General features: G+C 73.1%; 106 protein-coding genes and 1 tRNA gene (2 of these 107 cut by a window edge). 35 read left to right on the forward strand and 72 right to left on the reverse strand.

The genetic code is table 11. The features are described from left to right. From manA to IF06_RS0112875, 10 genes are all read right to left on the reverse strand, one after another. Window positions 1-575, reverse strand: partial view of a mannose-6-phosphate isomerase, class I gene (gene manA, locus IF06_RS0112830; protein ID WP_013284198.1) — the beginning only. Its footprint begins 586 nt before the window's first position; 575 of the gene's 1,161 nt are visible here — the first part of the coding sequence; its start codon is at window positions 573-575; its stop codon lies off the left edge, out of view. Between the two features lie 3 nt (window positions 576-578). Beyond that, window positions 579-1,601: a cation diffusion facilitator family transporter gene (locus IF06_RS0112835; protein WP_030271146.1), complete on the reverse strand. Its 1,023-nt coding sequence runs from the start codon at window positions 1,599-1,601 to the stop codon at window positions 579-581. Window positions 1,602-1,629: 28 nt separating this feature from the next. Further along, on the reverse strand, window positions 1,630-2,826 hold the full coding sequence (locus IF06_RS0112840) for an SIS domain-containing protein (RefSeq protein ID WP_030271147.1): 1,197 nt from the start codon (window positions 2,824-2,826) through the stop codon (window positions 1,630-1,632). After that, window positions 2,823-3,029 carry a Trm112 family protein gene (locus IF06_RS0112845; protein ID WP_013284195.1) on the reverse strand — a complete coding sequence of 69 codons (207 nt, stop codon included), beginning with the start codon at window positions 3,027-3,029 and terminating at the stop codon, window positions 2,823-2,825. The genes IF06_RS0112840 and IF06_RS0112845 overlap by 4 nt, the downstream gene beginning before the upstream one ends. A 199-nt stretch (window positions 3,030-3,228) precedes the next feature. Further along, window positions 3,229-4,176, reverse strand: a complete 948-nt coding sequence (locus IF06_RS0112850; RefSeq protein WP_030271149.1) for a hypothetical protein — start codon at window positions 4,174-4,176, stop codon at window positions 3,229-3,231. Window positions 4,177-4,281: 105 nt separating this feature from the next. Next, the gene (gene nfi, locus IF06_RS0112855; RefSeq protein ID WP_030271151.1) at window positions 4,282-5,001 is read right to left on the reverse strand and encodes a deoxyribonuclease V; all 720 of its coding nucleotides are present in this window, start codon (window positions 4,999-5,001) and stop codon (window positions 4,282-4,284) included. 17 nt (window positions 5,002-5,018) lie between these two features. After that, complete coding sequence (locus IF06_RS0112860; RefSeq protein ID WP_030271152.1) at window positions 5,019-5,453, reverse strand: hypothetical protein; 435 nt, start codon at window positions 5,451-5,453, stop codon at window positions 5,019-5,021. Next, window positions 5,450-9,661, reverse strand: coding sequence for a toxin glutamine deamidase domain-containing protein (locus tag IF06_RS0112865; protein ID WP_232236676.1), 4,212 nt, complete (start codon window positions 9,659-9,661; stop codon window positions 5,450-5,452). Before IF06_RS0112865 ends, IF06_RS0112860 begins: the two co-directional genes overlap by 4 nt. A 24-nt stretch (window positions 9,662-9,685) precedes the next feature. Then, a complete protein-coding gene (locus IF06_RS0112870; RefSeq protein WP_013284190.1) occupies window positions 9,686-10,042 on the reverse strand; it encodes a hypothetical protein in 357 nt (118 codons plus the stop codon). A 3-nt stretch (window positions 10,043-10,045) separates the two neighbouring features. Beyond that, complete coding sequence (locus tag IF06_RS0112875) at window positions 10,046-10,459, reverse strand: YbaB/EbfC family nucleoid-associated protein (protein ID WP_013284189.1); 414 nt, start codon at window positions 10,457-10,459, stop codon at window positions 10,046-10,048. 78 nt (window positions 10,460-10,537) lie between these two features. Between IF06_RS0112875 and IF06_RS0112880 the strand changes: the two genes are divergently transcribed. Further along, a complete protein-coding gene (locus IF06_RS0112880) occupies window positions 10,538-11,773 on the forward strand; it encodes an SUKH-3 domain-containing protein (protein WP_030271156.1) in 1,236 nt (411 codons plus the stop codon). A gap of 15 nt (window positions 11,774-11,788) precedes the next feature. Here the strand turns inward: IF06_RS0112880 and IF06_RS0112885 are convergent, their stop codons facing one another. Beyond that, window positions 11,789-13,228, reverse strand: coding sequence for an aldehyde dehydrogenase family protein (locus IF06_RS0112885; protein WP_030271157.1), 1,440 nt, complete (start codon window positions 13,226-13,228; stop codon window positions 11,789-11,791). A 142-nt stretch (window positions 13,229-13,370) separates the two neighbouring features. Between IF06_RS0112885 and IF06_RS0112890 the strand changes: the two genes are divergently transcribed. Both IF06_RS0112890 and gabT read left to right on the forward strand, forming a co-directional pair. Then, window positions 13,371-14,807 (forward strand): gamma-aminobutyraldehyde dehydrogenase, encoded by a 1,437-nt coding sequence (locus IF06_RS0112890; protein ID WP_013284186.1) that lies wholly within the window; start codon window positions 13,371-13,373, stop codon window positions 14,805-14,807. Between the two features lie 4 nt (window positions 14,808-14,811). Continuing rightward, window positions 14,812-16,083 (forward strand): 4-aminobutyrate--2-oxoglutarate transaminase, encoded by a 1,272-nt coding sequence (gene gabT / locus IF06_RS0112895; RefSeq protein ID WP_030271159.1) that lies wholly within the window; start codon window positions 14,812-14,814, stop codon window positions 16,081-16,083. A 67-nt stretch (window positions 16,084-16,150) separates the two neighbouring features. Here the strand turns inward: gabT and IF06_RS0112900 are convergent, their stop codons facing one another. From IF06_RS0112900 to IF06_RS0112925, 6 genes are all read right to left on the reverse strand, one after another. Continuing rightward, on the reverse strand, window positions 16,151-16,810 hold the full coding sequence (locus IF06_RS0112900) for a hypothetical protein (RefSeq protein ID WP_030271161.1): 660 nt from the start codon (window positions 16,808-16,810) through the stop codon (window positions 16,151-16,153). A gap of 75 nt (window positions 16,811-16,885) precedes the next feature. Then, a complete protein-coding gene (locus IF06_RS0112905) occupies window positions 16,886-17,521 on the reverse strand; it encodes a M15 family metallopeptidase (RefSeq protein ID WP_030271163.1) in 636 nt (211 codons plus the stop codon). Next, window positions 17,518-18,651, reverse strand: coding sequence for a D-alanine--D-alanine ligase family protein (locus tag IF06_RS0112910; RefSeq protein WP_030271165.1), 1,134 nt, complete (start codon window positions 18,649-18,651; stop codon window positions 17,518-17,520). Before IF06_RS0112910 ends, IF06_RS0112905 begins: the two co-directional genes overlap by 4 nt. Continuing rightward, on the reverse strand, window positions 18,648-20,747 hold the full coding sequence (locus IF06_RS0112915; RefSeq protein WP_030271167.1) for a pyridoxal-phosphate dependent enzyme: 2,100 nt from the start codon (window positions 20,745-20,747) through the stop codon (window positions 18,648-18,650). The genes IF06_RS0112910 and IF06_RS0112915 overlap by 4 nt, the downstream gene beginning before the upstream one ends. A 115-nt stretch (window positions 20,748-20,862) precedes the next feature. Then, complete coding sequence (locus IF06_RS0112920; protein ID WP_030271169.1) at window positions 20,863-21,915, reverse strand: sensor histidine kinase; 1,053 nt, start codon at window positions 21,913-21,915, stop codon at window positions 20,863-20,865. Beyond that, window positions 21,912-22,577 (reverse strand): response regulator transcription factor, encoded by a 666-nt coding sequence (locus IF06_RS0112925; protein WP_030271171.1) that lies wholly within the window; start codon window positions 22,575-22,577, stop codon window positions 21,912-21,914. The genes IF06_RS0112920 and IF06_RS0112925 overlap by 4 nt, the downstream gene beginning before the upstream one ends. 237 nt (window positions 22,578-22,814) lie before the next feature. On the opposite strand from IF06_RS0112925, the gene IF06_RS0112930 reads away from it, so the two are divergent. The 4 genes from IF06_RS0112930 to IF06_RS0112945 all read left to right on the forward strand — a co-directional run bounded on the left by IF06_RS0112930 (window position 22,815) and on the right by IF06_RS0112945 (window position 26,542). After that, window positions 22,815-24,098 carry a hypothetical protein gene (locus tag IF06_RS0112930; RefSeq protein WP_030271173.1) on the forward strand — a complete coding sequence of 428 codons (1,284 nt, stop codon included), beginning with the start codon at window positions 22,815-22,817 and terminating at the stop codon, window positions 24,096-24,098. 40 nt (window positions 24,099-24,138) lie between these two features. Further along, window positions 24,139-25,644, forward strand: coding sequence for an aldehyde dehydrogenase (gene adh / locus IF06_RS0112935; RefSeq protein ID WP_013284178.1), 1,506 nt, complete (start codon window positions 24,139-24,141; stop codon window positions 25,642-25,644). Next, on the forward strand, window positions 25,644-25,991 hold the full coding sequence (locus tag IF06_RS0112940) for a DUF779 domain-containing protein (protein ID WP_013284177.1): 348 nt from the start codon (window positions 25,644-25,646) through the stop codon (window positions 25,989-25,991). Before adh ends, IF06_RS0112940 begins: the two co-directional genes overlap by 1 nt. 101 nt (window positions 25,992-26,092) lie before the next feature. Next, the gene (locus IF06_RS0112945) at window positions 26,093-26,542 is read left to right on the forward strand and encodes a hypothetical protein (protein WP_013474091.1); all 450 of its coding nucleotides are present in this window, start codon (window positions 26,093-26,095) and stop codon (window positions 26,540-26,542) included. Between the two features lie 19 nt (window positions 26,543-26,561). Here IF06_RS0112945 and IF06_RS0112950 read toward each other — a convergent pair whose 3' ends face one another. From IF06_RS0112950 to IF06_RS0112985, 8 genes are read right to left on the reverse strand one after another with little or no spacing between them, the layout of a single operon-like run. Further along, entirely contained in the window at window positions 26,562-26,873 is a 312-nt protein-coding gene (locus IF06_RS0112950) for a helix-turn-helix domain-containing protein (RefSeq protein ID WP_013284175.1), read from the reverse strand. A gap of 40 nt (window positions 26,874-26,913) precedes the next feature. Further along, window positions 26,914-27,927: an agmatinase gene (gene speB, locus IF06_RS0112955; protein WP_030271175.1), complete on the reverse strand. Its 1,014-nt coding sequence runs from the start codon at window positions 27,925-27,927 to the stop codon at window positions 26,914-26,916. After that, on the reverse strand, window positions 27,924-29,126 hold the full coding sequence (locus IF06_RS0112960) for a saccharopine dehydrogenase family protein (protein WP_030271177.1): 1,203 nt from the start codon (window positions 29,124-29,126) through the stop codon (window positions 27,924-27,926). The genes speB and IF06_RS0112960 overlap by 4 nt, the downstream gene beginning before the upstream one ends. Further along, window positions 29,126-30,547 carry an NAD(P)/FAD-dependent oxidoreductase gene (locus tag IF06_RS0112965; RefSeq protein WP_030271179.1) on the reverse strand — a complete coding sequence of 474 codons (1,422 nt, stop codon included), beginning with the start codon at window positions 30,545-30,547 and terminating at the stop codon, window positions 29,126-29,128. The genes IF06_RS0112960 and IF06_RS0112965 overlap by 1 nt, the downstream gene beginning before the upstream one ends. Next, window positions 30,544-31,377 (reverse strand): ABC transporter permease, encoded by an 834-nt coding sequence (locus tag IF06_RS0112970; RefSeq protein WP_030271181.1) that lies wholly within the window; start codon window positions 31,375-31,377, stop codon window positions 30,544-30,546. The genes IF06_RS0112965 and IF06_RS0112970 overlap by 4 nt, the downstream gene beginning before the upstream one ends. Before the next feature lie 55 nt (window positions 31,378-31,432). Next, window positions 31,433-32,341, reverse strand: a complete 909-nt coding sequence (locus IF06_RS0112975; RefSeq protein WP_013284169.1) for an ABC transporter permease — start codon at window positions 32,339-32,341, stop codon at window positions 31,433-31,435. Then, window positions 32,338-33,495 (reverse strand): ABC transporter ATP-binding protein, encoded by a 1,158-nt coding sequence (locus IF06_RS0112980; RefSeq protein ID WP_030271183.1) that lies wholly within the window; start codon window positions 33,493-33,495, stop codon window positions 32,338-32,340. The genes IF06_RS0112975 and IF06_RS0112980 overlap by 4 nt, the downstream gene beginning before the upstream one ends. After that, the gene (locus IF06_RS0112985; protein WP_030271186.1) at window positions 33,492-34,676 is read right to left on the reverse strand and encodes a polyamine ABC transporter substrate-binding protein; all 1,185 of its coding nucleotides are present in this window, start codon (window positions 34,674-34,676) and stop codon (window positions 33,492-33,494) included. The genes IF06_RS0112980 and IF06_RS0112985 overlap by 4 nt, the downstream gene beginning before the upstream one ends. 205 nt (window positions 34,677-34,881) lie before the next feature. Here IF06_RS0112985 and IF06_RS0112990 point away from each other — a divergent pair, with 205 nt between their 5' ends. The 3 genes from IF06_RS0112990 to IF06_RS0113000 all read left to right on the forward strand — a co-directional run bounded on the left by IF06_RS0112990 (window position 34,882) and on the right by IF06_RS0113000 (window position 38,274). Beyond that, window positions 34,882-35,394 (forward strand): Lrp/AsnC family transcriptional regulator, encoded by a 513-nt coding sequence (locus IF06_RS0112990; protein WP_013284166.1) that lies wholly within the window; start codon window positions 34,882-34,884, stop codon window positions 35,392-35,394. Between the two features lie 148 nt (window positions 35,395-35,542). After that, on the forward strand, window positions 35,543-36,889 hold the full coding sequence (locus tag IF06_RS0112995) for an aspartate aminotransferase family protein (RefSeq protein ID WP_030271188.1): 1,347 nt from the start codon (window positions 35,543-35,545) through the stop codon (window positions 36,887-36,889). Between the two features lie 5 nt (window positions 36,890-36,894). Then, entirely contained in the window at window positions 36,895-38,274 is a 1,380-nt protein-coding gene (locus IF06_RS0113000) for an NAD(P)/FAD-dependent oxidoreductase (RefSeq protein WP_030271190.1), read from the forward strand. Between the two features lie 129 nt (window positions 38,275-38,403). Here IF06_RS0113000 and IF06_RS0113005 read toward each other — a convergent pair whose 3' ends face one another. Further along, the gene (locus IF06_RS0113005) at window positions 38,404-38,772 is read right to left on the reverse strand and encodes a DUF3499 domain-containing protein (protein WP_013284163.1); all 369 of its coding nucleotides are present in this window, start codon (window positions 38,770-38,772) and stop codon (window positions 38,404-38,406) included. 153 nt (window positions 38,773-38,925) lie between these two features. Here IF06_RS0113005 and IF06_RS0113010 point away from each other — a divergent pair, with 153 nt between their 5' ends. After that, complete coding sequence (locus IF06_RS0113010) at window positions 38,926-39,375, forward strand: metallopeptidase family protein (protein ID WP_018787548.1); 450 nt, start codon at window positions 38,926-38,928, stop codon at window positions 39,373-39,375. A 98-nt stretch (window positions 39,376-39,473) separates the two neighbouring features. Here the strand turns inward: IF06_RS0113010 and IF06_RS0113015 are convergent, their stop codons facing one another. The 6 genes from IF06_RS0113015 to IF06_RS0113040 all read right to left on the reverse strand — a co-directional run bounded on the left by IF06_RS0113015 (window position 39,474) and on the right by IF06_RS0113040 (window position 46,077). Beyond that, the gene (locus IF06_RS0113015; RefSeq protein ID WP_013284161.1) at window positions 39,474-39,734 is read right to left on the reverse strand and encodes a WhiB family transcriptional regulator; all 261 of its coding nucleotides are present in this window, start codon (window positions 39,732-39,734) and stop codon (window positions 39,474-39,476) included. Between the two features lie 460 nt (window positions 39,735-40,194). Further along, window positions 40,195-40,533, reverse strand: coding sequence for a hypothetical protein (locus tag IF06_RS0113020; RefSeq protein ID WP_013284160.1), 339 nt, complete (start codon window positions 40,531-40,533; stop codon window positions 40,195-40,197). Between the two features lie 13 nt (window positions 40,534-40,546). Continuing rightward, a complete protein-coding gene (locus IF06_RS0113025) occupies window positions 40,547-41,944 on the reverse strand; it encodes a DUF4331 domain-containing protein (RefSeq protein ID WP_013284159.1) in 1,398 nt (465 codons plus the stop codon). 72 nt (window positions 41,945-42,016) lie between these two features. Continuing rightward, the gene (locus tag IF06_RS0113030; protein ID WP_013284158.1) at window positions 42,017-42,310 is read right to left on the reverse strand and encodes a hypothetical protein; all 294 of its coding nucleotides are present in this window, start codon (window positions 42,308-42,310) and stop codon (window positions 42,017-42,019) included. A gap of 150 nt (window positions 42,311-42,460) precedes the next feature. Next, window positions 42,461-44,986: a bifunctional FO biosynthesis protein CofGH gene (locus IF06_RS0113035; protein WP_030271195.1), complete on the reverse strand. Its 2,526-nt coding sequence runs from the start codon at window positions 44,984-44,986 to the stop codon at window positions 42,461-42,463. A 155-nt stretch (window positions 44,987-45,141) separates the two neighbouring features. Next, the gene (locus IF06_RS0113040) at window positions 45,142-46,077 is read right to left on the reverse strand and encodes a hypothetical protein (RefSeq protein WP_030271197.1); all 936 of its coding nucleotides are present in this window, start codon (window positions 46,075-46,077) and stop codon (window positions 45,142-45,144) included. A gap of 99 nt (window positions 46,078-46,176) precedes the next feature. On the opposite strand from IF06_RS0113040, the gene cofD reads away from it, so the two are divergent. Together cofD and IF06_RS0113050 are read left to right on the forward strand one after the other, a co-directional pair. Continuing rightward, the gene (gene cofD / locus IF06_RS0113045) at window positions 46,177-47,124 is read left to right on the forward strand and encodes a 2-phospho-L-lactate transferase (RefSeq protein WP_030271199.1); all 948 of its coding nucleotides are present in this window, start codon (window positions 46,177-46,179) and stop codon (window positions 47,122-47,124) included. Further along, on the forward strand, window positions 47,121-48,206 hold the full coding sequence (locus tag IF06_RS0113050) for a coenzyme F420-0:L-glutamate ligase (protein WP_013474080.1): 1,086 nt from the start codon (window positions 47,121-47,123) through the stop codon (window positions 48,204-48,206). The genes cofD and IF06_RS0113050 overlap by 4 nt, the downstream gene beginning before the upstream one ends. A 15-nt stretch (window positions 48,207-48,221) precedes the next feature. Here IF06_RS0113050 and IF06_RS0113055 read toward each other — a convergent pair whose 3' ends face one another. Further along, window positions 48,222-49,211: an ArsR/SmtB family transcription factor gene (locus IF06_RS0113055; protein ID WP_013284153.1), complete on the reverse strand. Its 990-nt coding sequence runs from the start codon at window positions 49,209-49,211 to the stop codon at window positions 48,222-48,224. Between the two features lie 245 nt (window positions 49,212-49,456). Further along, window positions 49,457-50,500, reverse strand: a complete 1,044-nt coding sequence (locus IF06_RS0113060) for a hypothetical protein (RefSeq protein ID WP_030271201.1) — start codon at window positions 50,498-50,500, stop codon at window positions 49,457-49,459. A gap of 39 nt (window positions 50,501-50,539) precedes the next feature. On the opposite strand from IF06_RS0113060, the gene IF06_RS0113065 reads away from it, so the two are divergent. Beyond that, window positions 50,540-51,109 carry an NUDIX hydrolase gene (locus IF06_RS0113065; protein WP_030271203.1) on the forward strand — a complete coding sequence of 190 codons (570 nt, stop codon included), beginning with the start codon at window positions 50,540-50,542 and terminating at the stop codon, window positions 51,107-51,109. 44 nt (window positions 51,110-51,153) lie between these two features. Here the strand turns inward: IF06_RS0113065 and IF06_RS0113070 are convergent, their stop codons facing one another. Together IF06_RS0113070 and IF06_RS0113075 are read right to left on the reverse strand one after the other, a co-directional pair. Continuing rightward, the gene (locus IF06_RS0113070) at window positions 51,154-52,245 is read right to left on the reverse strand and encodes a mannose-1-phosphate guanylyltransferase (protein ID WP_013284150.1); all 1,092 of its coding nucleotides are present in this window, start codon (window positions 52,243-52,245) and stop codon (window positions 51,154-51,156) included. 64 nt (window positions 52,246-52,309) lie between these two features. Further along, a complete protein-coding gene (locus IF06_RS0113075; protein WP_013284149.1) occupies window positions 52,310-53,455 on the reverse strand; it encodes a glycosyltransferase family 4 protein in 1,146 nt (381 codons plus the stop codon). Between the two features lie 150 nt (window positions 53,456-53,605). On the opposite strand from IF06_RS0113075, the gene IF06_RS0113080 reads away from it, so the two are divergent. Further along, window positions 53,606-54,295, forward strand: a complete 690-nt coding sequence (locus IF06_RS0113080) for a TIGR03089 family protein (RefSeq protein WP_030271206.1) — start codon at window positions 53,606-53,608, stop codon at window positions 54,293-54,295. Between the two features lie 124 nt (window positions 54,296-54,419). Here the strand turns inward: IF06_RS0113080 and IF06_RS0113085 are convergent, their stop codons facing one another. Both IF06_RS0113085 and IF06_RS0113090 read right to left on the reverse strand, forming a co-directional pair. Beyond that, window positions 54,420-56,411: an acetoacetate--CoA ligase gene (locus IF06_RS0113085; RefSeq protein ID WP_030271208.1), complete on the reverse strand. Its 1,992-nt coding sequence runs from the start codon at window positions 56,409-56,411 to the stop codon at window positions 54,420-54,422. Between the two features lie 317 nt (window positions 56,412-56,728). Beyond that, window positions 56,729-57,244, reverse strand: coding sequence for an acyl-CoA thioesterase (locus tag IF06_RS0113090; RefSeq protein WP_013284146.1), 516 nt, complete (start codon window positions 57,242-57,244; stop codon window positions 56,729-56,731). Between the two features lie 23 nt (window positions 57,245-57,267). On the opposite strand from IF06_RS0113090, the gene IF06_RS0113095 reads away from it, so the two are divergent. Continuing rightward, window positions 57,268-57,921, forward strand: a complete 654-nt coding sequence (locus IF06_RS0113095) for a hypothetical protein (protein ID WP_030271209.1) — start codon at window positions 57,268-57,270, stop codon at window positions 57,919-57,921. Between the two features lie 52 nt (window positions 57,922-57,973). On the opposite strand, the gene IF06_RS0113100 is transcribed toward IF06_RS0113095, so the two are convergent. Continuing rightward, window positions 57,974-59,137, reverse strand: a complete 1,164-nt coding sequence (locus tag IF06_RS0113100; RefSeq protein WP_013284144.1) for an acyl-CoA dehydrogenase family protein — start codon at window positions 59,135-59,137, stop codon at window positions 57,974-57,976. A 247-nt stretch (window positions 59,138-59,384) separates the two neighbouring features. Here IF06_RS0113100 and IF06_RS0113105 point away from each other — a divergent pair, with 247 nt between their 5' ends. Together IF06_RS0113105 and IF06_RS0113110 are read left to right on the forward strand one after the other, a co-directional pair. Next, complete coding sequence (locus IF06_RS0113105) at window positions 59,385-60,812, forward strand: UDP-glucose dehydrogenase family protein (RefSeq protein ID WP_013284143.1); 1,428 nt, start codon at window positions 59,385-59,387, stop codon at window positions 60,810-60,812. A gap of 161 nt (window positions 60,813-60,973) precedes the next feature. Beyond that, window positions 60,974-65,887 (forward strand): SCO7613 C-terminal domain-containing membrane protein, encoded by a 4,914-nt coding sequence (locus tag IF06_RS0113110; protein ID WP_030271211.1) that lies wholly within the window; start codon window positions 60,974-60,976, stop codon window positions 65,885-65,887. A 292-nt stretch (window positions 65,888-66,179) separates the two neighbouring features. Here IF06_RS0113110 and purE read toward each other — a convergent pair whose 3' ends face one another. From purE to mca, 7 genes are all read right to left on the reverse strand, one after another. Further along, window positions 66,180-66,671 (reverse strand): 5-(carboxyamino)imidazole ribonucleotide mutase, encoded by a 492-nt coding sequence (gene purE / locus IF06_RS0113115; RefSeq protein ID WP_013284141.1) that lies wholly within the window; start codon window positions 66,669-66,671, stop codon window positions 66,180-66,182. Next, window positions 66,671-67,828, reverse strand: coding sequence for a 5-(carboxyamino)imidazole ribonucleotide synthase (locus IF06_RS0113120; protein WP_030271213.1), 1,158 nt, complete (start codon window positions 67,826-67,828; stop codon window positions 66,671-66,673). Before IF06_RS0113120 ends, purE begins: the two co-directional genes overlap by 1 nt. A gap of 64 nt (window positions 67,829-67,892) precedes the next feature. Beyond that, on the reverse strand, window positions 67,893-69,929 hold the full coding sequence (locus tag IF06_RS0113125) for a thioredoxin domain-containing protein (RefSeq protein ID WP_030271216.1): 2,037 nt from the start codon (window positions 69,927-69,929) through the stop codon (window positions 67,893-67,895). Window positions 69,930-70,014: 85 nt separating this feature from the next. Further along, window positions 70,015-70,908, reverse strand: a complete 894-nt coding sequence (locus IF06_RS0113130; protein ID WP_013474072.1) for a hypothetical protein — start codon at window positions 70,906-70,908, stop codon at window positions 70,015-70,017. 111 nt (window positions 70,909-71,019) lie between these two features. Next, window positions 71,020-73,551 (reverse strand): putative bifunctional diguanylate cyclase/phosphodiesterase, encoded by a 2,532-nt coding sequence (locus IF06_RS0113135; protein WP_030271218.1) that lies wholly within the window; start codon window positions 73,549-73,551, stop codon window positions 71,020-71,022. 180 nt (window positions 73,552-73,731) lie between these two features. Further along, on the reverse strand, window positions 73,732-74,016 hold the full coding sequence (locus IF06_RS0113140; protein WP_013284136.1) for a hypothetical protein: 285 nt from the start codon (window positions 74,014-74,016) through the stop codon (window positions 73,732-73,734). 48 nt (window positions 74,017-74,064) lie between these two features. After that, window positions 74,065-74,946 (reverse strand): mycothiol conjugate amidase Mca, encoded by an 882-nt coding sequence (gene mca / locus IF06_RS0113145; protein WP_013284135.1) that lies wholly within the window; start codon window positions 74,944-74,946, stop codon window positions 74,065-74,067. 243 nt (window positions 74,947-75,189) lie between these two features. On the opposite strand from mca, the gene IF06_RS0113150 reads away from it, so the two are divergent. Then, window positions 75,190-75,624, forward strand: coding sequence for a DUF4307 domain-containing protein (locus tag IF06_RS0113150; RefSeq protein ID WP_013474070.1), 435 nt, complete (start codon window positions 75,190-75,192; stop codon window positions 75,622-75,624). A 145-nt stretch (window positions 75,625-75,769) separates the two neighbouring features. Then, a complete protein-coding gene (gene greA / locus IF06_RS0113155) occupies window positions 75,770-76,270 on the forward strand; it encodes a transcription elongation factor GreA (protein ID WP_013284133.1) in 501 nt (166 codons plus the stop codon). Window positions 76,271-76,404: 134 nt separating this feature from the next. On the opposite strand, the gene ilvA is transcribed toward greA, so the two are convergent. The 4 genes from ilvA to IF06_RS0113175 all read right to left on the reverse strand — a co-directional run bounded on the left by ilvA (window position 76,405) and on the right by IF06_RS0113175 (window position 81,130). Then, window positions 76,405-77,625, reverse strand: a complete 1,221-nt coding sequence (gene ilvA, locus IF06_RS0113160; RefSeq protein WP_013284132.1) for a threonine ammonia-lyase — start codon at window positions 77,623-77,625, stop codon at window positions 76,405-76,407. Further along, window positions 77,622-78,410, reverse strand: a complete 789-nt coding sequence (locus IF06_RS0113165) for a DUF4328 domain-containing protein (protein ID WP_232236674.1) — start codon at window positions 78,408-78,410, stop codon at window positions 77,622-77,624. The genes ilvA and IF06_RS0113165 overlap by 4 nt, the downstream gene beginning before the upstream one ends. Window positions 78,411-78,558: 148 nt before the next feature. Further along, a complete protein-coding gene (locus IF06_RS0113170; RefSeq protein ID WP_030271225.1) occupies window positions 78,559-79,971 on the reverse strand; it encodes an amidase in 1,413 nt (470 codons plus the stop codon). A 16-nt stretch (window positions 79,972-79,987) separates the two neighbouring features. Next, the gene (locus IF06_RS0113175) at window positions 79,988-81,130 is read right to left on the reverse strand and encodes a cystathionine gamma-synthase (RefSeq protein WP_013284129.1); all 1,143 of its coding nucleotides are present in this window, start codon (window positions 81,128-81,130) and stop codon (window positions 79,988-79,990) included. Between the two features lie 321 nt (window positions 81,131-81,451). Here IF06_RS0113175 and IF06_RS0113180 point away from each other — a divergent pair, with 321 nt between their 5' ends. After that, window positions 81,452-81,865, forward strand: a complete 414-nt coding sequence (locus tag IF06_RS0113180; protein ID WP_013474065.1) for an HIT family protein — start codon at window positions 81,452-81,454, stop codon at window positions 81,863-81,865. Between the two features lie 76 nt (window positions 81,866-81,941). Continuing rightward, window positions 81,942-82,601, forward strand: coding sequence for a peptide-methionine (S)-S-oxide reductase MsrA (gene msrA / locus IF06_RS0113185; protein WP_013474064.1), 660 nt, complete (start codon window positions 81,942-81,944; stop codon window positions 82,599-82,601). Window positions 82,602-82,667: 66 nt separating this feature from the next. Here the strand turns inward: msrA and IF06_RS0113190 are convergent, their stop codons facing one another. Both IF06_RS0113190 and IF06_RS0113195 read right to left on the reverse strand, forming a co-directional pair. After that, the gene (locus tag IF06_RS0113190) at window positions 82,668-83,021 is read right to left on the reverse strand and encodes a hypothetical protein (protein ID WP_030271227.1); all 354 of its coding nucleotides are present in this window, start codon (window positions 83,019-83,021) and stop codon (window positions 82,668-82,670) included. Beyond that, on the reverse strand, window positions 83,018-83,485 hold the full coding sequence (locus IF06_RS0113195; RefSeq protein ID WP_013474063.1) for a hypothetical protein: 468 nt from the start codon (window positions 83,483-83,485) through the stop codon (window positions 83,018-83,020). Before IF06_RS0113195 ends, IF06_RS0113190 begins: the two co-directional genes overlap by 4 nt. Window positions 83,486-83,690: 205 nt before the next feature. Here IF06_RS0113195 and IF06_RS0113200 point away from each other — a divergent pair, with 205 nt between their 5' ends. The 5 genes from IF06_RS0113200 (at window position 83,691) to IF06_RS0113220 (ending at window position 90,243) form a co-directional block, all read left to right on the forward strand. Beyond that, a complete protein-coding gene (locus tag IF06_RS0113200; protein ID WP_030271229.1) occupies window positions 83,691-85,481 on the forward strand; it encodes an N-acetylglutaminylglutamine amidotransferase in 1,791 nt (596 codons plus the stop codon). Between the two features lie 2 nt (window positions 85,482-85,483). Further along, entirely contained in the window at window positions 85,484-87,322 is a 1,839-nt protein-coding gene (gene ngg / locus IF06_RS0113205; protein WP_013284125.1) for an N-acetylglutaminylglutamine synthetase, read from the forward strand. Further along, window positions 87,319-88,503 carry an osmoprotectant NAGGN system M42 family peptidase gene (locus tag IF06_RS0113210; protein ID WP_013474062.1) on the forward strand — a complete coding sequence of 395 codons (1,185 nt, stop codon included), beginning with the start codon at window positions 87,319-87,321 and terminating at the stop codon, window positions 88,501-88,503. The genes ngg and IF06_RS0113210 overlap by 4 nt, the downstream gene beginning before the upstream one ends. A gap of 304 nt (window positions 88,504-88,807) precedes the next feature. Then, the gene (locus IF06_RS0113215; RefSeq protein ID WP_030271232.1) at window positions 88,808-89,737 is read left to right on the forward strand and encodes a ribonuclease Z; all 930 of its coding nucleotides are present in this window, start codon (window positions 88,808-88,810) and stop codon (window positions 89,735-89,737) included. Next, the gene (locus tag IF06_RS0113220) at window positions 89,734-90,243 is read left to right on the forward strand and encodes a GNAT family N-acetyltransferase (RefSeq protein WP_030271234.1); all 510 of its coding nucleotides are present in this window, start codon (window positions 89,734-89,736) and stop codon (window positions 90,241-90,243) included. The genes IF06_RS0113215 and IF06_RS0113220 overlap by 4 nt, the downstream gene beginning before the upstream one ends. An 89-nt stretch (window positions 90,244-90,332) precedes the next feature. Here IF06_RS0113220 and IF06_RS0113225 read toward each other — a convergent pair whose 3' ends face one another. Both IF06_RS0113225 and IF06_RS0113230 read right to left on the reverse strand, forming a co-directional pair. After that, window positions 90,333-91,703, reverse strand: coding sequence for a cystathionine beta-synthase (locus IF06_RS0113225; RefSeq protein ID WP_013474059.1), 1,371 nt, complete (start codon window positions 91,701-91,703; stop codon window positions 90,333-90,335). Between the two features lie 76 nt (window positions 91,704-91,779). Further along, window positions 91,780-92,136 (reverse strand): YkvA family protein, encoded by a 357-nt coding sequence (locus tag IF06_RS0113230; RefSeq protein WP_013474058.1) that lies wholly within the window; start codon window positions 92,134-92,136, stop codon window positions 91,780-91,782. Window positions 92,137-92,277: 141 nt separating this feature from the next. On the opposite strand from IF06_RS0113230, the gene IF06_RS0113235 reads away from it, so the two are divergent. From IF06_RS0113235 to IF06_RS0113250, 4 genes are all read left to right on the forward strand, one after another. Continuing rightward, a complete protein-coding gene (locus IF06_RS0113235) occupies window positions 92,278-93,324 on the forward strand; it encodes an SGNH/GDSL hydrolase family protein (protein WP_030271236.1) in 1,047 nt (348 codons plus the stop codon). An 83-nt stretch (window positions 93,325-93,407) separates the two neighbouring features. After that, window positions 93,408-94,169: an SGNH/GDSL hydrolase family protein gene (locus IF06_RS0113240; RefSeq protein WP_052166163.1), complete on the forward strand. Its 762-nt coding sequence runs from the start codon at window positions 93,408-93,410 to the stop codon at window positions 94,167-94,169. A gap of 58 nt (window positions 94,170-94,227) precedes the next feature. Continuing rightward, entirely contained in the window at window positions 94,228-95,490 is a 1,263-nt protein-coding gene (locus IF06_RS0113245; protein ID WP_013284117.1) for an acetyl-CoA C-acetyltransferase, read from the forward strand. Between the two features lie 40 nt (window positions 95,491-95,530). Beyond that, window positions 95,531-97,015 carry a CYTH and CHAD domain-containing protein gene (locus IF06_RS0113250; protein ID WP_030271240.1) on the forward strand — a complete coding sequence of 495 codons (1,485 nt, stop codon included), beginning with the start codon at window positions 95,531-95,533 and terminating at the stop codon, window positions 97,013-97,015. A gap of 108 nt (window positions 97,016-97,123) precedes the next feature. Here the strand turns inward: IF06_RS0113250 and IF06_RS0113255 are convergent, their stop codons facing one another. The 4 genes from IF06_RS0113255 to IF06_RS0113270 all read right to left on the reverse strand — a co-directional run bounded on the left by IF06_RS0113255 (window position 97,124) and on the right by IF06_RS0113270 (window position 99,425). After that, a complete protein-coding gene (locus IF06_RS0113255) occupies window positions 97,124-97,444 on the reverse strand; it encodes a hypothetical protein (RefSeq protein ID WP_013284115.1) in 321 nt (106 codons plus the stop codon). 48 nt (window positions 97,445-97,492) lie between these two features. Continuing rightward, on the reverse strand, window positions 97,493-98,251 hold the full coding sequence (locus tag IF06_RS0113260) for a Bax inhibitor-1/YccA family membrane protein (RefSeq protein ID WP_030271242.1): 759 nt from the start codon (window positions 98,249-98,251) through the stop codon (window positions 97,493-97,495). A gap of 125 nt (window positions 98,252-98,376) precedes the next feature. After that, on the reverse strand, window positions 98,377-99,234 hold the full coding sequence (locus tag IF06_RS0113265) for a Bax inhibitor-1/YccA family membrane protein (protein ID WP_013284113.1): 858 nt from the start codon (window positions 99,232-99,234) through the stop codon (window positions 98,377-98,379). 110 nt (window positions 99,235-99,344) lie between these two features. After that, window positions 99,345-99,425, reverse strand: a tRNA-Leu gene (locus tag IF06_RS0113270). Window positions 99,426-99,515: 90 nt separating this feature from the next. Between IF06_RS0113270 and IF06_RS0113275 the strand changes: the two genes are divergently transcribed. Then, window positions 99,516-101,345 carry a hypothetical protein gene (locus tag IF06_RS0113275; RefSeq protein ID WP_030271245.1) on the forward strand — a complete coding sequence of 610 codons (1,830 nt, stop codon included), beginning with the start codon at window positions 99,516-99,518 and terminating at the stop codon, window positions 101,343-101,345. Between the two features lie 56 nt (window positions 101,346-101,401). Here the strand turns inward: IF06_RS0113275 and IF06_RS0113280 are convergent, their stop codons facing one another. The 8 genes from IF06_RS0113280 to IF06_RS0113315 all read right to left on the reverse strand — a co-directional run bounded on the left by IF06_RS0113280 (window position 101,402) and on the right by IF06_RS0113315 (window position 108,600). After that, window positions 101,402-102,733 (reverse strand): NAD(P)/FAD-dependent oxidoreductase, encoded by a 1,332-nt coding sequence (locus tag IF06_RS0113280; protein WP_013284111.1) that lies wholly within the window; start codon window positions 102,731-102,733, stop codon window positions 101,402-101,404. A 103-nt stretch (window positions 102,734-102,836) separates the two neighbouring features. Further along, window positions 102,837-103,397: a hypothetical protein gene (locus IF06_RS0113285; RefSeq protein WP_030271247.1), complete on the reverse strand. Its 561-nt coding sequence runs from the start codon at window positions 103,395-103,397 to the stop codon at window positions 102,837-102,839. A gap of 37 nt (window positions 103,398-103,434) precedes the next feature. Beyond that, window positions 103,435-104,796 (reverse strand): DUF58 domain-containing protein, encoded by a 1,362-nt coding sequence (locus IF06_RS0113290; RefSeq protein WP_030271249.1) that lies wholly within the window; start codon window positions 104,794-104,796, stop codon window positions 103,435-103,437. Beyond that, entirely contained in the window at window positions 104,796-105,794 is a 999-nt protein-coding gene (locus IF06_RS0113295; protein WP_013284108.1) for an AAA family ATPase, read from the reverse strand. Before IF06_RS0113295 ends, IF06_RS0113290 begins: the two co-directional genes overlap by 1 nt. Further along, window positions 105,794-106,378 (reverse strand): hypothetical protein, encoded by a 585-nt coding sequence (locus tag IF06_RS0113300; RefSeq protein ID WP_030271251.1) that lies wholly within the window; start codon window positions 106,376-106,378, stop codon window positions 105,794-105,796. Before IF06_RS0113300 ends, IF06_RS0113295 begins: the two co-directional genes overlap by 1 nt. After that, window positions 106,375-107,106 carry a DUF4129 domain-containing protein gene (locus IF06_RS0113305; RefSeq protein ID WP_013474049.1) on the reverse strand — a complete coding sequence of 244 codons (732 nt, stop codon included), beginning with the start codon at window positions 107,104-107,106 and terminating at the stop codon, window positions 106,375-106,377. Before IF06_RS0113305 ends, IF06_RS0113300 begins: the two co-directional genes overlap by 4 nt. 20 nt (window positions 107,107-107,126) lie before the next feature. After that, window positions 107,127-107,810: a uracil-DNA glycosylase gene (locus tag IF06_RS0113310; protein ID WP_232236677.1), complete on the reverse strand. Its 684-nt coding sequence runs from the start codon at window positions 107,808-107,810 to the stop codon at window positions 107,127-107,129. A 49-nt stretch (window positions 107,811-107,859) separates the two neighbouring features. Continuing rightward, window positions 107,860-108,600 carry a dienelactone hydrolase family protein gene (locus IF06_RS0113315; protein ID WP_013474047.1) on the reverse strand — a complete coding sequence of 247 codons (741 nt, stop codon included), beginning with the start codon at window positions 108,598-108,600 and terminating at the stop codon, window positions 107,860-107,862. A gap of 177 nt (window positions 108,601-108,777) precedes the next feature. Here IF06_RS0113315 and IF06_RS0113320 point away from each other — a divergent pair, with 177 nt between their 5' ends. After that, window positions 108,778-109,140, forward strand: coding sequence for a type II toxin-antitoxin system RelE/ParE family toxin (locus IF06_RS0113320; protein ID WP_013474046.1), 363 nt, complete (start codon window positions 108,778-108,780; stop codon window positions 109,138-109,140). Continuing rightward, complete coding sequence (locus IF06_RS0113325) at window positions 109,137-109,454, forward strand: helix-turn-helix domain-containing protein (protein ID WP_030271255.1); 318 nt, start codon at window positions 109,137-109,139, stop codon at window positions 109,452-109,454. The genes IF06_RS0113320 and IF06_RS0113325 overlap by 4 nt, the downstream gene beginning before the upstream one ends. Before the next feature lie 81 nt (window positions 109,455-109,535). Here IF06_RS0113325 and IF06_RS0113330 read toward each other — a convergent pair whose 3' ends face one another. From IF06_RS0113330 to IF06_RS0113340, 3 genes are all read right to left on the reverse strand, one after another. Beyond that, window positions 109,536-110,501 (reverse strand): HAAS signaling domain-containing protein, encoded by a 966-nt coding sequence (locus tag IF06_RS0113330; RefSeq protein ID WP_030271257.1) that lies wholly within the window; start codon window positions 110,499-110,501, stop codon window positions 109,536-109,538. Beyond that, window positions 110,498-110,830, reverse strand: coding sequence for a PadR family transcriptional regulator (locus IF06_RS0113335; protein WP_030271259.1), 333 nt, complete (start codon window positions 110,828-110,830; stop codon window positions 110,498-110,500). The genes IF06_RS0113330 and IF06_RS0113335 overlap by 4 nt, the downstream gene beginning before the upstream one ends. Window positions 110,831-110,893: 63 nt before the next feature. After that, window positions 110,894-111,091, reverse strand: coding sequence for a hypothetical protein (locus IF06_RS0113340; protein ID WP_230651275.1), 198 nt, complete (start codon window positions 111,089-111,091; stop codon window positions 110,894-110,896). 178 nt (window positions 111,092-111,269) lie between these two features. Between IF06_RS0113340 and IF06_RS0113345 the strand changes: the two genes are divergently transcribed. Beyond that, window positions 111,270-111,458 (forward strand): hypothetical protein, encoded by a 189-nt coding sequence (locus tag IF06_RS0113345; RefSeq protein ID WP_030271261.1) that lies wholly within the window; start codon window positions 111,270-111,272, stop codon window positions 111,456-111,458. Window positions 111,459-111,567: 109 nt separating this feature from the next. On the opposite strand, the gene IF06_RS0113350 is transcribed toward IF06_RS0113345, so the two are convergent. The 3 genes in view from IF06_RS0113350 to IF06_RS0113360 are tightly spaced (at most 42 nt apart) and all read right to left on the reverse strand, a layout consistent with a single transcriptional unit that may run on beyond the window. Beyond that, on the reverse strand, window positions 111,568-112,497 hold the full coding sequence (locus IF06_RS0113350) for a Ppx/GppA phosphatase family protein (RefSeq protein ID WP_036310704.1): 930 nt from the start codon (window positions 112,495-112,497) through the stop codon (window positions 111,568-111,570). A gap of 42 nt (window positions 112,498-112,539) precedes the next feature. Continuing rightward, complete coding sequence (locus tag IF06_RS0113355; protein WP_013284096.1) at window positions 112,540-113,049, reverse strand: amino-acid N-acetyltransferase; 510 nt, start codon at window positions 113,047-113,049, stop codon at window positions 112,540-112,542. Window position 113,050: 1 nt separating this feature from the next. Continuing rightward, window positions 113,051-113,196, reverse strand: the 3' end of a protein-coding gene (locus IF06_RS0113360; RefSeq protein ID WP_013284095.1) for a DUF501 domain-containing protein. Its footprint extends 412 nt past the window's final position; the window shows 146 of its 558 coding nt (coding positions 413-558); its start codon lies beyond the right edge, outside the window; it ends in the stop codon at window positions 113,051-113,053.

Below are 113,196 nucleotides of genomic sequence, written 5' to 3' on the forward strand. Positions count from 1 at the left end.
GCCACCAGCCCCGCCCGCTCCGCCCGGGGCCAGCTCAACAGCAGGCGTACCGCCTCCCGCAGCCCCGCCGGCCCGTCGCGCAACGCCGCCACCACAGGCTCCAGCGCGGGTACGCCGAACGCGGCGATCGCCGCCGCCGACTCCCCCGGATCGCGGAAGCCGCACAGCGCGTCGAACTCCGAGAGCGCCACCAGCAACTCCGGCTTGTGGTACGGGTCGACGTAGTTGACCCGCCCCACGTCGGCGGCGTGCCCGGCGCGGGCCTGCTCGGCGTCCGGATGCGCCTGGAGGCTCAGCGGCGCGTCGGCGGCCAGCACCTTCAGCAGGAACGGCAGCCGGGTGCCGAACCGGCCGACCAGCCGCTCACCCAGCCAGTGGCCCGGCTCGGCCACCAGCAGTTCGGTGAGGCTGACCGGCCGGCCGTCGCGCTGCACAGTGGCCGGGGCGCCCGGGTGGGCGCCCAGCCACAGCTCCGCCTCCGGCCCGTTGCTCGGCACCGGCCGCCCCTGCAACTCGGCGATCGCGGTGCGCGAGCCCCAGGCGTAGTCACGGATCCGGCCCTGCAACAACTCCATCGGTCAGCTCCCGGGCCGCCCGGCCACCTCGTCGGCCGGCTGCGCCCCACCACTGGTCACGGCCTCCGGGACGGCGGTGTCCGCCGCCTGCCCGGTACCGGCCCGCTCGGCGGCGGGCGAGTAGATGTCCGGCTCCAGGTAGATCACCCGGGCGGTGGGCACCTCGCGGCGGATCCGCGCCTCGACCGCGTTGATGTCACGCGCCAGGTCCTGGGCGGTCTCCCAGGCCGGCACCGCGATCTTCGCGGCCACCATCAGCTCCTCGGGGCCGAGGTAGAGCGTCTTCATGTGGATGATCCGCTCGACCTCGGGACCGCTGGTCACAGCCTGCTCGATCTTGTCCAGCTCGCTCTGCTCGGCACCCTCGCCGAGCAGCAGGCTCTTGGTCTCGATCGCCAGCGTGATCGCGATGATCACCAGCAGCACACCGATCATCGCAGTGCCCGCGGCGTCCCACATGCCGTCTCCGGTGATCAGCGTCATGCCGACGCCGAACAACGCGAAGACCAGACCGACCAGGGCGCCGAAGTCCTCCAGCAGCACCACCGGCAGCTCCGGCGCCTTGGCGCGACGGATGAACCGGACCCAGGACTGCTTGCCCCGGACCAGGTTCGACTCCTTGATCGCGGTACGGAAGGAGAAGCCCTCCATCACGATCGCCGCGACCAGCACCACCACCGGCACCCACTGCCACTCCGTGATCGCGTGCGGGTCGGACGCCTTGTGGTACGCCTCGTAGAGCGCGAACAGGCCACCGATGCTGAACAGCACGATCGCCACGATGAAGGCGTAGATGTAGCGCTCCCGGCCGTACCCGAACGGGTGCTGCGGCGTGGCCTGCCGCTTGGCCCGCCGGCCGCCGAGCAGCAGCAGGCCCTGGTTACCCGAGTCGGCCACCGAGTGGATCGACTCGGCCAGCATCGACGACGAGCCGGTGAGGGCGAACGCGATGAACTTGGTGACGGCGATGCCGAGGTTCGCCGCCAGGGCGGCGACGATCGCCTTCGTGCCCCCGTTTGCGCTCATTCCCCGCCTCGCTCGATGCCCCGTGTGCTCACTGGTTTGCCAGCTCCTTCATCTCCGTGATTGCCGGTACCGCCATCGGGTCCAGCCCGTGCGCCAGGGCCAGGTAGATCGAGGCGAAGTCGGGGACCGCCACCAGCGACGCGAGCCGCTCCAGCGCGGAGCCGCCCTCGGCGGTCACCACGTCGCAGCGCACCCCGCGCCGCTCGGCGAGCGTCTGCACCGCGTCCGCGCGGCGCTCCTCGACCGCCAGCGGCTCGTCGGTGTCGTCGTCGGCGTTGAGCCCGCCGTCGCGCAGCAGCACCAGCCGTAGCCGGGTGCCGTCGGGCTCGTCGTCGCCCGGGTCGGCGAAGATGTCCCGCTCGCCCTCGGCCAGACCGCCGAACACGCCGTCGAGCAGGCCGACGCGGCCCCGGCCCGCCTCGCCCAGCGCACCGGCGACCACCGGGTAGCGGGCGTTCGCGGACAACGTGTCACCGAACCGCCGGGCGGCCACGGTGGCCAGCGGGGACGAACCCCACACGATCGGGATCGAACCGGACAGGCCGAGCGCCAGTGACTTGGCCGGGTTGACGAAGGACTCGGCGGTCGGCCGGCATCGATCGGCGTCGGCGTCCAGCCGGGCCGCCGTCTCGGCCAGATCCGCCTCGTTGACCTTCACGAGCCCGAGGGTACGGGCGGCCAGCAGAACCGGCACGGTGAGCGCCCAGAGGCTGGCCCGGGCCGGCGCGCGCCGGGGCACCGGGATGAACGGCGCGCGGGCCCGCTCGGCCACCGACTGGAGCTGCGAGTCGGGCGCGCCGACCGCGACCAGCCGGGCACCGCGCCGGTGCGCCGCCTCGGCCGCGCCCAGCGCCTCCGGGCTGCGGCCCGACGCGCTCACCGCGATGACCACGTCCGCCGCGCCCACCCAGCCCGGCACGCCGGCGCTGCGGTGCGGGATGACCGGCACCGGGCAGCGCGGCCCGGCGACGGTGGCCAGCACGTCACCGGTACGCCCGGCGGTGCCGATGCCGGCGATGACCACCGCGCGGGGTCGCCCGTCGTCGGCGAGCACCGACAGGTTCGCCTCGGCGGCCAGCGCCGCCGACTCGCGCACCTGGGCGCCCGCGGACGCGGTGAACCGGAGCATGCCGCCCGGATCCCGCTCGGAGAGCTGCGCCGCGTCGTCCAGCAGGGCCTCGTCGGCGTGCCGGTGGCCGCTGACCCCGGCCGTACCCTCCATCACCGCGACGACCCGCCCCGCGCGTCGTCGGCGGCGGGTCCACCGCGCGCCTCGTCCAGCAGGAGCACCGGGACGTCGTCCCGGACCTCGAAGATGCGACCGCACTCGGTGCAGGTGAGCGTCTGCGCCTGCGCGTCGTAGTCGAGCGGGGCGTGATGCGTGTCCGGGCAGGCGAGGATGTCGAGCAACTGCGGGTCCAGGGCCACGGCGCGGCTCCTTCCACGTATGCGGTCTCACCGGTCGGCGGTGCCGATCGGCGCACGCGATCTTATCGGCCGAGCGGCCCCGGCACCGGGCCCCGTTCGGCCCCGGTGTTCCGTCCTCCGGCCGGGCAGGTGGCGGCTACCGGGTCACGGCATGACCACCCACAGTCACGGTAACCCCGGGACCGGGTCGGGTTCCGGCTCAGTCCGGCAAGCGGGGCAAGACGCTCGTCGCATCCCCGGCAGGCGGGGCCGGCGGCGTCGGAGCGGGCGCGGGCGCGCCGTACACGTTGCCGGCCGGGCGGGGCGGTGTCGCGCCCCCGTACACCGTGGGGGCCGGCCCGGGCGTGCCGGAGCGGTAGGTGGTGGTGCTGCGCGGCAGCGGGACCGGCGGGAGGCCGGCGTCCACGCCGCCACCGCTGCGGTCGGCGCGGTTGCGGCGCAGCAGCAGGACGATGAGGGCGGCGCCGACGAGCACCAGCCCGATACCGAACCACATGATCATGGAACCTCCGAACGACGAGTCGTCGGCCGCGGCGGTGGCCGGGGCGACGGCGGCGGCCACCGGCGACGTGTCGGTCGCCTCGGTCGGCGTGGTCTCGCTCGCGCTGGGCGTCGGCGAGGGCTTACGGGACGGGCTGGGACTCGGCGTCGGCGCGCCCACCAGCCGGGCCGAGCCGCCGGCGCGGCCGAGCACGTCGCCGTTCGCGGCGCTCGCCTCACCGGCCAGCTCCAGCCGGCCGCCGACGGCCCCGGCCAGGAAGGACACCCGGTAACGCACGGTGACGCCCTTGCCCTTGCACAGCGGCCGGTCGACCGGCGCGACCGCGGCGGTGGCGACGGCGCCGCCGTCCCCGGAGACCTGCACCGGCACCCATCGGCCGCCGGACGCCACCTGCACCCGGACCTGGTCGGCCCGCAGGCCCTCCAGCCGGAGCCCGACCGCGGTACGCAACTGCACGCAGCCGTCCGTGCGCTTGCGCACCTCGACCGCCACCGTCCCGGGCGGACCACCGGCGGTGAAGCTCTTCGCCGAGCGCAGTCCCACCCGGTCGTCCCGGGCCGACGCCGGTGACGCCGGGACGGCGATCAGGCCACCCAGCAGCGCGCCGACCATGGCCCACCGCGCCGCGTGCCGCCCTGCCGACATCTCCACCTCACCGTTGCGTCCGGACCGGATCCGCCGGTCAGGTTACTACCGGCCCCTCCAGGCACCCGCGCATCGAGCACGCCACATGTGTGCAGCGCCACGCGATCACCGCCCGCCCAGGTCACCGCCCGACGCGCCTGCATCGGCGAGCGCCCGCCGGCACAGCCGGTCGGCCGTACGGGTGGTCTCCGGCAGCCGGTACCGGGGCGTCAGTGCCAGTACCCGCTCCACCGCGTCGTCCAACCCCATCCGGTGCCCGACGCTCACGAAGACCGGCCGGACACCGTCCTGAGTCCGCAGCACCCGCCCGACCACCTCGCCCTCGTCACACAGGTCGGCGCTGTCACCACGCTCGGGACCGGGGCCCGTCCACGAGCCGACGAGCGGCGTCTTGCCCACCCCGATCGTGGGCAGCCCGGTCACCAGGCCCAGATGACAGGCCAGCCCGAACCGGCGCGGGTGCGCCAGCCCGTGGCCGTCACAGACCAACAGCTCCGGACGGGTGGTGAGCCGGTCCAGCGCGGCGAGCAATGCCGGCATCTCGCGGAACGCGAACAGTCCCGGCACGTACGGGAAGGCGGGCCGCCCCACGCACACCGCCTCGTCCACCACGTCGAGGGTGGCCGCGTCGAGGACCGTGACGGCCGCTGCGAGCAGGTCACGGTCCTGCGCGAACGCCACGTCCAGCCCGGCCACCGTCGCGGGCGCGGCAGGACCGGGCCCGACCAGGTCCACCCGGGACCGCAACTCCTCCTGTACGCGTCGCGCCTCCGCCACGTCGGCGGGCGGCAGGTAGGGCACGGGCGGGCCGTCGGTGGAGGGCATGGCGTTCCGGGCCGTTGTCAGGAGGCGATGGTGGGGTCGGCGGCCGGGTCACCGGCCTGCTGGAGCTGCTCCTCGAACATCACGAAGGTCCGCCGCCGGACTCCCCGGATCAGCGCCTGTTCCTGCGGCGTCGGGTAACGGCGTTCCTGCTGGAGCGTGTCCTCGATCGCCCGGACGGTTTCGTAGAGCGCGAAGATCGGCCCGTCGCCATTCAGATAGCGACCTCGCTCGTGTTCAGTGAGTTGTACGAACTCATCCCGCGAGATCTCACTGATCTCGTCACCGCCGGTGAAGAGCACCTTGTCGATGAGATTGTTGGCCTCGCGCCAGCCCCCTGTGTCCTTGGAGAGCCTCCAGCCTGCGACGCCGCCATCGGCCGTGGCTACGAGCTTCAGGGGGGAGTCGAAGTAATCGAAGAACTTCGGCAGCCGCAAGCCCTCTACCTGAGTCACCGCGGTGGCTCCTCCCCAAGGCTCTCTTGCACCTTGCTCCAGTAAGCGTCCTGCACTCGCCAGAGGAGTCCGTCCCGAATCGCACGTTCCCCCTGTGTCAACGGCCTGCCCTCGATCTCTGCCGCCGCGCTGAGGTCGCGCCGAACCTCGTACAACGAATGCTCCCACTCTGCGATGTCATCGAGCGACACCAGGTGCAGCCGAAGCTCTCCTACATGGCCGTTCGACATCCGGAGGTTCAGCAGTAGGTCCCGATAACCGCTCGTCTGCGGATTGAGGAAACGATCCTTGATGTGCAGAATCACGACCTCCGGGTCGACTGCTAGACGGCCGAGTGCCTGGTAAACCGCATCGACGCTGTCGAACTGCACTTTGGCGCCGGCCAAGTCCTTGAGCTGGGACGCGTCATTCTCGTACTCACCTTCCAGCTTGTCGAGGACACGCTCTCGGCTCTTGGGCTCGGTCCGCCAGCCGGGCGTGCCGCCGTGTGCAGCCAGCTTGATGGCAAGCCTGTTCAGCTCCTGCTGGGCGACCACCGCATCCGCATACAGCCGGTCAACGTATGCAAGGCGGTAGACCTCATCATGACGTCGCCTTTCATCAAACCCAGGTTGCAGTCTCGACTGACGGCGGGATGCCACCGAATCGACGAGTCGACGCTGCTCGTGAGTGATGGGCGTCGGTTGAGGCGTCAATGGTTCATGCGCTACGACAGCGTCCGCCCCGTACTCGGCTATGTCGTTGATGACCTCGCCGAGTACATCGATGGCCTGCTGGTGGCTGGCCAGGTGATGCAGGGTCAGCGGCCGCGCGGTCAGCGAGTTGGCGAGTTCCGGCGTCGCCAGGATCATCCGGACCAGGTCGGGCCGCTCCGCGAGTTGCCGCACCAGCGTCTCGGCCAGCAACTCCTCGCGTCGCGGCGGCGCCTCCCAGCTCTGGTCGAGCATCCGCTGCACACGCGGGTCGGCGAACAACCGGGTGAGGTCGGCCGCACCGCTCTCGTCCAGCGCCGGTACGAGCCGCCGCAGCGTCGGCACGTCGGCGTGCTGCGCCAGTTCGACGGGCGTCACCCCGGCGGCGAAGGCGGCGTCGAGGTTCCCGCTCTCCGCCAGCGTGTCACGTACGTAGAGCCCGGCGGCGATCCGGTCGGCGTGCGCCTGCCGGTGGTCCTGGTGCACCCCGGCCGGTTCCGGCTCGACCGGCGGCGCGCTCCCCGGCATCGGTCCGTCGCCCCGGCGGTAGATGGTGGTGGACTCGCCGAGCAGGTGGACGTGGTTGAAGTCCGGGACGTGGCCGTCTGCGATCGGCGGCGGGGCCGGCGGCCGTGGCGGCGCCGGACGGGGTAGCGGCTCGGGCAGGACGTTGTAGGTGCCGGGCGGGCGGCCGGCGAGCGGCATCGGCCGGCCGTCGGGGCCGAGCACCAGAGCGTCGACGCCGACGACGTTGCCGCGGGCCGGACGGCCGCTGTGGTGGTAGATCGGCCGGTCCGCCACCTCGCCCGTCTGCGGGTCGAGGAAGAGGATCGTGCCGTTCTGGTTCAGCGCCACCCACGCGTGCGAGCCGCCGCCCTCGAAGCTGGTGATGAGGAACGCGTAACTGCCGTGACCGCCCGACGCGAGCTGCGCGTACAGGTCCCGGTAACCGCCGTCCACCAACAGCTGCCGGTCCCGGCCGGTGATCCCGGGCCGATCCGGCCGGCAGAGGTTCTGGAACCGGCCGCCGGTCGTCTGCTCGACCCGCAGCGGTCCGTCCGCCTCGCCGCCCACCGGCCGGTTCACGTCGCCGTGCAGGTAGCCGTCGAACGTACGCGGCGCCGCGACGCGCGGCCGTCCGTGGACCCAGGTCTCGAACAGCGACAGCGTGCAGTCGAGGCAGTTGATCCCCCGGGTGGCGTCGGCCGCCGGTCCGCCGTCGTTCGCGAGGCGGAACCAGCCACCGCGCCGGGGATCGGCGGTACGCGTCACGCTGCCGTCGGGGTTGCGGGGCATCTGCCGTTCGAGGTCGGTCTGGTGCAGCGCGAGCGGAGGCCGGAGCCCTCCCCGGCGGCCGTACGGCCGGGACCTGTCGATCGGCTCGGGGTGGCCGTGACCGGTGAGCGCGGAGTGGTCGGCCGTCTCCACCGCGCCGACGGCCAGGTCCGCCACGTGGTCGTTGATGCGGTAGAAGTCGAGGTCGTTCTCGACCATCACCTCCTGCGGAACGAGCCTGCCGGCCAGGACGTGCCGCGCCTCCTCGCGCAGATCGGCCGCCTCCAGAGCGGCCTCGTGCGACTCCCGGTGCCATCGTTCGGCCGCCAAGGTCCGGCCGGCGCGGCGCAGCTCCATGGCCTGCGCGGCCCAGTCGCTGGCCCGTTCCTCGTGGTACGTGGCGCGCTCATGCAGCCAGTCGGCTCGGGTCTCACGTCGACGGTCCTCGAACCAGGTCCGCTGGGACTGCAGGTGACCGCGGTAGCGGCGTCTGTCGAACGACTCCCTGTCGGCGACCAGCCGTGCGGCGCGCTCCCGGATCGTTCGCAGGTCGGGAGGCGGCGGGTCGAGCCGACTCGGGTCGGGGCCTGGGGAGTCCGCGGACGGCCGGGGCGGCGCCAAAGACTCCAGCAGGGGGAAGCGGGGGTTCGGAATCGGGCGCGGATCCGGGCCGGGCAGGCCTGGGAACGGTGCCGCATGCGGTTGCGGTGACGGCGTGGACACCGGCGCCGAAGGTCCGAGGCCGGGGCCGGCCCGGTCCGACAACGGCGGCGCCGCCACACTCGGATGGTCAGTGGTGGACGGGGAGAGCGTGGCAGGTGCCGCTCCCGCCTGCACGGGGGTCGACGGTGGCGGGGCGTTGTCGATCGGCGTCGCCACCGGAACCGCGCCGCTGTGGACTCCGGGCGCGGTCGACGGGGGCGTGGCGACGGGCGCTTCCGTGATCACCGAGGACAACGTAGGGCTCGTGGTGACCGTCGGACGTGCCACGTCGTGCGGGACGACATGATTGTGCGGCGGCGTCGTCGTGGGATCCGGCGCCGGGAGGGGCAGGTCCACGGCGAGGGGGTGCGGACCGGCGGCTTGGGGCGTGACGTGCGTGGGTGTCACGGGAACGGCACCGGCGATCGTGTCGCCGCCCTGGACGACCGGCTCGGCGACCCGCTGGGCCGGGATCAACCCGACGGGATCGGCGGCGACCGGCACGTCCAAGCCGACCGGGGACACCGTCAACCCGCTCAGCTGCCCGTCGAGGCGGCGTTGCAGTGCCGAGTCGGCCTGGTTGGTGGCGGACCCGGTAGCGCCGGAGGCAGCCGCGCGCGCCAGATCCTCCAGCGACGGCCCTTGGCCGGTCGCCAGACCCGCAGCGGTCTCGGCGAGCGTCTCCCCGGCCATCTCCCGCCCGAACCGCTCACCGATCTCCGCGAACCGCCCGTTGGCGTGCCGGCCCAGCCCGGCCAGCGGCGCGACCGCGCCGCCGGCGAATCCGCCGAGAGCCGACGTGCTCACGTCGGTCAGGTCGAGGCCGTCCCGCCGGCCGGTGGAGTTCTGGTACGCCTGCGTGCCGAGGCTGGTGCCCGCCTCCTGACCGGCCTCCAGCAGACCGCCGATCGCGGCCCGTCGAGCCAGCGTGCGGGCACCGGACCTGGCCACCTCCTTGGCAGCGCGTTCGCCCGCCTCTTTGAGGCCCTGCTTGACCGCCTTGCGGGCGAGCTGGGCCACCAGCCGCTTGAAGATCTGCTGCACCACGACCCGCGTGGCGGTGATCGCAGCGGCCGCCGCCGGTGAGGCGGCGCCCAGGGTGAGCACTGTGGCGACCGCCAGGGACAGCAACTCGACGACCAGGATGCCCAGCTCGATCCAGGCTTCCAGCTTCGCGCCCTCGATGTCGCAGCCGCAGGAGTCCACCAGACGTGCCAGCTCGTCTGTGGCCGCGACCAGGACGTGCAGTGGAGCGTCCTGGCCTTCGGCGAGCTTGTGCCACGCCGTGTCGAACGCGCCGGCGACCAGGCCGACTCCCCCGTACCCGCTCTTGACCTCGCCGGCAGCGGTGATCGCGTCGTCGCGCGGACGGGCAAGGACGCCTGCTACGCCGTACCACTGGTCGGCCAGGTCCCAGACGGCGCGCTCGTTGCCCTCCGGCCATTCGACGCCGACCACCCAGTCGAGCGCCTCGTAGATCCAGCCGGGCAGGTCCCACGGGCAGAAGTCGAGCGGGTGCGGGATCGGGCTGGGCAGCATGCTCACGCGCGGGTCCTCCGGTGGTCAGCGCCGGGGCCGATGGGGGTTGTGCCCTTGCTGCGGGATCTTCCCGAGGTCACGGGCGTTGCTCAGGTCCGTCTCCACGGTGGCCGCGACCGAGCGGACGACGTCCGACCCGAGCACCTCCAGCGACCGGCCGAGAAGCTCCCACGCGCGCAGCAGCGTCTCGGCGTAGCCCTGGTAGTGCTTGTCGAACGCGGCGCCGATGTCGTCGCGGCCCCAGGGCCGCTGCGCGCTCGCGTGGGCGATCGGCTCGCCCGTCTCCCGCCGGGCCGCGCTCACCGCCCGCCCCGACAGCGCCAGGTCAGCCCCGCCGCGCCGGGCCCGGTCCGGGTCCAGCCAGATCTCTCCCCCGGCCACCTGTCACTCGCCGCGGGCCAGCACGGAGTCAGCCCGGCCGAGCAGCGCGCCGAAGTCATGGGTACGCAGGAATTCGACCGAAGGGGAGCCCGGCGGCAGGTATCCGGAGACCAGTTCGCGGGTGGCGGCGCTCGCCGCGGTGGAGGCGCGCAGCACGGTCTCGGTGATCTTCCGGCTCAACGCACGGGCGTCCCGGTCCTGGAACGCCGCCGGGCTCACCTCGACGCTGATCAGCTCGCCTCGCGCGCCGACGACGGCGGTCACCTGACCGTCGTCGGAGCGTTCGGTGACCCGCAACTCGGCCAGCTTGGTCTGGAGATCGTCCAGACCGGACCGCAAGCGCTGGTATTGGCCGTACACCTCGTCGAATCGCGCGCGCAGTGCACGGTTCGCATCCCGGTCCGCACTCTCGGCCACCGTCGCTCCCCTTCCGTCACCGTGGGTAGGGCCGACCATACCGGGTGCCACGAAATCCGTGGGGTCCGGTAATTTCAGGTGGTGATCGAGCGACAGCAGGCCGAGCAGATCGCCTCGGTGTGGGCCCGGCGGGACTCCGACCGCCTCGGTTTTCCCTGCACGCCGGAGGTCGAGGAGTTCGACCTGGGCTACGTGGTGAGTTCCGTCGTGTCCACCGAGGCCCGGGCGCTCCCCGGCGACCTGCCGACCACTGTGATCGACAAGGAGACCGGCGAGGTGTCCACGTGGCCGCGGGTGCCGGCCGCGGCGGTCGAGCGGATGTACCGGCAGCGGCGTCCGGCCGAACCGCGCCCGCCGCGTACCGTCGATCCGGCCGCCCAACTGCTGCGTGAGCTGACCCACCTGCCCACGCCCGGCGCGGCGGCGCACCTCACTCTCGACGGCCGGCAGCACGTCGCGCAGGGCGCGAAGGGCGAGATCGAGGTACGCCACCATCCGCTGGTGCAGTCCTATCTGGACGAGCTACCCGCGGGGCATCTGGTACGCGGCGGGGAACGGCACGCCGAGATGATCGTCGTCTCCGACGCGCTCTACGAGCACGACCACCGTCGCGCCGCCGAAGGTCTGCCGCCGCTGTCCATCGAGGACGCGCGCGACCTGCTCGGCAGCAGCCGGATCGAGAGCTTCCGCGTCCGCGAACCCGGCGACCCCGCGGGCGGCCCGGCCGAGTTGCGCTGCGAGTCATGCATCAGGTTCCTCGTGCACGTCAACGTGCTGCCCTGGCCGGAGCTGGCCCTCGCCGAGGAGTGGCAGTCCGAGCCCCAGACGCCTCCCGAGCCCGACCGGTTTCCCGCCGAGGTGGCGAACGCGCTCGTGATCGCCGGCTGGCGGCCGCACTTCGGCGACGAGGTGTCCGCCGCCACCTCGGTCCGCAAGGTCAGCGAGGTCCGGGGCGCACAGCACACCCACGCCACCTTCCCGGCCGCGCTGGCGACGCTCACCGCCTTTCCCGGGCTGGTCACCGCACGCCAGGGCCCCGGTGAAGCGGTCTGGATCTCGCGCTTCGAGGTACGACCGCGGAAGGTGGCACACACCGCCGACTCCCTCGCCGACTTTGCCGCCGTCCTGGGCGCCCGTCTCTTCCCGCTCGGCAGCGAGCGTCAGGAGAGCATCCTCGCGATCGACGAGCACGGCCGGATCTTCGCCCTCGACCAGGCCGGCGAGTGGTTCCTCGGCCCCGACATCGACGCCGCCCTCACCACCCTGCTGCTCGGCCGCGCCCCCGCCCGGGTCCGCGACGACGGCACCTGGTGAGCGGCGGGCGAGCGGTCAGAGGGCCACGCCGGTCAGCACCGTGACCCGCGGCTCGGTGTAGTCGTCCATCGCGCTGCGCAGCCCTTCCCGCCCGACCCCGGAGCCCTTCATCCCGCCGTACGGCATCTGGTCGGCCCGGTACGACGGCACGTCCCCGACGATCACGCCGCCGACCTCAAGCGTGCGGGCGGCGTCGAACGCCACGTCGAGCCGGTGGGTGAAGACGCCGGCCTGGAGCCCGTACGCGGAGTCGTTGACGGCGGCGAACGCGGCCCGGTCGTTCACGACCGGGGCGACCACCAGCACCGGTCCGAACACCTCCTCGGCGCACACCTTCGCGTCGGCCGGTACGCCGCTGAGCACTGTGGGCGGGTAGGTGGCGCCGTCGCGCCGCCCGCCGGTCTCGATGACGGCGCCGGCGGCGACCGCCTCGTCCACCCAGGTCTCGACGCGCTGCGCCGCCTCGACCGACACCAGCGGGCCGACGTCGGTCAGCTCGGAGCGCGGGTCGCCGGTGCGCAGCGCCTGCACCGCCGCGACGAGCCGGGGCAGGAAGCCGTCGTAGAGCCATTCGTGCACGTAGACCCGCTGCACGGCGATGCACGACTGCCCGGCCTGGTAGTTGGAGAACGTGGCGATGCGGTGCGCGGCGAAGGTCAGGTCCTCGTCCGCCGCCCAGTCCTCGCAGATGACCGCCGCCGCGTTGCCGCCGAGTTCCAGCGTGACGTGCTTGTCCGGCGCGGCCCGGCGGATGGCCGCGCCGACCGGTCCGGAGCCGGTGAACGACACCACCGGTAGCCGCGGGTCGGTGACCAGTTCGGCGGCGCGCTCGTTCGGCAGCGGCAGCACCGAGAACATGCCCTCGGGCAGGTCGGTCTCGGCCAGGATCTCGCCGAGCAGCAGCGCGGTGAGAGGTGTCGCCGGAGCGGGCTTGACCACGATCGGGGTGCCGACGGCGAGCGCCGGGGCGACCTTGTGGGCGACCAGGTTGAGCGGGAAGTTGAACGGGGTGATGCCGAGCACCGGCCCGCGCGGCACGCGCCGGACCAGGGCGATCCGCCCGGTGGCGGCGGGGTCGGTGTCGAGCCGTTGCAGCTCGCCGGAGAAGCGGCGGGCCTCCTCGGCGGCCCAGCGGAACGTGGAGATCGCGCGCCCGACCTCGGCCTTCGCCCACTTGACCGGCTTGCCGTTCTCGGCGGTGATCAGCGCGGCGACCTCGTCGGCCCGCTCGGCGAGCCGGCGGGAGACGTGGTCCAGGGCGGCCGCGCGGGCGTGCGCGGGCAGGGCCGCGGCCTCCGCGGCCACCCGGGCGGCGCCCGCGACTGCGGCTTCGAGCTGGTCGGCCGTGGCGAGCGTGGTACGCCCCACCGGCTGCCCGTCGTACGGGTGGGTGACTGTCAGCTCGTCCTCGCCGTGGGCGGGGCGACCGGCGACGTAGAAGGCTCTCGGCTCCACGACCGGCAGCCTAGACCACAGACGCCCACGCGGAAACAGTTGCTCAAACCCTTGTCTGCCTCGGATTTAGTAGCCAAGATGGCAGTCAGATTGCGATAACCTCCGCTGACCCTCTCCCCGGCCACCCTCTCGGAGACTTCTGATGAGCGACCAGCAGCAGCTGCGCAACTTCGTCAACGGCGAGTACGTCGACCCGGTGGACGGCGGCTACGCCGACCTGATCGACCCGTGCACCGGCGAGGTCTTCGCCCAGGCCCCGGTCTCCGGCGCGGCGGACGTGGACGCGGCGATGAAGGCCGCCTCCGCCGCGTTCGAGACCTGGCGGGACGCCACACCGGCCGAGCGGCAGCGGGCGCTGCTGAAGTTCGCCGACGCGGTGGAGTCGCGGGCCGCCGAGCTGGTCGACGCGGAGGTCCGCAACACCGGTAAGCCCCGGCAGCTCACCGCCGACGAGGAGCTGCCGCCCGCGGTGGACGAGCTGCGCTTCTTCGCCGGGGCGGCGCGCCTGCTGGAGGGGCGCTCGGCCGGCGAGTACATGGCCGGGCACACCTCGTACGTGCGGCGCGAGCCGATCGGCGTCTGCGCCCAGGTCACGCCCTGGAACTACCCGCTGATGATGGCGGTGTGGAAGATCGCCCCGGCGCTGGCGGCGGGTAACGCGGTGGTGCTGAAGCCGTCGGACACCACGCCGGTGTCGACGCTGCTGCTGGCCGAGATCGCCGCCGAGCACCTGCCCCCGGGTGTGTTCAACGTGGTCTGCGGCGACCGCGACACCGGCCGTACGCTGGTCTCCCACCCGACCCCGCAGCTCGTGTCGATCACCGGCTCGACCCGCGCGGGGATGGAGGTGGCCGCCGCGGCGGCGCCGGACCTGAAGCGGACCCACCTGGAGCTGGGCGGCAAGGCCCCGGTGGTGATCTTCGACGACGCGGACGTGGCGGCGGCGGCCGAGGCGATCGCGATGGGCGGCTACTTCAACGCCGGTCAGGACTGCACGGCGGCGACCCGCGTGCTCACCGGTCCGGGCATCCACGAGGATTTCGTGGCCGCGCTGACCGAGCAGGCCCGCAACACCCGCACCGGCGCGCCGGACGACGCGGACGTGCTCTACGGCCCGCTGAACAACGCCAACCAGCTCGCCCGGGTCAGCGGCTTCGTGGACCGGCTGCCGGACCACGCGAACGTCACCACCGGCGGTGCCCGGGTCGGCGAGCGTGGCTTCTTCTACGCCCCGACAGTGGTCTCCGGCGTACGCCAGGCCGACGAGATCATCCAGGACGAGGTGTTCGGGCCGGTCATCACCGTGCAGCGCTTCTCCGACGAGGACGAGGCGGTGCGCTGGGCGAACGGCGTGGACTACGGCCTGTCCGCCTCGGTGTGGACGCGCGACCACGGCCGGGCCATGCGGATGACCCGGCGGCTGGACTTCGGGTGCGTCTGGGTGAACACGCACATCCCGTTCGTCTCGGAGATGCCGCACGGCGGCTTCAAGCACTCCGGCCACGGCAAGGACCTGTCGGTCTACAGCCTGGAGGACTACACCCGGGTCAAGCACGTCATGCACAACATCGAGGGCTGATCCGATGGCCACGAGCGAGGAGTTGCACAAGCGCCGGGTCGAGGCGGTGGCGCGGGGCGTGGGCAGCACGATCCCCGCGTACGTGGACCGGGCGGGCGGCGGCACGATCACCGACGTGGACGGCCGGGAGTGGATCGACTTCGCGGCCGGCATCGCTGTCACCAACGTGGGCAACTCCGCGCCGCGCGTGGTCGAGGCGGTACGCGCGCAGGTCGAGCGCTTCACCCACACCTGCTTCATGGTCGCGCCGTACGAGTCGTACGTGGCGGTCTGCGAGCAGCTCAACGCGCTGACGCCGGGTGGCTTCGAGAAGCGGTCGGCGTTGTTCAACTCCGGCGCCGAGGCGGTGGAGAACGCGGTGAAGATCGCCCGGCACGCGACCGGGCGGCCCGCTGTGGTGGTGTTCGACCACGCGTACCACGGCCGGACCAACCTGACCATGGCGCTGACCGCGAAGAACATGCCGTACAAGCACCGGTTCGGGCCGTTCGCCGGTGAGGTCTACCGGGTGCCGATGTCGTACCCGCTGCGCGACGGCGGGCTCGACGGCGCCACTGCGGCGGCCCGGTCGATCGAGATGATCGAGAAGCAGGTGGGCGCGGAGAACGTGGCGGCGCTGCTGATCGAGCCGATCCAGGGCGAGGGCGGTTTCGTCGTACCCGCTCAGGGTTTCCTGCCGGCGCTGCGCGAGTGGGCGACGGCGGCCGGGGTGGTGTTCGTCGCCGACGAGATCCAGACCGGTTTCTGCCGCACCGGCGACTGGTTCGCCTGCGCGCACGAGGGCGTCGAGCCGGACCTGATCACGCTGGCCAAGGGCATCGCGGGCGGCCTGCCGCTGGCGGCGGTGACCGGCCGGGCGGACCTGATGGACGCGGTGCACATCGGCGGCCTCGGCGGCACGTACGGCGGAAACCCGATCGCCTGCGCCGCCGCGCTCGCGTCGATGGAGACGATGCGGGAGCTGGACCTGGCCGCCGCCGCGCGCCGGATCGGCGCGGTGATGGGTGAGCGGCTGCGCGCGATCGCCGCCGGTGACCCGCGCGTGGCCGAGGTACGCGGCCGGGGCGCGATGCTCGCGATGGAGATCGTGGTGCCGGGCACGCTGACCCCGGACCCGGCCGCCACGGCGGCGATCTCGGCGGCCTGCCACGCGGCCGGGCTACTCACCCTGACCTGCGGCACCTACGGCAACGTGCTGCGGTTCCTGCCTCCGCTCGCCATCTCCGACGACGAGCTGGGCCGGGGACTCGACATCCTGGCGGCCGCCTTCGGCTGACCCCGGACGTGGGACACCATGGGCCCGATCTCCCCCAGGACCGGCCCATGGTGTTCCGCCCGGGGGATCAGCGGAGCAGCTCCACAGTGTTGCGCCGGACCAGGTTCTTGCCGGGTTCCCGGATCGCGTCCATGGCTGCCGTGTTCAGCAGCACGCAACTACCAGACGGCCCGGTCACCGTCACGGTCACCACCTTGTTGTTGTCCAGGTTCGTCACCCGCAGCCGGGTGCCGAGCGGGAACTGGCCGCTGGTGGCTGCGGGCGCCCCGCCCTCGGCGAAGAACGTGAGCGCGCCGGAGCAGACGCTGCCGCCGATCGGCTGCGCCGCGCCCGGCCGGGTCTCACCCGGCTGAGCGCCCGGCGCCGGGGCGCCGCCGCCGTCGAGGCGTTCCACCACGTTGCGGCGAACGACGTTCTTGCCCGGCTCGCGTACCAGGTCCATGGCGGCGGCGTTCAGCAGCACGCAGCTCCCGGACGGCCCGGTCACCGTCACCGTGGCCACCTTGCGGTTGTCCAGGTTCGTCACCCGCAGCCGGGTGCCCACCGGGAACCTGTCGCTCGTCGCGGCCGGCGGCCCGCCCTCGGCCGAGAAGGTCACCGACCCGGCGCAGACCGATCGCGCGGCCGGCGCGGTGTCCGCGAAACCGAGTCCGGTGCCCACCGAGACCGCCACAGTGGCGGTCACCGCCACAGTCGCCGCCAGCACGTGCTTGCGCTGCACCCTCACGTTCTCTCCCGTCGTCGCTGTCGTTCGACGCGTGGTACGGACGGGAGGGCCGGACCGTTCACCCGGATGCGCGGGCTACAGCGGACCGTAGCGGGTGTGTGGCGCTCCGGTCATCAGCGCCCAGTACCTGTCGCCGTACGACCAGTGCCACCACTCCGTCGGGTAGTTCACCAGCCCTGCGCCGCTCAGCGCCGCCACCAGCACGTTCCGGTTGCGCCACGCGCTGACCGAGATGTGCCGGGCCGCGGTGAAGCAGGCGTCGGCGCTCTCCTCCGGGGTGGCGTCGAGCGCTGTGCCCATGTCCAACTCCGCCCCGTCGGCGTCACACAGGGTGAGGTCGACTGCTCCGCCGGTGCTGTGCGGGGCCACCTCGACCGGCGAGACGAACTTGGTGGTCTCCCGGTGCAACCGGTCCGCCGGCCAGTCCGGGTGGCGCCGCCGCAACTCGTCCCGGTAGCCGGTGAAGATGTCGAGCTGCGCCCGGTACGGCCGGTACCCCTCGACCACGAGCAGGCGCAGCCCGGCCGGCAGCGCGCGCTGCGCGGCCAGCAACCGGTCCGCGACCCCGAGCCGCACCCGGGCGTACGCCCCGGCGGGGTCGGCGGCCCGCCCGTCCACCCGCAGCCCGGGCACCTCGCGCAGGTCCACCAGGGGTTCGCCGTCGTCCCGGCTGGACACCGCGGCGACCCGGGGGTCGGAGAGCAGGATCACGGCGTACCTCCGGGGTGTTCGCGCGACGGCCGGGCCGCCTGCCGGGCGAAGGCGAGCGCGACGAGCCGGTCCACCACATCGGGGTACGCGACGCCGGACTCGGCCCACACCTTCGGGTACATCGAGTGGGCGGTGAAGCCGGGCAGCGTGTTCAGCTCGTTGACGAACAGGTCGCCGGTGGTCTCGTCGTAGAGGAAGTCGACACGGGCCAGGCCCCAGCCGCCGATCGCGGTGAACGCCCGCACCGACAGCTCGCGGATCCGCTCGGTGACCTCGTCCGGCAGCGGCGCCGGGACGATCATCGGGTCGGCGTCGCCGAAGTACTTCTGCCGGTAGTCGAACCAGCCGCCCGCGACCCGGACCTCGCCGACCGCCGACGCCTCCGGCTGCCAGCCGCCGAGCACGCCGCACTCCAGTTCCCGGCCGGTCACGCCCTGCTCGACGAGCACCACGTGGTCGTGCCGGAACGCCTCCTCCACGGCGGCGATCAGGTCGTCGCCGTCGGCCACCCGGGAGATCCCGATCGAGGAGCCCATCCGGGCCGGCTTGACGAACAGCGGCCCGCGCAGCCCGACCACCAGCTTCTCCGGGTCGGACGCGGCCCGCCAGGTCGGTTCGTCGAACCAGACGTACGGCGTGGTCGGCACGTCCTCGGCCCGCAGCGCCCGCTTCATCGCCACCTTGTCCATGCCGACTGCGGAGGCGAGGATGCCGCACCCGACGTACGGCACGCCCAGTGACTCCAGCAGCCCCTGCACCACGCCGTCCTCGCCGTACGGGCCGTGCAGCACCGGGAACACCACGTCCAGTTCGGCGTGCACAGTCGCGGGGGCGTCGGCCGCGCCGACCGCGACGGTGCCGGCTGTCATTCCACGTCGCAGCTCGACCGCCGGACCGGTGACCGGCAGCCGGTCGTCGATCGCCCGCCCGGCCGCCACGGTGCCGAGGTGCTGCGCGAGCACCGGTTCGGGCAGCAGCCTGATCCCGCCGGTACGGGTGATGCCGAGCGCCACCACCCGGTGCCCCTGCCCGGCCAGGGCCCGGGCCACGCCGAGCGCCGAGGCGCAGGAGACCTCGTGTTCCGCCGACGGGCCTCCGAACAGGACACCGATCCGCACTGTCTCTCTCATGCCGCCACTCCCACTGTCATCCGGTCGCCCGCCAGCCGGGCCACCAGGTCCGCTTCCACGTTTCCGCCGGTCAGCACCACGCCGACAGTCATCTGCCGCCCGCCGTCCGTCGGCCGGGACGCCATGCCGCCCAGCCGCAAGGCGCCGGCCAGCGCGGCCGCGCCGGACGGCTCGACGAGTACCTTCAGGTCCAGCAGGAGCAGCCGGAACGCCTCGGCGATCGCGTCGTCGTCGACACGGACCACCCCGCGTACGCGGTTGCGGGCCACCGCGAACGGCAGGTCGCCGACGCAGCCGGGGCGGAGTCCGTCGGCCAGGCTCGGCGCCGGGGCGACAGGTGTGGGCCGTCCGGCGGCAAGGCTGCGCGCCAGCGAGTCGCAGCCGACCGGCTCCACGCCGTACACCTCGATCGGGGTTCCGGCCGCCGCCAGACAGGCACCGGCGATGCCGCCGCCCCCGCCCACCGGCACCACGAGCGCGTCCAGCGGTGTGCCGCGTCGCGCCGCCTCCTCGATCAGTTCCAGGCTCGCGCTGCCTTGACCGGCCACCACGTCCGGGTGGTCGTACGCGTCGACCAGCGGATGGCCCTCCACCTCGGCGATCCGCCGGGCGCCTGCGAGGCGTTCCTCCACTGTGGTGCCGGCCCGGACCACCCGGGCGCCCGCCGCCCGCGCCCGGTCCACCTTCACCGGCGCGGCGTCCTCCGGCAGCACGACGGTCGCGGCCAGCCCGTGCCGCCGTGCGGCGAGCGCCACCGCGACGGCGTGGTTGCCGGTGCTCTGCGCGACCACGCCGGTGTGCCCGGCGGCCGCGAGCCGGCCCACCGCCAGCATCGCGCCGCGCATCTTGTACGAGCCGCCGTCCTGGAGGTTCTCCGCCTTGAGCAGGATCCGGGCGCCGGCCAGGCGGTCGATCGCCGGGCTGTGCAGCACCGGGGTACGCACCACCCGGCCGGACAGCACGCGGGCGGCCTCCTCGACATGTGTTCGGTCCGGCAGTACCGGCGCGTCGATTCGGGGCATGGTCTCTCCTTCGGGATTCGAGTGGGCGCGGCGACGCGGCAGGTCGAACAGCCAGTGCGCGCCGAGCGCGGTGAGGCAGCGGTGCGCGGCGAGGCTCAGTGCCAGCACGAGCGCGGTGAGCAGGACCGGGTAGACGGTCACCAGCAGCGCCCGGGCCGGCCCGGGCAGGTCGGCCACCGGTGCGGCGAGGAGCCGGTCCAGCAGCGCCAGCACCGGCATGTGGATCACGTAGACACCAAGCGTGCGGCGGCCGAGCCGGGCCAGCGCCGGACCGGCCAGGCGGTGCCGGGCCAGCCGGGCGGCGGCGGTCAGCCCGAACGCCACAGCGATCACGGAGACGAGCAGGTACACGCCGGGCCACCTCTGCGCGCCGGCCAGCGCCATGGCGGCCAGCCCGATCGCGTACGCCGCGCCGCTGCCGGCGAGCCGCCGGGTGCTGGTGCCGTCCGCCCACCGGGTGAGGTACGGCCGCAGGTGCACGCCGGCCAGGAAGAACACCAGGTTCTGGTAGACCTGCCCCCGGTTCCCGGGACTGTCCAGCAGCCCGGTCGCCGCCACCGCGGACAGCGCGCCCGCAGCGGTCAGCAGCATCGCCGGGTGCACCCGGCGCAGCGCCTTCGCGATCGCGAAGTAGAACGCCAGCGCGTACAGGTACCACAGATTCGAGGGCGTCACGGTGAGCTGGGCCAGCAGCTCACCGCTGTCGGTGGCCCGGTCGGTCGGGAAGTCCGGTGCCGACGCCAGCAGCGCGGTGTGGATGAGCAGCCAGATCGCGTAGAGGTAGAGGTTCCGCGCGATCCGGGGCCGCCCGGCCACCCGCCACGGGCGGGCCACCGCGTTCGCCGCGAAGATGCCGGAGAGCGCGAAGAACAACGGCATCCGCAGCGGCAGCAACTGCTCGCCGAGCAGCCCCCACGCACCCGGCACCGGCAGGCCGACCCGCCAGTCGACGCGCAGGTAGTCCTTGACGACGACGTGCCACAGCACCACGAGCACGATGCAGGCGCCCTTCGCCACGTCGGCCCAGAGCACCCGGCCGTCGGGCGGCACGTTCCCCTCGGTACGGGTCGGCACTGCGGTCTCCTCTCCGGCCGTCTGCGGGTGGAAGGCGGCTCCGCCGGTCCCGTCCTCGGGCAGGTGTCATCGCGGGACGCCGCGACGGCGGCCCCCGGAGTCGTGTGTGGGGTGGTCAGCCCACGGGGGGCAGGTGGACGTCGACCCGCAGGCCGCCGTCCGGCCCCGGACGCGCGGCGATGATGCCGCCGTGCGCCTGGGTGATGGAGCGGGCGATGGCCAGGCCGAGCCCGGCGCCGCCGCCCTGGTTGGTCCGGTCCCGGGCGAGACGCCGGAACGGTTCGAACAGCCCGTCGACCGCCTCGGCGGGGACGCTCTGCCCGCTGTTCATGACGGTCAGCGCGGGGTCGCCACCGACCGTGACGACGAGCCGGCCGCCCTCGCGGTTGTACTTGACGCCGTTCTCCACCAGGTTCGTGACCAGGCGTTCCAGCAGTACCCGCTCGCCGGTCACGATCCGGGGCGACAGCTGGGCCTCCACCGTCACGCCGGCCTCGGCGGCCCGGTCGGCGTACGCGGCCAGTACGCCGCTGACGATCTGTTCGAGGCGTTGCGGGGTGGAGGACCGCAGGCCCTGGTCGCTCTCGCTGAGCGCGAGCAGCCCTTCGATCAGCCGCTCGTTGCGTTCGTTCGTGGCGAGCAGTTGGGCGGTCAGCAGTTCCAGTTGCTCGCCGGTGAGCGACTGGGCCATGCCGACCTCGATCAGGGTGCGTTGCACCGCGAGCGGCGTACGCAGTTCGTGCGAGGCGTTCGCGGCGAACCGCCGCTGTCCCTCGTATCCGGCGGTGACCCGGTCCAGCATGTCGTCGATCGCGCGGCCGAGCCCGGCCAGCTCGTCCCGGCCGCCGCGCCGGATCCGGTAGCCGAGGTTCTGCGGCCCCAGGTTCGCGATCGGGGCGGCCAGGTCGTGCACCGGGCGCAGGCACCAGCGGGCAGCGCCCCACACCGCGAACCCGATGGCCACAAGCACCAGCAGTTCGATGAGCATGGGCAGCAGCGGGACGAACGGGCGGCCCGGCTCGCACACCGCGCCGATCGTGGCCAGGCCGCAGAACCGCTCGGCCTGCCCCCACACCATTTCGAGCAGCGACTTGACCAGGTTGGGCAGCATGAACCCGGCGAGCAGGGCGAGCACCCCGACCAGCAGGATGCGGCGGCGGGGGCTCACTCCGGCTCGCCGATCCGGTAGCCGGCCTTCGGCACCGTGTGGATGACGGACGGCTGGCCGAGCTTCTTGCGCAGGGTCATCACCGTCACCCGGACCGCGTTGGTGAACGGGTCGGCGAACTCGTCCCACGCCTGTTCCAGCAGCTCCTCGGCGCTCACCACCCGGCCACCGGCCCGCATCAGCACGTGCAGGACGGCGAACTCCTTCGGGCTCAGCCCGAGCGGGCTGCCGTCCCGGGTCGCGGAGTGCCGGGCCACGTCGAGCACCACACCGTGCTGCTCCAGCACCGGCGGGAGGGCCGGGGTGGACCGGCGGCCCAGCGCCTGCACCCGCGCCACCAGCTCGGCGAACGCGAACGGCTTGGTCAGGTAGTCGTCGGCGCCGAGCCCGAGGCCGGCGACCCGGTCCCGGATGCCGGCGGCGGCGGTGAGCAGCAGCACGCGGGTGCCGGCGTCCGACCCGGCCAGGCTCCGGCACACGTCGTCGCCGGTGGCGCCGGGCATGTCCCGGTCCAGCACCGCCACGTCGTACCGGTTGACCCCGATCCGTTCCAGCGCGCCGTCCCCGTCGTAGCAGACGTCGACAGCCATGGAGAACCGTCGCAACCCCTCGGCGACCGTGTCCGCCAAGAGCCGCTCGTCGTCCGCCACCAGCACCCGCACCGTTGCGCTCCCCCGTGTCTTCCCTCGTCGTCCGGCACACCATCGCAGGCCGGAGTTAAGGGTTCCGTAAGCGTCCGCAGCAGCCATCCTCCACGCGGGCCACGCTGCGACAACCGGCGTGGGGCCGTCTGGGCCGTTCGTCCGGTACGCAGGCGGCACGAGCACCGCTCAGGTGACCCGGATCACGCATTGGCGCTCGGGGGTGAGGTGGGTCACGATGGGTGGAAGGAGGCGCTGGTGGCTGACCCGTGGCTCGCCCTGGAGTTCGGCGCGGATCCGGCGGAGCGGATCGCGCAGATCGGTGCCGCCCACGAGGCGTTCCTCGCCGCCGGCACCACCTCCGGCCGGGTCCGGGAGGTGGTGGCCCGATCCTGGGAGCGGTCCGCGCTGCTCGACCCGGAGACCACCGCGCCGGTCGACCTCGCCGACGACGCGCTGGAGACGTACCGCGCCGCGCACCCGCTGGCCCGGGTGATGCCGCTGTTCCGCGACCTGCTCGGCGGCATCGCGCAGGACGGCGCGCACCTGATGGCGGTCTGCGACGCCGCCGGGCGGCTGCTCTGGGTGGAGGGCCATCCCGGGGTGCTGCGGCACGCCGAGCGGATGAACTTCGTACCCGGCGCCCGCTGGGACGAGGCGCACGCCGGCACGAACGCCCCCGGCACCGCCCTCGCCGTCGACCACGGCGTGCAGATCTTCGCCACCGAGCACTTCGTCCGGCCCGTGCAGCGCTGGACCTGCGCCGCCGCGCCGATCCACGACCCGGCCAGCGGCGCGCTGCTCGGCGCCGTCGACATCACCGGCGGGGACCACCTGGCCAACCCGCAGAGCCTCGCCCTGGTCCGGGCCACCGCCCGGGCCGCCGAGGCGTTCCTGGCCGGTGCCGCGCCCGCCGCGCCGGACGTGGCGTACGTGTCGGCGCTCGGACGTGACGAAGCGGAGTTGCGCGTCGGCGGCCGGCGCATCCGGCTCGGCCGGCGGCACAGCGAGCTGCTGGTGCTGCTGGTCGACCATCCCGAGGGGCGCACCGGGGAACAGCTCGGCCTCGACCTGTACGGCGACGACAGGCGGCACCCGGTCACACTGCGCGCCGAACTGTCCCGGCTGCGCCGCGTGCTCGGCGAGGAACTGCTCGACTCCCGTCCGTACCGGCTGCGGCCGGCCGTGCGCGCCGACTTCCGTACCGTCACCGAACTGCTGGAACGTGGCGATCCGGCGGCGGCGCTGCGCGCGTACCCCGGGCCCCTGCTGCCCCTGTCGGACGCGCCGGGAGTCGCGCGACTGCGCCGCCTGGTCGACGGCCAGTTGCGCGCCGCCGTGCTGGCCGGCGCCGACCCGGGGCTGCTCGCGGCCTGGACCGCGACGGCGGCCGGATCCGACGACCTGGCCGCCTGGCAGGCCCTGGCCCGGGCGTTGCCGCCGGGCGCGCCCCGCCGGCCGCTCGCTGTCGCGCGGGCCCGCCAGCTCGCCGAGGAGTACGCGCTGCCGCGCGCAACGTTCCTGCAACGTCCCGGAAACTAGCCTGCCCGCCATCCACCCCAGACGGACGGCGGAGGTACCCATGACGCGCTACGACGCCCCCACCCACTGGCAGTCCCGCTACGACCACTACATCGGCGGCGAGTACGTGAAGCCGCACGGTGGGAAGTACTTCGAGAACCCGACCCCGGTGACCGGGCAGACCTTCTGCGAGGTGGCCCGGGGCACCGCCGAGGACGTGGAGAAGGCGCTCGACGCGGCGCACGGCGCGGCCGACGCGTGGGGCCGCACGTCGGTCGCCGAACGCTCGCTGATCCTCAACCGGATCGCCGACCGCATGCAGGACAACCTGGAGTCCCTCGCGATCGCCGAGACGTGGGAGAACGGCAAGCCCGTACGCGAGACGCTCGCCGCCGACCTCCCGCTCGCGATCGACCACTTCCGCTACTTCGCCGGCGCGATCCGGGCGCAGGAGGGCTCGCTCGGCGAACTCGACGACGACACAGTCGCCTACCACTTCCACGAGCCGCTCGGCGTGGTCGGGCAGATCATCCCGTGGAACTTCCCGATCCTCATGGCGGTGTGGAAGCTCGCCCCGGCGCTGGCCGCCGGCAACGCGGTGGTGCTCAAGCCGGCCGAGCAGACACCCGCCTCGATCCACTACCTGCTCTCGCTGATCGGCGACCTGCTGCCGCCGGGCGTGGTGAACGTGGTGAACGGCTTCGGCGTCGAGGCGGGCAAGCCGCTCGCGTCCTCGCCGCGGGTGGCGAAGGTGGCGTTCACCGGCGAGACCACCACCGGGCGGCTGATCATGCAGTACGCCAGCGAGAACATCAGGCCGGTCACGCTGGAGCTGGGCGGCAAGAGCCCGAACATCTTCTTCGACGACGTCAGCGCCGCCTCCGACGACTTCCTGGACAAGGCGCTCGAAGGCTTCACCATGTTCGCCCTGAACCAGGGCGAGGTGTGCACCTGCCCGTCGCGGGCGCTCATCCAGCAGGGCCACTACGCCGACTTCCTGGCCGCCGCCGTGGACCGGACCCGGCAGATCACGCAGGGGCACCCGCTGGACACCGACACGATGGTCGGCGCGCAGGCGTCCAACGACCAACTGGAAAAGATCCTGTCCTACCTGGACATCGGGCGGCAGGAGGGCGCTCGTGTCCTCACCGGCGGTGAGCGGGCCGACCTCGGCGGCGAGCTGTCCGGCGGCTACTACGTCCAGCCGACCATCTTCGAGGGCGACAACTCGATGCGGATCTTCCAGGAGGAGATCTTCGGCCCGGTCGTGTCGGTGACCTCCTTCGCCGACCTGGACGACGCCGTGAAGATCGCCAACGACACGCTGTACGGGCTCGGCGCGGGCGTGTGGACCCGGGACCTGAACACCGCGTACCGGGCCGGACGGGCGATCCAGGCCGGCCGGGTGTGGACGAACTGCTACCACGCGTACCCGGCGCACGCGGCGTTCGGCGGCTACAAGCAGTCCGGCATCGGCCGGGAGAACCACAAGATGATGCTGGAGCACTACCAGCAGACCAAGAACCTGCTGGTCAGCTACTCGCCGAAGAAGCTGGGCTTCTTCTGATGGGCGACACCGTGACCCTGACCCCCGCGGCGGCCGACCTGATCCGGTCGCTGCGGGGGCAGCACGGCCCGCTGATGTTCCACCAGTCCGGCGGCTGCTGCGACGGCAGCGCCCCGATGTGCTACCCGGCCGGTGAGTTCCGCACCGGCGGCTCGGATGTGCTGCTCGCCTCGCTGGCTGTCGACGGGGTGCCCGAGCCGGTGGAGTTCTGGATGTCGAAGGCCCAGTGGGAGCTGTGGCGGCACACCCGGCTCACCGTCGACGTGGTGCCCGGCCGGGGCAGCGGGTTCTCCCTGGAGGCCCCGGAGGGCGTCCGCTTCCTCATCCGGTCCCATCTGAACCGCTGATCTGTCCGAGATCTTGCAGCTCGCGGGCATCGCGGCGGTGGGATGCTGACGCCGTCCACTTCGGAGTACGCGTCCCACCACCGCTCGACAGGAGACCGCGCATGAACCCGGTCCGACAGCCAGTGCTCGCCGCCGGCCTCACCGCCCTGGCCACCGCCGCCACGCTCGGGCTCGCGCCGGGCGCCGCCGTCGCCGCCCCGGCCGCCTCCCCCAGCATCTCCGTCAACTGGTTCGGCGCCGCCGACGTACGGGCGCACACCGCCACCGTCGGCGGCCGGTTCGACTGCGGGGCCGAGCGCGGCCTCGCGTACATCGAGGTGCACCTCGACCAGCGGGTACGGCGCGGGTCGGTCACCGGCTTCGGGTTCGGCGTGATCGGCGCGTGCACCGACGAGCGCACCGCCGGCACCTGGACCGCGACCATCCCCGCCGACCAGGGCAGATTCCGCCCCGGCCCCGCCACCACCATCGCCCGCCTGGTGATCGAGCCCAACTCCCTCACCGAGACCACCGAACGCGTACGCCTGCGCCCCCACTGCGCCCGCCCCTGACCGCATCGGCGGCCTCCGGTCAGGCGATCTGCCGGAGGTCGTCGCCGTAGTCGAAGATGATCCGCAGCCGGGCGCCGAGGGCATTGGCGTACCGGCTCAGCGTGGCCACCTCGTTGACGTCGAGGTCGCCGTTCTCGATCTGGCTGACCCGGCCCGGCGTGACCCCCATGATCTCGGCGACCTGCCGCTGGGTGAGCCCCAGCCGCTTGCGCTCCTCGGCCAGGTGGAACGCGCTCACCCACGCGTCGGTCCGGGCGCGCTCCGCCTCGTACGCCTCGTCGTCACCGCCGAGTTCGGCGCGGACCTCGTCCCAGTGATAGAACTCCGTCACCTGCTCGACTATAGCCCGAGCTAAACTCGGAGGGCTACGCTCAGCGGTTGTCCAGGAGCGGCTGGGTGGGGTTCCACGGGGGGCCGCCGGCGGCGTCGTGGCGGCGGCGGGCTATCGCGGACAGCGCCTCCAGCACCACCCGGTTGCCCAGGTACGCGGTGATGTCGGCGTGGTCGTACGGCGGGGCTACCTCGACCACGTCCAGCCCGACCACCGGCAGCTCGTAACAGACCCGGCGCACCGCGTCGAGCAGTTGCCGGGAGGTGAACCCGCCCGGCTCGGGCGTGCCGGTGCCGGGTGCCATGCCCGGGTCGACCACGTCCACGTCGACGGAGAGGAACACGCCCTCACACTCGTCGGTCGCGATGCCGAACGCCTCGGTGAGGCAGGTGTCCAGGCCGCGCGCCACGACTTCGGTCATCTCGTACGAGCGCATCCGCTGTTCCGCCATCCACGCCAGCGTGTCCGGGCCGGGCCAGTAGCCGCGCAGCCCGATCTGCAGGAAGCGGTCGCCGCGTACCGCGCCGGACTCGATGAGCCGGCGCATCGGCTGACCGTGGCCGTGCAGCGAGCCGAACTCGACGTCGCCGGTGTCGGCGTGCGCGTCGAAGTGCACGAGCGACACCCGGCCGAGCCCGTGGTGCCGGGCCACGCCTGTGGCGTCGGGCAGCGCGATGGAGTGGTCGCCGCCGAGCACCACAGGGATCGCCCCGGCGGCGGCGACCGCGTGCACGGCGGTCTCCAGCGCGGCCAGCGAGCGCTCGATGTCGCCGCTGAACATCTCCACGTCGCCGGCGTCGTAGACGCACAGGTCCTTCAACCCGTCGACGCGCAGCGCCAGCGACGGGCGGGAGCCGTCGTGCGGCAGGTAGCAGGCCTGCCGGATGGCGGACGGCCCGAACCGGGTGCCCGGCCGGTGCGAGGTGCCGCCGTCGAACGGCGCCCCGATGATCACCACGTCCGCGTCGGCGTACGTGACCGGTTCCTCGACTGTGCACGGCGGCACACCCAGGAACGTGATGTCGGGACCGTACATCGGGCCGTACCGGGTCATCGTTCCTCCATCCCCCACGGCGAACCGTAGCCGGTGAGCAGGTCCAGGAAGGGGATCGGCGGGAACGCCTCCGGGCCGAGCACGCCCGTGCCGGACCAGGCGCCGGTGGCGAGCAGTTCCAGCGCGACGACCGGGTTGACGGCGGTCTGCCAGACCACCGCCTGGTGGCCGTACTCGGCCATCGACCACTCGTTGTCGACCACGTGGTAGAGGTAGACGCGGCGGGGCCGCCCGTCCGGCCCGGTGCCGGTGACGTACGTGCCGGCGCAGGTCTTGCCGCTCATCCGGTCGCCGAGCGTGGCCGGGTCGGGCAGCGCGGCGGCCACCAGGTCGCGCGGCGACACGTCGACCCCGCGTACCCGCACCGGCTGGGTGGAGTCCAGCCCGAGCTTGTGCAGCGTGCGCAGCACCTCGATGAACTCGGCGCCGAGGCCGTACTTGAAGGTGACCCGCTTCGCCGGCACCCAGCGCGGGATGAGCAGCACCTCCTCGTGCTCGACGTTGACGCACTCGACCGGGCCGATCCCGGCCGGGAAGTCGAACACCTCCGGCTCGCTGAACGGTTCGGTGGTGAACCAGCCGCGCCCGGCCTCCCAGATCACCGGCGGGTTGAGGCACTCCTCGATGGTGGTCCAGATGGAGAACGAGGGCGCGAACTCGTACCCGGCGACTGTGAGGTTCGCGCCGTCGCGTACCCCGATCTCGTCGATCTCGGCGAAGAGTTCGTCGGCGGCGTAGCGGGCGAAGACGTCGGACAGGCCCGGTTCGACGCCGATGCCGCAGAGCGCGAGCCGTCCGGCGGCGGCCCACTGCTCCGCGACGGCGAACTGCTCGTCGCCGAGCTTGACCCCGGTCTCGGCGTAGGGGTGCTCGGGGTGCGGCCGGGACAGCGACATCGCCATGTCCAGGTAGTCGGCCCCGGCGGCGAACGCGCCGTCGAAGATCGGCATGACGAAGCGCGGGTCCACCGCGTTGAGCACGTGCGTGATCCGGTGTTCCCGGCACAGCGCGGCCACCGCGTCGGCGGAGGCGGCGTCCACTGTGGCGGCGACGAACCGGTCGCCGTGCCCGGCGACGGCCCGCGCGGCCCGCGCCGGGTCGTGGTCGGCGACCACCATGATCTCGAAGAAGGTACGGCGGGCGGCGATGGATACGGCGGCGGAGCCGACGCCACCGGCGCCGACGAGGAGGATACGCATCAGGAGTCGAACCCCAGTCCAAGACGGTCGAGAGTACGGAGCCAGAGGTTGCGCCGTCCGTCCCGCGCATCGGCGCGGGCGAGCGACCATCGGGTGAGGTTGATGCCCACGGACCGGGCCGGTTCCGGCGGGAACGGCAGCGGCTTGCGGCGCACCAGGTCGAGCCGGGTCAGCGGGGTGTCAGTGCCGGAGAGCAGGTCGAGCGTCACGCGGGCCCCGAACCGGGTCGCGCCGACGCCGAGCCCGGTGAATCCGGCCGCGTACGCCAGCCGTCCGGAGTACGCGGTGCCGAAGAACGCGCAGAACCGGGTGCAGGTGTCGATGACGCCACCCCAGCGGTGGCTGAACCGCAGCCCGTCGAGTTGCGGGAAGGTCGCGAAGAAGTGCGACGCCAGCGTGGTGAAGGTGGCCTCGCGCTGCTCCAGCGCGGGCGCCACCCGGTTGCCGTAGTGGTAGACGGCGTCGTAGCCGCCGAACAGGATCCGGTTGTCGGCGGTGAGCCGGTAGTAGTGGAACTGGTTGCCGGTGTCGGCGAGCCCCTGCCGGTGCCGCCAGCCGATCGCGTCGCGCTGCGCCCCGGTCAGCGGCTCGGTCATCAGCGCGTAGTCGTAGACCGGCACGATCCAGGAGCGCAGCCGGCGCAGCAGCGGCGGGAACGCGTTCGTGGCCAGCACGACCTGCCGCGCCCGTACCGCGCCGGGCGCCGCGTCCGCGCCGCCCGCCGTGGTGGCCCGCAGGGCGGCGCCGTCGCCGGTCAGGCCGGTGACGCGGGTGTGCTCGTGCACGCGTACGCCCAGGTCGAGCGCTGCGCGGCGCAGTCCCCAGGCGAGCTTCGCCGGGTCGAGCAGGGCCACCCGGTCGCGGTCCCACATCCCGCCCAGGTACGTCGGCGACGCCACCTCGGCGCGTACCTCGTCTCGGTCGAGCAGCCGCACGTCGTGGCCGTACCGGCGGGCCAGGTCGGCGTCGGCGGCGAGCCCGTCGAGCTGGTACGGCTCGACAGCAACCGCCAGCTCGCCGGTGCGTTCGAAGTCGCAGTCGATGTCGTACTTCGCCACGGTGGCGGCGATGGCGTCGAGGTTCTCCCGGCCCAGCCGTTCCAACTCGCCGATCTCGCCGGGGAACCGCTCGACGCCGTTGGCGAGCCCGTGGGTCAGCGACGCGGCGCAGAACCCGCCGTTTCGCCCGGACGCCGCCCAGCCGCACGTGCCCGCCTCGACGAGCAGGACGTCGCGGTCCGGGTCGGCCTCCTTCGCGAGCAGCGCGGTCCACAGCCCGGCGTACCCGCCGCCGACCACGAGCAGGTCGGCGGTGTGCGTCCCGGTCAGCGGCGGCAGCGGGTCGGGGCGAACCGGGCGGTCCAGCCAGTACGACACGGGCGCGGCGTCGGCCAGCGCCCGGCCGGTATGCGGGAGTGTCATGGCTTGCCCGCCGGTGTGGCGACCATCGCGAGGGCGGCCCGTCGCGCCCGCCGCCCGCGCAGCGAGGTGGCCCCGACCAGCAGCAACGCGATCACGAACATGGCCGTGCCGATTACGTTCACCTGCGGCGGGATGCCCCGCTGGGAGGCGCCCCAGACGTACATGGGGAACGTGACAGTGGTGCCGGCGTTGAAGTTCGTGATGATGAAGTCGTCGAAGCTGAGCGAGAACGCCAGCAGCGCGGCGGCCACGATGCCGGGTAGCACGAGCGGCAGCGTGATCCGGCGGAAGGTCTGCCACTCGCTGGCGTACAGGTCCATCGCGGCCTCCTCCAGCCGCCGGTCCATGCCGGAGAGCCGGGCCTTCACGGTGACCACGACGAACGACACGCAGAACATGACGTGCGCGATGACGATGGTCCAGAAGCCCTGCGGCACCCCGGCGGCGACGAAGAGGGCGAGCAGCGAGGTGCCCATCACGAGTTCCGGGGTGGCCATCGGCAGGAAGATCAGCCCGTTGAGCCCGGAGCGGCCACGGAAGCTGTGCCGGACCAGGGCGAACGCCATCAGCGTGCCGAGGAGCGTGGAGACGACCGTGGCGATGAGGCCGATCTGCATGCTGCGCACCACGGCGTCGCACATGTCCGAGGTGGCGCAGGGCTGCTTCCAGTTGTCGAGCGTGAACTCGTTGAAGTCGTAGGAGAGCCGGCTGGAGGGCCGGTTGAAGGAGAGCCCGGCGACCACCATGATCGGCAGCGTCAGGTAGCCGAGGACGAGCAGTGCCACGCCCATCACCCACCGGTCGGCGAGCCAGCGCCTGAGTCCGCTCACAGCGCCCGCCTTTCGTTCGCGACTGCGGGGCTCCGCTTCGCTGCGCTCCTCGCGCTCACAGAACCTCCTCCGTGCCGGCCTTCCGCAGGTAGACGAAGACGATCGCCAGGATCGCGGCCATCAGCAGGAACGACAGCGCCGCGCCCTGCGGATAGTCCAGCCGGACCAGGAACGCCGAGTCGATGACGTTGCCGATCATGTACTCGTTCGGCGTACCGAGCAGCTCGGCGTTGATGTAGTCACCGGTGGCCGGGATGAAGAACAGCAGCGTGCCGGCGATCAGGCCGGGCATCGACAGCGGCAGCGTGACCTTGGCGAACGCGCGCAGCGGGCTCGCGTACAGGTCGCTCGCCGCCTCCAGCAGCCGGGAATCGAGCCGCTCCAGGCTGGCGTACAGCGGCAGCACCAGGAACGGCAGGAAGTTGTACGTCAGGCCGAGCACAACGGCGATCGGGGTGGCCAGCAGCCGGCCGTCCGGGCCGAGCAGGTGCACGTCACGCAGCAGCCCGACCAGCGCGCCGTTGTCCGACAGGATGGTCTTCCAGGCCAGCGTGCGCACCAGGAAGCTGGTGAACATCGGCGCGACCACCGCGACCAGCAGCAGGTTCTTCCACCGGCCGGCCTTCTGCGCGATCGCGTACGCCAGCGGGTAGCCCATCAGCAGCGCGAGCACCAGCGCGATGGCCGAGTAGAGGAACGACCGGGAGAACTGCGGCCAGTACGCCTGCAACGCGTCCGGGTAGTTGCTGAACGCCCAGGTCATGGCGTACCCGGTGGAGAGCGAGCCGGCCGGGTCGTAGAGGCTGGCCGAGGCGAGCTGCACCAGCGGGAGCGCGAAGAAGACGAGCAGCCAGACCGCGCCGGGCAGCAGCAACAGGTACGGCAGGAGGCGGCTGCGCCCGCGCCGCACCGGCGGCGGCACCGGCTTCCCGGCGGAGGTCGGTACGTGGGCCAGCGCGCTCATGCCGACGCACCCACCGGCGGCTCGTCGAGCAGCGGCGCGGTCTGGTCGTCCTCACCGGCGGCCCGGGGCAGCAGGAACGCGTGCCGCGGATCCCAGTGCGCGGTCACCGCCGTGCCGACGGCGAGGCGGCCGCCCAGCCCGCTGTTCGCGGCGAACGCGGACAGCTCGCTGCCCCACGCGGTGCGCACCAGGTACTGGGTGCTCACCCCGACGTAGGAGGTGTCGGTGACGATGCCGCCGACGTGCTGGTGCCCGGCCGGCACCCCGTCCGGGCCGTCGGCCAGGTGCAGCTTCTCCGGACGTACGCCGAGGAAGGCCGGCCCGTCGGTGAGCCGGGCCCGGCCGGCGGGCACCGAGAAGCGCGAGCCGTGCGCCGTGACCAGCACGTCGTCGGCGGCGCGACCGCCGGCTTCGGCGGCGAGCAGGTTGGACTGGCCGAGGAAGTTCGCCACGAACGCGGTGGCCGGGTACTCGTAGATGTCGGCGGGCGCACCGAGTTGCTCGATCCGGCCGGCGTTCATCACCGCGACCGTGTCGGCCATCGTCATGGCCTCCTCCTGGTCGTGGGTGACGTGCACGAACGTGATGCCGACCTCGGTCTGGATCCGCTTCAGCTCGATCTGCATCTGCCGGCGCAGCTTGAGGTCGAGCGCGCCGAGCGGCTCGTCGAGCAACAGCACCTGCGGGTGGTTGATGAGCGCCCGGGCCAGCGCGACGCGCTGCTGCTGGCCGCCGGAGAGCTGGGCCGGGCGGCGCCCCCCGTACCCTTCGAGCTGCACCAGCGCGAGCATCCGCTCCACCTGGTCGCTCACCTTGCGGATGCCGCGGCGGCGCAGCCCGAACGCCACGTTCTCGTGGATGTCCAGGTGCGGGAAGAGGGCGTAGCTCTGGAAGACGGTGTTCACCGGCCGCTTGTACGGCCGCAGCCCGGCGATGTCCTGCTCGCCGAGCAGCACCTGCCCGCTCGTGGGCTGCTCCAGCCCGGCGATCATCCGCAGTGTGGTGGTCTTGCCGCAGCCGGACGCGCCGAGCAGGGCGAAGAACGAGCCCTGCGGGATCGTGAGGGTGAGGTCGTCGACGGCGGTGAAGACGCCGAACCGCTTGGTCAGGTCGACCAGTCGCAGGTCACCGGCCGGGGTCTGCTGCCCCTTCACGCGCCGATCACCTGCTGGAACTTGGTCTCGTACTCCTTCTCCTGCGCTTCGTCGAGCGCCATGAAGACCTTGGCCTTGGACAGCATCGTGTCGTCCGGGAAGATCAGCGGGTTGGTCGCCAGATCCGGGTCGATCTTCTCCATCTCGGCCTGCGCGCCCTGCACGGGGCAGATGTAGTTGACGTACGCGGCCAGCTTCGCCGCCACCGCCGGGTCGTAGTAGTGGTTCATCAACGCCTCGGCGTTGGCCTTGTGGGTGGCCTTGTTCGGCACCAGCATGTTGTCCGACCAGAGCATCACGCCGGACTCGGGCACCACGAACTTGATCTTGTCGTCCTCGAAGCCGAGCTGCACGACGTCGCCGGACCAGCCGATACACGCGGCGATGTCGCCCTTGGCCAGGTCGGGCGCGTAGTCGTTGCCGGTGAACCGCCGGATCTGCTTGCTGTCCACCGCCTTCTTCAGCTTGTTCAGCGCGTCGTCGAACTGGGCCGGGGTGAACTTGGCCGGGTCGTGGCCGAGCGACTGGAGCAGCAGGCCGATGGTGTCGCGCATCTCCGACAGCACTGTCACCTTGCCCTTGAGATCGGGGCGGGTGAGCAGCTCGTCGACGGTGCGGATCTCCTTGGCGACCTTCGCGTTGTACGCGAGCCCGGCCAGCCCGGACTGCCACGGGACCGCGAGCTGGGTCTCGGCGTCGAAGGAGCGCCCGCGCAGCGACGACAGCAGGTTCGCCTCGACGTTGGGCATCTTCGACTTGTCGAGCTTCTGCACCCAGCCGAGGCGGATCATCCGGGCGGCCATCCAGTCGGTGAGCACCATGATGTCCCGGCCGGTGCTCTGACACCCGGCGAGCTGGTTGCGCACCTTGCCGAAGAACTCGTTGTTGTCGTTGACGTCCTCGGTGTACGTCACCTGGATGCCCGACGCGGCGACGAACGCATCGAGCGTGGGGCGCTTGGACTCGTCCTTCTCGTCGGTGTCCATGTACTGCGGCCAGTTCGAGAAGGCGACCTTCTTCTCGGTGGCGGACAGATCCTCGCTCTTGCATCCGGCTTCGGTCTGCTGGGCGCCCTTGGTCCCGCAGCCGGCCAGGGTGCCCGCGGTGGCGAGCAGCGCGGCCGAGCCGACGGTCCCGGTGAGCAGACCACGCCGGGTGAGGGGCCGGAGGGGACTACGCATGTGACGACTCCTTGGGGGGCATCGTCGGCGGCGGGACGGGGGCGGCGCGCCGGCGGGAGGGTCAGTGGCGATGGACGACTGATCCTGACATGAGAAAACCTCTCTCACAAGGGATTCCGTTGCCGGAATAGCCAGTCGCCACGAAATACGCCAGACTGCGCGGGGCACTACGCTCAACACGGAGAATCGGACACGAGGAGCGTCGATGGTCAACCGGCACCAGGAGAACTCCAACGGCGCCCGCCGGGTCACGGTGCGTGAAGGAGCCAATCACGCTCTGCTCGACGACGTGGCCAAGCAGATCATCGAGCAGCTCCAGGAGGACGGGCGCCGCCCGTACGCGAGCATCGGCAAGGCGGTCGGCCTCTCCGAGGCGGCGGTACGCCAGCGGGTGCAACGGCTGCTCGACGCGGGCGTCATGCAGATCGTCGCGGTCACCGATCCGCTCCAGCTCGGCTTCCCCCGCCAGGCCATGATCGGGCTGCGCACCGACGGCGACCTGGAACCCGTCGCCGACCGGCTGGCCGAGTTCGAGGAGATCGACTACGTGGTCATCACCGCCGGCTCGTTCGACCTGCTGGCCGAGGTGGTCTGCCGCAACGACGCACACCTGCTGGAGATCCTCCAGAAGCTGCGCGGCGTGCCCGGGGTGCTCTCCACCGAGGCGTTCGTCTACCTGAAGCTGCGCAAGCAGACCTACAGCTGGGGCACCGCCTGATGCGGATTCCGTCGGCAGGAAAGTGATATGGCGCTGAATCCGTCGCGCTGAAGCTTGTTCGCTTGCCTTATCGGCATCGCCTGTGGGATAACCGTGGGCAGAGCGGCCGGTGTCACCCCTGACCGGCCCGAGACCCGATGGGGCTGACATGGCCAACGCCACCGACCATCTCTGGATGCACTTCACCCGCATGGCGAGCTACCCGGCCGGCGAGGTTCCGACAATCGTCCGGGGCGAGGGCGCGTACGTCTGGGACGCGCAGGGCCGCCGCTACCTGGACGGGCTGGCCGGGCTGTTCGTGGTGAACGCCGGTCACGGCCGCGCCGAGCTGGCCGAGGCCGCCGCCAAGCAGGCCGGCGAGCTGGCCTACTTCCCGCTCTGGTCGTACGCCCACCCGAAGGCCGTCGAGCTGGCCGAGAAGATCGCCACGCTCACGCCCGGCGACCTGAACCGGGTCTTCTTCACCACCGGCGGCTCCGAGGCCGTCGAGGCGGCGTGGAAGCTGGCCCGGGCCTACTTCAAGCGCACCGGCAAGCCCACCAAGCACAAGGTGGTCAGCCGCTACATCGCCTACCACGGCACCTCGATGGGCGCGCTGTCGATCACCGGCCTGCCCGGCATCAAGACCGACTTCGAACCGCTGGTGCCCGGTGGCATCAAGGTGCCGAACACCAACTTCTACCGGGCCCCCGAGCACGGCGACGACGCCGAGGCGTTCGGCCGCTGGGCCGCCGACGAGATCGGCCGGGCGATCGAGCGGGAGGGGCCGGAGACGGTCGCCGCCGTCTTCCTGGAGCCGGTGCAGAACTCCGGCGGCTGCTTCCCGCCGCCGCCCGGCTACTTCGAGCGGGTACGCGAGATCTGCGACGCGTACGACGTGCTGCTCGTCAGCGACGAGGTGATCTGCTCCTGGGGCCGGCTCGGCGAGTACTTCGGCGCCGTCCGCTACGGCTACCAGCCGGACATCATCACCACCGCCAAGGGCATCACCTCCGGCTACGCCCCGCTCGGCGCGATGATCGCCAGCGAGCGGCTGATGGAGCCGTTCCTCACCGAGACCGGCATGTTCGCGCACGGGGTGACGTTCGGCGGCCACCCGGTCTCCTGCGCGGTCGCGCTGGCCAACCTGGAGGTGTTCGCCCGGGAGGACCTGATCGGGCACGTCCGCGCGAACGAGGGCGCGTTCCGGTCCACCCTGGAGAAGCTGCACGACCTGCCGATCGTCGGCGACGTCCGGGGCGACGGCTACTTCTACGGCATCGAGCTGGTGAAGGACAAGACGACCCGGGAGACGTTCGACGAGGCCGAGTCCGAGCGGCTGCTGCGCGGCTTCCTGTCCACAGCGCTGTTCGACGCCGGGCTCTACTGCCGGGCCGACGACCGGGGCGACCCGGTGGTGCAGCTCGCCCCGCCGCTGATCGCCGACCAGCAGCACTTCGACGAGATCGAGCAGATCCTGCGCGCGGTGCTGACCGAGGCGTGGTCGCGGCTCTGACGCCGATGACCGACTACCGGCATCTGTCGTACTGGCTGTCCGGCCTGGACGAACCGCTGACACCGCGACCCGGGTTGCCCGGCGACACGGACGCCGACGTGGCGATCGTGGGCGCCGGGTACACCGGGCTGTGGACGGCCTGGTACCTGGCCGAGGCCGACCCCACGTTGCGCGTCGTCGTGCTGGAGCGGGAGATCGCCGGGTACGGCGCGTCGGGGCGCAACGGCGGCTGGTGCTCGGCGCTGTTCCCCACCTCGCTGCCGGCGCTGGCCCGGCGGCACGGCCGGGACCGGGCGCTGGCCATGCAGCGGGCCATGCACGACACGGTCGCCGAGGTGGGGCGGGTCGCCGCCGCCGAGGGCATCGACTGCGACTGGCGAGCCGGCGGCACGGTGATGCTCGCGCGTGGCGAGGCCCAGCTCCAGCGGGCCCGCGCCGAGGTCGCCCAGGCCCACGCGCACGGGCTCACCGACGACGACCTACGGCTGCTCGACGCCGCCGAGGCCGCCGCGCGCTGCGCCGCCGAGGGGGTACGCGGCGGCACGTACACCCCGCACTGCGCCGCCGTACACCCGGCGAAGCTGGTCCGGGGTCTGGCCCGGGCGGTGGAGCGCCGGGGCGTACGCATCCACGAGCGCACCCCGGTGACCGCGCTGCGGCCGGGCGCGGCGGTGACCCCGGCGGGCGTGGTCCGGGCGCCCGTGGTGGTGCGTGCGACGGAGGGCTACACGCCGGGGCTGCCAGGCCAGCGGCGGACCGTGGCGCCCGTCTACTCGCTGATGGTGGCCACCCCGCCGCTGCCCGAGGAGACGTGGGCGCGGATCGGGCTGGCGGAGCGGGAGACGTTCTCCGACTACCGGCACGTCATCGTGTACGGCCAGCGCACCGCCGACGGCCGGCTCGCGTTCGGCGGGCGGGGCGCGCCCTACCACTACGCCTCCCGGGTCCGGCAGGGCTTCGACCGGGAGCCACGGGTGTTCGCGGCGCTGCGCCGGGCGCTCGGGGAGCTGTTCCCGGTGCTCGGGCCGGACGTGCCGGTGACGCACGCCTGGGGCGGGCCGCTCGGCGTGGCCCGGGACTGGGCCGCGTCGGTGGGGCTGGACCGGCGTACCGGGCTGGCCTGGGCCGGCGGCTACGTCGGTGACGGCGTCGGCACCAGCAACCTCGCCGGGCGTACGCTCGCCGACCTGATCCGGGGCGTGGAGAGCGACCTCACGGCGCTGCCCTGGGTCGGGCACCGCTCCCCCCACTGGGAACCGGAGCCGCTGCGCTGGCTGGCCATGAACGCCGGCCTGCGGGTGATGTCCTCAGCCGACCAGAGCGAGCACCGCACCGCCCGCCCGTCCCGCCGAGCCGATCTCTTCAACCGCTTCCTGGGCCACTGACCGCGCCACCCATCCCGGCGCTCACCCCGTTGATCATGAAGTTAGCGGCACTCAGGGAGATCGAAAACGCCGTCAACTTCATGATCGACCGGTGGAGGGCCGGGGCCCGCGGGCCTGAACGGCGGTCGGTCAGTGGTGGGGTGGGATGACCCGGAGGTGGCCCCGGCGGCCCTGCTGGGGGGTCTGGGGCTTGGCGGGCTCGTCCTCCGGAGGACGGGGCGGGGCGGGGCGTGCGGCCTCGCGTACCGCCTCGGCCAGCGCCACCAGGTCGTCGGTGGTGGGCGGCGGCGGCTCGAACTCGCCCTCGTGCCGCACCACGTCCCAGCCGCGCGGGGCGGTCAGGCTACGGGCGTGCGGCTCACACAGGTCGTACGTGTGCGGTTCGGCGAACGCCGCGAGCGGGCCCACCACCGCCGTCGACTCGTTGTAGACATAGGTCAATGTGGCGACCGCTTGCCGGGGGCAGCCGTTACGGGAGCAGCGCCGTGGTGACCTCACGGCGGCAGGGTATCCCCATTACCGGGTCCGGCGCACCGCTTCGCGTTACGACACGCCCGTCATGGTGATCACAATTCCTCCGATCGGCGCAGCGGCACGCCGGACGGCCGCGCGACGGCGGGTGGACCGCCGATGCGGGCTACCCTGTGCGTCATGACGAGCCCCCAGAACCGCCGCCCCGGCTCCGGCCGGCGCACCCACCGTGACCGGCACGGTCGCGGGCTGCGCGGGCGGCTGGTGCCTGCCACGGTGCCGCTGGCGCGGACGAAGGCCGAGGTCTTCGACGATCTGGTGCTCGACACGGTGGAGACGCTCGAACGCCGGTTCGCCAAGGAGCTGGCCGGGGTGGAGTTCGCGGTCGAGGACGTCCCGCCGGATCTGAACGTCTACGACTCGGACGTGCTGGAGGACGGCGAGGTGCCGCTCGCCCGGCTGCTGCCCGGGCGGCCCGGCCGCCAGGAGGTGCCGCCGCGGATCGTGCTCTACCGGCGGCCGCTGGAGTTCCGCGCGATGGATCGCGAGGACCTCGCCGACCTGGTGCATGACGTGATCATCGAGCAGGTGGCGAATCTGCTCGGGGTCGACCCGGACGAGCTGGCCTGACCGGCTGACCGGACAGGCGCCGCCACCCGGCCGGACGCGCCGGCCGGACAGCGACCCGGGTCCGGGCGGCCCCCACCGCCCGTGGACCCGTACGTGGATCAGGCGGCGACCCGCCGCTTGAGCTTGCGCCGCTCCCGCTCGGAGAGGCCACCCCAGATCCCGAACCGCTCGTCGTGGCCGAGCGCGTACTCCAGGCATTCCGTCTTCACTTCGCACCGCGAGCAGATGCGCTTCGCCTCGCGGGTCGAGCCGCCCTTCTCGGGAAAGAACGCCTCCGGGTCGGTCTGCGAGCAGAGCGCTCGCTCCTGCCACTCCGGCGCGTTCCCGAGCAGGTCGGCCACCTCGAGCTGGCCGTCCATCGATTGCCTCCTTGTCGCGCACCGGCGTCATTCGCCGCTGCAACCCCCCACGCGAAAGGCGTGCCTGTCCGCACGGTCACCATTTGTTGCGTTCCGTGCGAACAACCCCATTCAAATTACACGCGTGTAATGCGTGCGCCGTCAAGCCAAACTTGATAATGGAGTCGCCCTCCCGACACGTCCGTGACGACCGCCGCGGTCGCCCGTAGCCTCGCAACCTGCCCTATCGATTCAGACCCCGGACGAGTAACGCCCTCCCCGGCGAGTTGCCGGAAGTTTTCTGCCGTGGCGCATCGCCGGCAGGCCGGCCGGACGCCCCCGCCGGCCGCTCGCACCAAGATCAGAATTGGTGGGGCAAAGGGTAACCCGCTTCCCGCTGTACCGCCCGTCGAGCCGTCCAACGCCGACCGCGCCCCGTCCATCATGTGGACGGGGCGCGGGTTCCGGCGCGACTGACGGATCAGTCCAAGCGGGCTGGTGAGCTGGTGGGCCAAACGAATTCGGCGATCGACCCACCGGTGACCGAGATCGCGCCGGCGGACGTACTCTCGTCCCACCAGACGGTATACACACCCGCCTCCAGATCCGGGTAGACGGCACTGTGGAACACCCCGTCCCGGACGTGCCGCTCGCGTACGGCGGAGTGGGTCCGCGGGCCGTCGAGGTCCACGCGGCTGATCTCGATCTCCCGGCCGTGCAGGTCCCGCCCGGTGTGGATGATCAGCGCGCCCCGGTCGCCGCCCAGGTCGAGCACGACGCTGCCGACCTCCGACGGGCCGAGATCGTGATGGTGTGACATTCGCCGGCTCCCGTCAGGACTTCTTCGCCTGCGGGTTGCCGAACCCGTCGTACGGCGTGCCGAGGAACGGGAAGTCGGCCAGGAACGGCGCTGTCACGTCGGCCGCGCTCAGGCCCGGTGTCACCGCCGCGGCGGCGGCGTCCGGCCGGAACGTCTTGTCGACGAGCGGCACGGTCAGCCCGGCGATGGCGCGCAGCGCGATCGTCACCACGTCGTCGGCGGGACGGCGGCCGTTGGGGAAGCCGGCCAGGTCGCCGCCGAGCACACCGAACCGGTCCGGTTTGCGGCTGGGCCGGATCGCCGTGTTCAGCCGCAGCATGTCCGCCTGCACGTCACCGGTGGTGTTGGCGAAGCCGTCGATCAGTCCGGCCGGGACGCCGGTGAGCAGGATCGCCACCAGGTCGGCACGCGGCTTCTTGGACTTGTTGAGCGCGTCCAGATTGGGGAACACACCCGGGTAGAGCGCCGGCAGCAGCCCGGCCAGCTCGGGCCGCTCCACGAACCCGGCGAACCGCTTGTCCTCCGACGGCGGCAGCGTGTTCCAGACGTCCTTCCTGGACATCGGCACGATGACCTCGTTGAACAACGGGTTACCGAGCCGCGACACCTGCGTGAAGGGTCCGGCGGCGGTGTCAGCGGCGACCCGGTCACCCAGCACCCGCACCTGCTGGCGGGACGCACTGGTCCAGACCCCGATGGTCGAGGCGCGGTCGGCGTAGCCGTAGCGGGCCGCCTTGCGGCGTACCTGGTTGAGCGGCACCTGCACGGCGAGACTGTGCACGTTGAGCCGGTCCAGCGCGTTCACCGGCTCGCCCTCGTCCCGGAACAGCTTCTTGCCGGCGACGTGCAGCTGCTGGAACGGCCGCAGCGTACCCAGGTCGAACACCGCGCCCAGGTCGACGAAGAAGCCGTCGGCCCGCTGCCCGGCGAACACCTTCTCACCGGTGGACAGCTTGAACGTCGCCTGCCGGACCAGGTTCTGGTAGTTCGGCGTGGACAGCGGCCCGACGTTGCACGGCGGGCAGGGCAGTTTGTGCGCCAGCACGCGCGCGCGGCCGTCGGCGATCCGGGTCAGCCGGTAGAACTGCCGCCGGTTCCAGTTCTTGCTCTCCAGCGACTCGATCGGCCCGGTGTTGTAGAGAAAACTGTTCTGGTTCGTGATCTCGGTAGTGAATTCGAAACGATAGGTGACGTCCGGATAACCGTCGCCGTCGTTGTCGATGTGAATCTCGTACCGGACGTCGTCACCGAACTCGAAGAAGTTCGGGCCGCCGGACGGGAGCTGCACCGGCACGTAGTTGGCGATCAACGTGACCGTGTCCGGCTGGCTCGGCGTGACGAACGCGTACAGGTCGGAACTGTCGGCGACCGGATCCTTGGCGATCTCCGGGGCCTCGCGGTGAGAGGACATGGCGGACGCACCTTCGTCGGGGGAACGGAAGTCGGAACCGGCGCCGGGAGCCCGCGCCGGTGGAGGGTGGGATCAGCGCCGGCCGGCGGCGCGCACCAGGCGGTCGGCCAGGCCGCGGTCGCGTACCTCGACCCGGGTGGTGCCGACGAAGACGTCCATGACGCCGGCCGCGGCGTCGCGGAGGTGGACCACGATCGGCTCGTCGCGCCGGCTCGCCGTGGGGGCGTTCTGGGCGGCGGACAGGCCCGGCACGGTGAGGGCGGCGGCGCCCAGTGTGGCGCTCGCCGCGGCGGTGAGCGTCTGCCTGCGGGTCAATCGCGGCCAGGTCCGCCGTTTCGGCGCGTCGGTGGTCTCGTCAGTGCTCATCGGCAACCTTTCCGGACCGGCGCCGCAGCGCCGCAGCGGGCCGGGCGCCCGGACACCGCCGGGCCCCGGTTCGGGGTCACCGGCGGCGGTCCTCGCCGAAACCGCCGCCGGCACCCACAGGTACGGCGCGCGGCGGGGAAAGGTTCGACCTCAGGCGCGGGCGTGACCGTACGCGGTCGTCCGCTTGCGGAACGGCCGCCCGGCGGCGGTGGCGATGGCCCGCAACTGCTCCTCGGTACGGGCCGACCCGTTGCCCGAGCCGGCCATCCGGGAGATCGTCTCCTCCATCAGCGTGCCGCCCAGGTCGTTGCAGCCGCCGCGCAGCATCTCCACTGTGCCTTCGTCGCCGAGCTTCACCCAGGAGCACTGAATGTTGTCGATCCGGCCGTGCAGCAGCAGCCGGGCCATCGCGTGCACCGCCCGGTTCTCCCGCCATGTCGGTCCCGGGCGGGCGATGCCGGCCAGGTAGATGGGCGCGTTGGTGTGCACGAACGGCAGCGCCACGAACTCGGTGAACCCGCCGGTACGGTCCTGCACGCCGGCCAGCACCCGGAAGTGGGCGAGCCACTGGCCCGGGTGGTCCACGTGGCCGTACATCATCGTGGAGCTGGACCGGATGCCCAGCTCGTGCGCCGTGCTCACCACGTCGACCCAGGCGGAGGCCGGCAGTTTGCCCTTGGTGAGCACCCAGCGCACGTCGTCGTCGAGGATCTCGGCGGCGGTGCCCGGGATGGTGTCCAGCCCGGCCTCGCGGAGCTGGAGCAGCCACTCCCGCACCGGCACGCCGGCCTTCGCGGCGGCGGTGACGATCTCCATCGGGGAGAACGCGTGCACGTGCATGTCCGGCACCCGCGCCTTGATCGCGCGGACGATGTCGGCGTACCCGGTCACCGGCATCTTCGGGTCGATGCCGCCCTGGAGGCAGACCTCCGTCGCGCCTGCCGTCCACGCCTCCTCGGCCCGGTCGGCGACCTGCTCCAGCGAGAGCCGGAACGCGTCGGCGTCGCTCTCCCGCTGGGCGAACGCGCAGAACCGGCAGCCCACGTAGCAGACGTTCGTGAAATTGATGTTGCGGTTGACCACGTAGGTCACGTCGTCGCCGACCGCATCCCGGCGCGCGTCGTCGGCCAGCCGGCACAGCTCGTCGAGCGCCGGGCCGTCCGCGCCGAACAGCGCCAGCGCCTTCGCCTCGTGCGCCGGAGTCAGCAGCGCGGCCGGGTCGTCAGCGGCGAGCCGCAGGCCCGCGCGCAGATCGGCGTCCGCGCCACCGCCCACTGGTACGCCGGCGCGCGCCTCCGGCGCCACCTTGCCGGCCACCTCGGTCCAGTCGCCGTACACGCTGTCGAAGTCGCCCCGCCGGTCGTCGGTACGGCCGGTGACGTCGATGGTGACGTGCAGGTCGGTCCGGCCGCCGTAGCCCGACTCCGGCTCCTGCCAGGGCCGTCCCTCCGGGCGGGCCGCCTCGACCGCGAGCCCGGTGGCCGGGTCGGCGAGCGCTGTGACGTGCGGCAGCAGGCGCGGATCGAGCCACGGCTCGCCCGCCCGGACGTACTCCGGGTAGACGGTCAGCCGCTCGCGCAACGTGAACCCGGCACTCGCGGTACGCGCCGCCAGCTCGTCCAGGTGCGGCCAGGGCCGCTCCGGGTTGACGTGGTCGGGCGTGACCGGGGAGACGCCGCCCCAGTCGTCGATGCCGGCGCGCAGCAGCAGGTCGTACTCGCCCGCGATGAGGTTCGGCGGGGCCTGGATGCGGGCCTTCGGGCCGAGCAGCACCCGGGCCACCGCCACTGTGGCGGCCAGGTCGTGCAGCTCGGCGTCGGGCATGCCGCGCATCGCGGTGTCCGGCTTGGCGCGGAAGTTCTGCACGATCACCTCCTGGAGGTGGCCGTACTCCCGCATCGCCCGGCGGATCGCGAAGATCGCGTCGACCCGCTCGCCCCGGTTCTCGCCGATGCCGATCAGGATTCCGGTGGTGAACGGCACCCCGACCCGGCCGGCGTCGTCGAGCACCCGCAGGCGTACCGCGGGTTCCTTGTCCGGTGAGCCGAAGTGCGGGCCGCCCGGTTCGGACCAGAGCCGGGTGGCGGTGGTCTCCAGCATCATGCCCATGCTCGGCGCGACCGGCTTGAGCCGCTGCAACTCCGACCAGGTGAGCACGCCCGGATTGAGGTGGGGCAGCAGGCCGGTCTCCTCCAGCACCGCCACCGCGCAGGCGCGCAGGTAGTCCAGCGTCGAGTCGTACCCCCGCTCGTCCAGCCACCGGCGGGCCGCCGGCCACCGCTCCTCGGGCCGGTCGCCGAGCGTGAACAGCGCCTCCTTGCAGCCCTGCGCGGCGCCCTCGCGGGCGATCGCCAGCACCTCGTCGCGTTCCAGGTAGGCGGCGGGCAGCCGGTGCGGCACGGTGGCGAACGTGCAGTAGTGGCAGCGGTCCCGGCAGAGCCGGGTGAGCGGGATGAAGACCTTCTTCGAGTACGTCACCACGCCCGGCCGCCCGGCGTCGCGCAGCCCGGCGTCGCGGATGTCGGAGGCGATCCGGAGCAGCTCGTCGAGCATCGGCCCGCGAGCGGCGAGCAGCGCGCCCGCCTCGCCGGCGTCGAGCGCCCGGCCGGTGGCGGCCCGCCCCAGTGCCCGCCGGATGCTCGCCTCGGTCGGTTCGGGGTCGCTGCGATCAACCATCCGCCCAGCCTAAGCGCTGCCGGACGGCCGGATGCCCGCCCCCGGCCGCGGGTCCGGGCACCGGGACGACCCGGGTGAGCTGCCGCACAGCGGCGGGCGACGGTGGCGGCTCAGGTGGCGGCGGGCGACGATCTCCGTCGCCCGCCGCGCGGGGCTCAGCGAGGCTGGTTCGGGTCCTCGCGGTCGAACCGCTGGGTGCGCTCGTCGTCGGCGGCCGGCGACGGCGCCCCCGGCTCGGCGGACTGGCGCGGGATCGCCTGCGTCGGGTCGGCCGACGGCGGCTGGCCGAACGGCGGCGCGTGGTGCGGCGAGCCGTACTGCGGCGCCTGCTGCGGCCCGGCGAACGGGACACCGGACTGCGGGTCGGCGGACGGCGGACCGGAGTGCGGAGCGTGCGGCGGGGCGGTGTTGAACGGCGGCGCCGACTGCGGCTGGCCGTACGGGCCGGGCTGCTGCGGCCAGCCGGGCGGGGGCGAGCCGGCCTGCGGGTAGCCCTGGCCGGGCTGCTGCGGGTAGCCGCCCGGACCGGGGTAGCCGCCGGGCTGACCCGGCTGCTGCGGCCAGCCGGGCTGGGCCTGGCCGTACACGCCCGGCTGCGGCTTGGGCTTCGGCACGTAGTAGAGCGTGCGCCAGATCTTGAACACCACGAACGCGGCGACCGCGAAGATCGCCAACCACGCCGCGCGGGTCAGCAGGCCGAGGAACGCGTCCAGCACCTCGCCGTCGGCGAGCCGGCCGACCAGCCAGATCAGGAACGTCAGCGCGCCGAACACGGCGGACACGGCGTACTCGACGAGCGCCACCTGCGTGATCAGCTTGGCCTTCGGCACGACCGGGAGGATCACTGTGGCGATCAGGACGGCGAGCACCGGCAGGACCGTCGACTCCAGGCCGACGAATGTGAAATACGTGCTCCCGGCCCGGCCGGTGGACGTGCTGTAGTCGTCGATCGGCAGCAGGCGCAGCAGGCCGACGAAGAGCAGCACGGCGTTGGCGCCGAGAAGGACGAGCGCGGCCAGTTCGCGCAACGGCTTGATCAACTGGCTGGCCTGCGCGGCGTCGCCGGACGCGGGCTCGGCGGGGCTGGTCACGGACTCCCCCAGGGGACGAAAGCGGACAGTTGCCGAAGTGAGCGTAGTCTCTCCGGCCACCGGACGATCGACGGCGGCGCGTGCGGAAGGATGGACGCCATGCGCATCGTGGTACTGACCGGCGGCATCGGGGGCGCCCGTTTCCTGCTCGGCGTGCGGGCGTACGCCCGGGAGGCGGGCGCCGAGGTGACCGCAGTGGTCAACGTCGGCGACGATCTGCTGCTGCACGGGCTGAAGGTCTGCCCCGACCTGGACAGCGTGCTCTACACGCTCGGTGGCGGCGCCGACCCGGAGCGGGGCTGGGGCCGGGCGGGCGAGACCTGGACGGTGAAGAACGAGCTGGCCGCGTACGGCGCGGAGCCGAGCTGGTTCGGCCTGGGCGACAAGGACGTCGCCACCCACCTGGTGCGCACCCAGATGATCAACGCCGGCTATCCGCTGTCCCAGGTCACCGAGGCACTGGCGGCCCGCTGGCAGCCGGGCGTACGGCTGCTGCCCGCCACCGACGACCGCCTGGAGACCCATGCCGTCGTCACCGACGAGCAGGGCCGCCGGGCGATCCACTTCCAGGAGTGGTGGGTGCGGTATCGGGCCGGCGTACCCACCGACCGGTTCGTCTTCGTCGGCGCGGACGCGGCGAAGCCCGCGCCCGGCGTGGTCGAGGCGATCGCCGCCGCGGACGTGGTGCTGATCGCACCGAGCAACCCGGTGGTGAGCATCGCCCCGGTGCTGGCGGTACCCGGGCTGCGCGACGCGGTTGCCGGCGGCCCGGCCCCGGTGATCGGGGTGTCGCCGATCATCGGCGGTGCGCCGGTACGCGGCATGGCCGACCGCTGCCTCGCCGTGCTCGGCGTGGAGTGCAGCGCGGCCGGCGTGGGCGGCCTCTACGGCGCCCGGCCGGCGGGCGGGCTGCTCGACGGCTGGCTGGTCGCGCCGGAGGACGAGGGCACTGTGGTGCCGGACGTGACCGTCCGCGCGGCGCCGCTGCGGATGACCGACGAGGCGGCGACCGCCGCGATGGTGCGCGCCGCGCTGGAGTTGATGTGAGGCTGGAGATCCTGCCGGTGCAGGGCATCGGTGACGTGACCGAGGGCGACGACCTGGCGGCGCTGATCACCGGTGCGGCGCCCTGGCTGCGCGACCACGACGTCCTGGTGGTCACCAGCAAGATCGTGTCGAAGGCGGAGGGCCGGCTGGTCGACGTGCCGGCCGACGGCCCGGAACGGCTCGCCGAGCGGGACCGGATCCTGGCCGGGGAGACCGCCCGGGTGGTGGCGACCCGGGGCGCGACCCGGATCGTGCAGACCCACCACGGGTTCGTGATGGCCTCCGCCGGCATCGACGCCTCGAACGTGGACAAGACCAGGCTGGTGCTGCTGCCCGTCGACCCGGACGCGTCCGCCCGGGCGCTGCGCGCCGCGTTGCGCGACCGGTACGGCCTCGACGTCGCAGTGATCGTCAGCGACACGATGGGACGCCCGTGGCGCAACGGGCTCACCGACGTGGCGCTCGGGGTGGCCGGCATGCCGGCGATCCGTGACCACCGGGGCGAGGTCGACCCGTACGGCAACGAGCTGTTCGTCACCCAGATGGCGGTGGTCGACGAACTCGCCGCCGCCGGTGAGCTGATCAAGGGCAAGTGCGACCAGGTGCCGGTCGCGGTGGTCCGGGGTTACCTCGCCGCGACCCGGGACGACGACGAGGGCGCCCGCACGCTCGTGCGCGACGCCTCGATGGACCTGTTCTCGCTCGGCACGGCCGAGGCGCGCGCCGCCGGTCTGCGGGCGGCGGCGACGCTCGCGGACCGGATCGGCCCCGAGCCCGCCGATCCGGCCGCGGTGCGGCGGGCGATCGACGCGGTGGCCGACGTGGTCGCGCCCGGCACCGTCTTCACCCACGTCACCGACGACGAGGTACGCGCCGGACTCGCCGCCACAGTGCCCGGCTGGCCCGCCTCGGCCACCGGCCTGCTGCTCGGCGCGGCGCCCGCTCCCGTCGACCCGGCGGACCTGGTCCGGGTCGGCGCGGACCTGCAACGCCTGCGCGCCGCGCTGGCCGCCGAGGGCGTCGACTCGACGTTGCTCCCGCCCCCGTCCGGCAGCACCGCGAGCGCCACGCTGGCGCTCTGACTCCGGCGGGCGTGCTCAGGCGTCGAGGACGGCCCGGCCCAGCGGGGTGAGCGTGTGCAGGACGGTGTTGCGGTCCCGCCGGCTGACCAGCAGTCCCGCGTTGCGCAGCACAGTGGTGTGCTGGCTGGCCGCGGCGGCGGAGATGCGCAGCCGGCGTGCCATCTCGCCGGTGGTGCAGCCCTCGTCGGCGGCCTGGAGCACCCGGGAGCGGGTACGGCCGAGCAGGGCGGCGAGCGCCTCGCCCTGCGGCGACGCGGCGGCGCCGGACGCGGGCGTCAGGCCGGCGAGCCGGTCGACCGGGTAGACCAGCACCGGGGGCAGCGTCGGGTCGACCAGCGCCACCGGGGTACGCGAGCAGAAGAACGACGGGACGAGCAGCAGCCCCCGGCCGTCCAGGTGCAGCTCCCGGGTGTCCGGGTAGTCGAGCACCTCCAGCACACCCGACACCCAGCGCATGTTCGGCCGCAGGCTGGCCAGCAGCCCTTCGGCGCCGCCGTCGAGCATGGCGCGCGCACGCCGGGCCCGGTCCGCCTCGACCGCCGCCTGCACGCGGGACCAGTAGGGCGTGACCGCCAGCGACTGGTACCGCGCCATGGCGTCGGTGAGGTGGTGCAGCGTATCCGGCTCGCCACGGGCGAGCGAGGTGGCCGACGACGGCAGCGTGGTCTCCCCGGCGAGCAGCGTCAGGTCGCGGCGCAGCATGTCCACAGAGGTGCCCCGGATCGCGTCCAGCCCGGCCTGGAAGCCCTCGCGGCTGGCGAACGGGGTGAGGAAGTCGGGGAAGTAGCCACGCGGCGGGTTGAGCGCGAGCAGCAGGCGGTACTGCTCGGCGTCGGTGTCGGTCCGCAGGCCGTGCGCCACTGTGCGCCGCCACGTGGTCATCATCGGATCCCGGCTGCGCCCCTGGAGCAGGTGCAGGCTGAGGACCAGCTCCCAGAGCGGGTCCGCGGCCGGGGCGACCCGGGTCCGCAGAACGTCCTCGCCCGAGAAAATGATCTTCAACATGGGTTGCTGCTCCCGTGCGGACGGCGGGGGTGCCCGCCACACCTCGCACTGTACCCGCCGGTACTAATCTCCATCTTTAAGCGTCAGGTGAAAAACCTCGACGCTGGGCGGGCCGGTTCGGCAAACTCTCTGTTGCCCGCCGACGCCGGGGCGCAATGTCGACCCGGACGCCGGCTGACGGGCGTGGCCGGGTGGCACCACGAGGGTCTGCGACATCAGTCGCAGGGGTGCCGCCCGGCCCTCGCTCATCCGATCCAGAGCGCCACCCGGTGGTCCTCGTCCGTGACGTAGTAGCAGCGTCCCGCCAGCTCGGCCAGCCCTTCCACGTGATGGAACGGCGCCAGCTCCGCCACCACCTCCCCGGCCACCAGGGCGCTCCCGCCCGCGTCGTGCCGGAACCGCACGTGCCGGGAGGTCACCTCACCGCCGTGCGGATGGTCGTCCAACAGCACCGAACCCTTGCCCAGCGCGTCGATCGACCCGGTCACCGCCGCGTAGCCGCCGTCGCCGGTCGGCGTGATCGCGCGGAAACCGGCGAGCGCCCCGGGCGGCGTCACACCGGTCAGCGCGTACGCCCCGAGCGCCCGCAGGTCACCCGAGTGCTCCGGGTCGTCGAACATCTCCGGTACCCCGGCCAGCTCGACGTAGACCGGCTCCCCCGCGGCGGTCACCGGGAAACGCAGCCCCAGCAGCGCCGTACCGGCCGGGGTGAACGCCGCCGCCTCGACGTTGACCGGCAGGTCGTCCGCGGCGAGCCGGGTCACCCAGCTCTTGGCGCGGGCGGTGCCCCGGGCCAGTGTCTCCACGATGAACCGCTCCCGGACCCGGTCACCGGGCGGCAGCAGCGTCAGCGGGGCGGCGGCGAGCGCGTCGTTCACCGCCCGGTGCAGCCGGAAGCGGTTGCGCACCACGTGCACCGGCAGCGGCCCGGCCACGGCCTCGTCCTCCCGGAACCGGGCCACGAACGCGCGCCGGGGCCGCAGCGGGCCGCGCTTGGACCCGAAGTGCGAGCCGAAGACGTACACCCAGCCGTCGTGGTGGGCGAGCGCCTCGCCGTCCTCGGTGCGGCCGTTCTCGCGGCCGGCATCGGCAGGTACGTGGTGCGCCACCCAGTGGCCGTCGTCGCGTTCCAGCAGCAGCGCCAGGCACTGCTCGACCGGCCCCTCGTCCAGCACCGTCCAGAAGCCGCGGCGCGCGCCGTGCGCCCGCAGCAGCGCGGCCGACCGCACCGGCAGGAGGTCGCTCGCCTCGTTGCCGGCCACCAGGAACTCGACGAGTCGCAGGGTCACCGCGCCAGGGTACGGAGGGCGCGCTCGTAGAGTGTCCGGGTGCCCGATCTCATCCCGTACACCGAGTTGCACGCCGACGCCGTCGCGACGCTGAGCCGCTGGACGGCGACCAGCCCCGCCGCCGACGCCGCCCGGGACCGGACCCTGGCGCTGCTGGCCGACGGGCCGGTGGCGATGAGCCGGACGCACCGGGCCGGGCACGTCACGGCGAGCGCGCTGGTGCTCGACCCGGACGGCCGGGTGCTGCTCTGCCTGCACGGCAAGATCCGCAGGTGGATGCAGCTCGGCGGGCACTGCGAGCCCCGCGACCGGACGCTCGTGGCCGCCGCGCTGCGGGAGGCCACCGAGGAGTCCGGCATCACCGGCCTAACCGTCGAGCCGGAGCCGATCGACGTGGACATCCACCAGGTCGCCTGCCAGGGTGGGTCGTTCCACTACGACGTCCGGTACGCCGCCCTGGCCCCGGCGGGGGCGGTCGAGCGGGTCAGCGCGGAGTCCGAGGCGCTCGGCTGGTTCCCGCCGGACCGGCTGCCCGAGCCGCTCGCCCACGCCACGGCTCAGCTCGTGCCGCCGGCGCTCGCGGTGCTGGCCCGCCGCGCCGGCGGCTGAGCGGCTCTACCGCCCCGCCGGACGCGTCCCGGCGGCCCGGCGGATCAGACCAGGCCCTCCTCGCCGCGTTCCTTCAGCTCGTCCACGATCTTCTTCACGTCCTGCGCGCGGTCGCGCGGGCAGACCAGCAGCGCGTCCGGGGTGTCCACGACGATCAGGTCGTGCACCCCGACGGTGGCCACGAGCCGCCCGGAGTGCGGCACCACCACGGTGCCGGTGGTGTCGTGCAGCAGCACGCCCGGCTTCGCGTCACCGCCCAGCACCACGTTGCCGGCGCCGTCGGCGGGCAGCACCTCGCCGAGCGTGTGGAAGTCGCCCACGTCGTTCCAGCCGAAGTCGCCGGGCACCGTACCCACCCGGCCCGCAGTCGCCGCGCCCTCCATCACCGCGTAGTCGACGGAGATCCGGGGCAGCGTCGGCCAGATCCGGCCGAGCACGTCGTCCTGCTCCGGGGTGCCCCAGGCCGCCGCGATGGCGGTGATCCCGGCGTGCAGCTCCGGCTGCTGGCGAGCCAGCTCGGACAGGAAGACGTCCACCCGCCAGACGAACATGCTGGCGTTCCAGAGGTGCCGGCCGGAGCGGACGTACACCTCGGCCACCTCGGCGGCCGGCTTCTCCTTGAACTCGCGTACCGGGCGCAGCGGGCCGTCCCCCGCCGGCTCGCCGGTCTCCAGGTAGCCGTAGCCGGTCTCCGGGCGCGTCGGGGTGATGCCCACAGTCATCAGCAGCCCCTGCTCCGCGCCCCGGATGGCCTGCCGCACGACCTCGGCCAGCCGGGCCGGGTCGCCGATCAGGTGGTCGGCGGCGAACGAGCCCATCACCGCGTCCGGGGTCCGGGCGGCGATCACCGCGGCGGCCAGCGCGATCGCCGCGCAGGAGTCGCGCGGTGACGGCTCGACCAGGATGTTCTCCTCCGGCAGGCCAGCCAGTTGCCGAGCCACCGCCGCGGCGTGCGCGGCCCCGGTGACCACGAGCGTGCGCTCCGGAGTGGTCAACGGCGACAACCGGTCGACAGTGGCCTGCAACAGCGAGGCGGGGGTGCCGGTCAGCGGGTGGAGGAATTTGGGATGGCCGGCACGGGACAACGGCCACAACCTCGTGCCGCTGCCGCCCGCCGGGATGACGGCGTAGAACATCAGCACATCATGCCCGAAGCGGGCGAGCCGTCACGGTCGGTCGCCCGGGACCGGCAGCCGACGCTCAGGACCGGGCCCGTCGCCACGCCGCGATGTGGACCTCCGCGCTGGACTCCCAGGTGAACTCCTTGGCCCTGTCGAAACCGGCCTTGGCCAGCGACAGCCGCCGCTGCTCGTCGTCCAGCAGGGCACCGAGGTCGGTGGCGATCTGGTCCGGGTCCTCGCTGGTGTAGGCCACCGCGTCGCCGCCCACCTCGGGCAGGGACAGGCGCGGCGTGGTGAGCACCGGGGCGGCGCACGCCATCGCCTCCAGGATCGGCAGGCCGAAGCCCTCGCCGTACGAGGGGTACGCCGCCACCAGCGCGCCGCCGAGGAAGCCGGGCAGGTCGGCGTAGCGCAGGTAACCCGGGCGCAGCAGCCGCAGGTGCGACGGGACCTCGGCCACCGCGCGGTCGATGTCGTCGTCGTGGCCCTGGCCGCCGGCCACCACCAGCGCGGGCGGGTTCGGCCGGTCGGCCACCGCCCGGGCCCAGCCGCGGATCAGGTTGGGGACGTTCTTGCGCGGCTCCTTGGCCCCGAGGAACGCGATGTAGCTGCTGTCGCCGAGCCCCAGGCGGGCCCGGACGCGTGCCTTCTCCTCGTCACCCGGCGCGTGGAACGCGTCCTGGTCGACACCGTGGTAGGCGACGTCGATCCGGGTCGGGTCGGCGTCCAGCAGCCGGATCAGCTCGTCGCGGGTGGCCTTGCTCGGCACGATCACCCGGTTCGCCCGGCGCAGCGAGGTCTTGATCGCGCTGCGGAAGAACGTCCGGCGCGACTTGTCGTAGTGCTCCGGCTCGGTGAAGAACGTCGCGTCGTGCACGGTGACAGTGACCGGGCAGCCGGCCCGCAGCGGGCAGGTGTAGAACGGCGAGTGCAGCACCTCGGCGCCGACCTGCTGGGCCAGCAGCGGCAGGCCGGTCTGCTCCCAGGCCAGCCGGGCCGGCCGGTGCGCCACCGCCGCCGGGGCGGGGATCACCTCCGCGCCGGGCAGCATCCGGGTGTAGCGCTCCAGGTCGGTGCGGAGGCTGACCACGGCCAGGTCGACGCCGGTGCCGCAGACCCGGCCCAGCGCGCCGAGCAGTCCGTCGACGTATCTACCGACGCCGCCACGGTCGGCGGGGACACTCGTGGCGTCGATGAGAACGCGGGGCGGGCGACCGGCGGTCACGGGGCGACTCCTCAGGTGGCGCAGTTGTGGGGAATAACACTCTCGGCAAGCCTACGCCGGGCCGGGCGCGAGGCGCTGACCGCGACCCGACGGTACGCCGACTTGTCGCTGTCATCGAGTACGCACGCGGGGCGCGTATCGTTCGCGCCGATGGCCGACAACATTGCCCGGGTGTTCGCCGACGCGATCGCGACCGACCCCACCCGACCGCTGCTGACCTGGTACGACGACGCCACCGGCGAACGCACCGAACTCTCCGGGGCGACGCTCGCGAACTGGGTGGCGAAGACCGCGAACCTGCTCACCGACGAGGTCGGCGCCGCGCCCGGCGACGCGGCCGGGGTGCTGCTGCCGCCGCACTGGCAGACCGCCGCGGTGCTGCTCGGCTGCTGGTCGGCGAAGCTCACAGTGACCGGCACGCCGGGCCCGGTGGAGGCACTGTTCGTGGCCGTCGGCCGGGTGGACGAGACGGCCGGGTGGCCGGCCGGCGAGCGGTACGCGCTGGCGCTCGACCCGTTCGCGCTGCCGATGCGGCAGGTGCCGGCCGGCTGCACCGACTTCGTCTCCGCGGTACGCGGACACGGCGACCACTTCACGCCGAACCCGGCCGGTGGCGAGGCGGACGCGGCGCTGCTGGCCCGCGCACAGGCTCGCGCCACCGAGCTGGGCCTGGCTCAGGGCGATCGCCTCCTGGTCGACGTGACCACCCACCCCGACCCGGTCGACTGGCTGCTCACCCCGCTGACCGCAGGCGCCAGCGTGGTCGCGTGCGCCCACCCCGACCCGGCCCGCCTGCCTTCCCGCGCCGAAACCGAGAAGACCACCCACACCCTGGCCTGACGCCCGCCCCTTCCCCTCCCCGTTGATCTTGCGGTTTCGGCCCTCGGGACGGGTGATTCGCCCCGTTCGCCGGGGCGGAACGTGCAAGATCAACGGGCGGGGCGGCGGGGCGGAGAGTGCGAGATCAGCGAGGCGGGGCGGGGCTGTCGGCGGTGGCCCGGCGCTGGGCCAGTGCGGCGAACGCCGTCAGGGACTCCGGGTTGGCCAGGGCGCCCTTGGCCGCCGCGCTGTCGACCGGGGTGCCCGTCAGGATCTTCTTGACCGGCACCTCCAGCTTCTTCGCGCTCAGCGTGCGGGGCACGGCCCGGACCTGGTGGATCTCGTCCGGCACGTGCCGCGGCGACAGCGCGGTACGCAGCTCCCGGCAGATCTTGCGCCGCATCTCGTCGTCGAGTTCCAGGCCCTCGGCGAGCACCACGAACAGCAGCAGCTCGCCCGCGCCGCCCTCGTCGTCCTCCAGGTGCACGACGACCGAGTCGACCACCTCGTCCAGCCCCTCGACCACCGAGTAGAACTCGGCGGTGCCGAGGCGTACGCCGCCCCGGTTGAGCGTGGCGTCGGACCGGCCAGTGATCACGCACCCGCCGCGCTCGTTCACGGTGATCCAGTCGCCGTGCCGCCACACCCCGGGATAGACCTCGAAGTACGCCTCCCGGTAGCGGGCGCCGTCCGGGTCGTTCCAGAACCCGACCGGCATGCTCGGCATCGGCTCGGTGATCACCAGCTCGCCGAGCTGCCCGATCACAGCGCTGCCGTCGGCGGAGCGGGCCTCCACCTTCGCGCCGAGCGCCCGGCAGGCGATCTCCCCCGCGTACACCGGCAGCAGCGGCACGCCGCCGACGAACCCGGTGCACACGTCCGTGCCTCCGGACAGCGACTGGAGCTGGAGGCGGTCGCTCACGTTCTCGTACACCCAGGTGAAGCCCTCGGCCGGCAGCGGCGCGCCGGTCGAACCGAGGCCGCGCACCGCGGACATGTCGGCGACCTCGCGCGGCACCAGCCCGGCCTTGCGGCAGGCCAGCAGGAACGGCGCGGACGTGCCGAAGTACGTGGTGCCGGTGTCGGCGGCCAGCCGCCACAGCGCGCCCAGGTCGGGGTGGCCCGGGTTGCCGTCGAACAACACGATCGCCGCGCCCACCGCCGGGCCGGAGACCAGGAAGTTCCACATCATCCAGCCGGTCGTGGTGAACCACAGGAACCGGTCGGACGGGCCCAGGTCGTGGTGCAGCGCCAGCATCTTGAGGTGTTCCAGCAGGATGCCGCCGTGGCCGTGCACGATCGGCTTGGGCAGGCCGGTGGTGCCGGAGGAGTACAGCACGTAGAGCGGGTGGTCGAAGGCGACAGGGGTGAACGTCAACGGCTCGTCCGTCGCCGCCGCCAGCTCCGCCCACGGCAGCGCGCCGTCGGGGGCCGGGCCGTCCGGATCGAGGTACGCGATGGCGACCGTGTGCCGCAGCGACGGCAGCGCGGCCCGGATCGCGGCCACCTCGGCGCGCCTGTCGACCGGCTTGTCGCCGTACCGGTAGCCGTCCACGGCGACCAGCACCGTGGGCTCGATCTGCTGCCAGCGGTCGGTGACGCTGCGGGTGCCGAACTCGGGCGCGCAGGAGGAGAAGATCGCGCCCAGGCTGGCGGTGGCGAGCAGCAGGACGTACGTCTCCGGGATGTTCGGCGCGTACGCGGCCACCCGGTCGCCCGGCCCGACACCGAGGCGGCGCAGCCCGGCGGCCACCCGGCGGACCCGCTCGCGCAGCTCGGCCGCGGTGAGCGTCTCCGGCGCGCGGGTCTGACCGTGCGCGATCACCGCCGGGTCGTCGTCGCCCAGCCCCGGCATGCGCAGCACGTTCTCGGCGTAGTTGAGCGTCGCGCCGGGGAACCAGCGGGTGCCCGGCATGGCCCGGCCGGTGAGGGTGGCGGTCGGCGGGGTGTGCGCGACCACGTCGAAGTAGTCCCAGATCGAGCGCCAGAAGGCGTCCAGGTCGGTCACCGACCACTGCCACAGCGCGTCGTAGTCGGCGAACTCCAGCCCGCGGTGCTCGGCCAGCCAGCGCAGGTAGTCACCGATCCGCGACCGCTCCCGCACGTCCGCCGGCGGCGTCCACAGCACGTCAGCCACTGTTCCACCCTCCCCTGGGCCCGCCACGACGGTGTGCCGGGGCCGTGGCGCCATCTTGCCCTACCTCGTGCCGCCATTGTCCGCGCCGGGTACGCCGTACGGGGCGTGCCCCGCCCACACCCCGAACCCCCACCCCATGTGGCCCGCGTGTAAGGAAGGGCCCCCTATTAACGCCTCATGTAGAGAAAGGGCCCCTTGTTAACACCTCGCCCTCCGCGGGTGTCTGCCGCCGGTGGAGGCGGCGCGGGTAGGCCGGGGGTGTTAACAGGGGTCCCCTCCTCTACCGCAGGCGTTAACAAGGGGCCCTTCCTTACACCTCAGCCGGCGCGGTGGGCCTGGATCGCGCGGCGCCGGGCGAGCCGGTGCGCGCGCCGGATCTCGGCCTCCCGGAAGCGGCGCTCGTCCTCCGGCGTCTCGGGCAGCACCGGGCGGACCGGCCGGGGCGTGCCACCCACGTCGACGCCCACGAACACCAGGTACGCGGTGGCGACCCGGACCGGTTCCTCCTCGGCCGAGTCCCAGCGTTCGGCGACCACCTTCACCCCGACCTCCATCGAGGTCTGTCCGGTCCAGTTGATCTGCGCGTGCGCGTGCACGAGATCGCCCACCCGGACCGGCTCGGAGAAGACGATCTCGTCGATGGACGCGGTCACCGCGGTGCCGCCGCTGTGCCGCGCCGCCGCCGCGCCGGCGACGTCGTCCACGAATTTCATCAGTACCCCACCGTGCACGGTCCCGTACAGATTGACATCGACCGCGGTCATGATGCGACTGAGCGTGACGCGGGAGTACGACGTGGGCTTACCCGGCGGGACCGCGGGATGATCTGTCATGCCGAAAACGGTACGGTGCGCGGATGCGACATCTCTGGAGCTTCCTCGCCGGGTTGGCGGTGGCGCCCGTCACCTGGGTGCTCGTCACGCTCGGTCAGGACGGATCTGAGCGGACCGTCGACCGCTGGGTGGAGATCGGGACGTACAGCACGCCGAACCTGATCGAGCCGGCCGTCTATCTGGGCGTCGCCGGCATCCTGCTCGGCCTGCTCGGCACGTTGCGCTTCTCGCCGTTCGGCCCGCTGGTGGCCGGCCTGCTGCTCGCGGTCCCGTACCTCGGGCTGTTCGTCGCGCCGTTCGGCGTGCGGGACCGGGTGCCGGACGACCTGAAGCTGCTCGGTGACCCGCTGCCGCTGCGCGACCCGCTGGACAACGGCACGCTGTTCCTCATCGGCCTGCTGCTGCTGATGGCCGTGTTCAGCACGAGCCGCTGGCGGCGTCCCGTCACATCCGCGACGGCCGAGGCGGAGCTGACCCCGGCCGTCACACCGGTCGAGCACAAGCCGACGCTCACCGACTGGCCCCCGGCGCCGGCGAAGGACCCCGACACGCCGCCGCTCACGCTCGCGTACCCCGAGTCCCCCACCGAACCCCTGCCCCGCCGCACCGGCGGCGAGTCGCCGTGGTCCGCGCCCCCGCGCGGCGCCGGCCGGCCGGAGGGCACCGAGAGCCGTTGAACGAGCGCGGGCGGGCCGGTACGTACCGGCCCGCCCGCCCGAACGCCTGCGGTCAGCCCTTGAGCAGCTGGCGCGCCATCACGATGCGCTGCACCTGGTTGGTGCCCTCGTAGATCTGGGTGATCTTGGCGTCCCGCATCATCCGCTCGACCGGGTAGTCGCGGGTGTAGCCGTAGCCGCCGAGCAGTTGGACCGCGTCGGTGGTGATCTCCATGGCGGCGTCGGACGCGAAGCACTTCGCGGCCGCACCGAAGTAGGTCAGGTCCGCGTCGCCGCGCTCGGACCTGCCGGCGGCGGCGTACGTGAGCTGCCGCGCCGCCTCCAGCTTCATGCCCATGTCGGCGAGCATGAACTGGATGCCCTGGAAGTCGGCGACCGGCTTGCCGAACTGCTTGCGCTCCTGGACGTAGCCCTTGGCGTAGTCCAGCGCGCCCTGAGCGATACCGACGGCCTGGGCGGCGATGGTGACCCGGGTGTGGTCCAGCGTCTTCATCGCGGTGGCGAAGCCGGTGCCCTCGGCGCCGATCATGCGGTCGGCCGGGATCCGGACGTTGTCGAAGTAGACCTCACGGGTGGGCGAGCCCTTGATGCCGAGCTTCTTCTCCGGGGCGCCGAAGCTGACGCCCGGGTCGGACTTCTCCACCACGAACGCGGAGATGCCCTTCGAGCGCGCTGTGGGATCGGTCACGGCGAACACGGTGTAGTACTCGGAAACGCCCGCGTTGGTGATCCACCGCTTCACGCCGTTGAGCACCCAGTGGTCTCCGTCACGTACCGCCTTGGTGGTCATCGCGGCGGCGTCGCTGCCCGCCTCCGGCTCGGAGAGGCAGTAGGAGAACATGCCCTCCCCGGCCGCGACCGGGGTGAGGTACTTGCGCTTGAGTTCCTCGGAGCCGGCCAGCAGCAGCGGCATGGTGCCCAGCTTGTTCACCGCCGGGATCAGCGAGGACGACGCGCAGGCCCGGGCCACCTCCTCGATCACGATGGCCGTGGCCAGCGCATCCGCGCCGGCGCCGCCGTACTCGACCGGGATGTGCGGGGCGTGGAAGTCGGCCGCCCGCAGGGCCTCGTAGGACGCCTTGGGGAACTCACCTGTCTCATCCGCCTCGGCGGCGTGCGGAGCCACCTTGGCCGCACAGACCTCACGGACCGCCTCCCGGATCGCCTCGTGTTCCTCCGGCAACCGGTAGACGTCGAACGACTGCTCTGCGGCCATGTCGGCCCTCCCCTTTCACCGCTATCATGCGCAGTCTGTGCCGCCCGGGGGCCGACGACTGCCGCAAACTGAAGGATAGCCACCGGCCCCGGCCGAACCTTACCGGCGGGTAGGCTCGCGCCCGAGCCTCGCCCGCCCAGCCCCATTACCCTCACAGCAGACATCCAGTTCCCTCGGTGCCCGGCCTCGGCGCCCCAGCAGAATGCGACGCGTGGAAGCGCCGCCAGTGCGAGCGGAGAAGACAGGCGTGACGATTCCGTACCCGAACACCCAGCCGATGCCCGCCATCGCCGCGGTGACCCCGCCGTCCGGCGCCGCCCGCCCGCGGGTGACCTTCCTCGGCACCGGCTACCTCGGTGCGACCTACGCCATCTGCTACGCGGAGCTGGGCTACGAGGTGCTCGGCTTCGACGTCGACGCGGACAAGATCGCCAAGCTGAACGCGGGCGAGGTGCCGATCCACGAGCCCGGCCTCGACGAGCTGCTGCGGCGCAACCTGGCCGCCGGCCGGCTGCGGTTCAGCACCGACATCCAGGAGACCGCCGACTTCGGCGACGTCCACTTCATCTGCGTCGGCACCCCGCAGCGGGCCGACGGCATGGGCGCCGACCTGTCGTACGTCGAGGCGTCCGTGACCAGCCTCGCCCAGCACCTGACCCGCAAGGCGCTGATCGTCGGCAAGTCCACCGTGCCGGTGGGCACCGCCGAGTGGGTGGAGCAGCTCGTCGGCAAGCACACCCCGGCCGACCTCGGCGTCGAGGTGGCGTGGAGCCCCGAGTTCCTCCAGGAGGGCTTCGCCGTCGACGACGTGCTGCGTCCGAACCGGATCGTGGTCGGCGTCAAGAGCGAGTGGGCCAACGGCATGCTCTTCGCCGCCCACAAAGGCGTCTTCGACCTCGCCGCCACCGAGGACCGCGAGGTGCCGCTGGTGGTCACCGACTTCGCCACCGCCGAGCTGGTCAAGGTCGCCGCGAACGCGTTCCTCGCCACCAAGATCTCCTTCATCAACGCGATGGCCGAGGTCTGCGAGGCGGCCGGCGGCGACGTCACCCAGCTCGCCCGCTCGATCGGCTACGACCCGCGCATCGGCAACCGCTTCCTCCAGGCCGGGCTCGGCTTCGGCGGCGCCTGCCTGCCCAAGGACATCCGCGCCTTCCAGGCCCGCGCGCAGGAGCTGGGCGCCGGTGAGGCGCTGCGCTTCCTGCACGAGGTGGACCTGATCAACCAGCGCCGCCGCAGCCGCGTGGTGCAGCTCGCCGCCGAACTGCTCGGCCGCCGCTCCGGCCCGGCCGGCCCGGACCTGTCCGGCACCCGGGTCGCGGTGCTCGGCGCCACGTTCAAACCCAACACCGACGACGTACGCGACGCGCCGGCGCTCGCGGTCGCCTCGCTGCTCGGCAAAGCCGGCGCCGACGTGCACGTGTTCGACCCGCAGGGGGTCGAGAACGCGCGCCGGGCGGTGCCCGAGCTGACGTACGAGGAGACGATGAACGACGCCGTCCGCGGCGCCGACCTGGTCTGCGTGCTCACCGAGTGGGCCGAGTTCCGCAACGCCGACCCGGTGGCCCTGGGCGAGCTGGCGAACGGCCGCAAGGTGGTCGACGGGCGCAACTGCCTCGACTCCACACTGTGGACGCAGGCCGGCTGGGAGTACCGCGGCATGGGTCGCCCCTGATCCGCTGAGCGCGCGGACCGGCCGCCGGGGAACGTCTCCCGGCGGCCGGTCCGTTTTTGTTGTCCCGAACGCGGCGGCAACTGTCGAAATCCCGGCCCACTCAAGGCATGCTGCCTCTGGGAGGTCCACAGTGCGGGGGCACGGGCGGACGGGAGACTGTCGTGGAGAGCTTCAGGTGCGCCTCGTGCGGGCAGGACATCAAGCCCGCCGTCGTCTGCCCGCACTGCGGCGCGCACCAGCCGCAGTGGGCCGAGCACCTGGCCGACATCGAGCGCTCGATCGCCGAGATGAAGGCCCGCGACGCCGAGATCGCCCGGGAGCAGCGGCAGATCGCCGCGAAGATGCAGGCCGCCCTCTTCCAGCGGGACATCCTGGCGCACGCCGGTGAGGAACGGATCCGGCAGGCCACCCGCCCGCGCCGGGTGCTGCGCCGCCGGCCCGGCCGCCGCCCGCCCACCGCCGCCACCGGCGCGCCGCCCCGGGTGCCCCGCCAGGGCACCCCGCCGCCCGGCCCGCCGGAGGACCTGCCCCCGTCGCCGCCGCGCGGCCGCCCCCGCTGGCTCGACGCGGACGACCCGGAGCACCCGCCCGAGGCGTCCTCGCGCGAGGTGCAGAACATCCCGCTCGGGCTGGGCGCGCTCCTGCTCGGCGTCGCCGCGGTGGTCTTCGCCGCGGTCGCCACCAGCTCGATGGACGCGCTGGCCCGCCTCGGCGTGCTGCTGGTGGCGACGGCGCTGATGCTGCTCGCCCCGCCGGTGCTGGCCCGGCGCGGGCTCACCTCCACCGCCGAGACCATCGCCGCGGTCGGGTTGCTGCTGGTGCCGCTGGCCGGGTACGCGCTCTGGGCCGTGGACCGGATCGGCGGCGGCTCGTCGGGTGCCGCGTTCGCCGGGACGATCTTCCTGGTCACCACGCTCGTCGCTCTCGGGTACGCATACGGGACGGGTCTGCGCGCGCCACGCTTCGCCACAGTGCTGGCCGCCCAGCCGGTGCTGCCGCTGCTGGCGTACGAGCGGATCACCGGGCCGGTCGGCTGGGCGCTGGTGCTGACCGTGGTGGCAGTGCTCGACCTGGCGCTCGCGCGCTCGGCGGTGGTACGCGAGCGGCCCGTCCGGCGGGACCTGCCCGTCACCGAGCCGGCACCTCCCGTCCCGCCCCGGCAGCGCGCCGACGACGACCGGCCCGAGTCGGCGCCGGAGGAGTCCGCCGAGGTGCTGGGCGGTGAGACACCACCGGGTCCGGCCGCCACCGCCACCGCCCGGCCGGTGCCGTGGCTGCCCGAGCTGACCTGGCTGCTGCACGGCGTGGCGGTCGCTGTCGCGCTGGCGTACGCGGTGACCGGACTGCTGCGCGCCACCACGGTGCCGCCGGCCGCCGCCGCGGGCACGGTGCTGCTGCTCGCCGCCCTGGTCGCGCTGGCCGGGACGCTCGTGCTGCGCCGGCCGCCGCTGCCGGACGTGGGCGCCGGCATCCTCACGCTGGCGGTCATCGGCGCTCTCGGGCGGGTCGCCTCGGTGGCTCTGCCCGGCCGGTCCCTGCTGCTCATCTCCGCCGTCATCGCGCTGACCGGGCTCGCCGTCCGGGCCGTACCGGAGACGGCCCGGCGTGGCCCGCAGATCGCCTCCGCGGTGGCGCTCACGGTCAGCGGCCTGGTGGTCGCCGGTGGCGCGCTGCGCGCCGGGCTGGCCCCGGTCCGGGCCGCCTTGCCGGCGTGGTCGGCGGATCTGACCGGATGGCACGCCGAGCTGGCCCGGGCGGTCGGCCCGACCGGCTGGCAGCTCGCGGCCAGCGCGTCGTTGCTCACGATCGCCGCCGTGATCGCGCTGCCGGCCGAGATCCGGCGCGAGTTCGCAGTGGTCGGCGCGGCGCTCACCGCGCTCGCCGTACCCGCGTCGCTCGGTCTGGGCTGGGCGGCGGCCTGCTGGCCGATGCTGCTCACAGCGGTAGCGGTCGGCGTGCTCGGGCTGACCGCACGCACCGAACGGTCCGCTGTGGCGCACGCGGCGACAGCGGCCGGGCTGGGCCTGGTCGGCGCGGGTGCTTCGCTCGCTCGCCCGGCGCTCACCGCCGCCGCGCTGACTGTTCTGTTCCTGGCCGGGGCGCTGGTGTCCCTCGCCCCGCGGGTCCGGCTCGCCGCCGCCGCGACGGAGACGGTCTGCTCCTGGGCCGCGGGCGGCGCGGCGTTCGCCCTGCCCGGTGCCGTCGCCGCGTTCGTGGCGGCCACGGTGCCGACGCCGCCGGTCGCCACACCGGCGAACCTGCGCGAGATCACCGTGCCGATCCTCGCGGCGAGCTTCCTCGCCGTCTGTGTCACGCTCGGCTACGCCGCCCTGGTGCAGGTGGCACAGCGGCACCTGAGCATGCCGCACGCGCTCGGTACGGTGCTCGGCGCGGTGGCGGTCGCCGCCGCCGCGTTCGGCGCGCCGGGCGCGACCTCGGCCGACGCGTGGGTGGGGAGTCTGCTCCTGGTCGCCGCCGCGCTGCTGGCGCTCGCCCCACGCATCGACGCCGGCCGCCGCGCGGACATGTCCCTCGACGGGTCCGACCTGGCGCTCGCCGCCACCACAGTGGCGCTCGTCGCCACGCTGGCCCGGATCGCCGCGGTGCTCGCCCCCGGCGGTCAGCTCGTGGTGGCCTCCGCGCTGGTGCTGCTGGTGGCGGTGGCCGCCCGCGCGCTGCCCGAGGAGTGGCGGCGCGGCCCGATTCTCGGCATCGCCGCCGGTGGCACGCTGATCGGCCTGATCGCCGCCTGGAGCGCGTTGCGCGGCGGACTCGGCGTGCTGGCCACCCCCGGCCCGATCTGGGCCGGTGACCTGTCCGGCTGGCCGGCCGCGCCGACCGGCGGGTCGACCTGGCAGGCCCCGGTCGCGCTGGCGCTGCTGGGGGTGACCGCGGCGATCCTGCTGCCGCCGCCGTGGAAGTACGACGTCTCCGGCCTGGCCGCCGTGCTCGCCACGGTGGGCGCACCGGCCGCGTTCGACCTGCCCTGGTGGTCCCCGGTGCTGGTCGGCTGCATGGTGGCCACCGTCTACGGCATGGCCGCCGCGGCCGCTGTCGATCCCCGGGCCGCGCTGTCCCGGGCCACAGTGGCCGGGGTGGTGGCTCTGCACGCGGCCGGGGCCGGGCTGGTACGGCCGTGGACGACAGCGCTGGCGCTGGGCAGCATCGCGCTGATCGGCGCGACGGTGGCCGCGGTGGCCCGCACGCTCGCGCCTTCCCTCGTCGACGACATCCGCAGCGAGGGCATGCCGCCGCACCTGGTGCAGGTGGGCGGCGCGGGCGCCGGAGCCGCACTGCTCGCGCTGCCCGGCGCGGTGGCCGCGCTGGCAGTCGAGTACGGCCGCCCACCGCAGGTGGTGCTCACCGCCGCGCTCGCCGCCGCCAGCATCGGGCTGGCCGCGATCGCGGCGGTACGCCGGCAGGTGCCGCAATACCTTCCGTACGCCAGCGTCGCGGTGGTCGGCGCGGCCACAGTGACCGCCGCCGCGGCGCTCGCTGTCGGCCTGCCGGCGGGCGTGTTCGCCGCCGCCGCCGCACTGCTCGGTGTGCTCGCCGAACTGGTACGGGCCGCCACCGTCCCGCCCGCCGGTTCGGGCCGGCCGGTACGCCGCTGGACCGTGCTGCTCAACGGGGCGCTACGACGTGCCCCGGACGATCCCGAGCTGCGCTGGCGGGTCAGCCCGGCGGCCGGCGCGCTCGCCGCCGCGGCGCTGCCCACCGCACTGGCGCTGGCCACTCTGGCGCCCTCACTCGTGGTGGCGCTGTTCTCGCCGTTCGCGGTGCTGGGCCGGGTGTGGCAGGGGCCACCACCGGAGTTGCTGACCCCGCCGCCGGAGGCGGTCAACCCCACGCACGTGCTCACCGCGCTGCTGCTGACGGTGACCGCGGCGCTGGCCGCCACCGGGTTCAGCGGCGGCCGGCGGTCCCGGGCGGTCCCGGTGATCCTGCCCGGCGCGGCGATCACCCTGCTGATCACGCCGGTGGCGCTGGGGCGGGGCTGGCCGGTGACCGCGCTTGCCGCGCTCGCGGTGTTCACCATCTCGATGCTCGGGCTGGCGCTGACCCCGCCACCGGCGATCGCCGAGCCGGGCCGGTCGATCCGGGTGGCCCGGGTGCTGGTCTTCGCGCTGGGGCTGGCCGCCGGTGGCGCCGGGCTGGCCGGCAGCCTCGCCACGAGCGACCTGACCGTGTTCACGCTCGGCGGGGCGGTCGGCGTGGGTGCTGTCGCCGCGCTGTTCGGCACCACCCAGCGGGCGCGCATCCTGGGCTGGTTGTTCGGCTCGGTGATGGCTCAGCTGTTCGTGCTCACGATCGGCCTGAAGTCCGGGCTGGCGGCCGTCTGGTCCGCGTTCGGGGTGCTCGCCGTCGGCGCGGCGTTGCAGGTGTTCGCCGCCACGCTGCCCCGGCTGCGCCGTCCCGAGGCGTACCGGGAGGCGGCCACAGTCGAGTGGAGCGGCTACGGGGCGGCGCTCATCGCGCTGGCGCTGGCGTACGACTCGCCCCGGCACATCGCCGCGCTGCTGGCCGCCTGGGGCGCGGTCCTCGGGGTGGCGGCCAGCCGTCCGGGACGCCGTCCGATGGAACGCAACCTGCTGTTCTGGGCGGTGGTGGCCTGCGAGATCAGCGCCTGGTGGATCCTGATGCGGGTGGCCGACGTGGCGCTGCCGGAGGCGTACACGCTGCCGTTCGCCGCGCTGGCCCTGCTGGTCGGCGTCCTGCAACTGCGGCACCGGCCCGACCTGTCGAGCTGGGTGGCGTACGGGCCGGCGCTGGTCACCGCGTTCCTGCCCACGCTGGCGATCGTGATCGCGACCGAATCCAGCATGCTGCGTCAGGTGCTGCTGCTGCTCGGCGCCGTCGCGGTGCTGATCTTCGGCTCGACCAGCCGGCAGCAGGCCCCGGTGATCGTCGGCGCGACGGTGACCGCTATCGCGGCCGTGCACGCGTTGTTCAGCCTCGGCCCGTGGCTGGTCCTGATCCCGGTCGGCATCGTGCTGCTGGTGCTCGGTGCGAGCAACGAACGCCGCCGCCGTGCCCAGGAGCGCCTCCAGACCGCCCTGCGCGGCATGCGGTGAGCCGGTCCCGGTCGGGGCCGGGACGCGACTGAGCAGGTCACGCTCCGTGTCGAAGGGTCGCGGCAGGGATGATGCCCCTCTGCCGCCTTTGCTCTGCACCCACTGACGCAACAGTCACCAATTGTGACGACGGCCGCCGCCGAGCCGTTTGGGGGCGCGAGGCCGGGTTGCAGGTCAGAGCCATGCTGCGCCGATGGCTGCAGAGCAAAGTCGGCGGAGGGCACAGACACGCGTCGCCCGGCCGGTCACGCTGAGCGACCAGGCACCTGGGGAACAGAGAGTGACGAGACGGTCAGATCAGTGAGGCGCGCAGCGCGGCATCCTTCTCCGCGACCAGGTCCTCCAGGCTCGCCTGGTAGGCGGCCATCCTGTCGCGCAGCACCGGGTCCGAAGCGCCCAGGATGCGTACCGCGAGCAGGCCGGCGTTGCGGGCGTTGCCGATCGACACGGTGGCGACCGGCACCCCGGCCGGCATCTGCACGATGGACAGCAGCGAATCCATGCCGTCCAGGTACTTCAGCGGCACCGGGACACCGATCACCGGCAGCGGGGTGACCGAGGCGACCATGCCGGGCAGGTGAGCCGCTCCGCCCGCGCCCGCGATGATCACCTGGACGCCACGACCGGCCGCGGCCCGTCCGTACTCGATCATCTTGACCGGGGTGCGGTGCGCCGAGACCACACCAACCTCGTACGGCACGCCGAACTCGTCGAGCGCCTCGGCGGCGGCCTTCATGACCGGCCAGTCCGAGTCGCTGCCCATGATCAGCCCGACGGTGCTCATCAGTGCCCCTCCTGGAGCCAGCGGGCGGCACGCGCGGCCCGGGCCCGTACGTCGTCCAGGTCGTTGCCGAGCACCGTGACGTGCCCGATCTTGCGGCCCGGGCGCACCTGCTTGCCGTACAGGTGGACCTTGGCCCCGGGCTCGGCGGCGAACAGGTGGTGCAGCCGCTCGTCGATGGACCTGCCGCCCGGCGCGCCACCCAGCACGTTCGCCATCACCACGACCGGCGCGGTCAGCGAGGTGTCCCCCATCGGGTAGTCGAGCACCGCCCGCAGGTGCTGCTCGAACTGGGAGGTCCGGGCCCCTTCGATGGTCCAGTGCCCGGAGTTGTGCGGCCGCATCGCCAGCTCGTTGACGACCAGCCCGGACGGCGTGTCGAACAGCTCCACCGCGAGCAGGCCGACCACGCCGAGCGCGGTGGCCAGGTCGATGGCGAGCTGCTGCGCGGCCACGGCCTGCTCCTCGGGCAGGTCGGGCGCGGGCGCCAGCACCTCGACGCAGATGCCGTCGCGCTGCACCGTCTCCACCACCGGGTACGCGGCGACCTGCCCGAACGGCGAGCGCGCCACCTGCACGGCCAGTTCCCGGCGCAGCGCCACCCGCTCCTCGACCAGCAGCGGGGTGCCACCGGCGAGCAGCGTGGCGGCCAGCTCACCGGCCTGACCGGCGTCGTCGACCATCCAGACGCCGCGCCCGTCGTAGCCGCCCCGGGCGGCCTTGAGCACCACCGGCCAGCCGGTCTCCTCGCCGAACGCGATCAGGTCGGCCGGGGACTCCACCGGACGCCAGGCTGGGTTCGGCGCGCCCAGCTCGCCGAGCCGTTCCCGCATCACCCGCTTGTCCTGCGCGTGCACCAGCGCCTCGGCCGGGGGGAACAGCTTCACGCCCTCGTCGGTCAGGGTGCGGATGTGCTCGTTGGGGACGTGCTCGTGGTCGAAGGTGACCACGTCGCAGCCCTTGGCGAACGTGCGCAGCGCGGCCAGGTCGGTGTGGTCGCCGTACTGGACGTCGGCGGCGACCAGCGCGGCACCGTCGTCCGGGGCGAGCGCCAGCACGCGCAGCGACTGGCCGAGAGCGATGGCGGCCTGGTGGGTCATCCGGGCCAGCTGGCCGCCACCCACCATGCCCACGACGGGGAGACCGGTACGGGAGTCCATAGCGCCGCCAGCCTATAAGGGCCGGTGCCGGGCCGGACCGTGAGGGCGGCCCGGCCCACTCCGCTCAGCCGAGCTGCGCGACCAGCTCCTCGACGCCGGTCACCGGCCGTTGGCAGACGAAGCCCCGGCAGACGTACGCGGCGGGCTTCCCGTCGACGAATGGCCGCCCGGCCAGCAGCGGCACGCCGGGCTGGTCCGGGGCGCCGGCCACCACCACCGCGCCGGGCGGGGCGTGGCGCCGGGCGGCGGCCACCAGCGGGTCGCCCTCCGGGTCGCCGGTCGCCACAGCGATCTCGTACGGCCCGGACAGCAGCGCCTCGCCGACGGTGGCGGCGTACCCGGTGAACCGGGCGTGCCTGTCGACGATCGGCGCGACTGTCGTCAGCGTCTTCTCGGCCGCCTCCCGGTAGCGGGTCTCGCCGGTCAGCGCCGCGTACGCCACGAGCGCCGCGACGATCGCCGACCGGCCCGACGGGGTCGCGTTGTCGGTCGGGTCGGCGGGCCGGGTGACCAGGCGCTCGGCGTCGTCGGCGGTGTCGTAGAAGGCGCCGTCCGGGCCGGCGAACCGGACCAGTGCCACGTCGAGCAGCTCACCGGCCAGCGTCAGCCATCGCCCCTCGCCGGTGAGCTGGTGCATCGCGCAGAACGCCTCGGCGACGCAGCCGTAGTCCTCCAGCACCCCGGCCGGCTGACCCACGACCTTGTCCCGGGAGACCCGGCGCAGCCGGCCGTCCACGAGATGCACGGTGGCCAGGTGCTCGGCGGCGTCCCGCATCGCACCGTCGGAGACGATGAGCACGCCGTCCATCAGGTTCGCGTCCTCGTCGTCGGGCGACACGAGCAGCGAGGCGACCTGCTGGAACTCCGCGATGGCGGTGATCGCGAGCCCGTTCCAGGCGGCCACCACCTTGTCGTCGCGGGCGGGCTGGGGCCGGGTGTCGCGGGCGGCCAGCAGCCGGCCCACCACGTCCTGCCAGCGGGCCCGCACCTCCGGGTCGGCGTCGTCGACGTCCCGGGCCAGCCGCAGCACGCTGGTGCCGTGCTCGAACGTGCCGTCGGCGGTGACCTCGAAGAGGTCCGCGGCGAAGCGGCCGTCGTCCTCCCCCAGCACCTCGACGAGCTGGTCGGGCGTCCAGACGTAGGTGAGCCCCTCGACGCCCTCGGTGTCCGCGTCGAGCGCGGAGGCGAAGCCCTCACCGGCGCGGTGCAGCTCGTCGGCGAGGAAGCGGGCGGTGTCGCGGGCCACCCGGCGGGCCAGCCGGTCGCCGGTGAGCCGCCAGAGCTGGGTGTAGACCCGCAGCAGCAGCGCGTTGTCGTAGAGCATCTTCTCGAAGTGCGGCACGGTCCAGTGGCCGTCCACCGAGTAGCGGGCGAAGCCACCGGCGAGCTGGTCGTTGAGGCCGCCGCGGGCCATCGCCTCGCAGGTGTGCCGGACGATCTCCAGGCTGCGCGCCGAGCCGGTGCGCTGGTGGTGCCGGAGCAGGAAGAGCAGGTTCATGTGCGGCGGGAACTTCGGTGCGCCGCCGAAACCGCCGTTCGTCTCGTCGTACTCCCCGGCGAGCCGGCTCGCGGCGGCGTCGAGCAGTTCGGCGGTGAGCGGGGCGGTGACGCCGCCGACGGCCTGCGCGCCGCCGATCGCCTCGACCACTGCGGTGCCCTGCCGCAGCACCGCCTCGCGCTGGTCGCGCCAGGCGGTGGCGACCGAGCCGAGCAGCCGGATGAAGTTGGCGCGGGGGAAGTACGTGCCGCAGAAGAACGGGGTGCCGTCCGGCGTGGCGAAGACGGTCATCGGCCAGCCGCCCTGCCCGGTCATCGCCTGGGTGGCGGTCATGTAGACCGCGTCGACGTCGGGGCGCTCCTCGCGGTCGACCTTGACGCAGACGAAGTCGTCGTTCATCAGCCGGGCGACTGCCTCGTTCTCGAACGACTCGTGGGCCATGACGTGGCACCAGTGGCAGGCCGCGTAGCCGACCGAGATCAGCACCGGCACGTCGCGCCGTTTCGCCTCGGCGAACGCCTCGTCGCACCAGGGCCACCAGTCGACCGGGTTGTCGGCGTGCTGGAGCAGGTAGGGCGACGTGGCCTCGGCGAGTCGGTTCACCACCCGACCTTAGCGAGCGCGCGGAGCCGGTGCGGCGCGAGTGCGGCGGCCGGGCCGGGGTCGTGGTCCCGGCCCGGCCGCCGTCTCACCGGGTCAGGGTGAGCGTCGAGGTGTCCCGCACGGTGAACTCGTTCCAGTACTCGAAGTCGCGGACCAGGATCTCGCTGACCGCCTGGGCGGTGCCGCGCTGGAACTTGACGTCGGCCGGGTAGGTGGTGGCCGACCACGGCACCACCTGGCCCGGAACGCACGGGATGTGGGGTGAGAAGTAGCCACGCACCATGCCCGCCTTCTTCTGTTCCTGGACGAGTTCGCCCGCGATGGAGAAGGAGTCCGCCCGGGTGCAGGTGATCGAGCCGCGGACGGTGGCGATGCCCTTGTTGTCCACCGTCGCGACCGGATCGACGGTCAGTGTGACGTCGAGCGCCGGCAGCGGCGGCGGGTTGCCGATGTGGACCTGGCCGCGCAGACCGCCGGTCGCGCCCTCGCACCGGATCTCGAAGGTGGCGTCGAAGCGCTCGACGTAGTCGAAGGGCCCCCACGCGGCGTCGAGGACCGTGAACGAACCGGTGCTCTGCGCGCAGGAGCGCCCCCAACCGCCGTTGTAGAGGCGGATGCCGGCCGTGCCGCTCCCGTCCGGCTGGCCGACGTTCTGGTAGGTGTCACCCGCCTTCAGCGGCTGGCCGGCCGGGGCGCTGATCTCCAGACGCCAGGTGTTGTCGGCGTCGCTCCAGAACTCCATCCCGAAGTGCTGCTGGTCGTGGCCCCACGCGTTCATCTCGTCGCCCGGTGTCGGTGCGGCGGAGCTGTAGGAGTAGGAGTTGCCGGCGGTGATCGGATCACCCGGCTCGCCGGTGACGGCGAACGACCAGGACTCCGCCGGCCGGGCCTGCGCCGGCGCGGGCATGACCAGGCCGGCGGCGCCGGTGGTCAACGCCATGGTCGAAGCGAGCAGGATCCGTCGCCAGGAACGTCTCATCGTCGTCCTCCCCGTGTGGACGTCAGCGGGGACGCCTGTCGTGCCCGCCGTGCCAGCAGCGTAGGACCGGCCGGGCGTCCTCCGCTGCCCCGTCCACGGCGGACGGACCGGTCAGGAGGCGCCGTCGGCGCGCAGCGGGAAGACGTTGCCCCGGGCCGCGTCGCGCAGCGACGCGAGCACTGCGGCGATCTTGTCGGCCGGCATCGGCTTGAAGAAGTGATAGCCCTGGGCGGCGGTGCAGCCCAGCTCGGCCAGCGCGGTGCGCTGCTCGGCGGTCTCGACACCCTCGGCCACCACCCGCAGGCCCAGTTCGTGGGCCAACCCGACGGTGGTCCGGACGATCGCCGCCGCCTCCGGCGAGTCGGCCATCCGGAGCACGAACGAGCGGTCGACCTTCAACTCGTCGACGGCGATGCGGGTGAGGAACGTCAGCGACGAGAACCCGGTGCCGAAGTCGTCCACGGCGAGCTGCACGCCCATGCCACGCAGCGTGGCCAGCACCTCGTCGATGACCTCCAGCTCACTCATCACCACCGTCTCGGTGATCTCCAGGACCAGCCGGTGCGGCGGCACCTGGTGGCGGCGCAGCGCCTCCTCGATCTCGGCGGGCAGCCGCGGGTCGAGCAGGCTGCGCGCGGACAGGTTCACCGAGATCGGGACGTCCAGCCCGTCCCGCGCCCATCCGGAGGCGACCTCCAGCGCCTTGTCCAGCACGTACCGGGTGAAGCTGCCGAGCTGCTCGCTGTTCTCCACCGGGCGGATGAAGTCGGCCGGGCCGAGCCAGCCCCGGCGCGGATGCCGCCACCGGATCAGCGCCTCCACCCCGGTCGGCGCGCCGGTCGCCAGGTCCACCGCCGGCTGCAACGCCAGCACCAGCTGGTCGTCGGCGGCGAGAGCCTCCCGCATCTCCGCGAGCAGCGCCAGGTGGTCGGTGCTCGCCGCGTCGCGGGAGCTGTCGTACGCGGCGACGCTGCCGCCGCCCTCCTTCGCCTGGTACATGGCGATGTCGGCGCGCCGCAGCAGCTCCGTCAGGTCGGCCGCGCCCGCGTCGGCGACCACGACGCCCACCGCGACCTCCACGGACATCCGCACCCCGGCCACCTCGGTCGGTGCGGCGAGGCGCTCGGCGACCTCCCGGGCCTGGCGCAGCGCGTACGCCAGCGGGGCCGTCCGGTCCTCGACCAGCGGCACCGAGGTCAACAGCAGCGCGAACTCGTCGCCGCCGAGGCGCCCGAGCAGGTCACCCGGCCGGGTCAGCGCGGCGAGCCGGTTGGAGGTGAGCCGCAGCAACTGGTCGCCCGCCGAGTGCCCGAGCGTGTCGTTGACCTCCTTGAACTGGTTCACGTCAAGCAGCAGCAGGGCCACCGGGTGGTCGTGCGCGCGCTGCCGCAGCGCCTGGTCCCCCTTGGCCAGCAGCGCCGCCCGGTTGAGCAGTCCGGTGAGCTGGTCGTGCACCGCGTCGTACGACGAGCGGGCGGTGACCAGCCGCAGCTCCCGGTGCGTGGCGGCGTCGTGCAGGGCGGCGGCCAGCGCGTCGCCGAAGGCCGCCACGCCGTCGCGTTCCCGGGCGCTCGGCGGGGCGGACCGGGCGAACCGCACCCGCAGGCGGCCGACGTCGGCGGATCCCACGGCGAGGCGGCGCACCAGTTCGTGCTCCCCCGCGTCGGCGCCGGCGGACGGCTCCACCTCCCGGTCGCGTACCTGCCCGCCGCGGTCGGCCCGGTAGCGGCGCCAGCGTCCCTCGCCCCGGGCCACGTCGACCTCGACCAGTTCCGCGCCGAACAGGGTGAGCGCGCCGGTCACCGCGGCGGTCGCCACGCCGCGCTCGTCGAGCTGGTTGAGTGCGGCGGTGGCCTCGGCGAACGCCCGCCAGGTACGCCGCTCCTGGTCGGCCCGGAGCCGGTGGCGGTAGGTCTGCTGGAGCAGCCAGAGCGGCGGCGGCAGGAGCAGCAGCCAGCGCGCGTCGAGTTCGAGCAGCGCGACGACCACCAGGCCGACCGCCACGTTGCCGACGAACATGAGCAGCTTGCCGCGCAGCGCGGCGAGCAGCGGCGGACCGATCGCGATGCCGTGCCGCAGGGCGAGCGTGACGGCGCCCAGGAAGGCGGTGGTGAGCAGGTACGTGACCGCGGCGGCGGTGAGCGTGAGCGCCAGCTCCGGGGTGGGCGCGGCGAGCAGCGGCGGGCCGAGCGCGGTGGCCACCGCGGCGGCGAGCGCGGTGGCGGCGGTGAGCGAACCGGCGATCGCCACCAGTTCCAGCGCCGGACGGCGGTCGGAGACCATCGACATCACGGTCCAGGCGGCGCCCACGCCCAGCAGGGCCGCGGCCGGGAGCCAGCCCGCCGGCACCAGCCAGAGGCAGACCACGAGCGCGGCCTCGCCCCAGGTGATGCTCACCATGCCCGACGCGGTACGGAAGCGCAGCCGGGCGAGCTGGGCCACCGCGAACGCGACGATGGCGATGCCGAAGCGTGCCGGACCGGGCAGCGGGTGGTCGGCCGGCAGGTGGGACGGGACGGTGAGGCCGAGCGCGGCGGCGAGCAGACCGGTCAGCGCGACCGCGACGGTGAGCAGGACGACGCCCACCGGTGTCCCGCGCAGGCCGATCCGGTCGGGGGAACGGTCGGCCGGCTCGGTGGTCACGGGGCCGCCCCGTCGACGGGTCGGGCCGGGGCATGGTCGGGGGCCGGTGCTGTCTTCGACATCGGCGTCCCCCTTCCGCGCAGGGTCCGGGGCCTGACGGTCCCCCCGGCGGAAGGCTAAGCCAAAGCCGGTGGTCGCAACAGGGGGCGACAACCGGCTTCGACGTGATTCACGCGGTGTTCAGCTGTTCCGGTGCTGCTGGGAGCCGTTGGGCGCATTCGTCGGTGAATCCTGCTCGACGAGCCCGTCTGTCGGATCGGCGACTGCGGAATCGGCCCGGCCGGGGGTGCCCTGCTGCGGGAAGCGGTCGGGCAGCCGGCGCAGCCGGGCGTTCATGTTGCGGATCAGCAGGACGGTGACGGTGGCCAGCGCGACGATGAGGAAGAGGCCCATCGGACCGGCCAGACCACCCGTACGGGTGTCACCGAAGTTGTTCTGCGCGAGCACCTCGACGGTGGTCAGCATGGTGTTCCTCCGATGTGCGACTGAGCACCAGGGTAGACCCCGGCCGGGTCAGTGGGCACGGCACGCCTCTCGTACGCCGGCGAACAGGTCGGACTCGGGCAGCGGGCTGTCGACCAGCGAGCGGGCGAGCTGGAAGTCCTCCGTCGGCCAGGCGCGCTTCTGCAACTCCATCGGCACCTGGAACCAGAAGCCGTCCGGGTCGATCTGGGTGGCGTGCGCGCGCAGCGCGTCGTCGCGGACCGGGAAGTAGTCGGCGCACTCGACCCGGGTGGTGATCCGGGCGCCCTTGTCGGGGCGCTCGTCCCAGCGCTTCATCCACTCGCCGTACGGCGACTCGAGCCCGGCGGCGAGCACCGCCTCGTGCAGGCTCATGATCTTGGCGCGGGAGAAACCCACGTCGTAGTACAGCTTCAGCGGCTGCCACGGCTCGCCCAGCTCGGGGTGGCGGTCCGGGTCACCGGCCGCGTCGAACGCCGCCACGGTGATCTTGTGGGTCATGATGTGGTCGGGGTGCGGGTAGCCGCCCTCCTCGTCGTACGTGGTGACGACGTGCGGGCGGAACTGCCGCATCAGGCGCACCAGCGGCGCGGCTGCGACGTCCACGTCCTGGAGGGCGAAGCAGCCCTCCGGCAGCGGCGGCAGCGGGTCGCCCTCGGGCAGCCCGGAGTCGACGAAACCGAGCCATGCCTGCTCGACGCCGAGGATGGCCCGGGCGGCGTCCATCTCGGCCCGCCGGATGTCACCGATGTTCGCCCAGACGTCGGGGCGGTCCATCTTGGGGTTGAGCACACTGCCCCGCTCGCCACCGGTGGCGGTGACGACCAGGACGTCCACCCCCTCGGCGACGTATTTCGCCATGGTGGCGGCGCCCTTGCTCGACTCGTCGTCGGGATGGGCGTGCACCGCCATGAGACGCAGCTGTTCTGCCACCTTCGGCGCTCCTCGTCTGTGCCCGCCGACCGACCCCCGGGCCGGCCGGCTGACCTGCCGGAATCTCCCCCCGCGCCCGCGAAAGCCCCCGTGACGGCCGGTCGGGGGCCGCCACCGGAGTGGCCAGGGCCACGCCCGCCGGTCCAGGCCGACCTGCCATCCTTGACTCAGCGCCGGGCTGGGAAGATGGACCTAGCCATTCTTGCCGATGCCGCCGACAACAACGCCAGGAGATACCCGCCGGTGAGCGAGACGCACGCCACAGTCGCCGCGAAGGCACCGGTCTTCCCGCCGGGCCGCTACGGCCGCCGCCGGGAGCCGGGGCGCCGCCGGCCGGTCCTGCTCGCCCTGACGGTGACGGTCATGCTCGCCGTCCTCGGCCTGGGCGCGGCGAAGCTCTACTACCAGTACGGCGACCCGGAGTACCAGGGCGAGATGATCAGCTACACCGACATCACCGACTCCCGGGTGGTGGTCGACTTCCGGGTCACCGTGCCGCCGGGCGGCTCCGCCACCTGTCTGCTGCGGGCCCGCTCCCACGACGGGGCCCAGGTGGGCAGCGCCGAGGCCACCGTGACCGCGGAGCCCGGCCAGCGCCACATCCGGACCCGGCAGGAGGTCCCCACGAGCGCCCGGCCGTTCATCGGCGAGGTCCTGCGCTGCCGGCCCGCCGGCTGAGCCGGACCGCCGGCGAGTCGCCGGCCACCGCACCCCGGTCCCGCCGCCGGCACCCGGGGTGATTGATCACACCTCGACGCGACCCGCACTGGTAGCCTTGCAAGTTCACCTGTCAGCCAGTCCGCACCAATCGAGGAGACCGCCTGTGTCCACAAATGGAAACGAGGCGCCCGCCACCTGGCTGTCCCAGGACGCCTACGACCGTCTGCAGGCCGAGCTCGACGAGCTGATCGCCAACCGACCGGTCATCGCCGCCGAGATCAACGCCCGGCGCGAGGAGGGCGACCTGCGGGAGAACGGCGGCTACCACGCCGCCCGCGAGGAGCAGGGCAAGGCCGAGGGCCGCATTCTCTACCTCAAGGAGCTGCTGCGCACCGCCAAGGTCGGCGAGGCGCCGGACACCGACGCGGTGTCGCCGGGCATGGTCGTGAAGATCTACTTCGACGACGACGCCGACGACAGCGAGACCTTCCTGCTCGGCTCCCGGGAAATCGCCTCCACCACCGACCTCACGGTCTACAGCCCCGAGTCCGCGCTCGGCAAGGCCATCCTCGGCGGCAAGGCAGGGCAGACCTGCACCTACACGGCGCCCAGCGGCGCCGATATCAAGGTGACCATCGTCTCCTTCGAGCCGTACAGCGGCTGACCCCTCCGGACCCGCGCCGGACGGCTCGGGTCCCGAACCCGACCGAGGCTGACAGGCCCTCCTCGGACCCGAGCCGCACACCCGAACGCCCCGACCGGATCATCCGGCCGGGGCGTTCGCGTTCCGCCGAGCGCTCAGCCCTCGCCGGTGAAGACCACCTGGTAGCCGCTGGCCCGCAGCGCGCTGATCAGCGTGTCCGAGTGCTCCACCCCGCGGGTCTCCACGGACAGGGCCACCTCCACCTCGCCGAGGCGCAGGTGCGGGTTGGCGCGCTGGTGCACCACGTCCACCACGTTGGCCCGGTGCTCGGCGATCTCGCTCAGCAGGGAGGCGAGCTGGCCGGGCCGGTCCGTGCAGCGCACGGTGATCCGCAGGAACCGGCCTGCCGCCGCCAGGCCGTGCTCGATCACCCGGAGCATGAGCAGCGGATCGATGTTGCCGCCGGAGAGCACCGCGACGACCGGCGCGGTCACCTCCACCGCGCCGGCCAGCAGCGCCGCCACGCCGACCGCGCCGGCCGGCTCGACCACCTGCTTGCCGCGTTCCAGCAGCATCAGCAACGCCCGGGAGATGTCCTCCTCGGAGACCGTGACGACGTCGTCGACGAGCTTGCGGACATGGGTGAAGGTCAGCTCGCCCGGACGGCCGACCGCGATCCCGTCGGCGATCGTCGCGAACGAGGGCAGCCGCAGCGGCTCGCCGGCCCGCAGCGAGGGCGGGAAGGCGGCGGCGCTCGCCGCCTGGACCCCGATCACGCGTACGTCGGGACGCAGCGCCTTGGCCGCCACCGCCATGCCCGAGACCAGGCCGCCGCCGCCCACCCCGGTCACGATGGTGCGCACGTCCGGGCACTGTTCGAGGATCTCCAGCGCCACGGTGCCCTGCCCGGCGATCACGTCCGGGTGGTCGAACGGGTGGATGAACACCGCTCCGGTCCGCTCGGCGAAGGTCTGCGCCGCGACGAGCGACTCGTCCACCGTGTTTCCGACCAGCTCGATCTGCGCACCGTACCCCTTTGTCGCGGCGACCTTCGGCAGCGGCGCGTTCACCGGCATGAAGACGGTGGCGTGCGCGCCGACCAGCCCGGCGGCGAGCGCCACCCCCTGGGCGTGGTTGCCGGCGCTCGCCGCGACCACGCCGCGGGCCCGCTCCTCGGCCGAGAGCCGGGAGATCCGCACGTACGCACCGCGCACCTTGTACGACCCGGCGCGCTGGAGGTTCTCGCACTTGAGCCAGACCGGCCCGCCGAGCGCGGCGCTGAGCGGCCGCGACGGCTCCAGCGGGGTGGTACGGGTGACACCGGCGAGCAGTTCCCGCGCGGCCTGTACGTCGGCGAGACCGACCAGTTCCGTCATGCCCCGATCGTGCCACCCGGGGTGGGCGGAACCTGCGGCGACGTCGGCGCAACCGGCATCGGCGCGGCGGGCGCGGGCCAGCCCGGTCGGCCGGGCCAGACCGGCTGCCCGGGCCACACGGGCACGGCCCGGGAGAGCCGGTCCTGCTGGGCGGCGGAGATCCGGCGGACCAGCACGACGAACGCGATCCCGGCGACCAGGCAGGCCACCGCCGGCACCAGCCGCGGCGCGAGCGCGTCCTCGTAGAAGCGCACGTACGTGGCGAACTCCGCGTCGTTGCGGGGCAGCTCGGTCAGCCGGTCGTAGCGCTGCTGCTCGGCCCGCGCGACGAACCGGTCGCCGATCAGGAACACCAGCCAGCTCGCCCACCACACCCCGACCAGCCACGACTGGCGGCGCTGCCACACGCTGTTGCGGAGCAGGTCGGCGAGCACCCGGGCCGGTACGACGAGGTTGGCCAGCGGCACCAGCCACCCCGCGATCGCCCACGCCGGGCTCAGGTTCGGCACCGCGCCCGGGAACGCGTCCAGGTTCTTGCGCGCCCGCCAGGTCCAGATCACCACGAGCGTCCCCGCAGTCAGGAGCGCGAGCAGGTAGGGCACCGAGAACAGCACCTCGGCCAGCACCGCGCCGAGCAGCACGTCCCGGTCGAGCTGCTCGGCGGCCGAGCGGGCCATCCGCACACCCACGAGCGGGAACAGGGCGGTGAGCAGGTAGCACAGAGTGGCGGCACCGACCGCGGACGCGCCGGCCACGGCCAGTCCGCGCACCCCGTACGTGGGCACGCCGGGGCTCACCGCGGGCTGACCGACTCGGGTGCCGCAGCGCCGGCACTCCTCATAGGCCGGGGACGTGGCGTCGCCGCAGGTCTGGCAGTGCATCGGGGACCGTCCGAGGTGGTGAGCGCGACAGGGGTGCGCACACGCTAGACGATCACCCGGCGGCCGGCGACCCCGTTCCGACGCGGGGATAGCCGGGGGCGTGCCGGGCCCACGGCGCCTGCAACTCGAACTGGCCGGCCACTCCGAGCAGCAGCAGTTCGGAGCCGGGCGGGCCGACGAACTGCACACCGACCGGCAGGCCGTCCGGGCGGCGGCCGACCGGCACCACGATCGATGGCAGCCCGGCGATGTTCCACGGCGCCGCGTACGGGGCGTACCTGATGTTGGTCGACATGTTCGCCAGCCAGGAGCGGCCGGACCACCCGGCGGCCTCCGGCGGCGGCCCGGCCAGCGCCGGGGTGAGCAGCAGGTCGATCGAGTTGTCCGCGAAGAAGTGCACGGACCGTTCGCGCCAGGCGGCCCGGTCGGCCTCCCGCACGTACCCCCGGCGCTGCGCCCACTCGCCGAGCCTGACGTGCCGGCGGCTGCGTCGCTGGAGTTGACGCGGCGCCACCCCGGCGGCGCGCACGTCGGCGGCGGCCGCCGCGAACCAGGTGGCGATGCCCTGGAGGCCGAGCCGGGTCGGGTAGACCGGGTCGGCGGGCACGGTGTCGTGACCGGCGGCGGCCAGCAGCCGGCCGGCGGCGGCGACCGCGTCCCGGTTCGGCGCGTCCGGCGAGACGCCGCGTACCGGCGAGCGCAGCGAGACGCCAACCCGCAGCCGCTCCGGCGGGACCAGCTTGTCCGGCCGGCGGCCGGCCAGCACCGAGAAGCCGACCACCGCGTCGGCGACGGTGCTGGTCAGCATGCCGTGCTCGGTGAGGCCGAACCAGTCGTCCGCGCCGAGCTGGCAGGGCACCACGCCCCGGCCGGGCTTGAGCCCGACCAGGCCGCAGCAGGCCGCCGGGATGCGGATCGACCCGAGACCGTCGTTGCCGTGGGCCATCGGCACCAGCCCGGCGGCCACCGCGGCGGCCGCGCCGCCGGACGAGCCGCCGGGGGTACGCGCCGGATCCCACGGGTTGCGGGTCACAGCGGTGTCGTCGTCGGTGAGGGCCCACAGGCCCAGCTCCGGCATCCGGGTGACGCCGAGGATGACAGCGCCCGCGCCGCGCAGCCGCCGGACCACCTCGTGGTCGGCCTCCGCCACCTCGGTACGCATCGCGGCCGACCCGTTCCAGGTGGGCAGGCCGGCCACCGGCGTGTTCTCCTTGACCGCCACCGGCACCCCGGCGAGCGGCAGGTTCGCCAGTTCCTCCTGCTCGTCGACCTTCTCCGCCTCGGTGATCGCCTCGCCGCCGCGTACCGTGCGGAACGCGCCCAGCTCGGCGTCGACCCGGGCGACGTGGTCCAGGTGGTCGGCGACGACCTGGGTGGCGGAGACGTCGCCACGGCGTACCGCCCGGGCGATCTGTTTCGCGGTCGTCCCGACCCAGGTCGTCGGCAAGATGTCCGGCACTGCCACCCTCCCCAACCAGCGGTCAGCCCAGGGCCTGCTCCAGATCGGCGAGCAGGTCGTCGACCGTCTCGATGCCGACAGACAGTCGCACGAGATCGCCGGGAACTTCAAGCGGCGAGCCCGCAGCGCTTGCGTGTGTCATCCGGCCCGGGTGCTCGATCAGGGACTCGACGCCGCCGAGCGACTCGGCGAGCACGAACAACCGGGCCCGGTTGCAGATCTGGACGGCGTGCTCCTCGCCGCCCGCCGCGCGGAACGAGATCATGCCGCCGAACCGGCGCATCTGCTTGGCGGCCACCTCGTGGCCGGGGTGCGAGGGCAGGCCCGGGTAGACGACCTGGGCGACCTTGGCGTGTCCGTCCAGGTAGGCCGCGATCCGCTCGGCGTTGTCGCAGTGCCGGTCCATCCGTACCCCGAGGGTCTTGATGCCGCGCAGGGTGAGCCAGGCGTCGAACGGCCCGTTGACCGCGCCCATCGCGTTCTGGTGGTAGCGCAGCTCCTCGCCGAGCGTGCGGTCCGCCGCGACGAGCGCGCCGCCGACCACGTCGGAGTGCCCGCCGACGTACTTGGTGGTGGAGTGCACCACCACGTCCGCGCCGAACGCGATCGGCTGCTGGAGGTACGGCGAGGCGAACGTGTTGTCGACCACCAGCAACGCGCCGGCGTCGTGCGCCACCGCGGCGAGCGCGGCGATGTCGGCGATGCCGAGCAGCGGGTTGGTCGGCGTCTCCACCCAGACGATCCTGGTGGTGCCCGGGCGGATCGCGGCACGCACGGCGTCCGGGTCGGAGACCTTCGCCGGGGTGTACGACAGGCCCCAGCGCTCGGCCACCTTGGCGAACAGCCGGTACGTGCCGCCGTACGCGTCGTCCGGGATCACCACGTGGTCGCCCGGCTTGCAGACGGTCCGCAGCAGCGTGTCCTCGGCGGCCAGGCCGCTGGCGAAGGCGAGCGCCACCGGGCCGCCCTCCAGCGCGGCCAGGCACTCCTGGAGCGCGTCGCGGGTGGGGTTGCCGGAGCGGCTGTACTCGTAGCCCTCGCGGGGCGCGCCGACGGCGTCCTGGGCGTACGTGCTGGTCTGGTAGATCGGCGGGATCACCGCACCGGTGCGGGCCTCCGGGTCCTGACCGGCGTGGATGGCGAGTGTCTCGAAGCCGTGGCTCATGCCGCAGACGTTAGCCCCCCGCTCGCTCCCGCTCTCGTCAACCCGGCGCGAGTCACAACCGCGAAGGTGTCGGGGTGGTCGGCCATACTGGTCCGGTGAGTACGACCGAGGCGCTGCTCCGCCAGGACTGGCCTCGTATTCGACAGTTGACCGCGCGCCGGGTGATCCAGCTGTGGGAGCGGCGACCGCCCGACCTCGCCCCACTGCCGGCTTCTCGTCGATCATGAGGTTGACGGCGGTCACGGTCCGATTTGTCGCCGCCAACCTCATGATCACGCTCGCCCGGAGGTGGGGTGGCCGGGTGGGGCCCAGGGTGAGCTCGTGAGCGGGTGTGTGTTCTGCGGGATCGTGGCGGGCGAGGTGCCGGCCTTCCGGGTGACCGACGAGCCGGACGGCGTCGCGTTCCTCGACACCCGGCCGGTGTTCAAGGGCCACGTGCTGGTGGTGCCCCGCACCCACCTGGTCACCCTGTCCGACCTGCCCGCCGACGCGCTGCCCGGCTACTTCCGGCTGGTGCAGCGCATCGCCGTGGCCGTGGAGTCCGGTCTGGGCTCCGGTGGGACGTTCGTGGCGATGAACAACCGGGTGTCCCAGTCCGTACCGCACCTGCACACCCACGTGGTGCCCCGGACCAAGGGCGACGGGCTGCGCGGCTTCTTCTGGCCGCGTACGCGGTACGCCGACGACGCCGAGGCGACGGAGTTCGCCGGGCGGATCTCGGCGGCGCTGGCCTGACGCCGACGTGGGCGGGTAAGGAACCCGGGGCCGACGATGTTGCACACGCTGGGAAAGCCAAGAGAGGAGTCCCACCGTGTTCCTCCGCCGCATGAAGGCCGAAATGATCTCTCCTGACCAGGCCCTGCCGGGCCGCCCGATCGCGATGCCGATCGCCGACCGGCACGAGGTGCTGCCGTCCTCGCTGAAGGGCCCGTTCCCCGAGGGCGCGCAGGTCGCCGTCTTCGGCATGGGCTGCTTCTGGGGCGCCGAGCGGCTGTTCTGGACCCTCCCCGGCGTGATCACCACGTCGGCCGGTTACGCGGGCGGGTACACCACCAACCCGACGTACGAGGAGGTCTGCTCGGGCATGACCGGGCACGCCGAGGTGGTCCAGGTGGTCTACGACCCGTCGAAGATCGCCTACGAGGACCTGCTCAAGGTGTTCTGGGAGAACCACGACCCGACCCAGGGCATGCGCCAGGGCAACGACGTGGGCACCCAGTACCGCTCGGCGATCTACACCACGACCGACGAGCAGCTCGCCGCCGCCAAGGCGTCGCGGGACGCGTTCGCGCCGATCGTGGAGCGGGCCGGCAAGGGTGAGATCACCACCGAGATCGCGCCGCTCGGCGACTACTACTTCGCCGAGGACTACCACCAGCAGTACCTGGCTCCGACGAAGAACCCGAACGGCTACTGCAACCACGGACCGAACGGGCTGAGCTGCCCGGTCGGCGTGGCCCGCACCGCGTAGCCAGACCCGAGCACTGCCCCACTCGGGCCCTCGTCCTCCAGGGACGAGGGCCCGAACGCACTGCGGTCAATCGGTGGCTCGGGGATGGCCGGTGCCGGCGTGCTTGATCCAGCAGGTCCGGGTCTGGTCATCGACCAGGTACCAGACGCGGCCGCCGGCGGTGACCTCGTACTGCCACTGCGGCAGGGCCCTACCGTTGTGCACCGCAGTGGCGAGGGAACCCTTGAGGGGGTGCTGGCGGCTGGTCGGCGGGGACGGGCAGGGGTGCGCCTCGATCGCGTCGAACGCGCCGCGAGTGTTGGCCGCAGCCTGCCGGCACAGCTCCTCCCAGCCCTTGGCCGCGTCATTGGTGGCGAACCGCAGGGTGTACCCACCTGGCCGGGGTGGCGGGGCGGCGCGGTCGCCGCGCTTCGCGCTCACTCGTCGGTCGGGCGCGTGACCGGCCCGAAGTCGTCGGCGCTGGGCGCGGCCAGGATCCGATGCAGATCGGGATCGGCGTGAACCTCGGCGGTGTGCCGCCATTCCGCGAGCAGCTGGGACACCGCCGCGGTGCTGCCGACGGCCGCTGCGGCCTCGGCCGTGGCGATGAACTCGTCGGTCATCTGCTCGGCGTCCCCCTGCGGCAGGAACCGCATCCAGGGCAGCACGGTCGGAAGCGTCTCGCGGACCAGGGCCGGCTCTCGCCGCGCCAGGCCGGCCAGCAGCCGCGCGGTCAAATCGACCACCTCCCCCTCGGCCTCTGCCCGTTCGGCGGACATCAGCACCAGGTCGGCGGCGTCGCGGCGACGTAGCCGCAGTGCCCGAGTACGAGCCAGCCGCTCCGCGGTTTCCGTCGGCTGGCGCAGCAACTCGGAGAACGGCACGGACTCCAAGGGCATCGACATGACATCAACACTACTTCAGAAGTAGCGCGCTGCGGCATTCCTCACACCCTCGCGGGAGCCGAATCCCGACATCGGGTGGAGCGAGGCAGGAACCGAAGGCGTGACAGGTGACCACCCTGCGTGACGGCGCATCGTAGCAAGCTGTCACACGTTCGTCATCGTCTCAACAGGCGAACTGCAACAAGCTCTGGCAGCATTGGCTCGTATGTGCGGACTTGCGGGAGAGTTCCGCCGTGACGGTTCACGCGCCGACGTCTCGGCCGTGGAGCGGATGGCGGCCACGATGAGTGACCGAGGGCCCGACGACAGCGGCGTCTGGTCGCAGGGCCCGACCGCGCTGGGACACCGGCGCCTGAAGATCATCGACCTGTCCGCGGCGAGCGGCCAACCCATCGTGGACGCCGCCGCCGGGCTCACCGGTGTCTTCAACGGCTGCATCTACAACTATCGAGAGCTGCGCGCCGAGCTGCAGGCCAAGGGCCACCGGTTCTTCTCGTCCGGTGACAGCGAGGTCGTGGTCAAGGCGTACGCCGAGTGGGGTCTCGACTTCGTCGACCACCTGATCGGCATGTTCGCGGTGGCGATCAGCGAGCGCGACACCGGTCGCCTGGTGCTGGCCCGGGACCGCCTCGGCATCAAGCCGCTCTACCTGGCCGAGAGCCCCGGCGTGGTGCGGTTCGCCTCGACCCTGCCGGCGCTGCTCGCCGGTGGCGGCATCGACACCACCATCGACCGGGTGGCGCTCGCCCACTACCTGAGCTTCCACAGCATCGTGCCGCCGCCGCGCACGATCCTGGCCGGCGTCACCAAGCTGCCGCCGGCCACGGTCCGGGTGTACGAGGCGGACGGCTCCACCCACGAGCGGGTGTACTGGGATCCGGCGTTCAGCCGCGCCGCCGAGCGGGCCGGCTGGTCCGAGCGGGACTGGCAGGACGCGCTGCTCGACTCGCTGACCACAGCCGTACGCCGCCGCATGGTGGCCGACGTGCCGGTGGGCGTGCTGCTCTCCGGCGGCCTCGACTCCAGCCTGGTCGTCGCGCTGCTCGCCGGCGAGGGGCAGGCCCGGTCCGGCCTGGCCACGTTCTCCATCGGCTTCGACGCGGTCGGCGGCCGGGAGGGCGACGAGTTCGTCTACTCCGACCTGGTCGCGAAGACGTTCGGCACCGACCACCACCAGATCCGGGTGCCCACCGGTGACCTGCTGCCGCCGCTGGAATCCGCCGTCGCGGCCATGAGCGAACCCATGGTCAGCCACGACTGCGTGGCGTTCTGGCTGCTCAGCCAGGAGGTCGCGCGGCACGTCAAGGTGGTGCAGTCGGGCCAGGGCGCGGACGAGATCCTCGGTGGCTACCACTGGTACCCGCCGCTCGCCGGGGTGGACCGGGAGCAGGCGCTCGAGACGTACGCGAAGGCGTTCTTCGACCGCGACGCGGCCGGACTGGCCCGGGTGCTCAACCCGGCGTGGCTGGCCGACGGCGACCCGGCGCGGGAGTTCGTGGCCGCGCACCTGGGCCACGCGGGCGCGCAGACCGCCGTCGACGCGGGCCTGCGGATCGACACCCAGGTCATGCTGACCGACGACCCGGTGAAGCGGGTCGACAACATGACCATGGCGCACGGGCTGGAGGCCCGGGTGCCGTTCCTCGACCACGAGTTCGTCGAGCTGGCCGCGAGCTGCCCGCCGGAGCTGAAGCTGGCCCAGGGCGGCAAGGGCGTACTCAAGGAGATCGGGCGCCGGGTCCTGCCGCACGAGGTCATCGACCGGCCCAAGGGCTACTTCCCGGTGCCCGGACTCACCCACCTGGAGGGCAAGCTCCTCGACCGGGTACGCGACGCGCTGACCGCGCCCGAGGCGCGCCGTCGCGACCTGTTCCGCGCCGACTACGTCGACGCGCTGCTCGCCGACCCGAATGCCGAACTGACCCCGTTGAACGGAAACAAGCTGTGGCAACTGGGACTCCTGGAAATGTGGCTCCAGAGCCACGGAATCGACTGACCGTGACGGACACCCTCGCCACCGGAACGGCGCGTACCGACCGGGAACGGGTGCTGGGCCGGCGCCGGGAACTCACCGGCCCCGGCGGTGACCCGGTCGCACCGGGTACGCCGGAGCCGCGGCAGCCGGAGACCGCGTCCGCCGACGCCTCGGGCGTGGTGCTGGACTGCGGCTGGGGCCGGCTGGTGTTCGGGCAGACGTTCGACGACCAGGTGCACGTGGCCGACGTGCTGCGCTCCGAGGCGGTCGGCGCCCGTGACATCTGCATCTACCTGCGCGACCCGCACGTGCTGGTGTCCCGGCTGCCGGACGAGCTGTTCATCGACCCGTCGCTGACGTACCGGCTGCCGCTGGGCGAGAAGCGGCCCGCCGCCACCGAGGGTGGCGAGGTCCCCGGGCTGACCGTCCGGCCGCTGCGCGACGCCGCCGACGCCGAGGCGGTGAACCGGATCTACGCGCGCAACGGCATGGTCACCGCACCGGTCGAGGTGCTGGTGGACAACGCCGGCACGGACCGGTTCCTGCACCTGGTGGCCGAGGACACCACGGGTGAGGTGGTCGGCACCATCACCGGCGTGGACCACGTCGCGGTCTTCGGCGACCCGGAGAAGGGCGCCAGCCTGTGGTGCCTCACAGTCGACTTCAACACCGCCCCGCCCGGCACCGGGCAGGCGCTGCTCACCGCGCTCGCCGACCGGCTCGACGAGCGCGGCCGGGCGTTCGTGGACCTGTCCGTGCTGGCCGAGAACTCGGGCGCGATCCGGCTGTACGAGCGCCTCGGCTTCCACCGCACCGGCACGCTCTGCGTGAAGCGGAAGAACCCGATCAACGAGCGCCTGTTCCTGCCCGCCATGCCCGAGGGGTACGACGAGCTGAACCCGTACGCGAAGATCGTCGCGGACGAGGCGATGCGCCGCGGCATCCGGGTCGAGGTGACCGACCCGCACTGGGGTGAGCTGAAGCTGACCACCGGCGGCCGGACCATCCACACCCGCGAGTCGCTGTCGGAGCTGACCTCGGCGGTGGCGATGAGCCGCTGCGACGACAAGCGGGTGACCCGGCGCATCCTCACCGAGGCGGGGCTGTCGGTGCCGCGCGGGCGTACCGCCACCGGTGAGCCCGACGACGTGGCGTTCCTGAACGATGTGGGTCCGGTGGTGGTCAAGCCGGCGCGGGGCGAGCAGGGCAACGGCATCACCGTCGGCGTGCGTACGCCGGAGGCCCTCACCGCGGCCGTCGAGCTGGCCCGCCGGTTCTGCCCGGACGTGCTGATCGAGGAGCTGCGCGCGGGCGAGGACCTGCGGGTCGTGGTGATCGACCACGAGGTGGTCGCCGCCGCGGTGCGTCGGCCCGCGCAGATCACGGGCGACGGCGTGCACGACATCACCGAGCTGATCGAGCGGCAGAGCCGGCGCCGGGCGGCGGCCACCGGCGGTGAGTCCCGCATCCCGGTCGACGACATGACCCGTGAGGTGGTGGCGGAGGCCGGGTACCGGATGCACGACGTGCTCCCGGAGGGCGAGGTGCTGGCGGTCCGGCGGACGGCCAACCTGCACACCGGCGGCACGATCCACGACGTGACAGCCGAGCTGCACCCGGCGATCGCCGAGGCGTGCGTCACTGCCAGCCGGGCGCTGGACATCCCGGTCACCGGGCTGGACCTGCTGGTCCCCGCCCCCGACCGGCCGGAACACGTGTTCATCGAGGCGAACGAGCGGCCCGGACTGGCCAACCACGAGCCGCAGCCGACCGCCGAGCGCTTCGTCGACCTGCTCTTCCCGGGTACCCGGGCACCGCAGCGACTCTGGTCGCCGGCCGGTGCGGCAGGCTCTGGGGCATGACCGCACGCAAACCCCAACCGCTCAAGCTCGACCTCGACTACCTCCGCCAGGTGCTGGTGGAGCTGCTGGAGATCCCCAGCCCGTCGGGGCGCACCGACCACATCCAGCAGTACGTGGGCGAGCGGCTCTCCGCGATCGGGATCAGCTCCACGCTGACCCGTCGCGGGGCGCTGAGCGCCTGTCTGCCCGGCCCCCGGTCGACCGGCGCCGACCGGGCCGTGGTGGTGCACACCGACACCATCGGTGGCATGGTGAAGCGGCTCAAGGAGAACGGCCGGCTGGAGGTCAACCCGATCGGTACGCACAGCGCCCGCTTCGCCGAGGGCGCCCATGTGCGGATCTTCACCGACGACCTGGACCGGGTGGTCACCGGCCAGGTGCTGCCACTGAAGGCGAGCGGCCACCGCTACAACGAGGCGGTCGACCTCCAGGGCGTCGGCTGGGAACTGGTCGAGGTGCGGGTGGACGAGCCCGTACACGACGAGGCCGGGCTGCGGGCGCTCGGCATCGACGCCGGGGACTTCGTCGCGTTCCTGCCCAACCCGACCATCACCCCGAACGGGTACGTCAAGTCCCGGCACCTGGACGACAAGGCGGGCGTGGCGGCGGTGCTGACCGCGTTCAAGGCGATGGTCGACGCCGGTGTCACCCCGGCGGTCACCGCGCACCTGCTGGTCACCGTCACCGAGGAGATCGGTCATGGCGCCAGCCACGGGCTGGACCCGGACGTCGCGGAGATCGTCTCGGTGGACGCGGCTGTGGTCGCGCCGGGCCAGCAGTCCCGGGAGACCGCCGCGACGCTGGCGATGGGCGACGGGGTCGGCCCGTTCGACTACCACCTGACCCGCAACCTCGCCTCGATCGCCAAGGAGCACGGCGTCGACCTGGTCCGCGACGTGTTCGACTACTACCGCTCGGACGTGGCCGCCGCGGTCGAGGCCGGGGCGCACGCCCGGGTGGCGCTGCTCGGCTTCGGCGTGGACGCCACCCACGGCCACGAACGCACCCACCTCGACGGTCTGCACCAGCTCACCCAGCTGCTCTGCCTCTACCTCCAGAGCCCGCTGGTCTTCCCCGAGTGGGACGCCGAGCCGGAGGGCGACCTGGCCGACTTCCCGTCGCTCGCAGTGCAGCCGGCGAATGAAGAGGGCCCGCGCGAGGGCCCGATCGGCCTGGACTGACGCCTGTGATCGAAATCCGTTGCCGCGGCCGCCGGGAAGTGGATAGCGTGGCGGTACACGGGAAAGGAGGTGGTCCAGACTTGTATAGCAATCGGACTCGTGAGGTGGCTGTCCGCTAGCCGCTGTCCTCGACAGTGAAAACTCGTCCGCCGCGAGGCGGGCATGCACGATCGTCGAGACCGTGTGGCAGCGGTGCGGCGAAACCACGACAGCCACCCGACCCCCGGGGTGCCGGCCCAGTCCAGCCGGCCCGCGCGTGAGCGCGGAAGCCCCGGGGGTCGCTTTTTGCCTTCCGGAGGATGCCGTGTCCATGCGTGAGCTGGTGGTGCTCGGTACGGCCAGCCAGGCCCCGACCCGGCAACGCAACCACAACGGCTACCTGCTGCGCTGGGACGACGAGGTGATCCTCTTCGACCCGGGCGAGGGCAGCCAGCGGCAGATGCTGCACACCGGGGTCACCGCCACCGACCTGACCCGGATCTGCGTCACCCACTTCCACGGCGACCACTGCCTCGGCCTGCCCGGCATGATCCAGCGGCTCTCGCTCGACCGCGTACCGCGCCCGGTGGCTGTGCACTTCCCGGCCGGCGGCGCCGAGTACTTCGCCCGGCTGCGCCACGCCTCCAGCTTCTACGAGACCGCCGAACTCGCCGTCGAGCCGATCGACGCCGACGGGCAGCGGATCACGCTGGGCATCGGCAGGCTGGAGGCCCGCCGGCTGCGGCACCCGATCGAGACGTACGGGTACCGCCTGGTCGAGCCGGACGGCTGCCGGATGCTGCCGGAGCGGCTGGCCGCGTACGGCATCGCCGGTCCGGACGTGGGACGGCTGCTGCGCGACGGGCACCTGGACCGCGACGGACGCCGCGTCACCCGGGACGAGGTGAGCGTGACCCGGCCGGGGCAGCGGTTCGCGTTCGTGATGGACACCGGGCTCTGCGACGGCGTGTACGCGCTGGCCGAGCACGCCGACCTGCTGGTGATCGAGTCGACGTTCCTGGAGTCCGAGGCGGCGCTCGCCGCCGAGGTCGGGCACCTCACCGCCGGTCAGGCCGCGCGGGTGGCGGCCGAGTCGGGGGTACGCACGCTCGTGCTCACCCACTTCTCCCAGCGGTACGCCGACCCGCGCCGGTTCCACGACGAGGCCCGGGAGCACTTCTCCAGTGATCTGGTGATCGCCGAGGATCTCCAGACGGTGCAGGTGCCGCCCCGGCGGGTACCGTCGCCCGGGTGACGATCTCCCTACGTTCCGCGACCGAGGCCGACCTGATGGCGGTCGGCGCCCTGCACCAGCGTTCACGGACGGCGGCGTACTCGTCGTTCCTGCCGCCCGAGGCGCTGGCCGACCCGACGCCCGAGGCGATGGGCCGTTACTGGGTGGAGCGGCTGACCTGGGAGGGCGCCGACCACCGGATGACGGTGGCCGAGCGGGACGGGCGGCTGGTGGGCTTCAGCTACCTCGGGCCGGACGACGAGGGCGACCCGGCGACCGGGCTGCTCAACGCGATCCACCTGGAGCCGTCCGAGCGCGGCCGGGGCACCGGGCGGGCGCTGATGGTGGACGCGCTCGACGCGATGCGGGCCCGGGGATGGACGCGCGCGGTGCTGTGGGTGCTGCGGGACAACGCCGTCGCGCGGGGGTTCTACGAGCGCGGCGGCTGGACCGCCACCGGTGAGCAGCGGGACGAGCACATCGGCCGCGCGCTCGTCCCCCAGCTCCGCTACGCCCGCCGCTTGTAAGGAAGGGCCCCTTCTTAACGCCTCCGGTAGAGGAAGGGCCCCCTTTTAACACCGAGTGTTAAAAGGGGGCCCTTCCTTACACCGCAGGGTCAGCGGGCGCCGAGGTGGGCCAGCAGGTCCTGGCGGGTCAGCACGCCCTTGGGCTTGCCGTCGACCAGCACCAGCGCCGCGTCCGCCTTCTCCAGCAGTCCGACCGCCTCGCTCACCGGCTGACCGCCGCCGATCATCGGCAGCGGCTCGCCCATGTGCCGCTCGATCGTGTCGTGCAGGTGGGCCTGGCCGGTGAACAGCGCGTCGAGCAGGTCCTTCTCGGCGATCGAGCCGGCCACCTCACCGGTCACCACCGGCGGCTCGGCCTTGAGCACCGGGAGCTGGGAGACCCCGTACTCGCGCATGTAGTCGATGGCGTCGCGGACCGTCTCGGTCGGGTGCACGTGCACCAGCTCGGGCAGGCCACCGGGCTTGCCGGTGAGCGCGTCGGCGACGGTCGGCTCGGTGCCCGAGTCGTCAAGGAAGCCGTACCGGGCCATCCACTTGTCGTTGAAGATCTTCGACAGGTAGCCCCGGCCGCCGTCCGGCAGCAGCACCACGATCACGTCGTCCGGGCCGGCCTTGCGGGCCACCTCCAGCGCGCCCACCACTGCCATGCCGCAGGAGCCGCCGACCAGCAGACCCTCCTCGCGGGCCAGCCGGCGGGTCATCTCGAAGGACTCCTTGTCCGACACCTCGACGATCTCGTCGGCGATCCCCCGGTCGTACGTCTCCGGCCAGAAGTCCTCACCGACGCCCTCGACCAGGTACGGCCGGCCGGTGCCGCCCGAGTAGACCGAGCCCTCCGGGTCCGCGCCGATCACCTTGACCCGGCCCTCGGACGCCTCCTTGAGGTAGCGGCCGATGCCGGAGATGGTGCCGCCGGTGCCGACGCCCGCGACGAAGTGGGTGATCTTCCCCTCGGTCTGCCGCCACAGCTCCGGACCGGTGGTCTCGTAGTGCGAGCGCGGGTTGGCCGGGTTGCTGTACTGGTTGGGCTTCCACGCGCCGGGGATCTCCCGGGCCAGCCGGTCGGAGACGTTGTAGTAGGAGCGCGGGTCCTCCGGCGCGACGGCGGTCGGGCAGACCACCACCTCGGCGCCGTACGCGCGCAGCACGTCCTGCTTGTCCTGGCTGACCTTGTCGGGGCAGACGAAGACGCAGCGGTAGCCCTTGAGCTGGGCCACCAGGGCCAGCCCGACGCCCGTGTTGCCGCTGGTCGGCTCCACGATCGTGCCGCCCGGCCGCAGGATGCCCGCCTTCTCGGCGTCCTCCACCATGCGCATCGCGATCCGGTCCTTGACCGAGCCGCCCGGGTTCACATACTCCACCTTCGCCAGCACGGTGGCCTGAATGCCCTCGGTGACGTTGCGCAGGCGTACCAGCGGGGTGTTGCCGATCAGCTCGACGACGTTGTCGTAGTACTGCACCTCGTTGTGCCCTTCGTCGCGCCGCCGTCGTGGGGCGGTCGGTCAGCCGTCAGTTCGCCGACCAGCGTACGTGCCGTCAGGGCACCACATGCCCGGGGATGACGGAGCTGCGACGTGCCTCCCACTCCAGGAACCGCTCGGTCTCGGCGAGCACACTGCCCGCCAGCCAGGTGACCATGACCGCGTCGTCGGCCAGCCCGAAGATCGCCAGCGGGATCTCCGGGAGCAGGTCGATCGGGGAGACGATGTACGCCGTCGCCCCGGCCATCAGCGCCAGGCGCAGGCCACCGTCGTACTCGCCCCTGGTGGTCGCGCGGATCATCCGCGGCAGCGCCGCCAGCCGTGCCCCGAGCGACGGCCCGCCCCGCGTGCCCGCCGCCAGCGCCCGGGCCAGCGCCGCGAACGCGGCACTGCGCTTCAACGTCTTCCCCATGATTTCGCCCCTCTCCGCCCGACCATGGTGCGGCCCGGTGGCAAGCCCGCGTCCGCTGCACCCATCGGTACCCGATCCGGGCACCGCCCAGCCATCCGATCAAGGACAGCAGTGGTCGTACCGGCGCGATACTGTCGGTTCATGGGGGACGCTGGTTCCGTCGCGCCGGTCCGCCGGCAGCGCGCCCGGCAGATCGCCCGCCTCGCGGCGATCGGCACGGGCGCCACGGTGGCGGCCACCGCCGCCACCGGCGGGGTGCTGCTCGGCCAGGCCCGGCAGGCCCGCCGCACCATCCCGATGGCGCAGGCCCCGCCGCCGCGCTGCGACGGTGTGTACGGCGCGAGACTGCCCGGCCCGCCGATCACCATGGTCATCCTGGGCGACTCCTCAGCGGCCGGGTACGGCGTGCACAGGCGCCGGGAGACACCGGGCTCGCTGCTGGCCACCGGGCTGTCCCGCCGCCTGCACCGGCCGGTCCGGCTGCACCGGTTCGCCGTGGTCGGTGCGCTGTCCTCAGGGCTGAAGCCGCAGGTCGAATCCGCCCTGGAGGTCGAGCCGGACGTGGCCGTGATCCTGGTCGGCGGCAACGACGTCACCAACCGCTCACCGTTCTCGGTAGCGGTGCGCTACCTGGTCGACGCGGTCCGTACGCTCCGGGCGGCCGGCTGCGAGGTGGTCGTCGGCACCTGCCCCGACCTGGGCACCATCCGGCCGATCCAGCCGCCGCTGCGCTGGCTGGCCCGGCGCTGGAGCCGCCAGCTCGCCGCCGCGCAGACGGTGGGCGTGGTCGAGGCCGGCGGCCGTGCCGTCTCGCTCGGCGACATGCTCGGGCCGCGGTTCGCCGCCGAGCCCGGGCGGATGTTCGCCTGGGACCGGTTCCACCCCTCCGCCGAGGGGTACGCGATAGCCGCGGCGGCGTTGCTGCCCACCGTGCTGTCCGCGTTGGGCGCGGTCCCGGAACGCAGGCCTGTCCTGCCCGGCGTGGAAGGCGTACGGTCGCTCCCGGAGGCCGCCCACCAGGCGGCCCGGCACGCCGGCACGGAGGTCAGCGGCGCCCAGCTCCGGGGTCGCGACCGCGGACCGGGCGGGCGGTGGGCGCAGCTTCGCCGGCGGGCCTTCTTCGGCGTCGGCGCGGTGCCACCGACCGGCAGCGCCGCCGACTCGGCAACGCTGGAGGGAACGGCATGAGCGAGCGCAGCGAGCGAATCGGCCGGCTCAGCGCGAAGGTGCCTCATGGCGGCACGGAGCGAAGCGGAGTGACGTCATGAGCGATGCTGGCCGGGACGGTGGGCGGCGCGGCGGTCCTCGCCGGCCAGGCCATCGCCGCCCGCACCCGCGAGTACGCCCAGCCCGAGCTGGGTCTGGTGCTGCGCGCGACGGTCGGCCGTGCGGACGCCCCGCCGCTGCGGCTGGTGCTGCTGGGTGACTCGTCGGCGCTCGGCGTGGGCGTCGACCGGTTCGAGGACACCATCGGCGGTCAGCTCGCCAACCTGCTCGCCGAGGGGCCGACCGGCCGCCGGGTGCAGCTGTCCAGCGTGGGGGTCTCCGGCTCGCGCGCCACCGACCTGGCCACCCAGGTGGCCCGGGCGCTGCTCGGTGAGCGGCCGGACGTGGCTGTGGTGCTGATCGGGGCGAACGACGCCACCGCGATGTCCCGGCCCGGCGACGCGGCGGCCTATCTCGGCTCGGCGGTACGCCGTCTGCGGGAGGCGCACGTCGAGGTGGTGGTGGGCACGTGCCCCGATCTCGGCGCGGTACGCGCGGTCGCCGCACCGTTGCGTCAGGTGCTCGGCTGGTCCGGGCGGCGGATGGCGCGGGCCCAGACCGCGGCCGTGCTGAACGCCGGCGGAACCGTCGTCGACCTGGGCACCGAGACCGGTCCGGTGTTCCGCGCGGACGCGGGCACGCTCTGCCACGACGGCTTCCACCCGTCGGCCGACGGGTACCGGGTCTGGGCGCACGCCCTGCTCCCGGCGGTCGAGGCCGCGGCGGCCGTCGCGTTCCGGCACCACCGGCGACCGCCCACGGGGTGACATTTCCCGCCCGCCTCGCGGCTTCCCGGGCATGTTACTCGCGCGTTAACGTTGGTTCATGCCGATTGAGTCGCCCCGCGACGCCGTCATCGTCGCCACCGCCCGGTCCCCCATCGGCCGCGCGTTCAAGGGTTCCCTCCGCGAGGTCCGCCCGGACGACCTCGCCGCCACCATCGTCCAGGCCGCCCTCGACAAGGTCCCGGCGCTCGATCCCACCACCATCGACGACCTCTACCTCGGGTGCGGTCTGCCCGGCGGCGAGCAGGGCTTCAACATGGCCCGGGTGGTCGCCACCCTGATGGGCCTGGACGGCCTGCCCGGCGCCACGCTGACCCGCTACTGCGCGTCCTCGCTCCAGACCACCCGGATGGCGATGCACGCGATTCGGGCCGGTGAGGGTGACGTGTTCATCTCCGCCGGTGTGGAGATGGTCTCCCGGTACGCGCGGGGCAACTCGGACACGCTGCCGCCGGAGGCGCAGGCCCTCGTCGGCGGCGGCTGGGAGAACCCGCGCTTCGCCGAGGCCCGGGAGCGTTCCGCGGCCCGCGCCCAGGGCGGCTCCGAGGTGTGGACCGACCCGCGCGAGGCCGGGCAGCTCCCCGACATCTACCTCGCCATGGGGCAGACCGCGGAGAACCTGGCCCAGGCGTACGACGTGACCCGCGAGGACATGGACGCGTTCGGCGTCCGCAGCCAGAACCTCGCCGAGAAGGCGATCGCTGACGGCTTCTGGGCCCGTGAGATCACCCCGGTCACCACGCCGGACGGCACGGTGGTCAGCACCGACGACGGCCCGCGTGCCGGTGTGACACTGGAGGCGGTGGCCGGTCTGAAGCCGGTGTTCCGCCCGGACGGCCGGATCACCGCTGGCAACTGCTGCCCGCTCAACGACGGCGCCGCCGCCGTGGTGATCATGAGCGCGCAGCGCGCGTCCGAGCTGGGGCTCACCCCGCTGGCCCGGATCGTCTCCACCGGTGTCACCGCGCTCTCCCCCGAGATCATGGGTCTGGGCCCGGTCGAGGCGTCGAAGCAGGCGCTCAAGCGGGCCGGCATGACCATCGACGACGTCGACCTGGTCGAGATCAACGAGGCGTTCGCCGCCCAGGTGATCCCCTCGTACCGGCAGCTCGGCATCCCGGAGGAGAAGCTGAACGTCGCCGGTGGCGCGATCGCCGTCGGTCACCCGTTCGGCATGACCGGTGCCCGGATCACCGGCACGCTGCTCAACGCGCTGGAGTGGCACGACAAGACCATCGGTCTGGAGACCATGTGCGTCGGCGGCGGCCAGGGCATGGCGATGGTGCTCGAACGACTGAGCTGAGACCGGTTCGCCGGTGCGCGGGCCGGGTACGGGAGGCCGCATGGCGGCCGTCGTGGAACGTGAGCGCAAGTACTCCGGCGACGAGGGTTTCCGGCTGCCCGACCTGACCGGGTGCGGTGGCGTCGTGACCATGTCCGACGCCACCGTCTCGGATCTGGACGCCGTCTACTGGGACACCGACGACCTGCTCCTGCTGCGCAGCGGGCACGCGCTGCGCCGGCGTACCGGTGGGCACGACGCGGGCTGGCACCTCAAGGTGGGCGCGGTCGGTGGCGCCCGGGTCGAGCACCAGTTCCCCGCCGGGGCGTCCGACGACGGCCCGCCGCCCGAGCTGGTCGCGCTGATCCGCGGTGCGTCGCGCGGTCGCCCTGTCGCCCCGGCGGCCCGGGTCGTCAACCGCCGCCGGGAACACCGGCTGCTGGGCGCGGACGGCCGGGTGCTTGCCGAGGTGGCCGAGGACGACGTCCGATCCGAGGACCTGGTGGACGGCGCCGCGCGGACCTGGCACGAGATCGAGATCGAGCTGGTCGAGGGCGACGAGGCGCTGCTCGACGCGCTCGGCGAGCAGCTGCGCGCGGCAGGCGCCCGCGAGGTAACGGTCAGCAAGTCGCACCGGGCCGTCGGCGGCCGGATCGAGCGCTTCGACGACCGGGAACCGGACGGCCCGGCGGCGCCGGTCCTCGCGTACGTCAGGGCACAGCGGGACGCGATCGTCGGCAACCACGCGGCCGCGTACCAGGGAAACGAGGACGCGGTCCACGACATGCGCGTCGCGACCCGCCGGTTGCGGGCGACCCTGCGTACCTTCCGGGGGTTGTGGGACCGCCGCGAGAGCGAGGCGGTCCGGGCCGAGCTGCGCCGCCTCGGCGGCGAGCTGGGCCGGGTCCGCGACACCCAGGTGATGGCCGCCCGGCTCACCGAGGCGGTGCACGAGCTGCCGGACGAGCTGGTGCTCGGCCCGGTGGCGGCGCGGATCGGCGAACGGTTCGCCGCCGACCTGGCCGAGGCGACCACCGCGCTGCGGTCCGCGCTGGACTCCGACCGCTATCCCGCCCTGCTGACCCGCCTCGACCGGCTGACCGACGCCCCGCCCGCCGACGTCGGCCGGCGCTGGACGGACCGCCGGATCCGCAAGGCGGTGCGCCGCGCCGACACCCGGCTGGACCGGGCGCTCGCCACCGCCGGGCCGGACGGGGACGCCGCGCTGCACGAGGCACGGAAGAAGCTCAAGGCCGCCCGCTACGCGGTGGAGGTGCGCGAGCCGGCCGCCGGCAAGCGGGCCGCCCGCCTGGTGAAGCGGTTCAAGGCGCTACAGGATCTGCTCGGCACCCACCAGGACTCGGTGGTCACGCGGGAGGTGCTGCGACGGCAGGCGCTCCAGGCGTACGCCGACGGCGAGAACACGTTCACCTACGGCCTGCTGCACGCGAGGCAGGCCGAGACCGCCGGACACGACCGCCCCGCGGTCCTGCGGGCCCGCGACCGGTCAAGACACCGCAAGGTACGCCGCTGGCTCAAGCCCTGACCGACCCTCCTTCTCCCCGTCCCCCACTCCGTCGATCATGAAGTTGACGGGGATCCGCGTCCGTTTTGTCGCCGCCAACCTCATGATCAACGCGACTAAGGGCGGGGGTCAGAGGGCGGTGCGGGTTCGGGTTACCTGGGCGGTGGCCTCGGTGAGCACCGGCTCGGGCGGGTCGGCGAGCGTCAGGTCGGCGGTGACCACGCGGAGCTGGTCGGGCAGCGCCAGGTCGCTGGGGAGGCGGGGCACCTCGCGGCGCGGCTCACCGGCCGCGTCGGCGGCCAGGTTGGCGATCTCCTGGACCAGCTTGTGCACCAGGTCGGCGCGGGACACGTTGCCGCCGTCCGCCTTGGCCGACCAGCGCGGCTGCTGCCAGTGCCCGACCTGTCGGACCAGCAGGGTCACCGCCCGGTCCAGTTCCGCTGCGCTCATCGCCGCCGAGTCTACGGCGACACCAGGCCGGAGCGTGCTCAGCCGGCGTCAGCGGCGTACGTAGCTGAGCAGGCGGAGGATCTGCCAGTACAGGAAGATCAGCCCGGCCAGCAGACCGAAGGCGCAGTACCAGGCGTAGCGGCGGGGCAGCCGGTTCGCGGCCGACCGCTCGACCAGGTCGAAGTCGAGGATGAAACTGAGCGCGCCCGCGATGATCGCCACCACCGAGAACAGGTACGGCAACCAGCCCACCCTGTCGCTGAGGCTGTAGACGACCACCCCCTGCCGCCCGGTGAACAGGTACGCGACCAGGTTGACCAGGCCGATCGCCACGATCCCGACGAGCGTGCCGATGACCAGCCGGGCCAGGCGCGGGGTGGCGCGTACCAGCCGGGCCCGGTAGAGCACGGCCATGCCGAGGAAGACGCCGAACGTGCCGATCACCGCCTGCGCCACGATGCCCGGATAGACCATCTCGAAGGCGCGGCTGGCCACCCCGAGCAGCAGGCCCTGGAGCACCGCGTACCCGACGACGACCGGCGGGCTGGTGATCTGCTTCAGCGAGATGACGAGCACCAGGGCGAGGCTGGCCAGCGCGCTCCCGGCGAGCGCGGCGGAGATCCACGCGGCCTGCGGCACCACCACCCACGACACCGCCGCCGTGACGCCGGTGACCAGCAGCAGACCCACGGTCCGGCTGACCACGTCGGCCACCGTCATCGTGTCGGCGGTCCCGACCCCGAGCACCTGCCGCTCGGCGCGGCCGACGTCGTCCAGCCGGTCCAGCACCGGGTTGGCACTGCGCACCGTGACCACCTCCCGCCCACGTACCCGGATCCCACTCTGCCCCGGGCGGTCCGGCGGGGACGGGGAAACGGCGACGCCCGCCGCCGCGGATGCGGCAGGCGGGCGTCGTCGGGGAGGGCGTGATGTCAGTCGTCGCCCTGGAAGTAGCTGAGCAGCCGCAGGATCTCGATGTAGAGCCAGACCAGGCCGACCACGATGCCGAAGGCGGCGGTCCAGGAGTAGCGCTGCGGGAGGCCCATCCGGACCCCCTCCTCGATGTCGGCGAAGTTGAGCACGAAGCTCAGCGACGCCACCACGATGCAGACCAGGCTGAAGCCGATCGCGAGCGGGCTGCCGTCACGCAGGTGCGTGTTCACGCCGAACAGCGCCAGCACCAGGTTGACCAGCATCACGCCGAACAGGCCGGCCATGATCGCCACCATGATCCGGGCGAACTTCGGCGTGGCCCGGATGATCCGCGCCTTGTAGATCATCGCCATCAGGAAGAACACGCCGAACGTGGCCACGACCGCCTGGAGCACGATGCCGTCGTAGAGCGACTCGAACGCCTTGCTGACCATGCCGACGAAGACGCCCTCGATGACCGAGTACGCCACGACGAGCGCCGGGTTGGCCATCCGCGAGAACGAGATGATCAGGCCGAGCACCAGGCCGACGACCGCGGCGCCGATCCACGCGACGCCGACGAGCGAGTCCGGCACGAGCACCCAGGCCGCTGCGGCCGAGGCGCCGAGGATGGCGAGCATGAGGACCGTCTTGACGACCACGTCGTCGAGGGTCATCGGGGTCACGGTGGGCGGGGCCACCGGCTGGCCGTAGCCGCCCGGGTAGGGCTGGGCGTAGGGCTGCTGGGGGTACTGCTGCTGCGGGTACTGCTGGGGGTATCCGGGCTGACCGTACGGCCCGGGCTGGGCGTACCCGGCCGCCCGCTCACGCTCTGCCGCCTGGCCGAGCCGGGCGAGCACCGGGTTCGAGGTCTTCACTTCTCAGGCCTCCCTCAGGGGGTCGATCGCACGTAGACGTGCTACTCCAGGGTAGACGTGGCCGCAATCGCGCGTGCTACGGCTAGCTGTGGGAAAGCTGAGAGTTCACGTGCCCGGGGCGGGGGTCGAACCCGCACGCCTTGCGGCAGCCGCTTTTAAGGCGGCCGTGTCTGCCGTTCCACCACCCGGGCGGGTGACACCGGCGCGTCGACACGCGGCGGTGCAGATCTCACCGTAGCGGCTCGGCCGCGACGCGGCGTACCCCGACGGGTGCGGCCGTTATGGTCGAGGCCGTGACCAGCGCCGCCCGCACGGCACCCGGGCCCGATCACGCCCGGGCGGCCCGCCCGGCGGCGGTCACGCGGCGGGTGACGGCCGCCGTCCGGCGGCACCGCGCGGACCTGCTCGCCGGGTTGGCGTTCGTCGCGCTCGCCGGATGGCTCACCCACGGTCTCTGGCCGGCGCCGGGCACTCGCGCACTCGCCCTCAACCCGGCCGACCAGACGCTGTACGAGTGGTTCCTGGCGCTGGACGCGCGTGCCCTGCGGGGCGAGCTGAGCCTGGTCACCGGCCGGCTGAACGCGCCGGACGGGGTCAACCTGATGGCCAACACGTCGATCGTGGCGCTCGGTGTGCTGCTCGCCCCGGTCACGCTGGCGTTCGGGGCGCCCGTGACGTTCGCCCTGCTCGTCGCCGCGAACATGGCCGGTACGGCGCTCGCCTGGTACCTGCTGTTCACCCGCGTCCTGCGGGCCCGCCGGCTCGCTGCCGTACTCGGCGCGGCGCTCTGCGGCTTCGGGCCGGGCATGGTCTCGCAGAGCAACGGCCACCTGCACATGACCGCGCAGTGGCTGGTCCCGGTGCTGGTCTGGCTCGTGGTCCGGCTGCTGCGCGCCGCCGACCCGGCGGGTCGGCCGGACGGCCCGGACCGCCGCCGGACGGCCTCCTCCGCGGCCGGGCTCGCCGCGGTCGTCACCGTGCAGGTATTCGTCGGCGAGGAGGTGTTGTTCCTCGCCGCGCTCACCCTGGCGGTGACCGCCGTCGCGTACGGGCTGGCCGACCGGGGCCTGCTGCGCCGGGCCGGTTCCGGGTTCGCCGGTGGTCTGCTCGCCGCCGCCGGGCTGGCGCTGCCGGTGCTGGCGTACCCGCTGTGGGTGCAGTTCGCCGGCCCGCAGGGCGTCGCGGACGGCATGTTCCCACCCGCCTACTTCTCCGCCGACCTGATCGCCTGGACCCGCCTGTCCGCGCTGACGGTGTTCGGCAGCCCGGAGGCGGTACGGCTCACCACCGGTCCGTCCGAGTTCACCACGTTCCTGGGCTGGCCGCTGCTGCTGGTAGCCGCCGCCTGCGCGGTCCGGCTGGGCCGGCGCGCCCCGGTGGTGGCGGTCGTGGCCGCCGCGCTGACGATGGCCGCACTCGCGCTCGGCCCGGAGGTGGTGGCCGGCGGTGAGCGGACCGGGATCCCCGGTCCGTACGCGCTGCTGGCCGGGCTCCCGGTGGTGGACGGCGCGCTGCCGACGCGTTTCGCGCTGGCGGTGCTGCCGCTCGTCGGCACAGTGCTCACGCTCGCCGTGCACCGGGCGCTCGCCGAACCCGGCCGGGCCCGCCGGGTCATCCCGTTCGCGGTCGGCGCGGCGCTGCTCAGCGTCTTCCCCACACCGCTGCCCACGATGGACCGGCCGCCGCTGCCCGAGTTCGTCACCGGCGGCCACTGGCAGCGGTGCGTACGCCCCGGCGGGGTGCTGGTACCGGTGCCCACCGCCACCCCGCAGGATCCCTGGCCGATGCGCTGGGCCACCGCCACCGGCGTCGCGTTCGCCATGCCGGAGGGCTTCTTCATCGGCCCGTACGGCCCGCACGGCTCGGCCACCATGGGCACCTGGCAGCGTCCCACCTCGGCGCTGCTCGCCGACGTGGCCCGCCGCGGCGTGGCACCCGCGATCGGTGACCGGCAACGCCGCCAGGCCGCCCGGGACGTCGAGTTCTGGCACGCCTCGTGCATGGCGGTGACCGACGACACGCCGCACGCGGAGATGCTGCGGCGCACCCTGGAGCAGCTCTACGGGCGGCCGGGGGTGCGGCTCGCCGACGCCTGGACCTGGCGCTTCTGACCCCAAACACGGCGAAGGGCCCCTCCCGTGCGGAAGGGGCCCTTACGCGAAACGCGTCAGACGCGCGCGGCGACCGGCGGGGCCGACGCCTCGGCGAACTCCTCGCGCGGGTCGTGCAGCTGGCCCAGCGCGACCACCTCACGCTTGAGGAAGAACGCCAGCGTCCAGTCGACCACCACGCGCACCTTGCGGTTGAACGAGGGGATCCGCGACATGTGGTACGTCCGGTGCATGAACCACGCCGGCCAGCCGGTCATCTTGATGCCGTAGACCTGCGCCACGCCCTTGTGCAGGCCGAGGCTCGCCACGCTGCCGGCGTGCTTGTGCTTGTAGTCGACCGGCTCGCGCCCGCGGATCACGTTGGCGATGTTGTCGGCCATCCGCGCCGCCTGCCGCACCGCGTGCTGGGCGCTCGGGGAGCAGAAGTTACCCGGCTCCTTGGTCAGGTCCGGTACGGCGGCGCAGTCACCGGCGCTCCACGCGCCCTCGACCACCCGGTCGCCGTCCACGATCTGCAGCGTCGGCCGGCAGGTGACCCGGCGGCGCTCGTCACGCGGGAAGTCCGTCGCGTCCAGCATCGGCGACGGCTTCACGCCGGCGGTCCAGACGATGGTGTCGGACGGGAAGCTGTCGCCGTCGGAGAGCTTCACCACACCGTCGACGCAGGACTCCAGCCGGGTGTCCAGGCGGATGTCCATGTCCCGCTTCATCAGCTGCTGCACCGTGTAGGCGCCCATGTCCCGGTCGACCTCGGGCAGCACCCGCTGGGTCGCCTCGACGAGCACCCAGCGCATGTCCTCCGGCTTCAGCTCCGGGTAGTAGCGCAGCGCGTCCCGGGCCATGTCCTCCATCTCGGCGAGCGCCTCGATGCCGGCGTAGCCGCCGCCCACGAAGACGAACGTCAGCGCGCGGCTGCGGACCGCCGGGTCGGTGGTGGAGGCCGCCACGTCGAGCCGGTCCAGCACGTGGTTGCGCAGGAAGATGGCCTCGCCGATGGTCTTGAACCCGATGCCGTTCTCGTGCAGGCCGGGGATCGGCAGGGTGCGGGAGACCGAGCCGGGGGCGACGACCACGTGGTCGTACTGGATCTCCCGGGCCGGGCCGCTGATCGGCTGCACCACGGCGGTCATGCGGTCGTGGTCGATCCGGGTGACGGTGCCCGCCACCACGGTGCACTTGCGCAACTCCCGCCGCAGCGGCACCACGGCGTGCCGAGGGGAGATGTTGCCCGCCGATGCCTCCGGGAGGAACGGCTGGTACGTCATGTGCGGCTGCGGGTCGACGACGATGACCTCGGCCTCACGCCTGCTCAGCTTCTTGGACAGGCGCAGAGCGGCGTACAGGCCCACGTGACCGGCACCCACGACAAGGATCCGCTTCGGGTTCACGTCATCTATCTTTCCCCGGGTGCTTCGGGTAATCCCGCGCGAGACCCCCTTCTGTGACGGAGCACAACCCGTGTGACCTGCGCAACGTCCCCGGAACGGTGCGTCACCTGCGCCGGAGCAGCCAGCCCAGCAGGGCGCTCAGACCCACCGCCACCAGCAGTCCCACCACAGTCGCGGCCTGTGAGCCGTCGGTGCCGCCCACTCCCCCGAGCCACGCCAGCACCACGCCGAGCACGGCACTGGCGAGCACCACGCCACCCACCCGGCCCAGCCACCGCAGCACCACGTCCGGGTCGATCAGCCCGTCGTAGGGCAGCAGCGCGGCGAGCGCGCAGAGCGAGTGCGCCAGGTAGAGCAGCGTCGCCACGGCGAGCAGCCGCCACAGCGCCGGTGGCCGGTCGAAGCCGAGCGTGGCCAGCAGCCAGCCGCCGACTGTCACCAGCGCGGTGAACGTCGGCCAGATCCGGCGCGGCCCGGCCGCCGGGAGCACCGCGGCCACCGTCATGGCCAGCAGCGAGCGCGGGGTGAGGGCCTGCACCGGGTACGCGAGCAGGAAGCCGGCCAGCACGGTGAGGAAGATGCCGCCGCGTACGAGCAGCGGCAGCGGGCTGACCCGGGCGGCGGCGAACCGCAGCGCCCGCACCCGCTCCACAACCGCGTTCACCGGGCCGCCCTTCCGTTCGCGACTGCGTTCCCCGTGCTCATCGCAGCCCCGCCTTCGGGGCGGTCGCCAGCCGGGCCACGTCGCGCAGCACCTCGTCCAGGCTGCCCGCGCCCGCCCAGCGCACCACCGGCACGCCGTGCTCGCGGAGCTGGCCGATCATCGTGTCCCGGTCCAGCCGCCACAGCCGGTACGCGACCTCGGCCCACCCCCGCTCCTTCGGCACCGGCAGCTCGGCCGGCAACGTGTCCACCGCCACCACGAACCGCCCGCCCCGGGCCAGCCGGGCCAGCATCTGCGCGGACCGCTCGTCGAGCAGCGGGGTGAGCACCACCACGAGCGCGTCCGAGGAGAGCACCTGCGGGCCGAAGACCTGGTCGTACGGCTCGTGCGGGGACGACTCGGCCTGCACGTCGAGCAGCCACTCCAGCACTGTCAGGTACTGCCGCCGGCCGGTGGCCGGACGCAGCCGGCGAGCGGCCGGCCCGTACTCCAGCATCGACACCCGGTCGCCGCGGTGCAGGTAGTGCTCGGCGATCGCGGCGGCGGCCCGCACGGTGGTGTCCAGCACCGACGCGGTCCCGTTCACGCCACCGGAGCGGCCCGCCTCGGCCAGCACGTCCAGCAGCACCACCACCTCGGCGTCCCGGTCCGAGAGCGTCGACGCGACGTGCAGCTGGCGGGCCCGCAGCGACACCCGCCAGTCGATCCGGCGCAACCGGTCGCCGGGCGCGAAGACGCGTACCCCGGCCAGTTCGCCGCCCTCGCCCGGCCGCCGCGAGCGGTGCGCGCCGACCAGCCCGGCGGCCCGCGGCATCGCCTCGACCGCGTCGAACGGCTCGGTACGCGGATAGACCCGGGCCCGGATCGGGTCGGTGATCACCGCGCGGGAGACCAGCAGCCCGTCGGCGGCGGCGACCCGCACCCCGGCCGGCCCGATCGGGTGCCGCCCCCACCGCAGGGCGGTGCCGGTCAGCTCCAGGTCGACTGCGCTGCCCCGGGGTACGGAGGTGACGAACGGGCGGTCCGCCCCGCCGGAGCGGCTCACGTCCAGCCCGGTGCCGCCGAAGCCGACCTGCTCCACCCGCAGCCAGCGCGACATCCGGGTCCGGACCACCGCCAGGTCGTACCCGACCAGGTCGGGGTTGGCCACCGCGACGGTGGCGGCCAGCGGCGCGCCCTCGACCAGGTGGGTGTCCCCGACGCCGAGTTCCAGCTCGGGCAGCGCGGCGGGACGGCGGCGCAGCGCGTACGCGGTCCCGAGCGCGAACGGCGTGGCGAGCACCACCAGGTCGATGCGGCCCAGCAGGACGGCGGCGACGAGCAGCACACCGGTGAGCAGCACGGCCCGGCCGAGCGCCCACGTGGGCGCCCAGCCGCCTGCCGCGTCGGCCCGGTCCATCAGCGTCCGGCGGCGTAGCTGGGCAGCGCGCCGCTCGCCGGGGCGGGCGTGGACTCCAGCACCTCGCCGACCACGAACGACGGGTCGACGCGGCGCAGCCACATCTCCGGCCGCAGCGTGATCCGGTGCGCCAGCGCGGGCGCCGCCACCGCCTTGACGTCCTCCGGCACCACGTAGTCCCGGTTGGCGAGCACCGCCCGCACCCGGGACAGCAGCAGCAGCGCCAGCGAGCCGCGCGGGGACGCGCCGACCAGCACCGACGGGTGCTCCCGGGTGGCAGCGGTGAGCGCCACGATGTACCGGCCGATCGAGTCCTCGACCACCACGTCCTCCAGCGCGGCCTGCATGGCGCGCAGCGTGGCGGCGTCCACCACCGGCTTGATCTCCGCCTCCTCGCGGCGGCGGGCGATCCGGCGCCGCAGCACATCCCACTCCTCGTCGTGGGTGGGGTAGCCGAACGACACCCGCAGCAGGAACCGGTCGAGCTGCGCCTCCGGCAGCGGGTACGTGCCCTCGTACTCGATGGGGTTGGCGGTGGCGAGCACGTGGAACGGCTCGTCCAGGCGGTAGGTCACGCCCTCGACCGATACCTGCTTCTCCTGCATGGCCTCCAGCAGCGCCGACTGCGTCTTCGGCGGCGTCCGGTTGATCTCGTCGGCGAGCAGCAGGTTGGTGAACACCGGGCCGGCCCGGAAGGCGAAGTCGCCGCTGCTCTGGTCGTAGAGGAACGAGCCGGTCACGTCGGCGGGCAGCAGGTCCGGGGTGAACTGGAGCCGCCGGAAGTCCAGTCCGAGCGCCTGCGCGAAACAGCGCGCGGTGAGCGTCTTGCCCAGGCCGGGCAGATCCTCCAGCAGCACGTGACCACCGGCGAGGATGCCGGCCAGCACCAGCTCCAGCGCGTCCCGCTTGCCGACCACGACGGTGCCGACCGCCTCCAGGACGGCCCGGGCGAGCCGGCCCACCTCGGCGGGGGCCATGCTCCGGTCCACGTCGTTCATCAGATCTTCTCCAGTTCGGCGACGATCGCCGCGAGGTCGCGCGGCGACGGAGGGCGGCGGGCGGGGGTGGCGAGGAACGTCCACAGTGGCTCGCCGAGCACCGCCCGGGCGCGGGCCGGGTCGGACTCACGGGTGACGCCGTGGCGCTGGCGCAGCCGTTCGTCAGCCAGCTCGCCGAGGCGGGGCAGGATGCGCTCGGTGAACCGCTCCTGGTTGCCGGCGCACCAGTCCAGCGGGCGCTCCCAGCCGTTGATCGCGGTGCGCAGCGCGTCCCGCGCGGACCAGTTCCAGGTGCCGGGCTCCTCACCGGCGGGCGTCCGGGCACCCGCGCGGGGCGGCGGCGGGGGTGACAGCGCGGTGGTGACCCGGCGTACGGCGAGTACGGCGAGCACCCCCGCCACGATGATCCAGATCGGCACCTTCAGGCCGACCGCGCGCAGCCCGACCACGACCACCACGACGACGGCGGCGGTGACCGCGGCGGTCCGCAGCAGCAGGCGCGCCCGGCCGCCGCCCGTGGGCCGGACGTCCTCCCCGGCGGGCTCCTCGCCGAACGACAGCAGGTCGTCGATGCTGGTGCTCACGACGCCTCCCCCGCCAGGCTGGTCAGCTCGCCGCGCAACCGGCGCAACGCGGCGCGGGCCTGGTCCCGGGTGTGCTCGTCGACCGGGTGCGTGGCGTACCGGGCCTCCCGGTAGACGTGCGCGAAACCGTCGAGCACGTCGGCGCTGGCGATCGCCGGGATGCCGGCCGCCGGGTCGCCGCGCAGCAGCCGGCCCACCAGGTCGGTCGGGGTGTCACCGGTGTGCCGGGGCACACCCGCGTCCTCGGCGGCCTCCTCCAGGCGTACCCAGCAGGCGATCACAGCGGTCCGCGGGTCGGTGGAGCGGTCGTCCAGTTCGACGAGTCCGGCGTCGAGCGCGGCCACCACCTCGCGGGCGGTCCCCTCGGCGGTACGCCTGGTGCGCCGCACCGGCACCGCGCGAGTGGTGCGCCGCAGCGCGCCCCGAAGCACGTTCCACAGGACGTACCCGACGGCGGCCAGCACCGCCGCGGACAGCAACACCACGGCGGCGGTGGCCAGCCAGCCGGGCACACCGCCCGAGGTGGACTCGCCCACGTCCCGGGGCTCGACGGGGATCGACGGCACCGCCTCGGGCGACGGGTAGTCCGGCACGTACGGGATGGTGTCGGCGGCGGGCGGGATCCGGCTGGCCCCGATGGCGGAGTGACCGGCGGCGAACGCGGCGAGCGCGAGCAGCACCGTCACCGCGGCGACCGGCCACCACCTGCGCAGTACGCCGAAATCCATCCCACCGCCTCAGGTGTTCCTCAGTCCACCCCGGCCAGGTCCTTCGCCCGGGTGAACACGTCGTCCAGCATCGCCGGTGTGAGCCGGCCGGTGAACGTGTTCTGCTGGCTGACGTGATAGCAGCCCAGCAACGCCGGCACCGACTCGCCGGACCAGTGTGCCCCATGACCGAACACCGGTCGCGGTGTGGGCGGTCGCTGCCCGTACACCTGGCGTAGCACCGGCCACCACGCGGCCCACGCGAACGCGCCCAGCGCGACCACGACGCGCAGCGTGGGCCGGATCAACTCGACCTCGCGGTGCAGCCACGGCGCGCAGGTGTCGCGCTCGGCCGGGGTGGGTTTGTTGTCCGGCGGCGCGCACCGCACAGCCGCGAAGATGCGGGTGTCGCGCAGCGTCAGGCCGTCGTCCGCGGACACGCTCGTCGGCTGGTTGGCCAGCCCGGCGCGGTGCAGCGCGGCGAACAGCACGTCACCGGACCGGTCCCCGGTGAAGATCCGGCCCGTGCGGTTGCCGCCGTGCGCGGCCGGCGCCAGACCGAGGATCGCGATGCGGGCGTCCGGCGGCCCGAGGCCGGGCACCGGCCGTCCCCAGTAGTCCTGGTCGCGGAAGGCGGCCCGCTTGACCCGGGCGACCTCCTCCCGCCAGGCCACCAGGCGCGGGCAGGCGAAGCAGCCGCTGACCGCGCCGTCGAGGTCGGCCATGTCGGCCGCCCGCGCGGCGCGGGCGACCACGTCCTGCGGGGTACGCGACTCAGCCAAGCTTCGCCCGGAACAGTTCCAGCGTGCGGGCCCAGGCGGTGGCGGCCGCCCGCTGGTCGAAGTGCTCGGGCCGGTCCTCGTTGAAGAACGCGTGCGCAGTGCCCGGGTAGTCGAAGGTCTGGCAGGTGCCACCGGCGGACTCGATGGACCGGCGTACGCTCTGCACCCCGTCGGCGGCGGACAGGCCGTCCGCCTCGGAGCAGTGGATGAGCGCGGCCTTCCCGGCGTAGCCGGCCCAGTCGGTGCGGCCGGCGTTGTCCGCCGCGCCCGTGCGACCGGCGTTGTCCGCCGCGCCAGTGGCCATGCCCTCCCAGGGCAGGCGCGGGTAGAACCCGGCGGTGGCCACGATGCGCTCGGAGAACGTGCCGGACCACAGCGCCAGGCTGGCGCCCGCGCAGAACCCGGCGCAGCCCACCTTGCCGGCGACCTCGGACCGGCTCGCCAGGTATTCGGCGGCGGCGGCGATGTCGCTGGCCGCCTCGTCCATCTGGGAGCTGTTCAGCATCAGCCGCGGCTCGGTCGGCTTCACGGCCGGCCCGCCGTGCCGGAAGTCGGGCGCGAGGGCGACGAAGCCGGCCTCGGCGAAGCGGTCCACCACGGCCCGGACGTGGGGCACCAGTCCCCACCAGTCCTGGATGACGATGACCGCCGGGCTGGCCGCACCGCCGGAGGGTATCGCGAGATACCCCTCGCTCGTCCCCCCGTTGCCGGTGAAGCTCACCATCTCGCCCATGGGCCCGTCCTCCTAGCGGTCAGTCATCATTGGCTGGTCGCCCAGTTGGCTGATACGTGCCGGTAGCCTGCCACGCGGTCACCGGCGCGGGGAAGACGGAACAACAGTGGCATTCACCTCCTGTTGAACCGCCGGACAGGCACACACGCTGGGTATAGCGATTGCTAAACTAGCCCCGTGGTGGCTGGAGACTGGGACGTCTACCTGGTCGACGAGGTGCGGCAGTGGCTCGACACTCTCGACGCGTCCACCCATGCGCGAGTGGTGCAGGCGATCGACCTCCTGGCCGAGCACGGACCAGGACTCGGACGACCCCTTGTCGACACCATCCACGGTTCGTCGATGGCGAACTTGAAGGAGCTCCGGCCGGGCACCGTGCGTATCCTTTTCGCGTTCGACCCGTGGCGCTCGAGCATCCTCCTGGTCGCCGGCGACAAGTCCGGCCGGTGGAAGACGTGGTATCAGGAGGCCATTCCCGTCGCCGAGCACCGCTACGAGCTCTACCTCAAGGACCGGGCACGAGAGGAGGGGAAGGCATGAGCGGCTACTCCCGGTGGCAGGACATCCGCGCCGACCACGTCGCCCGGGTCGGCGGGGAAGATGCGGTCGACGCGGGTAAGCAGGAACTCCTCGCCGAGGTCATCGGTCACCGCCTCGCGGAGGTACGGCGAGCGCGCGGCCTGACCCAGCAGCAGGTCGCCGACCGGATGGGCGTCACCAAGGGACGGGTCTCCCAGATCGAGCAGGGAAAGATCTCCGGACAGGAAGTGGTGGCCCGGTTCGCCGCGGCGCTGGGTGGCCGGCTCCACCAGGCGATCTACTTCGACGACGGTGACATCGCCGCCATCGCCTGACAGCGGATCCCGCGAGATCTTGGAGGATTCCGGCCCCTATGAGGGCCGTTTCCTTCCAAGATCTCGCGGGTCGAGCGCGCTCTATCGCGTTGACGTGGGTTCCGGGGAAGCGCTGGTGCTGGGCGCGGGCGTGGCGGGCGCGGTCGGGGTGGCGCTGCCTGTGGGCGCGGGTGCGGGCGGGGCGATCGACGGCGAGGCCGGTGCGCCGAACGGTGCCAGCTCCGGGCAGTACGGGTAGGCGTTGCGGGGTGCGGGCACGGCGCCGGACGAGTCCAGGCAGTTCGGCCAGCCGAGCCGGATCGGCACGCCGTTCTGGTCGAAGAGCTGCGCGTCGCGGATCAGCCGCCCCTGCTGGTCGTAGACGAAGACGTCCTCGATCCGGTCGTACCGCCGGTCCACCGACGTCTGCTCGTAGCCGCTGTAGACGTCGGAGCTGGCGTTCCGGTCCACATCGACGAGCACCGCGAAGCCGAAGAGCAGCAGCGCGGCCGTACCCAGCCGGTGCAGGCGGCGCGGCCAACCGGTGAAGCCCGCGGAACGGCGGCCGAGCCACAGTGACGCGACCACCGCGCCGATGAGCAGCAGCAGGCCGGCCGACGCGTTGTCGTTCGGCCGGGGCAGCAGACCGGGCCGGCCACCGTCCACCATGACGCTGATCAGCAGCGCGGCCAGCCAGCCACGCACCAGCCACCAGGCCGGACGCAGCGGACGCAGGAAGTCGCTCACCGTCTCGTGCCCGAGCACCGGGCCGAGCTGACGATCCAGCAGACGTATCTGAGTGGCCGCCTGATCCCGCGCCTCGGCCAGGCGGTGGAAGCGCGCCGGTCGCCGCCCCTCCCCGGCGCCGGCGGCGGCGCGAAGTTCGGCCGCGTACGCCTCGGGGGTGCCCAGCCGGTCCACGAGCGCGCCCTCGCCCTCGGCGGCCACCTCGGCGAGGTGTTCCGGCAGGTCCTCGGTCAGCTCGTCGCGGACTGCCGGCGGCAGGTCGGCGAGCGCCGCGCGTACCCGGTCGACGTAGTCCGTGATCTCCTGCCCAGTGACGGTCATGCCGCCATCCCCCGATCGTCGAGCAGTGCGTCCATGGTGGTGGCGAACGAGCGCCAGGTCTTGCCGGAGCGGGTGAGCTGGTCACGCCCGGCCGCGTTCAGCGAGTAGTACTTGCGGTGCGGCCCGGACTCGCTCGGCACCACGTACGTGGTGAGCAGGCCTGCGGCGAACAGCCGGCGCAGCGTGCCGTAGACCGAGGCGTCGCCGACCTCGGTGAGGCCGGCCTCACGCAGCCGCCGCAGGATGTCGTAGCCGTATCCGTCCTCGTCCTTGAGCACGGCGAGCACCGCCAGGTCGAGCACGCCCTTGAGGAGCTGCGTGGTATCCACGCTCCGCACACTAGTGCGCAATCCACACTACCGTCAATCACACAGGACCTTGCCCGGCCTTGTTCACCGGGAGGAAGGACGGGCGGTCCACCCGATGAAACGGTCGAACAGGTCGGCCGGGTTCGGGTTGGCGGCCATCAGGTCGGCGGTGGCGTCGAACAGGCAGCCCGCCATGTGGATGGACAGGGCGACGCGGTCGCGCCGGTAGTCCAGCAGCAGCAACAGGCGGGCCGGCTGGCACGGCCAGGGGGCCGCGCACACCCGGCACAACCAGAGGGGCCGCATCGGTACGTGCGGCCGCACGACACGGCGACTGCGATCGGGTACGGGAGAACAGTTCCTCACGGTCATCCCCCGATCGTGTCGCCTCCTGTTGTCAACGTCAATAGCCTCCGTAGTTGTCGCTGTCCGGCGACGCCGACACTGCCATCGTCAACGTGTGGAGCTGGTGGGCGTGTCGGAGATCCGGGCGATGCTCGGCAACGTGTCGCGTCAGCGCGCATCCGTGATCGCCAACCAGCGGAACTTCCCGGAGCCGATCGCCGTGCTGGCGATGGGCAAGGTCTGGCGGAAGTCCGACGTCGAGAAGTGGATCAGGGAACACCGCCCCGACCTGGCGACTGGCTGACGCCCGGCCCTCCTTGTTGACCAAGGAGTTGGCGTCCTCTGAGGCGCCCCGATCGGACACGAACTCCTTGATCACCGCCTGAAGGTGCGGCGGCGAAAGAGCGAGCGGGCTAGGCGAGGCTCCAAGCGATGCCGTCGAGGATGTCGTGCTCGGAGGCGACCACCGACGGCATCCCGGCCCGCTCCATGATCACTCGCAGCACCAGCGCGCCCGCGCCGATCACGTCGGCCCGCCCCGGGTGCATCACCGGGTACGCCAGCCGCTGCTCACTGCTCTTGCCGAGCAGGTCGGCTGTCACCTCGGCCACCTGCTCGTACGAGACGCGGGCGTGGTGGATGCGGCTCGGGTCGTACTCCCGGAGCCCTTGCGCCAGGGCGACCACAGTGGTGACCGAACCGGCGAGCCCGACCAGCGTGGCGGCCTCGCGGCCGGGCACGGCGGCGAGCGCGCGGTCGACGGCGGCGGCGATGTCGGACTCGGCGGCGGCGACCTGCGCCGCTGTCGGCGGATCGTCGTGCAGGTGCCGTTCGGTCATCCGGACGCAGCCGATGTCCACCGAGATCGCGCCGCGCACCCCGTCGGCGCGGGTGCCGACGACGAACTCGGTCGAGCCGCCGCCGATGTCGACCACCAGGTACGGCGGTTCGGCGTCGGCAGGCAGGCCGCGCACCGCGCCGGTGAACGACAGGCGTGCCTCCTCGTCGCCTGTCACCACCTCGGGCGGTACGCCGAGCGTGCGCTCGACCATGGCGCGGAAGTCGGCGGCGTTGGAGGCGTCGCGGGAGGCCGAGGTGGCGCACATGCGTACCCGCTCGACGCCGGACTTCTCGATCTCCGCCGCGTAGTCGGCGAGCGCCACGCGGGTCCGCTCGATCGCCTCGGGCGCGAGCATGCCGGTCTGGTCGACGCCCTGCCCCAGCCGGACGATCTCCATCCGCCGGCTGACGTCGCGCAGCGGCGCCGCCTCCCCGGCCGACGACTCGGGCAGGTCGGCGATCAGCAGTCGGATCGAGTTGGTCCCGCAGTCGATGGCGGCCACACGCGCACTCACGGCGCCCACCCTACGGCAGCCCGCGCACGGTCAGAGGCGCAGCAGCATGCGGGTGTTGCCCAGGGTGTTGGGCTTGACCCGTTCCAGGTCCAGGAACTCCGCCACGCCCTCGTCGTACGAGCGCAGGAGCTGCTCGTACACCGGTTGCGGCACGGGCGCGCCGTCGATCTCGCGGAAACCGAACGAGCCGAAGAAGCCGGTCTCGAACGTGAGCACGAAGATCCGGGCGATGCCCAGCTCCCGTGCCGCGTCGATCAGCCCGCCGACGATCCGGTGCCCGATCTTGTGGCCCCGGCAGGACGGGTCGACCGCCACCGTCCGGATCTCGGCCAGGTCCTCCCACATGACGTGCAGCGCGCCGCAGCCGACCACCGTGCCGTCAGACGTCACCGCGACCCGGAACTCCTGCACGTCCTCGTACAGCGTCACAGTCGCCTTGCTGAGCAGCCGCCGGTCGTCGGTGTAGGTGTCCACCAGCCGCCGGATGCCGCGTACGTCGGTGGTGCGGGCCCGGCGCACAGTGATCTCGTCGGCGCTCATCTCACTGGACCGCGGGCACGTCCACGCAGGGGCCGGCCGCCCACCACTTCTCCACGAGCGCCAGCGTCTCGTCGCCGAACGGGTTGACCCCCGGCCCGGCGGCGAGCGCGTGCCCGAGGTGCACGTGCAGGCACTTCACCCGCCCCG

It is taken from the genome of Micromonospora globosa (assembly GCF_000717585.1).
Lineage (GTDB): Bacteria > Actinomycetota > Actinomycetes > Mycobacteriales > Micromonosporaceae > Micromonospora > Micromonospora aurantiaca.

What these genes read in the sequence shown, in the direction of transcription:
- IF06_RS0112835 (WP_030271146.1), bottom strand. Translation starts at nt 1,601, where the DNA reads ATGAGCGCAAACGGGGGCACGAAGGCGATCGTCGCCGCCCTGGCGGCG.
- IF06_RS0112850 (WP_030271149.1), bottom strand. Translation starts at nt 4,176, where the DNA reads ATGTCGGCAGGGCGGCACGCGGCGCGGTGGGCCATGGTCGGCGCGCTG.
- nfi (WP_030271151.1), bottom strand. Translation starts at nt 5,001, where the DNA reads ATGCCCTCCACCGACGGCCCGCCCGTGCCCTACCTGCCGCCCGCCGAC.
- IF06_RS0112865 (WP_232236676.1), bottom strand. Translation starts at nt 9,661, where the DNA reads ATGCTGCCCAGCCCGATCCCGCACCCGCTCGACTTCTGCCCGTGGGAC.
- IF06_RS0112890 (WP_013284186.1), top strand. Translation starts at nt 13,371, where the DNA reads ATGAGCGACCAGCAGCAGCTGCGCAACTTCGTCAACGGCGAGTACGTC.
- gabT (WP_030271159.1), top strand. Translation starts at nt 14,812, where the DNA reads ATGGCCACGAGCGAGGAGTTGCACAAGCGCCGGGTCGAGGCGGTGGCG.
- IF06_RS0112910 (WP_030271165.1), bottom strand. Translation starts at nt 18,651, where the DNA reads ATGAGAGAGACAGTGCGGATCGGTGTCCTGTTCGGAGGCCCGTCGGCG.
- adh (WP_013284178.1), top strand. Translation starts at nt 24,139, where the DNA reads ATGACGCGCTACGACGCCCCCACCCACTGGCAGTCCCGCTACGACCAC.
- IF06_RS0112940 (WP_013284177.1), top strand. Translation starts at nt 25,644, where the DNA reads ATGGGCGACACCGTGACCCTGACCCCCGCGGCGGCCGACCTGATCCGG.
- IF06_RS0112945 (WP_013474091.1), top strand. Translation starts at nt 26,093, where the DNA reads ATGAACCCGGTCCGACAGCCAGTGCTCGCCGCCGGCCTCACCGCCCTG.
- speB (WP_030271175.1), bottom strand. Translation starts at nt 27,927, where the DNA reads ATGACCCGGTACGGCCCGATGTACGGTCCCGACATCACGTTCCTGGGT.
- IF06_RS0112960 (WP_030271177.1), bottom strand. Translation starts at nt 29,126, where the DNA reads ATGCGTATCCTCCTCGTCGGCGCCGGTGGCGTCGGCTCCGCCGCCGTA.
- IF06_RS0112965 (WP_030271179.1), bottom strand. Translation starts at nt 30,547, where the DNA reads ATGACACTCCCGCATACCGGCCGGGCGCTGGCCGACGCCGCGCCCGTG.
- IF06_RS0112975 (WP_013284169.1), bottom strand. Translation starts at nt 32,341, where the DNA reads ATGAGCGCGCTGGCCCACGTACCGACCTCCGCCGGGAAGCCGGTGCCG.
- IF06_RS0112985 (WP_030271186.1), bottom strand. Translation starts at nt 34,676, where the DNA reads ATGCGTAGTCCCCTCCGGCCCCTCACCCGGCGTGGTCTGCTCACCGGG.
- IF06_RS0112990 (WP_013284166.1), top strand. Translation starts at nt 34,882, where the DNA reads ATGGTCAACCGGCACCAGGAGAACTCCAACGGCGCCCGCCGGGTCACG.
- IF06_RS0112995 (WP_030271188.1), top strand. Translation starts at nt 35,543, where the DNA reads ATGGCCAACGCCACCGACCATCTCTGGATGCACTTCACCCGCATGGCG.
- IF06_RS0113000 (WP_030271190.1), top strand. Translation starts at nt 36,895, where the DNA reads ATGACCGACTACCGGCATCTGTCGTACTGGCTGTCCGGCCTGGACGAA.
- IF06_RS0113010 (WP_018787548.1), top strand. Translation starts at nt 38,926, where the DNA reads ATGACGAGCCCCCAGAACCGCCGCCCCGGCTCCGGCCGGCGCACCCAC.
- IF06_RS0113015 (WP_013284161.1), bottom strand. Translation starts at nt 39,734, where the DNA reads ATGGACGGCCAGCTCGAGGTGGCCGACCTGCTCGGGAACGCGCCGGAG.
- IF06_RS0113020 (WP_013284160.1), bottom strand. Translation starts at nt 40,533, where the DNA reads ATGTCACACCATCACGATCTCGGCCCGTCGGAGGTCGGCAGCGTCGTG.
- IF06_RS0113025 (WP_013284159.1), bottom strand. Translation starts at nt 41,944, where the DNA reads ATGTCCTCTCACCGCGAGGCCCCGGAGATCGCCAAGGATCCGGTCGCC.
- IF06_RS0113030 (WP_013284158.1), bottom strand. Translation starts at nt 42,310, where the DNA reads ATGAGCACTGACGAGACCACCGACGCGCCGAAACGGCGGACCTGGCCG.
- IF06_RS0113035 (WP_030271195.1), bottom strand. Translation starts at nt 44,986, where the DNA reads ATGGTTGATCGCAGCGACCCCGAACCGACCGAGGCGAGCATCCGGCGG.
- cofD (WP_030271199.1), top strand. Translation starts at nt 46,177, where the DNA reads ATGCGCATCGTGGTACTGACCGGCGGCATCGGGGGCGCCCGTTTCCTG.
- IF06_RS0113055 (WP_013284153.1), bottom strand. Translation starts at nt 49,211, where the DNA reads ATGTTGAAGATCATTTTCTCGGGCGAGGACGTTCTGCGGACCCGGGTC.
- IF06_RS0113070 (WP_013284150.1), bottom strand. Translation starts at nt 52,245, where the DNA reads ATGTTCTACGCCGTCATCCCGGCGGGCGGCAGCGGCACGAGGTTGTGG.
- IF06_RS0113080 (WP_030271206.1), top strand. Translation starts at nt 53,606, where the DNA reads ATGGCCGACAACATTGCCCGGGTGTTCGCCGACGCGATCGCGACCGAC.
- IF06_RS0113090 (WP_013284146.1), bottom strand. Translation starts at nt 57,244, where the DNA reads ATGACAGATCATCCCGCGGTCCCGCCGGGTAAGCCCACGTCGTACTCC.
- IF06_RS0113095 (WP_030271209.1), top strand. Translation starts at nt 57,268, where the DNA reads ATGCGACATCTCTGGAGCTTCCTCGCCGGGTTGGCGGTGGCGCCCGTC.
- IF06_RS0113100 (WP_013284144.1), bottom strand. Translation starts at nt 59,137, where the DNA reads ATGGCCGCAGAGCAGTCGTTCGACGTCTACCGGTTGCCGGAGGAACAC.
- purE (WP_013284141.1), bottom strand. Translation starts at nt 66,671, where the DNA reads ATGAGCACCGTCGGGCTGATCATGGGCAGCGACTCGGACTGGCCGGTC.
- IF06_RS0113120 (WP_030271213.1), bottom strand. Translation starts at nt 67,828, where the DNA reads ATGGACTCCCGTACCGGTCTCCCCGTCGTGGGCATGGTGGGTGGCGGC.
- IF06_RS0113130 (WP_013474072.1), bottom strand. Translation starts at nt 70,908, where the DNA reads ATGAGACGTTCCTGGCGACGGATCCTGCTCGCTTCGACCATGGCGTTG.
- IF06_RS0113140 (WP_013284136.1), bottom strand. Translation starts at nt 74,016, where the DNA reads ATGCTGACCACCGTCGAGGTGCTCGCGCAGAACAACTTCGGTGACACC.
- ilvA (WP_013284132.1), bottom strand. Translation starts at nt 77,625, where the DNA reads ATGACGGAACTGGTCGGTCTCGCCGACGTACAGGCCGCGCGGGAACTG.
- IF06_RS0113175 (WP_013284129.1), bottom strand. Translation starts at nt 81,130, where the DNA reads ATGAGCCACGGCTTCGAGACACTCGCCATCCACGCCGGTCAGGACCCG.
- IF06_RS0113195 (WP_013474063.1), bottom strand. Translation starts at nt 83,485, where the DNA reads ATGTCGATGCCCTTGGAGTCCGTGCCGTTCTCCGAGTTGCTGCGCCAG.
- IF06_RS0113200 (WP_030271229.1), top strand. Translation starts at nt 83,691, where the DNA reads ATGTGCGGACTTGCGGGAGAGTTCCGCCGTGACGGTTCACGCGCCGAC.
- IF06_RS0113210 (WP_013474062.1), top strand. Translation starts at nt 87,319, where the DNA reads ATGACCGCACGCAAACCCCAACCGCTCAAGCTCGACCTCGACTACCTC.
- IF06_RS0113230 (WP_013474058.1), bottom strand. Translation starts at nt 92,136, where the DNA reads ATGGGGAAGACGTTGAAGCGCAGTGCCGCGTTCGCGGCGCTGGCCCGG.
- IF06_RS0113235 (WP_030271236.1), top strand. Translation starts at nt 92,278, where the DNA reads ATGGGGGACGCTGGTTCCGTCGCGCCGGTCCGCCGGCAGCGCGCCCGG.
- IF06_RS0113240 (WP_052166163.1), top strand. Translation starts at nt 93,408, where the DNA reads ATGCTGGCCGGGACGGTGGGCGGCGCGGCGGTCCTCGCCGGCCAGGCC.
- IF06_RS0113245 (WP_013284117.1), top strand. Translation starts at nt 94,228, where the DNA reads ATGCCGATTGAGTCGCCCCGCGACGCCGTCATCGTCGCCACCGCCCGG.
- IF06_RS0113250 (WP_030271240.1), top strand. Translation starts at nt 95,531, where the DNA reads ATGGCGGCCGTCGTGGAACGTGAGCGCAAGTACTCCGGCGACGAGGGT.
- IF06_RS0113255 (WP_013284115.1), bottom strand. Translation starts at nt 97,444, where the DNA reads ATGAGCGCAGCGGAACTGGACCGGGCGGTGACCCTGCTGGTCCGACAG.
- IF06_RS0113275 (WP_030271245.1), top strand. Translation starts at nt 99,516, where the DNA reads ATGGTCGAGGCCGTGACCAGCGCCGCCCGCACGGCACCCGGGCCCGAT.
- IF06_RS0113290 (WP_030271249.1), bottom strand. Translation starts at nt 104,796, where the DNA reads ATGGACCGGGCCGACGCGGCAGGCGGCTGGGCGCCCACGTGGGCGCTC.
- IF06_RS0113295 (WP_013284108.1), bottom strand. Translation starts at nt 105,794, where the DNA reads ATGAACGACGTGGACCGGAGCATGGCCCCCGCCGAGGTGGGCCGGCTC.
- IF06_RS0113305 (WP_013474049.1), bottom strand. Translation starts at nt 107,106, where the DNA reads ATGGATTTCGGCGTACTGCGCAGGTGGTGGCCGGTCGCCGCGGTGACG.
- IF06_RS0113310 (WP_232236677.1), bottom strand. Translation starts at nt 107,810, where the DNA reads ATGGCCGACCTCGACGGCGCGGTCAGCGGCTGCTTCGCCTGCCCGCGC.
- IF06_RS0113315 (WP_013474047.1), bottom strand. Translation starts at nt 108,600, where the DNA reads ATGGGCGAGATGGTGAGCTTCACCGGCAACGGGGGGACGAGCGAGGGG.
- IF06_RS0113325 (WP_030271255.1), top strand. Translation starts at nt 109,137, where the DNA reads ATGAGCGGCTACTCCCGGTGGCAGGACATCCGCGCCGACCACGTCGCC.
- IF06_RS0113330 (WP_030271257.1), bottom strand. Translation starts at nt 110,501, where the DNA reads ATGACCGTCACTGGGCAGGAGATCACGGACTACGTCGACCGGGTACGC.
- IF06_RS0113355 (WP_013284096.1), bottom strand. Translation starts at nt 113,049, where the DNA reads ATGAGCGCCGACGAGATCACTGTGCGCCGGGCCCGCACCACCGACGTA.